The following is an 86,702-nucleotide window of genomic DNA, read 5'->3' on the forward strand; positions in this document are numbered from 1 at the left end:
GCTTCGACAGTGCGCCCCGTGCTGGCTTCCAGCGCGGCAATGACGGCGGCGGCGTCGGGTTGTCCACCGCCGGGCACAGGGCAATAGCGGTCGGCGTTGGTGGCAAAAAAGCGCGCGCCATTGCGCAGGGCGTCGAACCCGATTTGCAGTTTGCGGTAGTCGAATGTGCGGTCGAAACTGGCGATGACGGCGTCAATACGTTGTGGGTCGTCGCAGAGTTCAAAGCCGGCGGCACGCAGGGTGCGGCACAATGGTTCTTCGCCGATGACGAAAAGACGCCCGTTCGGCAGTTCATGCCGCAAAAAATCCACCAGCACAACGGTGGAATTGATCACGTCTTCGGGGGGCGTCGGGACGCCCAGGCGGGTGAGTTTCTGGGCATACTCTTCGCGTGTGCGCGTGGGGTTGTTGGAGACAAAGAGCACACGCCGCCCATGAGCACGGAGCGCATGCAAGGTTTCGCCTGCGGTGGGAAGCAGGGCGTCGCCCAAATAGACCGTGCCATCGAGGTCGAAGATGTAGACGTCGTAGAGGCGTTTCGGCCGACGAATGATCATTTCACTGCTCCCAGCGTCAACCCGCGAATGAAGTAGCGTTGCAGGGCAAGGAAGACGATGACGGTCGGCAAGGTTGCCAGCAACGCCCCCGCGACGATGACCGTCCAGTCGGTAACGTATTGTCCCTGCAAGGTCGCCAGCCCCGCCGTGACGGGTTTGAGCGATTCGCGCTGAATGAGGACGAGCGCCCAGAGAAAATCGTTGAAAATCCAGGTAAATTCGAGGGTGGCAAGCGCCGCCAACGCGGGTTTGGTGAGCGGGAGCATAATTTGCCAGAAAATGCGGAATTCATTGCACCCATCAACACGGGCGGCGTCCAGAATGTCTTGGGGGACGGTGCGCATGTAGTTGCGCAAAACGAACGTGCAAAATCCCAGCTGGAATGAGGTGTGGAAGAGAATGAGCCCCCAGTAGGTGTCATAGAGCCCCAGGGCGTCCGTCAAGCGGAACACCGGCAACAATAAAATTTGGAAGGGGAGCATCATGCCGCCGACAAAGACAAAGAGCAGGAAACGGTCGCCTCGAAAGCGGAAACGCGCCAACGCATAGGCCGCCATAGAGGAAAGGAAGAGCGTTCCCACGAGTGAGGGCAGGGTGATGATGAAGCTGTTGGGCAAATAGCGGCTCAACCCACCGCGCCGCCACGCTTCGACAAAGTTTTGCAGGGTGATGTCGCGCGGCAAGCTCCAAAAGCCGTATGTCAGAATCTCATTGAACGGACGCAACGCCGTCAGAACGGCACTGATGACGGGAATCAGCCACAACACGGTCATCAGGATGAGCAACGCGTAAATGAGCGTTTGTTGCCAAAAACGGCGCTGATGCTGAGACGAAATCATGAGCAGGCTCCCCTCTCAGTATTCCAGTTCATCACGCATGACGATAATCAGGTAGAAGAAGATGAAGACGGCGCTAATCAGAAAGAGCACGACGGCAATCGCCGAGCCGTAGCCCATGCGGTAGTTGTTAAAGGCTTCGATGTACATGAAGTTGGCTAACACGTTGGACGAATTGTACGGGCCGCCGCGCGTCATGATGTAGACCAGGTCGAACGCGCGCAAAGAGTCAATGATGCTGATGACGATGACCACGATCGTGACCGGTTGCAAAAGCGGCAGAATCACTTTCCAGAAGGTTTGCCACTCGCTTGCGCCATCCACGTAAGCGGCGTCGGCAAGCGTGGGGTCAATACTTTGCATGCCGGCGAGGTAGAGAATCATCACATAGCCGGTTTGCCGCCAAATACCCGCCACGATAATCGCCCAAAGAACCGTTTTTTCGTTGCTCAACCACCCCATGGCGAGATTGTCCAGCCCGACAGCACGCAAGGTGGTGTTGATCAGCCCACCGGCGGGATGATACAGCCAGCCCCAAATCAGCCCGACAACGACGAGCGAGAGCACCATGGGGGCGAAAAAGGCGACTTTGAAAAACCACGCGCCCTTGATTTGGCGATTGAGGAGCGCCGCCAATGTCAACCCCAAAAAGACGGGGATGGTGATAAATGCGCCAATCCATTTGAGATTGTTCGTCAAGGATTTCCAAAAAACAGGGTCGTCTAACAGGCGAGCATAATTTTTCAAGCCAATAAACGTGGGGGCGGTCAAGCCGTCCCACGATGTAAAACTCAAATAAAACGAGTACAGCATGGGTCCAATCACCCAAACGGTGTAAAGCGTCAACGGCAACGCCAGAAAGGCATACGGTATCAGGCGCTCGCGAAGGGGTTTCCCACGTTTGGCGCGTGTTTGCTGGGCGGGCAGGGTTGAGACACTCATACACTCCTCCTGAACGCGGGGGTATGCAGGCGACGCCCGCATACCCCCTTCTCTTGATGGCGCTTATTGCGATTCGGCGAAGATTTCCTGGCGCGCCTTTTCAAGGTCCGCCAGAATATCGTCAATGCGATCGGGGTTCGCCCAGAATTCCATGAACCCGTTCATGCCCTTGTCCGCCATGGGCGGCGTCGTGTCGCGGTCGTAGAACTGCGCCACGTAATCGGCTTCCTGAATCATCTTGATGCCCTTTTGCTGGACGGGCGTGTACACCGAGATGTCTACGTCGCCGTTGGTGGCGAGGCGTCCCAGCGTGCGGGCGAAGTATTCCTGCACTTCGGCGGAACCGACGAAGGCGATGAACTCCTTGGCGGTGTCCGGGTGCGGCGCGTTCGCTGGGATGAAGTAGCCATCCGTCGGCGCGTCTTCGCCAATGGGCACATTGGGGTCAATGATGGGGAAGCGGAAGAAGTCCAGGTCGTTTTCGAGTTCATCCGGGAAACTGTCGCGGATGAAGTCGCCCATGAGGTACATGGCGGCGTCGCCCTGAATCATGAAAGTCAACGCTTCCTGCCACGAGTAGGCCGAGGCGTCTTCGATGAAGCAGTTGTGGTCGAAGAGTTGCTTCCAGTAGTCGAACACCTGGCGCACGCGCGGGTCGTCGTAGCGTTCCTTGCCTTCCATCAGGTTGATGTGGAATTCAGGACCATTGACGCGCATGTTGATGTAGTCAAACCAGGCGGCCGCCGTCCAGCGATATTTGGTGCCAATGGTGATGGGCGTAATGCCGTTGGCGGAAAGCGTATCACACGCGGCGAGCAGTTCATCCCACGTTTGGGGCGGGGTGATTCCGTACTGCTCGAAGATGGACGGGCGGTAGTAAATCGCCCACCAGTACCAGGATGTGGGCACGAAGTATTGGCGATCGCCGACACTGCTCAACGCCACAAAGCCCTTGGGATAGGACTCCAACCAGCCCTGTTCCTGCCAGACGTCGCTAATGTCCATCACCTGCCCATTGTTGACGAAGAAGCGCAAGCGGTTGCCGGCAAACCAGGTCAGCACGTCGGGCGGGCTGGACGAGGTGAGGTAAGCGCGGATGGCTTGCTTGAAGTCTTCGTGCGCGACAATACTGTGAATGACTTCGACATCCGGATGCTTTTCCTTGAACATTTGGACGAGTTCTTCGTCCGCTTTGCGCGGCGTGGGGTCGCCCATGTACGAGTTGTACACAAGGATACGGGTCGGTTTGACAACTTCTTTTTCAACGACTTTGGTGACTTCTTTTTCGATAACAGTCGGTTCGGCGGGTTGCGCTTCTTCCTGCTGGCCGGTGGATTCACCGCCGCCACAGGCAGCCAGCGCGATGAGCAAGATGCTCAACAATGCAAACAACAGACGACGAGACGAACGGAACATAATTCTCCTCCCATACATACAGTTGACCATTGGTCAGCGAGACCAGAACAACAAACATCTTTGACACGTCGGTGTGCCCCTGGTGATGCGCTATCACCCCCTTTCAGGTATGTGTTTTGGTGGAAGTGTCTGCTGGTTGCGGTGCGGGTCCGGTGGAATGGCGCACAATCAACTCGGCAGGCAGAACAAGCGCGCGAGTGATTGGTTCATACCCTTTCATGAGGTCAAACAACAAGCGCGCGGCTTGTTGCCCCATTTGCAATGTTGGCTGGCTGATAGTGGTCAATGGCGGCTCGAAGGATTCCGCCAGCGGGATATTGTCGAAGCCAATGACAGAGACATCGTCCGGAACACGGTAGCCCGCTTCTTTGAGGTAGCGAATCGCACCAATCGCCATGCGGTCGTTGAGGGCGAAGATGGCGGTGGGCGGCTCGGGACGATTCATGAGTTCACGCGCCCCCTTGTATCCACTTCGCGAGGTGAAGTCGCCATAGACAACAAGGCTGGGCTCAAGCGTGATACCATGTTCGCGCAATGTCCGCTCGATACCGCGCAACCGGTCTTCAACGGCAATCACTGTGTGTTCAGGGCCGCTAATCACGCCGATGCGACGATGCCCCAGGCTCAGCAGGTGCAAAGTGCCCAAGCGCGCACCGCCGAGGTCGTCGGCATGCACACAGTAGATGTCGGCGTTGCGCACACCATAGCCCAGCACCACACAGGGCAAGCCTTGCTCTTTGAGAATATCTAGCCCCTGTGCGGTGAGTACCGTCTCGACGACAATCACGCCATCTACAAAACCTGTGCGCGCTACGCGCTCATAGGCGGAGAGGTCATTGCGCGCACGCCCGGTAGAGAGAAGCAGGGAATAATCGCGTTTGTTGGCTTCGTCATCCACGCCGGCGATGAATTGAAGCAAATGCGGGTCAGAGAAGAGGTAATCAGCCGTGTAGGGGACGACGATACCGATGACATTGGCGCGGCCACGCGCCAGGGAGCGGGCGGCTTCGTTGGGGCGATAACCTAACGCCTCGATAGCCGCCTGGACACGCTGACGGGTTTCATCGGCGACACGGGGGTCGTTGTTGATGACGCGCGAGACTGTTTGGCGCGAGACGCCGGCATGGTCGGCTACATCTTGAAGTGTCACCCGTCGTTTCGATGCGCCCATGCGCCCCCCTTTGGCTTCGCTCAATACACAAGTTGTGTGACCGCTCACATGAGATGCGCACAATGTATCACAAAACAGGTTACGTTGTCAAGAGGCAAATTGGGCAATTTTTGCAACAGATTTCCCCAACGCCTGCATTCGTCTTTTTCACCAGTTGCGAGTATACTTTGGGCTCGGCCGCGAGGCCGATTTTTTATGCATTGACATGAAGGAATGAGAGCAGGCAGTATGACGACACGACGAACCGACTTGCGCAACATTGCGATTATTGCTCACGTTGACCATGGCAAGACCACACTGGTGGATGCCATGCTGCGGCAAGCCCGCGTCTTCCGCGAAAACCAGGCGGTGCGTGAGCGTGTGCTGGACTCAAACGACCTGGAACGTGAGCGCGGTATTACCATTCTCGCGAAAAACACCGCCATCCGATGGAATGGCGTCAAAATCAACATTGTGGATACACCGGGGCACGCTGATTTTGGGGGCGAGGTGGAGCGCGTCCTCAACATGGTGGATGGTGTGCTGTTGCTGGTGGATGCGGTTGAAGGTCCGATGCCACAAACACGCTTTGTGCTCCGCAAGGCATTGGAATTGGGGCACAAAGCGGTGGTCGTTATCAACAAAATGGACCGCCCGAATGCCCGCCCCGATTGGGTCGTGGATCAAACGTTTGATTTGTTTGTGGACTTGGGCGCGACAGATGAGCAAGCCGACTTCACGGTGGTGTATACCAACGCCCTGACCGGGCAAGCCAGCCTGACGCCTGAGGCGCTGGGTCCTGACTTGACGCCGCTTTTTGAAGCGATTCTTGCATTACCCGCGCCAGAGGTGCGCCCTGAAGAACCTTTGCAACTGCTCGTCACCAGCCTTGACTACGATGATTACAAAGGGCGCATTGCTATCGGGCGTCTGCACAGCGGCACATTGCGGCGCGCGCAAGAAGTGGCCTTGGGGCGCCCCGACACCGACTTGCGGCGCGGCAAGGTGGCGGAGTTGTTTGTGTTCGAGAATTTAGGCCGCCATGCTGTGGATGAAGCCGCCGCCGGCGAGATTGTGGCCGTCACCGGGCTTCCCGATGTCCAAATTGGCGAGACGATTACGGATGTGGATACGCCGCGTTTGCTTCCCCCTATCGCGGTGGAAGAGCCGACTGTGCGTATGGCGTTCATGGTCAATACCAGCCCTTTCGCCGGACGTGAAGGACAATACGTCACCAGCCGCGTCATTCGCGAGCGTCTCTTGCGCGAGTTGGAGCGCAATGTGGCGTTGCGTGTGGAAGAGACGGAGAACGCGGACACGTTCCTTGTGAGCGGGCGAGGCGAGTTGCACCTGGCAATTCTCATCGAAACGATGCGGCGCGAAGGGTATGAGTTTGCTGTGGGGCGTCCACAGGTGATTTACCGGGAAATTGACGGTGTGTTGCATGAACCGTTTGAAGAGGTGTTCATCGAGGTGCACGAAGATTTTGTGGGCGCTGTGGTGGAGATGCTGGGGAAACGGCGCGGCCAAATGCTTGATATGACGAGCGCCGCCCAAGACGGCACGGTTTCATTGCGCTATCTGGTGCCCACACGCGGCTTGCTTGGTTTTCGCAGCCGTTTTCTGACGGCGACACGCGGTACCGGCATTTTGCATAGCGTCTTCCATGGCTATCTTCCTTGGGCGGGCGACATGGAAGTGCGCGAAACCGGCTCGCTGGTGGCCTATGAAACGGGTGTGACAACGAGTTATGCGCTCAACAATGCGCAAGAACGCGGCACATTGTTCGTCGGTCCTGGCGAAGAGGTGTACGCAGGGCAAATTGTGGGGCAGCATTCGCGCCCAGGGGATTTGCTCATCAACGTCTGCAAGAAGAAGCATGTCACAAACCATCGGCGTGCTTTTGCCGAAGAAGGTATTTTGCTGACGCCACCCGTCCGCTTCACTCTGGATGAAGCCATCGAATACATTGGCGATGATGAAATAGTGGAGGTCACACCGCAGAGTATTCGTTTGCGCAAGAAAGAGTTGGATGCTGAAAAGCGCCAGAAAGCGGCGAAAGCGTTGCGGGCTGGGTAGGTGAGGGCGCTTGTGAAGGTTTGCTTGCTGGCTTCAACGTATCCCCGTTTTCCGGGGGATGGTGCGGGGCGCTTTATGCACTCCATCGCTGAAGCACTGGTGCGCCAAGGGCATGACGTACATGCTGTCATCCCGTATCACCCCGCTATTCGCCCACAGCCCGGTGTCGTCCAGATTCACCCATTCCGGTATATCTGGCCAGATCGCTGGGCGATCATGGGATATGCGCAAGCCATGCACAGCGATAGAGCCCTCAACAAAGGCGCATATCTCCTCGCTCCGCTTTTCTTCGCCAGCGCCTTCTACAAACTGCTTCGGTTGCATGCTATTCATCACTTTGACATTATCCACGCCCATTGGGTCATCCCTAACGCACCAATGGCGGCTTTGTTCTCACGCTTGAAAAATGTTCCACTCATCATCACCCTGCACGGGTCGGACATCTTTGTCGCACGTAAAAATGCGCTCTTGGGCGCAATAGCTGGCGCATGCTTCAAACAAGCCAGTGCCGTCACGGCTTGTAGCCCGCAACTGTATGAAGGTGCATTGGCACTTGGCGCCAGCCCTCAACGAACCCACCTCCTGCTATGGGGGGCGGATCCTGAGCGATTCGACCCGCAACGTGCCCCTTCGCAGATATCACTGCGTGAAAAACTTGGATTACCGTCGCATGCCCCCATTGTGTTGAGTTTAGGGCGTCTCGTGAAGAAAAAAGGGGTCGAATATCTTGTGCAAGCCATTCCCTATGTGCGCGAGCATATCCCCGATGTTTTGGTTGTTATTGCAGGCGACGGTCCGGAACGCTCACACCTCGCACAATTGGCTCTTCATCTGGGTGTACAAGCGCATGTGCACTTCGTAGGGGCTGTACCATGGCATGAAGTGCCTGCGTATTTGCACACTTGCGATGTGTTCGTTGTCCCATCGGTCGTGGATGAAAGCGGCAATCTGGATGGACTACCGACCACCATTCTCGAAGCGATGGCGGCTGCAAAACCCGTTGTGGCAACTGATGTTGCCGGCATTCCTCTCGTTGTAGAACACGAAAAAAACGGCTTACTTGTGCCGCAACGCGACCCACAAGCTCTGGCAACAGCCCTAGTTGACTTGTTGCGTCATGCAGACAAACGTCACCGCCTTGGTATAGCGGCTCGCCAACGGGTGGAAGTAGAGCTCAATTGGGATAACGTCGCACGCTTTTTTACGGGGTTGTACAACGAGGCAGTACGAGGTCAATCTCATGCCCATGTTTGAACAAGCGTATGCACCACGCTGGCGCAAAGCGCTCAAAATCAAAACGATTTTGCAAGATGCATATCCCAACGATCTTCGCCAAGCCAGGGTGCTGGACATTGGTTGCGGCAATGGCGCCATCACAAACGCTCTCGCTCCCGATGTTGCCACTATTGTGGGGACGGACATTGATGGAACGCTCATCGCTGAAGCGTATGCACATGCGGCGCCCAACGCTACATTTTTACAGAGTGATGGAGCAGCGCTCCCATTTGCTGATGAACAATTCGACATTGTGATATGTGCGCAAGTGTACGAACATGCGCATGACCGCCCAGCCCTTGTACGCGAAATTGAACGCGTATTACGTCCGGGGGGATATTGTTTCTTCAGTGGTCCCAACAAACTTGCTGTTTTGGAAGAGCACTATTGGCTTCCCTTTCTCTCCTGGTTGCCGCAATCTATTGCAGATGCCTATGTACGCATCACAGGACGAGGAGATGAATATGACGTTTGGCCAATGACGTACTGGCAATTACGCCAGCTATGGCGCCGCTTTACAATCCTTGACTATACCCCCAAGCTCTTGCATGCACCGCAGCGATTTGGCGTCGAAGACGAGTTGGGACGTCTGCATATCCTGACACGCCTACCTTTTGCTTTTTGGCGATTTATGGCACCTTTTCTGCCAAATTTCAACTGGGTGTTGGTGAAACAATCATGAGTACGCCAAACGATTTACAACCACCAGCAGTGCCGCCCGAAAAATATACACGCGATTATTTTGAGCAATGGTGCCACGGGGCGGATGAGTTCCGCACAAGTGGGGGAACACTTCTCCCCAAACGCTTACGCATTCCGCTCGATATTGCTAACGTCCAAACCCACCATCGTGTACTTGATATTGGCTGCGGGCGTGGCGAAGTCGCTTTGCACTGCGCCCAACGTGGTGCGCTCGTGTGGAGCATTGATTACGCCGCCGCGGCAATTGAATTAGCAGAAGAATCTCTCGCGCATGTGGAAAGCAGCGTGCGCACACGTATCAAATTGATGCAAGCAGATGCACGCGCCTTGCCTTTCGATGACGCAAGTATGGATGTTGCCTTCATGCTAGATGTTGTCGAACATTTGACACCGCCCGAACTCGATCAAGCACTGCAAGAAGTGTGGCGTGTTCTCCGGCCAGGCGGCATTCTCATCGTCCATACCATGCCCAATTTGTGGTACTACGCCGTCGGATACCAGCTGTACCGATTGGTACAATGCATACGTGGTGTGCATCTGCCAGCCGACCCACGCGATCGCTGGCCATTCAAAGACGTACACGTGAATGAACAGACCCCCCTCTCACTCTGGCGCACGCTCCGCCGCAATGGTTTCATCACGCGGGTTTGGTTGCAAAGCACCCAATCATATGCGTATGAGTCCAATCCGATCGTACGCCTAGGTATGGAAACCTTCGTGCGAATCCCCTTCATCAATTTGGTGTTTTGCAACGATATTTTTGCACTCGCCCGTAAACCAGGAGTATAAGCCCATGCGGATTGCTATTGAAGCATTGGGGATTCATTTTTATGGTGGCGGGCGAACAGCCACCATCAATTTACTCCAAGCCCTTTTCGCGCTTGACACGCGCAATGAATATCTCTTGTTCCTAAGCCAACCAGAACCAGATTTGTTGGCTCCTCATGTGCGCCAGCACATTGCGCCCGTCAAGAATCGTTTTGCGATGCGCCTTTGGGCACAAGCCATGTTGCCGAGGCTTACTCGTTCCTGCGATCTCGTGCATTTCGTCAAAAACCTTGGCGTTTTTGGGTTGCGAGTGCCTTTCGTTGTCACTGTCTATGACATGACAACTTTGCTTTATCCTGAACTCTTTCCCAAACTCGATGTGTGGTATTGGCGTACCATTGAAAAGCGAACACTTTGGGACGCTGCAAAAGTTATTGCTATTTCACATCAAACAGCAAGGGACATTCACCATTTCTACGGACTGCCCCTCGATCGTATTGAAGTGATTTACCCAGCCTGTGGGCGACATTTCCAACCCGCCTCTCCCGAAGACATCGCCCGTGTGCGTCAGGCATATCGTCTTCCGGAAGCATACGTCCTCCACGTCGGACGAATTGATCCCAAAAAAAACATTCCCCTTCTAATTGAAGCCTTTGCCCGCTTTCGTCAACAAACAGGCTTTCCTGGTACATTGGTCCTTGTTGGGGAACAATACAAAAAAAAGCCAGATCTAAGCATTTATGACAAAATCGCCTCACTTCAGCTGAATGATGCCGTCCAACTGCTCGGTCCTGTTCCGGACCAAGATTTGCCGGCTATCTATTCGGGGGCAACTGTTGCAGCCTTGCCTTCAGTGCATGAAGGGTTTGGGCTTGTTGCGCTGGAAGCCCTCTCGTGTGGGACTCCGTTGATTGTGAACCAGGCCGGCGCCGTAACCGAGGTTGTTGCAGATGCTGCGCTTATCATGGAAGAAAGCACCCCAGAATGTTTAGCGCAATTACTTGAACACGTTTGGCGTTCGCCCGATATTCGCGAATCTCTACGTCTTGCGGGACTCAAACGCGCTCAATCTTTTTCGTGGGAAAAAATGGCCCAGCAAACACTGGCCGTGTATGAGGCTGTTGGGAGACAACGATGAAAACGCAACAACGCGCACACACAAAAGAAGAAATCATTGCAACATACAATGCGATGTACACTCAACCAGGCAAATTACGCGACGCCGCAGCCTTGTATCGCTGGGTGCTTGACCTGCTATCACCTCAAAAAGGTGCACAACTCCTGGATGTCGCATGTGGTGAAGGGGTCCTTGTGCGCCTCGCAGAAGCTCGCGGGGTTCATGCAATCGGTATAGATGTTGCATGGCGCGCGGCCATCATTGCGCAACAAAGTACGTGCGGGCGCATTATAGTTGGCGAAGGAGAAGCACTACCCTTCCCAGACGCAACATTTGATTTTGTCACCAACTTAGGCAGTCTCGAACACTTCATTGATCCCGAACAAGGTGTACAAGAGATGCGGCGCGTGCTCAAACCTGGTGGAGTGGCTGCCGTTCTTCTTCCAAATAGTTATTACCTCGCCGACATTATCTGGCATGTGTGGCGTACTGGATATGGCCCCAATCATAAACAGCCACTCGAACGCTTTGCAACCTTCGGTGAGTGGCGCGATATGCTCGAAGCAGGTGGATTCCATGTTGAAAAAGGTCTGAAATACAATTTTTTGTTTCCACGTTCACGTGAAGATTGGCAATGGTATTTTCAACATCCACGCAAGTTTCTTTATCTGGCCGTAGCGCCTTTGATGCCGTTTCATCTTTCATACAGTTTTCTTTACATTTGCCGCGCCCTATGAAACGCCAACACGTTTTGAAGCGTTTTGCTTTCCCTTTTGTATCCCGCCAATCTCTGCGACGTATTGCGCAAGGATTTGTTCTCCTTGCCAGTCTGCTCTACCTCGCACATAACCTCCAGCCCTTACTGCAATATGGCTGGACATTTACGTGGCGCTGGTCGTTTTTGGCACTAGCATGGACATTCACATTTGCCGCAATCTGGCTAGGAGCCATTGGCTGGTGGCACATGTTACGTGCGCTCCTTCCTGCGCCACAAATTTCATTACTTCAAGCTGCGGACATCCACTTGAAATCTAACCTGGCCAAATACCTGCCAGGTTATGCCTGGCAACTGGTTGGCAAAGCGTATTTAGCGCGGGCGCAGGCTGTTCCGCCCAAAGTGTTGAGTTTTGCCATGACTCTGGAATTGGGCGCCATCCTAGGTTCAGGGGCTGTTTTGGCTGCCGGCACGAGTTTCTTCTATTCATTTCCATTGCCCACATCACTTCTTGTCTTCATTCGTGCGGTAGGAGGTATTGCCTTCATCCTCCTCATCACATTGCCTTTCTTGTGGTCGATTGTCTTACATAAATGGGAGATTCCCAACCTCTCCATGCAACGCTACTGGCTTGCCGTGCTTGCCATGGCGACAGGATGGCTTTGCTTTGGCATAGGTTTTTGGGCACTGGCAGCAACATTACAACCTGTTGCCTTGAATATGCTGCCTCATTTCATTTTCATAGTCGTTGGCGCGTTCTCAGTCAGCCTGGCTGTTTTATTCGTTCCAGGTGGTATTGGCGTGCGCGAAAGTGTCATCACCTTTTTACTCTCACCACTTTTAGGGGCTTCGGCTGCTGTCATGGTCGCAACACTTTCGCGCATTCTCCTCATAACTGGCGAATGCGTGGCTGTAGCCTCACTTCTTCCTTGGCGCTCGTCCAAAAGCACCTAATCCTCTTCCTCACCCATCAATACTCCTGGTAATACTCCGCATGTGGTATTGTTTTTGACACATAAAAACGATATAGTGTCAATACCCGTTGTTAACCAATTGATCTTTTTGAGGAGGTTTTCGCATGACTAAATTATCTCGTTTGCTGGCGCTCACGTTGGCGTTGGCGCTTGTGCTCGGCGTTGGGTATGCCGCCTATGCCGCTGGGCCTGCTGGTTCCTGGGCAAGCGGTATCGCCTGTGTCAACCTGGATAGCGCCAATGATGCTTCAATTACCCTGACGTTCTACCCACAAGATAGTGGTTCAGCCGCACTCAGCTACGCGGACACGATTCCTGCTGGTGCCAGCAAGAACTACTACACACCCTCTACGCCGCCAGGCGTTCCCAGTGGGTTCTTGGGGTCGGTTGTCGTTGCATCGAGCACTCCTGTTTCGTGCAGCGTGAATACGCAAAAGCAAAGCGCCGGCACCCAAAGCGACCCCTATCGCATTGGTACAAGTGCGGGCGTCTCAGAGGCCGAAGCCGCCCCCACGATGTACGCTCCACAAGTGATGAAAAACCTTGCTGGCTGGAATTCGTACATCGCCGTCCAGAACACAGATTCGGTTGATACCAGCGTGACAGTCACATACAAAGATGCCAATGGGAATACAGTCGCTGGTGCGACCGAAACCGTTACTATCCCGGCACAAAGCACCCACATCTTTTACCAGGACAGCAACGCTGGTCTGCCCAATAATTTCATTGGCGCGGCCACCATTTCGGCTGACAACGGCACATCGAAATTGGCCGTGGTGGTCAACTTCTACAACGACGGCTCCACCTCCAGCAAAGCACAACTGCACTCGTACAACGGCTTTGCCAGCGGCGCCAACACGCTCTATGTACCGCGCGTTGTACGCAACTTCTACGGCTACAACAGCGGTCTGAGTATCCAAAACATTGGCGCGAGCGACACAACGGTGAAAGTGACCTTCAACTTCGCGGGCAACACCTATACGTATACATCCGGCGCTATTGCACCTGGAGCCGCTCTCGCCATTTATGCACCCAATATGTCCGAGTTGAGCGGTGTGGACAGCCTGCCGCAAAGCCAGCGCTTTGGTAGCGCCGTGATCGAAGTGCTGTCGGGTGGTCCCGTTGTTGCGATCGTCAACGAAGATAATCGCGGTGGAGCGGGTGTCCCCGCCGAACGCGCTGGTCAGGGTTCGACGTACAATGCTATCCCCGCCGGCTCGGAAACGAACACGGTCTTCTTTGCCCAGATTGCACGTAACGCGGGTGGCGTCTTCTCGGGTGGTTTCCAAGTTGCCAACACCACGAGCACCAATGGGACTTGCAGCATCTCGTATGCGGGCGCTTCAGCCGCTGATGAAACCGGCGTCTCCTTGCCGGCAAATGGCTCGATTGCTCGCTATGCTCCCAGCGTCGCCAACCTGCCCGATGGCTTCAACGGTGCAGTAACGGTCACCTGTGATGTGCCAATCGTTGGTATCTCGAACTTGGCTGTCAATCCAGGTTCGGGGCGCTACGGTGACAGTTTCACCCAGGGCAACGGTCTCAACCAATAACCCTGTCACCGGTACCGACATGGCAACAGGCCACCCCGTAAACGGGGTGGCCTGTTGATTGTCAATCTCTTAAACTCATGCTATTGTCGCCGCTATGCACAAACCCCACACCAAAAAATAAATCGTCAAGGTGGCATATGCAACGACAATACAAACTTTCTAGCATTATTTGCATACTTTTTTTACTGATAGCATGTCAGGCAAAGACAACATCTGTCCCGACAAAAACAACCAGTAGTGAGCCACAAAATACGTTTGTTGTTCCCACACCCACACAAAAAACCGGCGTCGTTACGGGTCAATTACTGACACCTGGTCCTGGGGGACAACCCTACATCGCGACGCTCTATCTCGCAACATTTGTGTATCCGCAGGGGAACGCAGAAGCCCCGCCACTCATCTCATTTTCAGAAGAAACCTCCTTGCAAGGCGTACAGGATCCCACAACCGGCCGTTTCTATTTTGCTGATGTCCCCCCAGGAAAATACGCTATCATTATCTGGACGCCGGTTGTCAGTATGCCACTTCGCGATGCCGAATCGAACACAGAAATTACGTTTGAAGTCAAAGCCGGGGAAGTAACAGACTTGGGAGTCATTGCAATTCCATGAGTTGGTTGAAAAAGATATATCTGGATCCCGCAAGCCAACATGAAGAATCCTGGAAAACTGCTTTGGCACAACTGGCACAACGCCCAGGCATTCTTCTAGATTTAGGCGGGGGCACTCCTTTTCAAGGGTACATTCGCGCTGAGATGATTGGCCCCCAAACAGACTATTTTTCTCTCGATATTCGCGAATCGGCCGCGCCACACATTGTAGGCGATGTAATGTGTTTGCCCTTTCGAGATGAAAGTGTGGATAACATTCTTTGTAATGCTGTTTTGGAGCATATTCCCAATCCCCAACAGGCAATTGATGAAATGTACCGTGTGCTGAAACCTGGTGGCTCTGCTTACGTTGGTGTACCCTTCATTTACCCATATCATGACGATATTGATTATTTTCGCTTTTCCGATACAGCTTTGCAGCATATGTTTTCACATTTTCGGGATGTTCGTATTGAACCAATGGGCGATTATGTTTTCACGACCACACTTTTTTTGACCGGATTTACATTCCCCATCGCCATGCACCTTGGATGGCTCACAAACCCGCTCCGTTGGATATTGAAAACAAGCCAGCGCATCACTGGCACCTTCCAACGGCGCTATCAACGTGGCTTAACACGCAGTCCTGTGGGCTGGTACGTGTACGCCACAAAATAATCCTACCCCTCTTCCTCCGCTATCAGCGAGCGCCTGCGCGGCGCAACACGCGGATGCGGGAGCTCTACTTCAATGCGTAATCCCCCCTCAGGGACATTCGTCAACTTTAAGCGCCCACCTAAAAGCGCCACCCGCTCACTCATCCCCAATAACCCAAAATGCCCATCACGCGCTAATGCCGATAAGTCAAAATCCTCAGGCAAGCCTTGTCCATTGTCAGCAATCGTCAACAAAATTGTGCGCGGCGAGTTGTGGACCAACGTAATGTGCACTTCTGTTGCATCAGCATGCTTGCGGACGTTGCTCAAACTTTCCTGCACGATGCGGAAAATCGAAAGCTCAATATGCTCAGGCAAGCGCGCCACATCTTCACTGATTGCCAGTTTGACCAGAATCCCCGTTCGTTGGCTCCATTCACGCGCATAGGAGTGCAATGCCGCTCGTAATCCCAAACTGTCAATCGTTGGCGGGCGCAAATTGCTGCAAATGCGCCGCAACTCCTCTACCATGAAACGAATACCCTGACGAATGTCCTCCAATTCGGCAATCACGTAGGCTGGATTGTCCACATGCTCATCGAGTTCTTCCAACTGGTAGTTCAAACTCAGCAGGTCTTGAATGATTTGATCATGTAATTCGCGCGCCAGCCGCTTGCGCTCCTCTTCGCGCTCGGTGAGCAAACGCCGCTGCGCCGCTTGTAAAGCCGCGTTGGCCTCATCCAGCGCTTCAATTTGGCGCGCCAATTGCTCCACCAATTGCTGGTTGAGGGTGCCTTGCGCCGCCAGATTTTGTTCAAGTAACATCTGTTTGTGGCGCAACTGTTCAGCCTGCGCGCGCGCCTGATAATAACTGTCCAACGCCCAAATAGCGGGCGTCAACTCGTCTTTACGCGGCGCCCCAACCATTTCAGCCACAATTTCTTCACGTGTCGTCTCATCTGTGCGGTGCTCGGCAACGACTTCGCCCTCTCGCAAAGTAATAATGCGGTCAGTGACGGCAAACAGGTGTTCCAGGTTCTTACTGGCAAATAACACCGCCGCCCCCTGGCGTTGCCATTCCTGCACCAGTTGAAGCAAGCGTTGCTGATACGTATAACTCAACACACGCGTCGCTTCATCAATGTACACCAACCGTGCCGGCTCCAACAAAGCACGCGCAATGACCAACAATTGCCGCTGCTCGCTCGATAAATTCACCACAGGCTCATCGAGCGAGGGGAAAACCACCCCCAAACGCGCCAAAACCTCACGCGCACGGGCATGCATTTCCCACCGGTTCGGCAAGCGAAAGAGCCAAAGCCGCGCCCGCCGTCCTGCTTCGCGCCCCAAGAAGATATTACTGAGGACATCCAGTGAATCCACAACAAACGGCTCTTCAAACAACACCTCGATACCCAGCGCCGGCGCCTGAAAAGGGAACGTCAGAGGGCGTCCATCGAAGAGAAGAGTGCCACTTGTTGGCGCACTCACCCCCGCCAGAATATCAGCAAGCACGCTTTTCCCTGCGCCGCTCCGCCCCGCTATCCCAACAACTTCGCCAGGATACACATCAAACGAGACCCGTCGCAACGCCGCCAGCGAACCGAAGGTTTTGGTGAGCGCATGCACGCGCAAAATTGGTTCACGCATGGGGGTTCCCCACAGGTTTGGATCGTTATCGTCTATTGTACCCGGCCCACAAAACAGCAACAAGGCTCACAGTGAGCCTTGTTGTCGGCAAAAGGCGCTTGTTCAGCACAACAGATTTGCTTATCCAAGCCCTGATTGAGCGCGGTTTCGCCGTGAAATCGCATCAACAAGGACGGCAACTAACAGCACCAACCCCGTCACCACAAATTTGACGCCCGAACTGAGCCCCAGCAAGCCCATGCCGTTTTCCACGCTTGCAATGACCAGCGCCCCCAAAACCGCGCTGGACACACGCCCACTCCCACCAAACAGGCTTGTCCCGCCAATGACCGCCGCCGCAATCGCATTCAGCAACAAGTTTCCACCCCCTGCCGCCGTATCCACCGAACGCAATCGGGACGCCAGAATAATCCCGCCTAACGCCGCCATCACGCTCGACAACATGAAGACAATCACACGAATCCGCTCCACTGCAATCCCGGCACGCCGCGCCGCCTCTTTGTTCCCCCCGACGGCATACACGTATCGCCCAAACGGGGTCCGATTGGCAACGAATGAGAGAATCGCCAGGAAAACCAGCAATAACACGCCTACAAATGGTACGCCGCGATCTTGGTTGGCGACATAGACGGCGACCACCACTAGCCCCCCTAACCCCGCCAACTGCGCTAGCACAATCGGTAGCGGCGTCGTTGGCAAACCATGGCGCACACGCGTTTGCACATAGCGAATACGCATCAGGGCAAACCATGCAAAAGCCACAATCGCAATACTCCACCCCCACAGTGGCGGCAAAAAGTAATTGGCAATGCCAATCACCACTTTATCTTGAATAATGACCGTGCCGGCGCCGCCAATCATCATCAACACAACACCATTCCATGCCAACAACCCCGCCAATGTGACCACAAATGAAGGAACCTGGAAGCGCGTAATAATCAACCCCTGCAACAAGCCAATGCCGGCCGCCACCAATACCCCTGCGCCAATGGCGGCAAACCAAGGCCAATTGTAGGGTGCTTTCAAAAGCAGCGTCATGGTGACAGCCGCCACGGCGCTCACATAACCAATTGAAAGGTCAATTTCGCCAAGCAACAAAACAAAAACAACGCCATACGCAATCGTGGTAATCCCCGCCATCTGAACAATCAGGTTCACGAAGTTGCGCGCCGTCAGAAAGTTTTCATTCTGTGATTGGAAAATGACGGCAATCACGATCAACCCCAACACAATGGGCAACGATCCCAAATCCCCCGCGCTCACTCGCTTGAAGTATGTGCGCAAATAGTCCCCCACGCTGAGAGTGGGCTGTGCTGCCATCAAGCCATTGGCGGGGCTTCTTTCATTGGCGGTCATTTTCCAACCTCCATCCCAGGCACATGCGACAACTTGCCAGCCGTAATCGCATGCACCACTTCTTGCTGTGTCGTTTCAGCCGTGACATACTGGGCAACCCGTTGCCCCAGCCGCAAGACGGTAATACGATCGGCAACCTCAAAGATATCGTGCAAATTGTGCGAAATCAAGATGACACCAATCCCCTGGTCGGCAAGGCGGCGCACCAAATCAAGCACCTGACGCGTTTGCGCCACCCCAAGAGCAGCCGTCGGCTCATCCAGAATGACGAGGCGCGAATTGCGCATGATGGCTTTCGCAATCGCCACCGCCTGCCGCTGCCCCCCAGAGAGGCTCGCCACAGGCAAACGCACGGAACGCAACGTCGTGACTGACAGGGAATCAAGCGTTGCAAGGCACTCTTTCTCCATCGCATCCTCATCCAGCCGCCAGCCCCATTTCACCTTTTCGCGCCCCAAAAACATGTTGGCAACCACATCCAGATTGTCCGCCAACGCCAAATCCTGATAGACAACCTCAATCCCCAAGGCGGCGGCATCTCGCGGCGAATGAATCTCGACTTTACGCCCATCGAAGTAAATGTCGCCTTCATCAAATGTATGAATACCCGCAATGCCCTTGATGAGGGTGGATTTTCCCGCGCCGTTGTCTCCCACCAACGCCATCACTTCCCCCGCGCGGACCTCAAAATCAACCTTGGAAAGGGCTTGCACAGCGCCAAATCGTTTGGAAACACCTTTCAATTCCAGCAATGGTCGCTCGCCCATGCGACAACTCCTTTTGCGTTTTCATTGTGCGCCTCTCTGGTGGGGGGCGTTTGCCCGCGCCCCCCACCTGTGTGAGGAAAGGCACTCAGCCGCTTAGCGGTCTGCCGGGCAATACTGCTCGAATTCTCCCACACAAATTTCATCCCATGTGCGGAAGCCGTCAGCAATCACCGTTTCGGCGATATTGTCTTTGGTCACGGCAACAGGCGTCAGTTTGACGAACGGAATATCGTTTTGCCCATTGTTGATGGTGGCGTTCGCAATCGCCGAGACATCTTCACCACGCAGCAGGCGAATAGCGGCATCGGCGGCGGCTTCTGCTTCCAAGCGGATAGGCTTGTACACCGTCATCGTCTGCCACCCCGAAAGAATGTTCTGGATACCGCCAACGGTAGCATCCTGCCCACTAAGGGGCACCGGCCCCAAGCCCTGGCTCTTCAACGCTGAAATGACCGAGTTCGCCAAGCCGTCATTTGCCGCAAAGACAGCGTCCACATCTCCACCCGCATCGGTCAAAATCTGCTCGAAGATGACGAGGGCTTGCTGGTTATCCCAATCCGGTACAGCCTGGTCGGCGACCAGTTCCCACGCGCCGGAGTCGTAGTAGGGCTTGGCAACTGAATAGTACCCTTCGCGAAAGAGTGTTGCGTTGTTATCGGTGGGGGAACCATTGAGTTGTACCACACGCTTCGGATTGTCAGGGAGTGCGTTGATGATAGGTTCCAGCGTGCGCCCCATCAACTCACCCACCGCCACGTTGTCAAAACTGACATACAAATCGGCGCCAGGACCCTCAATCGTGAGACGGTCGTAGTCAATCACTTTCACGCCGGCTTCCCGCGCCTGTGCAATAATGGCGGCGCCACTCCCGCTATCCAGGTTGACCAACAAAATCACTTTTGCGCCGTTCGTGATGGCTTGTTCCGCCTGTGTCTGCTGGACACGCGCATCACCCTCGGCGTTCACAATCGTGTACTTGACGCCTGCGGCTTCAAAAGCCTGCTCGAAATAGCGGCGGTCGTCGTTTTCCCAGCGCGCCGATGAAGCACTATCGGGGAGCAAAACCGCAATGCTTCCCTCCATGCTTTCGCTACTGCCTGCTTCCTGGTTGCCGCTCTCTTCAGAAGATGAGCCGCCACCGCACGCTGTGAACGCCAACAACAACACCAGCATGACCAAAAGACTCGCCAATTTTCGCATGATTCTCTCCTCCCAAGAGGTTGACGATTGAAAAAGCCCTCAAACGACAGCACGCCCAGCAAGAAGCATTTTCAGTGCAGGTCTCACCTCCCTTCACGCGCTCCGCGGTTTCATGTTCCATGCTATCCTCCGCAAGGCGCACATTCAACCCCTCATCCCCCCTGTGCCCATAGGGGAAATCCCCTACACGTATGCGGGGTTTCACACCGTTGGCATTTGCATGACGAAATCGGTATACTGCCCAGAGAAGTGTCAGGAAGGAGGGGAGAAAATGCACAATCCCGTGCATGTCCTTGTCGCCGACGACCACGAGGTTGTACGAGCGGGCATTGCCAATGCACTCAACGAAATGGCGCATGTTCGCGTCGTCGCCGAGGTGGGGAGCGGTACTGAATTATTCGAGGCGCTTCAGCGTTTTCAGCCCAACGTGCTCTTACTCGACATTGCCATGCCCCACTTTGACCCGCTGCGTGATATTCCGCTCATTCGCCAAACATACCCCCATCTGAAAATTCTCGTGGTCAGCGCCTACGATGACGACATGTACGTGCAGGGGCTTTTACGCGCAGGTGTGCATGGCTACCACCTCAAAGACCAGCCATTGAGCACGCTGCAAACCGCTATCACGCAAATTTTGCGTGGGGAACGCTGGTTGTCGGGGCGGCTCATCAACAAACTGGTGGACGCTTCCCCACCCCCACGGTCCCCGCTCCTGACTGACCGTCAGCGGGAAATTTTGCGCCTTTTGCAACAAGGGCTCGACAACTGTTCCATCGCCCGCCAAATGGGCGTAAGCGTCAAAACCGTCGAAAACCATCTCACACGCCTCTACCGGCGCTTGGGCGTGCAAAGCCGTCTGGAAGCCGTCCACTATGTGAACGAACACCCAGAACTGCTAGCCGAACCGGTCTCCTCTGCGCCCACCAGCCCGCCATTGCCCACCGCCCCACCCTCCGACCTGGTTGTGCTCGTCGTGGACGACAACCACCGCTACCGCCAGCGCTTACAACGCATTGTGCGCAAAATCGCTCCCGGTGCGTTGGTGTGTGAAGCCGCCTCACTGGCGCAAGCCGCGCACATGGCAAAACGTTTCCAGCCAAGGTTGGCGTTGGTGGATGTGGTTCTTGGAGATGAAAGCGGTATCGAAGGGGTGCGACGCATCAAGCAAGCATCACCCCACACCCGCGTGGTGCTCATCAGCGCCTATCCCGACCGCGAGTTTCACCGTTCAGGCATCGCCGCTGGTGCGGTCGCCTTCCTCGACAAAAAAGACCTCGACGCCGACGCGCTGCGCCTGGTGATTGAAGACGCCGCCCGCTAGCCGCGCAACGCCAGCGCTTCCGCATACATGGCTTCTACCCGCGCCACCATCTGCGCCACATCGAACTCTTGCAGCGCACGCTGCCGCGCAGCCGACGCCATGGCGCGCCGCATGTGCGGTTGACGCACCAGCGTGTTGACGGCTTCCGCCAGCGCCGACGGATCGCGCGGGGGCACCACCAACCCCGTGACACCATGCTGGTTGACCCACGACGTCCCCGTGCCCACCTCGGTGGTGATGAGCGGCAACCCCGCCGCCATGGCTTCCAGCAACACCGTGCCAAACGCTTCACTCCGCGCCGACGCCGGCAACACGAACACATCCGCCGCATGGTAGAAGGCGGGCAACTGCTCATCGGGCACTTCGCCCACAAAATGCACCCGTTCATGCACACCGGCTTCATGGGCAACGGTGCGCCACGTGTTCAACATGGGTCCTTCACCCACAATGAGCAAACGCGCCTCTGCAATCGCCGGCAACGCCCGCAACAGCCAATCCACCCCCTTGTAGTAGCGCAGTTTCCCCACAAACAAGAGCAACGGCGCGCCATCGGGCGCATAACGCCGACGCACCGCCGCCACCGCCGCCCCATCCGCCTGGGTGAAACGCGCCGTCTCAATGCCAAGCGGCACGATGCGCACACGCTCCCGAAACCGCTGCAAAACGGGGCTTGTTTCAGCATAGCGGGGGCTGGTCGCCAAAATGCGGTCGGCTTTGGCGAGCGCGCGCTGCATCAGCGGCGCATAGAGTTTGAGCCACCCCTGCTGGCGCACAACGTCGCTGTGGTAGGTGAGCACCGTTGCGCGTGCGCGCCCAAACAGCCAATAGGCCACTTCCGCCACGGGGTAGGGAAAATGCAGATGCGCCACATCGGGACGCAATCGCCGCAATACAAGCGGAAACGCGACGCTGAGCGGAGCGCTCGCCACTGTGGCAAGCCGCCCCGCTTTGATGATTTCGACGCCGTTGCGCACCTCGCGCCGTGTACGGGGCGTGGGGTCTGTCACCAGCACGGTGACACGATGCCCACGTGCGGCTTGCGCTTCGGCAAGTAGTTTGATGTGGTTTTCGATACCGCCCAACACGGGGAAGTAGTCTTTGTAGAGATGCAGAATGTGCATGGCTACGCGTCTCCATACCAGGCGTTCAACACGTAAATCGCCTGCGCCGTCAACCAGCGGCTGAACGCGCCTTCGGCTTCCAGCGGGGCGGCGGCGGCTTCGTAGCGGCTCGCGGCGAGATACCAGCCGGCGCGCGCATCGGCATGTTGCGCGGCTTCAATTGCCGCCACCCACGCACCCAGCCGCGCATCACGCACCCCCAGTTCCAGCAACACGCGCGTGGCAAACAGCAGGTCGGGCTGGTCGAAGATGGGCGCGCCAAAGCGCCGCCAGCGCGATGGCACATGCGCATCGAGTGCCAGCAAGGCGTCCGCCACCAACGCCACCAAATCGGCGGGCGGTGTTGCCAGCCATGTGAGCACATAGGCGGCTTGTGCGAGCCAGTCGGCGCGTTCAGCGGGAGACTGCGGCCAAGCGCGTTGGCGCAAGGTGGTGAACAGGTGCGCCAGCCGCATCTGCACACGTTCATCGGATTCAAAACCAAACGCCAGCGGCACAGAAAGCACAAGGGCGTTCAGGTTGATGGGCGCATCATCGGGGATGGCGTCGGGGGGTGGCGCGTTGGTCAAAAGCCAGTCGGTCGCCGCCGCCAAATGCTCGTCGTAGCACCGCATCTCGAATTCGGCGAGCAGGCGCAAGCGCCAGAGCGGGGCGGTGTAGCGCGGTTCCCAGATGGGCGTCGCAGGCGGGGGTGTCTGTTCGTCAGGCAAGCGGGCAATCTGCGCACGCCCCCACGGCCAGGCGCACAGGGCGTTTTGGGCTTCGCGCAGAACGCGGCTCGGTCGTTCGCGCCCAATCAGGCGGCGCAGCATGAACACCCTCGCAGGCGGGTGTTCGTCATCCAATGGGTGGTAGAATGGTCGTCCGCGCAAGTGCGTCCACCAGGGCATGGTTCGTGCTCCGCAGTTGGTTGGGTTCGGCGCAAGACCTTACCGCGATTTGCGTTTCGAGCAAACGCTAGCGCACCACCAGCGGCAAGAAGTGGTGTTGCGGACGCACGTTTTCGCCCACCCACAGCCAATCAATTTGCACGAGTGTGCCGACATCGGGGGCGGAAACACTGAGAAGCAGAGGCGTCCCACGCCACGCGCTCAACGGGTGCACGATTGTGCGCCATTCCCCCGCTGTTCCGCTTCCTTCAAACACCACCACAGGCGCACGGCGCACCCCATCAAGCGGCAAAATGCTGACACGCACACGCCCGCGCTCACTGCGATAGCGCATGCGCAACAGCGGTTCGTGCGCCTCGGCGGGAATGGTCAGCCGCTGTCCGATACTGCTTCCCCCCGGCATGTGGAGCACCATGCCCACGTTGGGCACGCGCAGGCGATAGGGGCGGTCAGTAGAAGCGGTCCAGGCGTCGTCGGGATGCTCGAAATCGCTATCGCGCAGCCAGCCCCCTTTGAGGGGCGGGGTGAGAGCGCCCAGGTCGGTTGTTTGCCCATTTTCAAGCGTGAGCACGCGCCGCACACCCAATGAAGGCGCTTCAAGCAGATGACGACCGGCGGGCACGGTATCGAAGGCAAACGTGCCGTTGGCGTCGGTGAGCGTGCAGGCGGTGCGCAGGCAAACGGGTTCATGCGGGAGCGGGCGGTCGGCAAAATCAACCAGGCGACCAAAGAGACGCGCGCCGATGAAGGTTTCTGCCATGGGGGTATCGTTGGGTGGCACAAGCGAGCGGTTGCCGTTGGCGTCCACCGCCATCACGCGGAAGCCGTAGCGGTGCCCCGATTCGCCGCGCACGACGGCGCGCGGTTCGGTGGTGCTGGTGTAGCGCACCCACGCGCCGTCGTCGGCGCGCACTTCCACCTCGTAAGCGACAATGGGCACATTGCCGGGATGCGACGCATGCCAGGTCAGTGTGATGGCGGTCGAGGCGCTGAGCGCGGGCAACGGCTGCATTTCCACCAGGGGGCGGCTGGGGTCGGGGGCGCGTTCAACCAAAAAGAGCGGCGAGCCGCCGATGGTGGGCTGGCTTTCTTCGGGCAAGGCGGTAGCGGCGTCGAATGTGAGCAGGTAGCCCGCCCCAGGTTGCGCCGTCAGGCGGAGTTCGCGCCCGTCGGGGGTGCTGAGGGTGGCTTGCGCCGCGACAGCAGGCACCCACACAGCGACGGGCTGGGGGGCGGTGTTCCAGATGACGCGGATATGCTCATCGTTGCCGCGCCGAAAGGTGGTGATGAGCAAATCGCCCACTTGTTCACGCGAGACAAAGCGCGCATGGCTGAGCCAGCGGGCGGTGGTCGCGTAGGCGGTGTAGCCGGGGCGAATGACGCCGTCGTTGCTCACCAGGCCAAAACGCTCGTCCATGTCCGAATCATCAAGCCGAAAGACAAACACCCGTTCGACGCCCGCCGCGAAGGCGTTGGTGAAGGCTTGCACAATGAAGGCGGCTTGTTGGGCGGGCGTTCCGTAGCCGCGCATGGGCGTAACGGGATGCCCGCCAATCCCCCAGACCGGCAAGTTGGTTTCATTCACCCAGATGGGTTTGTCGCCCATGCCATACCGTGCCAGCAGGTCGCGCACCCATTCTGTGCGGGTTGTCAGATTGTCGGGGTGGGTGTACCAGTGCCAGGCGGAAATGTCGAAGAAGAAGCCATTTTGGGCGGCGTCGGGCATGGTGTGCAGGGCTTGCAACACCCCTTCGGCAAAGCCCGGATTCACCCAGTGCGCCATGCCCGCCATGATGATTGTGGCGTTGGGGTCGGCGGCGCGGATGGCGCGGGCGGCGACCGCCAGCAGTTGGGCGTACTGGGCGGGCGAACCGTCCCAATAGATGGCGAGGTCGGGCTCGTTGAAGATTTCATACGACGCGACTTGTCCCCGATAGCGTTCGGCGACGGCAAAAACGAACCGCCCCCAGAAGTTCGCGGGGTCGTCCCAGGGGCGGTCGAGATTGTTCGGCACCCACTTGTAGCCCACCAGCCGCGCCCAGGGGGGCGGCGCATGCACAATCACGCTCACCTCGAAGCCGGCGTTGCGGTAGGCGCGGATGGCGGCGTCGGTTTCGCGCCAGTCAAACAGACCGGGCGCCGGCTCGACGTCCCACCAGTTCACCTGATAGCGGATTGTGCGCGCCCCGGCGGCATACGCCAGCCCCAGCCAGGGCTCGCGGGGCGGCACAAGCACCAACCCAAAACGGGGGTCGCCGTCGGCGGGGGCTTGGGCGGCGACGGGTGCGGCGGCGTCGCGCCCCAGCAGGAAGAAGCAGACCAGCGCCGACGCCAACAAGTGGGCGAAGCGTCGCATGGGCATCAGGCGTCCGGTTTCTTCTCGCACAATTCAATCAGCACGCCGTGCGCGCTTTTGGGGTGAATGAACGCCAGGCGTTTGCCTTTGGCGCCAATGCGCGGCGTTTCGTCAATCAGTTGCAAACCGCGCGCCTGGCATTCGGCCAGCGCCGCTTCCAAATCCGGCACGGCAAAGCAGATGTGGTGCATCCCTGGTCCACGTTTTTGCAGGAACTTGCCCACCGGTGTTTCCTCGCCGAGCGGCACCAGCAACTCAATGTCGGCGTTGCCGCCATGCAGAAAGAGAACGCGCGTGCCTTGTTCGGGCACAGTTTCATCGTGCGTCACGGTCAAGCCCAGGATGTCGCGCCAGATGTGCAGGGCTTCGTCCAGGTCGGCAACCGCCAGGCCAATGTGGTCAATGTGGTCGAGCATGTGCATCATCCTCCGAAGTTGGTTTCAAATGCCGATGTGCGGCACAAGCACCTGTATGGCTTCTTCCGGCGTCGGTGTCAAGACGTAGGCGTCCTGGATATCATCGTACTGGATGAGCAGTTCATACGGGTCGCGCAAGCGTTCGCGCACCTGCTCTAGAATGCGTTGCAGGTGGGGGCGCACGTCGTCGGGTGAACGGTTCGCCCATAACTGGTTGACCAGGTGCGGCACTGGAACGGGAACACCACGCTGTTCCCACAACGCGCGCAACGTCTTCACTTGGAGCGGGGTCAGTGGTGGAATAAGCGGCTCGCCGTTGAGCAGAACGCGCCCGCGCACCGCGTCAAAGTGCATCTCCGGCAATGGCAATGCCGGCACGGGCAATTGCTTTTGCGGGTCGAATACAAGGAAATAGGTGCGCCCAATGCGCACCGTATCGCCATGCTGCAACGGCGCTTCCTGGTCCACGCGGGTTTCGTTGCGCCAAGTGCCGTTGGCGCTCCCCAGGTCGCGCACAATCCACCCACCCGCGCCGTCGGGTTCAAGCCAGCAATGTTGGCGCGAGACAAAGCGTTCACCAATGACGATATCACTTTGGGGGTCGCGTCCAATCAGCCAGGGGCGCGCGTCCAGAACAAACGTGCGCGCCCGCAACGGTGGGTTGAGTCCGACAAGTACAAGTGGCATGGCTGTTTCCTGTCTCTTTCAATGGCTGATGAACACAAACGCGACATTTGTTTTCATAAGTATAGCACAATCCGCCGATTTGCACGCCCCAAGGGAAAGCGCCAAATCAAATTGGCGTGTCTTCTTGCCCGTGCTAGAATGTGCGCGCACGGCGAGCCGCAAGGCCCGCCCTTTTCTTGCCAGACCCCAACGCATCGCGTGGGGAACGCACAAGGAGGATGTTTGGTATGGAATGGCGAGATTATTGGCGCATCATCGTGCGGCGCGGCTGGATTGTCGTCTTGCTGGCGCTGCTGACGGGGGGCGCCGCTTACATGATGAGCAAAGCGCAAACACCGCAATACCGTTCGTCGGTGCGGATTAGCGTTATGCCGGCGCGCCTTGACTGGGGCTTGCAGCAGACGGTCAAGCAGGTGATGCGCAACTACGCCCAACGCATCAAATCGGTGCAAATGGCGCAGACGGTTGCCGCCGAGCACCAATTAGACCTTTCGCCCTACGACCTGGCGGCAAAAATCACCGTCAGCCCCATCGAGTCGGACTTGCTGTTGCAGGTGGATGTGGTGGACACCGACCCGATGATGACGCAGAAGATTGCCAACGCGGTCGCCGAGGAGTTTGTGGCTGAAATCAAAGCCTTCAACCAGGAACAGCGCAAAGAAGACCGCGTGGATGTTTCCATTCTGGAATACGCCGGACCCGGCACACTCTTCCGCCCACGCCCCACCATCAACGCGATTGCCGGGGCGTTGCTGGGGGTTGTCATTGGCGGCTTGATTGTGCTGGCGCTCGAATTCATGGACAACACCATCAAGACCAGTGAGGACATCAAGCGCTATGTGGGCGCCAACGTCATGGTGCTGGGGAAAATTCCCCCCGCGGCTGACTTGCACGCCGTCAGCGAGCATGCGCCCCGCGCAACACGCCGACCCGCGTTGCGGCGATCCTGATACTCGACAAGAGGTGATGATTGATGAGTACACGCACGTCTTCGCTCAATCTCGTAACCGTCAAAGAACCGAACTCCGCGGCGGCGGAAGCCTATCGGCGGTTGCGTACCAATCTGGAATTTGCCGCTCTGACGGGCAAGATTGAAACGCTGGTTGTCGCGGCGCCCGGTCCCGGTGAAGGCGCCACCATCACGGCGGCGAATCTGGCGGTGGTGCTGGCGCAAGCCAACAAGCGCGTCATTCTGGTGGACGCCGATTTGCGCCACCCCAGCCTACACACCATCTTTGGGCTCCCGCTTGAACCGGGGCTGACCGACATGATGCGCCGCCCCGAACTGCTGGATGAACCGCCGCTTCAACCCACCGGCGTGGAAGGGTTGTGGGTGCTAACCAGCGGCGGCACGCCGCCCAACCCCGCCGAATTGATTGCCTCGCCCCAAATGCGCGCCATCATCGAAGCCTTGCGCGAACGCGCCGACATGGTGATTTTCGACGCGCCGCCCGTCGTGCCCGTCACCGACGCCAGCGTGCTGGCGACACGCACCGACGGGGTGTTGCTGGTGTTGCGGGCGGGCAAAACGCGCCGCGAACAAGCCGCCCGCGCGCGTGAACTGCTCGACCAGGTGCAGGCACGTATTGTCGGCAGTGTGCTGACCGATGTTGATGTGGACGTGGACGTGAGCGAATACTAATCGCCGACGATGCAGATACCGGCGTCATTCGTCATGCTGTGGCGGCGAATGACGCTTTTTTCTTGACAAACAAGGAGACAGACAGAAGGAAGGCAAAGGAGCGTACCATGAAAGGGCTAATTCTTAGTGGTGGTAAAGGCACACGGCTCTACCCGCTGACCTACACCCGCGCCAAACAACTCGTCCCCGTCGCCAACAAACCCGTTCTGTTCCGCGTCATCGAAACCATCGCCGAAGCCGGTATCACCGACATTGGGATTGTGGTCGGCGACACCGCCGACGAAATCAAGGAAGCCGTGGGACGTGGTCGGCGCTGGGGCGTCAACATCACCTACATTCACCAGGAAGCGCCGCTCGGTCTGGCGCACGCCGTCAAAATCTCACGCGACTTTTTGGGCGACGAGCGCTTTGTCATGTTCCTGGGCGACAATGTCATCCAGGGGGGCATTGCGCCGCTCATCCGCGAATTCGAGCAAAGCGAATGGAACTGCCAGGTCGTGCTCACCCCCGTGGACGAACCCCAGCACTACGGCGTCGCCGAACTCGACCCCGACACGCGCGAAATCATCCGCCTGGTGGAAAAACCGCGCAACCCGCCCAGCAATCTGGCGCTGGTCGGCATCTACATGTTCGACCACCATATCCACGAAGCCGTGAACAGCATCAAACCCTCGTGGCGCGGCGAACTCGAAATCACCGACGCCATTCAATGGCTGATTGACCACGGCTACAAGGTGCACCCCTACATCCACCGCGGCTGGTGGATTGACACCGGCAAACCCATTGACATGCTCGCCGCCAACGACCTGGTGCTTGAAGAGATGACCGAACCCGTCATCGAAGGCTACGTTGACCGCGACAGCACCATCCAGGGGCGCGTGACGATTCAAAAAGGGGCCGAAATCATCAACAGCGTCATTCGTGGTCCCGCGATTATTGGCGAAAACACGCGCATTGTGAATAGTTACATCGGTCCCTTCACCAGCATCTACCATGACGTTATCATCGAAGAGAGCGAAATCGAGCACAGCATTGTGCTGGAAGGCACGGTGATTCGCGAAATTCCACGCCTGATTGACAGCCTGATCGGGCGCAACGTGGAATTGACCCGTTCGCCCTACAAACCCAAAGCATATAAAATGACCCTGGCCGATAACTCCAAAGTGGGCGTGATTTAGTTCCTGCACGGTTGGAGTTGTGGAAGGCAGGCAATCTGTTTGGCAAAGAGGAGTTGAAGGATGAAAAACATTTTGGTGACAGGTGGCGCAGGCTTCATTGGCTGCAATTTTGTGCGCCACATGCTCAACAAATACGACGACTACCGCATTGTGGTCTTCGACAAATTGACCTACGCGGGGCGGCTGGAAAACCTGCACGACGTGATGGACCACCCCCGTTTTGCCTTTGTGCGCGGCGATATTTGCGACGCCGAAGCGGTGGAGCGCACCATCCGCGAATATGACATTGATACCATCGTCAACTTTGCCGCCGAAACGCATGTTGACCGTTCCATCATGAACCCCGGTGCGTTCGTGCAGACGGACGTCATCGGCACCTACACGCTGCTGGAAGCCGCCCGCAAGTTCGGGCTGGAACGCTACCACCAAATCAGCACCGATGAGGTGTACGGGCATGTCGAAGGCGAGCACCGCGCCACGGAAGACGACCCCGTGCGCCCCCGTTCGCCCTACTCGGCAAGCAAAACAGGCGCCGATTTGCTGGTGCACGCCTACTACATCACCTACGGCTTGCCCATCACCATCACGCGCGGGGCGAACAACATCGGTCCCTACCAGTACCCCGAAAAGGTGGTGCCGCTCTTCACCACCAACGCCCTGCAAGACCGCCCGCTCCCCGTCTATGGCGACGGGCGGCAAATGCGCGATTACCACTACGTCATGGACCACTGCGAAGCCATTGACCTGGTGTTGCACAAGGGCGAAATCGGCGAAATCTACAACGTCGGCACAGGGCAGGAAATCGAAAACCTGCGCATGGTGGAAATCATCCTCGATGAATTGGGCAAGCCCCGTTCGCTCATCCAGCATGTTGAAGACCGCGCCGGCCACGACCGCCGCTACGCCATGGACATCTCCAAAATTCGGGCGCTGGGGTGGGAACCGCGCCACACCCCCGAAGAAGCCATCCGCAAGACGGTGCGCTGGTACGTGGAAAATGAATGGTGGTGGCGCGCCATCCGCGATGAGGCGTTCGAGCGCTACTATCAGGAACAGTACGGCAAGCGGCGCGTTCTCAAAACCGGCGAATAAGTGCGTAAAGGATTCGCGATGAAAAGCATTTTCCTGGTGCGGCACGCCACCAACGATTGGGTGGGGAAACGCCTGGCGGGACGTTTGCCGGGCGTGCATCTCAACGCCGAGGGCAAAAAACAAGCCGAAGCCCTCGCCGAACGGCTCTTCAACGAGCATGTGCGCCATGCGTTTCAGGGGCTGTATAGCAGCCCCATGGAACGCGCCATCGAAACCGCCGACCCCATCGCCTACCGCCTGGGCTTGCCCGTGGAACGGCTGGATGAGGTCATCGAAGTGGATTTTGGCGCGTGGGAAGGGCGCGAACTGCAAACCCTGCGCGAAGAACCGCTCTGGCGCGTGGTGCAACAGACGCCCAGCCGCATGCGGTTTCCCGGCGGCGAAAGCGTGGCCGAAATGCAGCAGCGCGCCGTCGCCGGCGTGGAGCGCGTGCTCGCCACGCTGGACGACAAAGGGCGCGCCATCATCGTCGCGCATTCGGACGTCATCAAAGCCATCATCGCCTGGTACAGCGGCACGCACCTCGACCACTTCCAGCGGTTTGTGGTGAGCCCCGCCTCAATCTCGGTGATTGGCTTTTCTGATGAAGGCGTGCCGCACGTGGTCTGTGTGAATGATACGGCGCATGTGCCGCGCCCGTGGGTACCGCAAGCAGGGAATGGAGAAGAAGCGCATGGGTGAAGTGTACGAACTCGGACCCGTTGAGCATATCACGGTCGGCACTGTCGGGGAGCCCGGACAGCGGGTTTTCTTTCTGCAAGGCAGCGACAGCGGCCAAACAATTTCGCTGATTATCGAAAAAGAGCAGGCGCAGGCGCTCGCCAACGCCATCGAGCAATTGCTGGAAGAATTGGAAGAAGAACGCGAACTCCCGCCCGCCATCGCCGACGACATTCCGCAAGAGGCGCTGACCCTGCGCCAGCCGGTGAACGCCCTCTTCCGCGTGGCGCAAATGGGCTTGGGCTACGACCCCGAGCGCGATTTGGTGGTCATCGCCGCGCAAGAACTCACTTTCGACGATACGGAAGAGCCGTCGCTGGTGCGCTTTTGGGCGACGCGCACACAGTTAGCCGCACTCGCCCGCCACGCCCGCGCGGTGGTGGCGGCGGGGCGTCCCATCTGCCCACTCTGTGGGCGTCCCATTGACCCCGAAGGGCACTTTTGCCCACGCAGCAACGGCCACGCACACGATTGACCGGCGCACCCATGAACGACGACCGCGTGTTGGCGCTCTTGCGCAATGGCATCATCACCCTGGAAGGGCTCATCCCGTGGAGCTCCAACTACACCTTCCTTGCCACCGTGCGCAACGACGACCAGGAACTGCTGGCGGTCTACAAGCCAACACGCGGCGAACGCCCTTTGTGGGATTTTCCCGAAGGCACGCTCAGCAAGCGCGAGGTAGCCGCCTATCTGCTCGACAGGGCGTTGGGGTGGGGGCTTGTGCCCCCCACCGTCTACCGCGACGGACCGCACGGTCCCGGCATGGTCCAGCGCTTCATCGAACACGACCCCAACGAGCACTACTTCACCTTTCGCGAGGAAGCCGCCCCCGTCCTGCCCTACATCGTCGCCTTCGACGTGCTCGCCAACAACGCCGACCGCAAAGCCGGGCACATCCTGCGCGACACGGAAGGGCGCTTCTGGTGCATTGACCACGGCATCTGTTTTCATGTGGAACCCAAATTGCGCACGGTGCTCTGGGAGTTGGCGGGAGAACCCATCCCCGACGACATCCTGCACGCCATCGAAGCGCTTGTGCCCCGCCTGCACCCCCAGGGCGACCTCGCGCAAGCCCTGCGCCCCTACCTGAGCGCCGCAGAAATTGCCGCCCTGCGCCAACGCGCCCAAACCCTGCTCGACCACAAACGCTATCCCCTGCCCGGTCCTGGGCGACACATTCCCTGGCCTATGGTCTAGCCCGCGCCCCATGCCACCAAGCCCCGCACAGGGGCTTTTTTTGTTGCACCACCCCACCCCACGCCAAACAAAAAAAAGCCCGCGTTATGCGGGCAATGAGAAAATGGGCGGCGAGTGGTATCCCCTGCGGATCGAATACGGCTGAAAGATCAGAACCAGTACCAAGCGAAACATAAACACCATTCGTTTCAGTATCCCCTGCGGATCGAATACGGCTGAAAGTTCATGCGGTCTGTTTTTCTCATCCTACGGCTTTTGTTTCAGTATCCCCTGCGGATCGAATACGGCTGAAAGTTCACATGCACGATGGACGGGTCCTCGCCCAGAAGTTTCAGTATCCCCTGCGGATCGAATACGGCTGAAAGGGGACTATCCCACCACCGCCGAGCGGATACATGATGGTTTCAGTATCCCCTGCGGATCGAATACGGCTGAAAGCGTGGCGGCGTTTGTGGAAGCGGTGAGGTAGGCCATGGTTTCAGTATCCCCTGCGGATCGAATACGGCTGAAAGTTCCTGCTCTGCGCTATCTTGCTATTGCTTCTCTCAAGTTTCAGTATCCCCTGCGGATCGAATACGGCTGAAAGTCACCTGGATGGCCTCCAGGAGAAGTCGCTTCATCAGTTTCAGTATCCCCTGCGGATCGAATACGGCTGAAAGAAAAGAACCCTCATCCTCACCCGCGAGATATGGAAAGTTTCAGTATCCCCTGCGGATCGAATACGGCTGAAAGTCTTGGTGCGGTTCGGTTCTTTTTGCGGCGTTTTCGGGTTTCAGTATCCCCTGCGGATCGAATACGGCTGAAAGTTCGTTCCTGATGGCTCGGATTGTTGGCCTCTTTGGGTTTCAGTATCCCCTGCGGATCGAATACGGCTGAAAGAATGCATATCCACATCATGCCACTTTTCGCCGGTTGGTTTCAGTATCCCCTGCGGATCGAATACGGCTGAAAGGCAATGCAATGACGTTCAAGAACTGCAAAGTGGAAGTTTCAGTATCCCCTGCGGATCGAATACGGCTGAAAGTTCTGCTTTGGCTTCCGTACTGTTGAGGATTTCGAGGTTTCAGTATCCCCTGCGGATCGAATACGGCTGAAAGCACACCTTCGACGAGCGCCTTTGATGCGCCGCGATGTTTCAGTATCCCCTGCGGATCGAATACGGCTGAAAGGCCGTCGCATCGCTTCGGCCGGTACGGCGCCGACACGTTTCAGTATCCCCTGCGGATCGAATACGGCTGAAAGCTTATCATACACGCGAAGGCGACACCGAGAGGAAGGTTTCAGTATCCCCTGCGGATCGAATACGGCTGAAAGTGGTGTGAAAAAATCTATACCGAGGCTCAAGGAGGATGTTTCAGTATCCCCTGCGGATCGAATACGGCTGAAAGTCGATACGTGCCAGTGACCAGCCGCCACGGGTACTCGTTTCAGTATCCCCTGCGGATCGAATACGGCTGAAAGCGGCGTCTTCGCGATTTTGAATTGTGGGCGGCGCCGGTTTCAGTATCCCCTGCGGATCGAATACGGCTGAAAGGCCCGGAGCACCTGCGCAATCGGCGCAAGACGGGAAGTTTCAGTATCCCCTGCGGATCGAATACGGCTGAAAGGTGCGCGCTTTGCGACGCTTCGAGCGTGCAGAAACCGCGTTTCAGTATCCCCTGCGGATCGAATACGGCTGAAAGCGCGCGTTCTTCTCACTTCCCCACTTCACTGGCCAGTTTCAGTATCCCCTGCGGATCGAATACGGCTGAAAGCAATCAGACCAAAGAAAGCCGAGACATCCACAAAGTTTCAGTATCCCCTGCGGATCGAATACGGCTGAAAGCAATTTCTCTGATGCTCCGGTGGGTAGGCTTGTGAGTTTCAGTATCCCCTGCGGATCGAATACGGCTGAAAGCTGCTGAGGCTCTCAACCCCGGTGAGTTTCGCGATGGTTTCAGTATCCCCTGCGGATCGAATACGGCTGAAAGAGCGTGCGCTCAATCTGGCGTAACGATACCAAAAAGCCTTGAACGTGTCAAATCGCCGCGCAGCGCGCCTCTCAGTGGCTCGCCACACGCGCAAAACACCTTGTTTTATTCGCAAAATTCCTTTGACACACAAAGCATTTCGCAACCCACCCGCGTGGCAAAAACCCCCGCCGGGTTGCGAATTATTTTGTTGCACAAAGTATGTGCAAATCTATGCACCAAACCTCAGCAAACTTGCATTGTTTGCAAAATCAACCCCACCAACGCAACCAAACACCCGTTAGGTTGCGAAACACCCCCCTCTGCACCCCTTCTGACGCCGCGCCTGCGCTCTGCGGCTTGAACATTTGCCGCTTTTCCCCCAGAATGTCCCCACCGAAACCAACCGACCAGCGAGATACCCACATGTGCCAACATATCGTCCTCATCGGACCGCCCGGCAGCGGCAAGGGAACGCAGGCGCGCTACCTGCACGCCTGCCTGGGGCATCACATCATCGGCGCGGGCGATCTCCTGCGGCGCGAAATGGACGCCGGCACACCGCTCGGCGCTATCATCGCCACCTATGTCCAGGCGGGGCATCTCGCGCCGCTCCCCATCCTCATGCAACTCGTCGAGCAGGAAATCCGCGCCCTGCCCCCCGAACGCGGCATTATCTTCGACGGCATCCCCCGCTCACGCACCCAAGCCGCCGCGCTCGACGACATCCTGCGCCGCTACCAACGCAGCATTGACGCCGCCATCCACCTGCGCGTGCCCGACCAGGTGGTGCGCCAACGCCTGCAAGCCCGCGGACGCCCCGACGACACGCCCGCCGTCATTCGCGAACGGCTGCGCATCTACCACGCCCGCCGCCCCGAACTGCTCGACTACTACCGCCGCCGGGGCGTGCTGGTTGAAGTGGAGGGCGACAAAAACGCCACCCCCGACGACGTCTTCCAGCGCATCCGCGCCGCCCTGCATCTCACCTGTCGCCAGGAGGAACCCGATGACCACACCCACACACCCGCCTGACACCCTGCCCGAAGACCTGCAACGCCCCCTGCGCGTCCTGGACATCTTGCTGCTTGCTCAAACCATCATGCTGGCGGCGCTCGCCTACCTGCTCAGCACACCCACCCAGCCCAACCGCCTGCTCCACAGCCTGCTCATCGCCGAACCTGCCGAACCCTGGCGCGCAAGCGGCATCTTCTTTGCCGCCGCCGCCCTGCTCGCCTTCATCGCCACCCTGCTCTTTGCCCGCCGCCACTCCTGGGGCTGGCATATCGCCCTCTTCCTGCAAACCATTCTGCTCAGCGTGGGGCTCTTCATCTACTTCTTCACCCCACCCAACAGCGACGCGCCCCCCTTCATCTACATTGTGCTCGCCGTCGCCGCCTTCATCACCTTCTACCTGAACATCTTTGGCGCACGATTTATGTTCACTCAACCCGCGGAGAGGTAGTCGCCATGCCGCCCTTCACCGAACCGAACGACGACCTGCACCTGCTGCAACGCTACGCCCCTATCCTGCGCTTCACCAAGGGCGAACTCTTCTTTCCCATGGACGCCGCCCGCTACGTCGAACAGTGTAGCCTCTGGCTGAAACCGCCCGGCGCACTGCCCACCCGCCTTGTGTCCAAAGGCCAACTCACCCTCGACACCCTCGGCGTCCCGCGGGAAGCGCCGCAAGGCAGCCGCTTCTTTCTGCAATTCGTCGAACCCAAACCCATCACCACCCTCGCCCGCGAACGCCTTGCCCGCACCCTGCGCCCCGACGCCGAACGCTTCGTCCCCGGTCATGGTCGCCTCACCACCGTCGGCTACACCGCCCGCCTGGTGGACGCCTTCTTCTCGCTCTCGCTCCTCTTGCGTGGGCGCGTCCCCGGCGACGCCGCCGAAGCCGCCCGCGACCAATACCGCGCCATCCTCGCCGCCGATGAACGCTACTGCTACTACGGGCGCGTCATCGAACAGGGCGACTGGAAAATCCTGCAATACTGGTACTTCTACGCCTACAACAACTGGCGCTCCGGCTTCTTTGGCGCCAACGACCACGAAGCCGACTGGGAAATGGTCGCCATCTACCTCGCCCGCGACAGCAACGACGCCTGGCATCCCGAATGGATTGCCATTACCATGCACGACGCCCACGGCGACGACCTGCGCCGCCGCTGGGACGACCCCACCGTCGAAAAAAACGGCACGCACCCCGTGCTCTACGTCGCCGCCGGCTCACACGCCTTCTACTTCCAGAAAGGCGAATACCTCTCGCAAATCGAAATTCCCATCCTGCGCCCACTCGCCAACCTGCTCGCAACCCTGCGCCGCCTCACCCGCGAACGCCTGCTCGCCTACGGCGTTCCCCTGGGCGACGCCGCCGACACCCCATTCAGCCTGCTGCGCCTGCCCTTCATCGACTACGCCCGCGGCGACGGCAAAACCATCGGCGTCATGGGAGACGCCCCCTGGGAGCCCCCCACCCTCATTGACGACCAAACGCCCTGGGTGCGCCACTACCACGGGCTGTGGGGGCTCTACGTGCAAGACCCCTTCGCCGGCGAAAACGCGCCCGCCGGCCCCATGCACAACCGCGACGGCACCATCCGCCTCTCATGGCACGCCCCCCTCGCCTGGGCGGGGCTCAACAAAGTCGTGCCGCGCGCCACCCTGCCCGACGCCGTTCAAGCCCGCCGCGCCGAAATCCAGCAAGAACAAAACCGCCTGCGCCAGCGCACCGCCGAACTCGAAGCCGCCCTGCGCGACCTCGAAATCGAACGCGCCGCCACCCAGCGCCAACCCCACCTCGCCGACCGCTACCAGCACGTGCTCGCCGAAATCGAACGGCTCACCGCCGAAATCCAGACCATCAACGCCCGCATCGCCCAAAACGAACAAACCCTCGACGCCCTGGGGCTCTACGCCGCCGCCCTGCAACACCACCCCCACACACCGCCCGACAGCCACCTGCACCACCCGCCCCAGCCCCTCACCCCGCAAGACATCCGCCTGGCGCGCATCGCCGAAATCTGGGCAACCATCAGCGCCTCGCTCATCCTGCTCATCAGCGTCTCGCTCGCCTTCATCCCGCCCAGTTGGTGGGCGCCCGCCATCCTGCTCGCCATGCTCATCTTCATCCTCATCGAAAGCCTCTTCCGCCGACGGCTCACCCGCACCCTCACCGCCCTCAGCCTGGGGCTTGCCGCCGTCGCCGTTGGCGTGCTCGTGCTCGAATTCCTGCGCTTCATCATCATCTTCATCATGATTGCCCTGAGCGTCTACATCCTGCGGCAGAACATCCGCGAACGGTTCGGAGTCTAACGCCATGTGGACCCGCTTGCGCCTGGCATTCGCTGCCATCCTGCTGCTCTTGCTGCTCACCGCTTCCTGGGGGCAGGGCGTCCCCCCCACCAGCGCCCAGACCAGCGCCGCCTGGGTTCACCTGGACGTGCCCCCTCTGCGCCTGCACGCCCTGCCGCACACCTACGCCGCCCACCACCTACCCGACCTCGCCCGCGAAGCCCAGGCTAGCCTCAACCGCATCGCCGCCCGGCTGGACATGCCCGTCACCACCCCGCTCGACATCTACTTTGTCGAACGCATCTTCTGGCAAGGCGGCGTCGCCTACGGGAGCAAAGTCATCATCAGTTGGCCCGCCCGCAACTACCTGCGCATCCCCATCGCCGCCTACCTCGACCACGAACTCACCCACGCCCTTGCCTCGCGCCTCACCCAACCCGACGGCGAAACCAACGCCCTGCTTGCCGAAGGGCTTGCCGTCTGGGCGACAGGCGGGCATTACGGCGTCGAACCCATCCACCACATCGCCGCCGCCCTGGCTCGCTCCCCCAACTACATCACCATCCCCGACCTTGCCGACAACCTGCACGCCTACCAGCACGAAACCGCCTACATCGAAGCCGGCAGTTTCGTCGGCTACCTGGTCGAAACCTACGGGCTGGAAACCGTCAAACGCCTCTACGCCAGCGCCAACACCCCCGAACGCATCATCGGGCGCACCTACGCCCAACTCGAACGCGACTGGCTCACCTGGCTGCGCCCCATCCCCAACGACCCCGCCATCGCCCACTGGTTCGACCTGCGCGTGCGCATCTTCGACGCCATGCGCACCTACCAGGAAACCTTCGACCCCGCCGCGCGCGAACTGCCGCCCGAACCATCCAACTGGACCGCCGAACACGTCCGCACATACGCCCACACCACGCAAGACCCCTTCGCCATCGTGCTCGAAACCCTGCTCGCCGACATCAACGCCGCCCACCGTTGCGGCGACCTCGACGCAGCCGAGAGCCTGCTCCAACGCCTCACCACCGCCATGCGCGCCCGCGCCCCCACCGACGCCGACCTGCACGCCCGCCTGGAAACCGTGCTCGCCGTGCAAAACGCCCGCCGCTGGGCGCAGGGCGACCCCACCGCCGCGCCCCCCACGCCCGCCGTCCTGCTCTGGGCGCCCCTGCTGGCGCTCGCCGAACGCACCGGCGCACGCCTCACCATCACCGACCTGGCAACGCTCTCCCCCAACCACGCCGTCGCCACGCTGCTGATTGAAAAGCGCTGGTCGGATACTTCACTCGTGCTACAATGGCAAACAACCAACACCGGTACAAAGTGGCTCATCACCGCCATCACAGAGCAAACACAAAGGAGTCGAGACCTATGCACAAAGTCGCCGATCGCGTCTACTACAAACCGGCATTCAAGAACATCAACCTTGGTCTGGTTGAAACCGATGAGGGCGTCGTCCTGGTAGATACGCCCATGCTCCCCACACAAGCCATCGCCTGGCGTGAAGAAGCCGAGCGCCACGGTCCCATCCAATTCGTCCTGCTCACCGACCACCTCGTCGAACACATCATGGGCGCGCTCTTCATGCCGGGTTCACTCATCACCCACCACTCCACCATGGACAAAATCCGCATGACACCCAAAGCCAAAGAACACCTGCGCAAACGCATCACCAAATACGACCCACAAGCCGCCGACCTGCTCCCCGAAAACTTCAACCTGCCCAAACCCAACCTCATGCTCTACGACCGCTTCACCGCCTACCTTGGGGAGCGCGAACTCGAATTCCTGCACCTGCCGGGGCATTCCCCCAACAACGCCGGGCTCTACGTCTCGGACGTGCGCGTGCTCTTCGCCGGCCACGTCGTCACCAACGGGTATCGCCCACACCTCGGCTTGTGCGACCTCTCCACCTGGATTACCACCCTGCAAGCCATTCGCGTCATGGAAGTGGACATCATTGTGCCGGGGCAAGGCGCACCCATGACGCCCGACGAACTTGAACCGCTCATCCAGTATCTCGAAGTGACGCGCGAACGCATCCAAACCATGGTGGACGAAGGGCGTACCCGCGATGAAGTCGTCTCGAAGATGATGGGCTACTTCGACGAATGGCCTACCGACCCCGAATGGCGCGACGAAGAGCGCAACCTCTACCGCCAGGGCATTCGCCGCATCTACGACCGCCTGGTGGGGCGCACAAAATAACCATGCAAGGAGAGCGCCATGACCAAAACACGTGCCGACGCCTGGGAACTCGTCACCCGCTACACCCAATCCGACAGTTTGCGCAAACACATGCTCGCCGTCGAATGCGCCATGCGCGCCTACGCGCGCCGCTTTGGTGAAGATGAAGAACTGTGGGGCATCGTGGGGCTGCTCCACGATTTTGACTACGAAAAACACCAAACCATCCCCGACCACCCGCTCAAAGGGGCGGAAATCTTGCGCGCCGAAGGCTGGCCTGAGGACATCATCGAAGCCATCCTCAGCCACGCCGACGAAACCGGCGTGCCCCGCACCACGCGCCTGCACCACGCCCTCTACGCCGTGGACGAACTCACCGGCCTCATCACCGCCGTGGCGCTGGTGCGCCCCAGCAAAAACATTCGCGACGTCACCCTCAAAAGCATCAAAAAGAAGTGGAAAGACCGCCGCTTTGCCGCCGGCGTCAACCGTGAAGACATCGAAGCCGGCGCCGCCGCGCTGGGCGTCCCGCTCGACGAACACATCGCCTTTGTCTTGCACGCCATGCAAGACTGCGCCGAAACCCTGGGCTTGGCAGGAGAGGAGGCCGCGTCATGAGCACCCATCGCTTCCACCGTCTGCAAACCGCCATCGCCAACGCCGATTTCGACCTTGTGGCGCTGGTGCCCGGCGCCAACCTCACCTACGCCGCCAACGTCGCCGTCCATCGCAGCGAACGCCTGCACATGCTCTGCATCCCCGCCGAGGGCGAACCCGTCGTCATCGCCCCCGCGCTCGAAGCCCCCGCCTGGGACGGGCTGCCCGTGCGCGTCTTCACCTGGCGCGACGAAACAGGACCATCCGCCATCCTGCGCGATGTGGTCTCGCTCTACGGGTGGGGCAGCGCCCACTGGGCGATTGAATTCAACAACATGCGCTACGGGGAAGCCGAAGCCATTCGCCGCGCTGCCCCCAACGCCGTTTTCAGCCCCGCCGAACCCTTGCTCACCCGCCTGCGCATGTGCAAAGACGCCGACGAACTCGCCAGCCTGCGCGAAGCCATCCGCATCACCGAAACCGCACTGCAACGCGCCATCGAAGCCGTTGCCCCCGGCGTGAGCGAACGCCACATCGCCAACGTGCTCCGCATGGCGTTTTTTGAACTCGGCAGCGAAGGGCTGGCGTTCGAGCCGCTCGTCGTCGCCGGACCACGCAGCGCCCACCCACACGCCCACCCCGGCGACCGCGCCATCCAGCCCGGCGACGTTGTCATCATTGACTGCGGGGGCGTTTCCCACGGCTACCACGGCGACATCACCCGCTGCCTCGCACTCGCCCCCGTGCCCGACATCATCCAGCGCATCTACGACGTTTGCCGCCAAGCCGCCGACGCCGGGCGCGCCGCCGTGCGTCCGGGTGTGCCCGCCGAAGCCGTTGACCGCGCCGCCCGCCGCGTCATCGAAGAAGCCGGCTTCGGCGCCTACTTCATCCACCGCACCGGGCACGGCCTGGGGCTCGAAATCCACGAACCGCCCTACATCGTCGAAGGCAATCAGGAACCGCTCGAACCGGGCATGGTCTTCACCGTTGAACCGGGCATCTACATCCCGGACGTGGGGGGCGTGCGCGTCGAAGACGTGGTCGCCGTGACCGAAAACGGCGCCGACGTGCTCACCACCTTCCCCCGCGACCTCATCACCATCACGCCCTGAGCGATTTTGCACCAAAAATTTACCAAAAACGTATCCAAAAAACGTCCAAACACTTGCTCAACCGTTTACCTCTGTGATACAATGAAACCGGATTGACATCTGTTTGAATTGGAACGTCTGTTGGAGGAAAATTCTATGCGACCAGAAGCCGCTCGTGCTCGTCTCGGTTCACGCAACGCCCCACAATGGCTCGTGCTGGTTGGTTTTGTACTGGGGCTTATTGTGGGCTTGGTATACGCCTACCAAATCAACCCCGTTGAATGGAAAGACGCGCTCCCCATTGACTTGCGCCAGGATTACAAAGAGCAATGGGTGCTCATGGCGGCGCGCGCTTATGCGATCGAACAGAATAGCGAACTCGCCCTCGAACGCATGCGCTCGTTCTCGAAAGAAGAAGCCGCCGACCTGCTGAACCGCCTCTACCTCAACGCCGCCACTGAAACCGACCGCGAGCAACTTCGCCAGTTTGGCGCGCTCTTCGGCATTGACGTGGGCACCGCCACCCAATTGCCCGAAGGTGAAACCGCACCACCCACACCACCCGCCGAACAACCTGAGGAAGGCGGTGGCAGCCTCTTCGGCACGCTCCTGCGTCTCTGCCTTGTTGGCGTTGTGGCGCTCCTCGTCGCTGTCGGCGCGCTCCAATTCTGGACCAACCGCCGACGCAAAGCGGGCGAACTCTTCGAGCCGGGGGCGCGCCGCGAACCCAGCCTCGACCTGAGCGTCGAACCCGAAGCCGAAGGCGCGTTTGGCGGCTACGAAGAACCCCTGCCCGAAACAGGTCCCATGCCCGCCGTCAGCGAAAAGAGCATCGGGCGCTTCACCACACGCTACGAATACGGCAATGACAACTTCGATATGAGTTTCAGCATCCAACTGCCCGACAACACCTACCTGGGCGAATGCGGCGTCGGTGTGGGCGAAATCCTGCTCGACCAGCCGCACCAACACGTCGGCGCTTTTGAAGTCTGGCTCTTCGACAAAGACGACATTCAAACCGTCACCAAGTTGATTGTCAGTGAAGCCCTCGCCGACAATCCCGACGCCGTCGCCGCCCTGAGCGAACGCGGCGAAATCATTGTCGCCCGCGAAGGCGAAACCTTTGAACTGGAAACCGCTTCGCTGCGTGTTCGCGCACGCATTCGCTCGCTGAAATACGGCGACAACCCGTCGCTGGAACCCAACAGCTACTTTGAACGCCTCGAAGTGGAACTGGAACCCTTCCAGAAAGCCGGTGGCGGTGGAATCGAATACTAACCCTCGCTGCTCAACGCCTTCACCGCCCTCGCGCCACACGGTGCGAGGGCGATTTTCTTGGCGCGCCAAGCTATTCCCGCCAAACAACCAGATATGTTATACTGCACGCTGTCTTGTCAGACCCCAAAGTCATGGAGAAGCAAGGAGGCTTTTTATGCGTAGCCGTGAAGAATTGGAGCGCATCGAAGATCAAACCCTGGCGCCCTACGCCATGCGCTCAAGCCAAACCCTGGGGCGCGAATACCCCGACGACGAACACCCATATCGCACCGCCTTCCAAAAAGACCGCGACCGCATCATCCACACCACCGCCTTTCGCCGTCTGGAATACAAAACGCAAGTCTTCATCAACTACGAAGGCGACTACTACCGCACACGTCTCACCCACACCCTCGAAGCCGCCCAAATCGGGCGCACCATTGCCCGCACGCTGGGGCTGAATGAAGACCTCACCGAAGCCATCACCCTCGCCCACGACCTGGGGCACACACCCTTCGGGCACTCCGGCGAAGAAGTGCTCAACGAACTCATGGCCGACCATGGCGGCTTCAACCACAACGAGCAAACCCTGCGCATCGTCACCGAACTGGAACACCGCTACCCCGATTTTCCAGGGCTCAACCTGACCTGGGAAGTGCGCGAAGGCATCGTCAAGCACGAAACCGATTACGACTACGCCGACGCCAGCGCCTACCGCCCCGAATGGCAACCCACCCTCGAAGCCCAGGTCGTCAACTACTGCGACGAAATAGCCTACTCCACCCACGACCTGGACGACGGCTTGCGGAGCGGCATCCTCTCCTTTGAGCAGATGATGGATTCCGATGTGGCGCTCTGGCACGAAGCCTACGGGCTCGTCAACGAACCGTGGAGCGAACTCACCCGCCACCGCGTCATTCGCAAACTCATCAACCTGCTCGTCACCGACCTGATTCAGCAGACCCACAAGAACCTGGTGGAAAACAACATCCGCTCCGTGCAGGACGTGCGCGAATTTGGGCGTCCGCTGGTGAGCATGTCGCCCGAAATGCGCGAAAAAAGCCGCCAGCTCAAGCGCTTCCTCTTCAAAAACATGTACCGCCACTACCGTGTGGTGCGCATGTCCGCCAAATCCCAGCGCATTCTGCGCGACCTGTTCAACGCCTACATCCTGGACCCGGCGCAACTCCCCGAAGAAGTCCAGCAACGCATCGGGCCTGTGCCGCTCCACCGCGTCGTCGCCGACTACATCGCCGGCATGACCGACCGCTACGCCCTGCAAGAGTGGGATCGCCTGTTCGACCCCTGGACGCGCCCCTAACCCGCCCGCGCCTCGCCTGCACCCACGACCTGGCAGGTCACAAAGGACCTGTCAGGTCGTGGCGTCGCCTGCACGTCAGGCAAAATTGCTCCCCTTCAAACTGCTTTTATAATACGCCGCGCACATCATCCCAATAGCAAAAAAGGTTTTGGCACATTCATGGAGCAGCGAAAACCAACCAAACTCTCCATCATCATTCCCGTTTTCAACGAAGAACGCACACTCCGCGACATTCTCGAACGCGTCCGACAAGCACCAACCGCCGGGCTGGAACGCGAAATCATCGCCGTTGACGACGGTTCAACCGACGCCTCGCCCCAGATTTTGCGTGAAGAAGCCCAGCGAGGTGATATTCGCGTCTTCTTCCACACCCACAACCAGGGGAAAGGCGCCGCCATTCGCACCGCCCTCAACAACGTCACCGGCGATATTGTGCTCATCCAGGACGCCGATTTGGAGTACGACCCGCGCGAGTACCCCAAACTGCTTGAACCCATTCTCGAAGGGCGCGCGCACGTGGTCTATGGAAGCCGCTTCCTCGGCGGACCACGCAAAGCCATGCTCTTCTGGCACATGGTGGGCAACAAAATGCTGACCTTTGTCACCAACGTGCTCTATGACTCAATCCTGAGCGACATGGAAACGTGCTATAAAGTCTTCCGCACTGAGGTGATTCGCCCCATTCCCCTGCGCTCACGCCGCTTTGAATTCGAGCCGGAGATTACCGCCAAAATTCTGAAACGGGGATACCGCATTTACGAAGTGCCCATCAGTTATAACGGGCGAGAATACGAAGAAGGCAAGAAAATTACCTGGCGCGATGGCATTGTTGCCCTCTGGACGCTCATCAAATACCGTTTTGTTGACTAACTGCAACCACAACAGGAAGGAGCATTCCAATGCCCGGAACAGCCATTATCGGCGCCCAATGGGGCGATGAAGGCAAAGGCAAAATCACCCACCTGCTCTCAGGACAAGCCGATGTCGTGGTGCGCTTCAGCGGTGGTCCCAACGCGGGGCACACCGTCGTGCACGAAGGGCAAACGTTCAAACTGCACCAGATTCCCAGCGGCGTGCTCTACCCTCACGTCTACGCCTACATGGGCAACGGCATGGTGATTGACCCCGACGAACTCTTGCGCGAAATGCAAGCGCTTCGCGACGCCAACGTAGACCTGAGCCGCCTGGTGCTGAGCGGCAACGCCCACCTCATCTTCCCCTACCACCGCCTGCTCGACCGCGCGGTTGAATCGGCGCGCGGCGACCGCGCCATTGGCACGACGGGGCGCGGCATTGGTCCCGCCTACACCGACAAAGCCGCACGGCGCGGCATTCGCGCGCGCGACCTACTGCTCGACGACGCCGTGCTCGCCGAACGCCTGGAAAACGCCCTGCTCTTTGCCAACGCCATCCTCAGCGGCGTGTTGCAACAGCCCCCCGTCGCGCTCGACGACATGCTCGACAAAGCCCGCCGATGGCGCGACGCCCTGGCGGATTTCATCGGCGACGCCTTCGCCCCCGTTCACGCCGCCTTGCAAGCGGGGCAATCGGTGCTCTTTGAAGGCGCACAAGGCACACTCCTGGACCTCGACCACGGCACGTATCCCTACGTCACCAGCAGCCACCCCACCACGGGCGGCGTCCTCACCGGCGCCGGCGTCGGGGTGCGCGACATCCAGCGCGTGATTGGCGTGGTCAAAGCCTTTCAAACGCGCGTGGGGGGTGGTCCCATGCCCACCGAACTCCACGGCGAAGAAGCCGTGCGCTTGCGCGGCACGGGCGCCAACCCCTGGGACGAATTCGGCACCACCACCGGCCGCCCCCGCCGCGTCGGCTGGCTCGACGGCGTCGCCCTGCGGTACAGCGCCCAACTCAACGGGCTGACGGAACTTGCCATCACCAAACTGGACATCCTCTCCGGGCTGGAACGTATTCCCGTGGCGGTCGCCTACGAACTGGACGGCGAGCGCCTCGACGCTTACCCCGCCCAGATTGAGGGGCTGGAACGCTGCCGCCCCATCTACGAAACTGTGCCCGGCTGGCAGGAAGACATCACCAACGCACGCACCTGGGACGACCTGCCCCAAGCCGCCCGCGACTATCTGCGCTTCATCGAAGACCTTGCCGGCGCACCGGTGACCATCGTCTCAGTCGGACCCGGCTCCGAACAGACCATCTGGCGCGAGGCGTAAGCCATGGCAAGCGCCGCGGGGGAAACACAGGCGTCCATCCACCGCTGGTGGCGGCTCTATGCCGCGGCGCTTGTCGGCACAGTGCCGCTGCTGGCACTCTTCATCATGGCGCACCGCATGCCCGGTTTCCGCTTGGGGCCGGGCGATTTTGCTATGTTCTACACAGGCGCCACACTTGTGCGCGAAACCCCCGCCGCACTGTATGACCTCGATACCCAAACCCATGTGCAACAAACCTTGCTCGCCCCCTACGGCTGGACCTACACAAACGGGTTGCTTCCGTTCAACTACCCGCCATTTGTGGCGGTGCTGTTGCAATGGATAGCCCGCTTTCCGCTCCCCACCGCCTATTTCATCTGGCTGGCGATGAACATCGCCGCCCTGCTGGCGCTCATCGGCTACACCCATGCGCCCTCGCGCCTGCTGTTTGCCTGGCTTCTGCTGTTGTGGCCTATCACCTGGATGGTCCTTCTGCAAGGGCAACCCAGTATCTGGCTGGCGCTGTTTCTGGCGGCGGGCTGGTGCCACTGGCGGCGCGGGCACGCAATTGCCGCCGGGCTCTGGTGGGCGGGGCTTGCCATCAAACCCCAATTTGCCGTGCTCGTCTGGCTCTGGGTGGTGTGGCAGCGCCAACAGCGCCTGTTGGCGGGGCTCGCCGTGGGGCTGGGCGGCTTGCTCCTGCTGACACTGTTCAGCACAGGCTGGCAAAGCCTGCTCGATTGGGGGCGCATGCTCCTCTTCACCGCCCAAACAAATGGCGCATACGGCATCGCCCCGACGCTCATGCCCAACGTGCGCGGCATGCTCTTCACCCTCGGCATCCCCGCCCCGTGGGTGTGGGGCGTGTGGGGGCTTGCCGCCGTGGGCATGCTCAGCCTGCTGGTGCGCCTGTGGCAACACGCCCCGGCGGAAACCGCCTTCGCCGGAACCGTCATCGCCACCCTGCTCCTCACCCCGCACAGTTTCCTGCACGACCTGGTCTTGCTGACCGCCATCGCCCCCCTGGTGTGGGAACGCGCCGCCGCGCACGCCCGCACGGCGACCATCCTCTTGCTCGCCACCCACGCGCTGGCGTTCATCAACGTGTTTACCCGAAGCCCGCTCCTCGTTTCCGTCCTGTGGGGTGGCGTACTCTGTGCGTGGGGGTGGCTCGTCCTCAAACAGGCTGAGCGCACGCCACGCGCGGCGCATCTGTGAAAGTACCTTGCTTCACAAACAAATTGTCGTAGAATGTGCCCGAACGTGGAGCGATACAAAGGAGGCATGTATGAGCGACAAATTTGCCGCATGGCGCGCGACGCGCGACGCGAAAGTGCGCGTGCTGATTGATGAAAAATATCCCGCCTGGCTGTTGAACGAGACGATTGACGAAGAAAACCAGACCATCCAGTTCGACCTGGTGCACTACTGGCCGCCCTACGGGTGGCAGCGCCGCCACTACACCTACGAAGTTGAAGTGGACGTGCTCCATTTTCGCGGCACACACAGGCTCAACGCCGAAGAGCGCATGAAGTTGAAGAACGAAGATTTGTTTTACACGCCATCGCCGCAAAGCGTCTAGCAGCGCCGCCCTTGCCCGCGCCCACCATCCGGTGGGCGCTTTTTTTGTGCATCGCGTGCGCCGCGCGTGAAAAACAGGCAACCCAGCCCCCCTTTCCACCCCCTACCCGTTCGAGCACCCACCCCATCGGGTAGGTAGAACGTTCCCATTTTCACAAACACCACCCAATCGGGCGTTTGAAGAAACTACCGTAAGACGTGTTGTCAACCCACCCGCTTTGTTTGTACCCTGTTTCACAAGAAAACGTTCCGTTTTTCACAACCACCAACCAATCTCCCAAAGGAGGGCGCTCATGGTCACCCGTTCAAACGCCAAAACCACATTCCAAACTCCCCCTGGTGTCGAAGTGCTTGGCGAAATCACCCCCGCTGTTCAGCAAGTGCTCACCCCCGAAGCGCTGGCATTTGTAGCGGAATTGCATCGCCGCTTCAACAGCCGCCGTGAAGACCTGTTGGCGGCGCGCGCCGAACGTCAGGCGTGGCTCGACGCCGGCAACAAACCCGATTTTTTGCCCGAAACGCGCGAAATTCGCGAAAGTGAATGGCAAGTCGCTCCCACGCCGCCCGACCTGCAAGACCGCCGTGTCGAAATCACGGGACCGGTAGACCGCAAGATGATGATCAACGCGCTCAACTCGGGCGCCAACGTCTTCATGGCGGACTTCGAGGACGCGCTTTCCCCCACATGGGAGAACGTCACGCAGGGGCAGGTCAACCTGATTGACGCGGTGCGCCGCCGCATTGAGTACGTAGACGAAGCCCGCGGCAAGGAATACCGCCTGAAAGAGAAGATTGCGACGCTGTTGGTGCGCCCGCGTGGGTGGCATCTGGTTGAAAAGCATGTGCTGGTAGATGGGCAACCCATCTCCGCTAGCATCTTCGACTTTGGGTTGTACTTCTTCCACAACGCCCACGAACTCATCAAGCGGGGCACGGGACCCTACTTCTACCTGCCCAAGTTGGAAAGCCATCTGGAAGCGCGTTTGTGGAACGACATCTTCACAACCGCCCAGAAAATGCTGAATGTGCCCCACGGCACAATTCGCGCCACGGTGCTGATTGAAACCATTCTGGCGGCGTTCGAGATGGAAGAAATCCTCTACGAATTGCGCGACCACGCCGCGGGGCTCAACGCGGGGCGCTGGGACTACATTTTCAGCGTCATCAAGAAGTTCCGCAACCACAAAGACGCACTCTTGCCCGACCGTTCACAAGTGACCATGACGGTTCCCTTCATGTACGCCTACACCGAATTGTTGGTGCGCTCGTGCCACAAACGTGGGGCGCATGCCATCGGCGGCATGGCGGCGTTCATCCCCAGCCGCCGCGACCCCGAAGTGAACCGCGTGGCGCTGCAAAAAGTGCGCGAAGACAAACTGCGTGAAGCGGGGCAAGGCTTCGATGGCACGTGGGTTGCCCACCCCGACCTGGTGCCCGTCGCCAAAGAAGTGTTCGACGAAGTGTTGGGCGACCGCCCCAACCAAAAAGACAAATTGCGCGAAGACGTGCATGTCACCGCCGCCGACCTGACAACGTTCACCGTCCCCAACGGCAAGATTACCGAAGAGGGCTTGCGGCTGAACGTTAGCGTCGCCTTGCAGTACCTGAACGCCTGGCTCAATGGGAACGGGGCGGCGGCTATCTTCAACCTGATGGAAGACACCGCCACCGCCGAAATCTCGCGCGCGCAAATCTGGCAATGGATCAACCTGGGTGGCGCGCTCGACGATGGGCGTCCCGTCACGCGCGAGCTGTACGAGCAAGTCCGCACCGAAGAGCTGGAAAAGCTGGGCGGTGCTGATCATGAACGCTACGGCGAAGCCGCCGACATTCTGGACAAGTTGGTCGAAGCCGATGAGTTCATCGAGTTCCTGACATTCGTGGCGTACGACTACCTGCCCTAACAAAAAAAGCCCTGGCAGACCGCCGGTGTTTGCCAGGGCGTAGCCAACACATTCCACCCAAAAAAACCAACCCAACCAGAAAGGAGTTTCATATGGTGCGCCCAACGATGGAACAACAAATTGCCGAACTTGAATACCGCTGGCAAACCGACCCCCGCTGGCAGGGCATTAAACGCAACTACACCGCCGAGGACGTTGTCCGCCTGCGCACATCGCTGCCTATCGAATACTCGCTGGCACGCTATGGCGCGGAACGCCTGTGGAACATGCTGCAAACCGAGCCCTACGTGCACACCTTTGGCGCCGTCACGGGCGCGCAAGCGGTGCAAATGGTCAAGGCGGGGTTGAAATCCATCTACCTGAGCGGCTGGCAAACCGCCGCCGACGCGAACCTGGCGGGGCAAACCTACCCCGACCAGAGCCTCTACCCGTCCAACAGTGTGCCCACACTCGTGCGCCGCTTCAACAACGCCCTCATGCGCGCCGACCAGATTCACCGCATTGAAGGCGACACCTCGATTGACTGGTACGTGCCCATTGTCGCCGACGCCGAAGCGGGGTTTGGTGGTCCATTGCATGCGTTTGAGCTGATGAAAGCGATGATTGAAGCCGGAGCCGCTGGTGTTCACTTTGAAGACCAGCTGGCGGCGGAAAAGAAGTGCGGCCACCTGGGTGGCAAGGTGCTGGTGCCCACATCGCAATTCATCCGCGTGCTCACAGCGGCGCGGTTGGCGGCTGACGTACTGGACGTGCCGACGGTGCTCATCGCGCGCACCGACGCCCTGAGCGCCACCCTGCTCACAAGCGACATTGACGAATACGACCGCCCCTTCATCACCGGCGAACGCACACCCGAAGGCTACTACCGCGTGCGCAACGGTCTCGAAGCCGCCATCGCCCGTGGGTTGGCATACGCCCCCTACGCCGACCTGCTCTGGTTTGAAACATCCACACCCGACCTGGACGAAGCGCGCCAATTCGCCGAAGCCATTCACAAGGAGTATCCGGGCAAACTGCTGGCGTACAACTGCTCGCCCTCCTTCAACTGGAAGCGCCATTTGGATGACGAGACCATCGCCAAGTTCCAGCGCGAATTGGGCGCGATGGGCTACAAGTTCCAGTTCATCACGCTGGCGGGGTGGCACCTGCTCAACTACCACACCTTCCAACTGGCGCGCGACTACGACCAGCGCGACATGGCCGCCTACGTGGAACTGCAACAAGCCGAATTTGCCGCCGAAAAAGACGGCTACACCGCAACGCGCCACCAGCGCGAAGTGGGCACCGGCTATTTCGACACCGTGCTCACCACGATTACCGGCGGCGAAGCCTCAACCGCAGCCCTGCACGGCTCGACCGAAGCCGAGCAATTCCACTAAACCGCCCAACCCGAGGAAAGCGCCTCCTCTTGATATGCGTAGCGCCCGCCAGATTGGCGGGCGCTCTGCTTTCTCATGAAACTGCTCAGATTACCATGGTTCATCCACATGCGACGCCGGCGCGTAAGCGATATCGCTGATTTTGGAGAGTTTTTCCCAGCGGTGAATGGAGTCAATGTAGCGGATGGTGCCGCTCTTGGAACGCATGACAAGCGAGTGCGTGCGCGCCCCACCACTGAAGTAGCGCACCCCACGCAACAATTCGCCGTTGGTGATGCCCGTCGCCGCAAAGAAGACGTTATCACCTTTGACCAGGTCGTTGATGCCCAACACCTGCTTCAAGTCATAGCCATGTTCTTCCGCCCAGGCGCGTTCTTCATCGTTGCGCGGCCAGAGTTTGCCTTCGATACCACCGCCCAGGCATTTGAGCGCGGCAGCCGCTATAACGCCCTCTGGCGTCCCGCCAATGCCCATGAGCACGTCCACGCCGGTGCCGGGCAACCCCGTCATAATCGCCCCCGCGACGTCGCCGTCGGTGATGAGGCGAATACGCGCGCCTGTTTCACGTACTTCGCGGATGAGGTCCTGATGGCGTGGGCGGTCGAGAATGACGACGGTGAGGTCTTCGATAGCCATGCCCTTGGCTTTGGCAATGCGGCGCAGGTTTTCGCGCGGCGGGGCTTCAATGTCAATCACATCCTTGGCTTCGGGGCCAACAGCGATTTTGTTCATGTACACAATTTTGCCGGGGTCGAACATGGTGCCGCGTTCGCTAATCGCCACCACGCTAAGCGCGTTCGAGCGCCCCAGAGAGAGCAAGCGCGTGCCGTCAATGGGGTCCACCGCAACATCCACTTCGGGGGGTTCACCATTCCCGACGCGCTCGCCGTTGTAGAGCATCGGGGCTTCGTCCTTTTCGCCTTCGCCGATGATGATGACACCGTCCATTTGCACGGTACTCAGCATGAAGCGCATGGCGTCCACAGCGGCTTGGTCGGCGCCATTCTTGTCGCCACGCCCCTGCCAGCGAGCGGCAGCCATGGCGGCGGCTTCGGTCACGCGGACCAGTTCGAGCGCCAGGTTGCGGTCGGGTGCGCGACGTTCGGCTGATTGGGACATGTTCTACCTCCTTGTAGAATATGCTCTTTTTTTCACAGAAGGCATGTGTATTATCGCTGGTTCGCTGAATTTGGCGAATACAACCTTTTACTCTGGCTGCACTTGCAATTCGGGCGGCCAGGTACGCGGTTCATCATCCACCGAGCGCAAGATGAACATCGCGATGACCACGAAGAAGAACATGGTGAAGACCGCCGCTGGGCGTCCCCATCCCAGACGGTCAACGATCACACCCCACGTAAACGGGCCAATAATGGCCGCAAAGCGTCCCACCATGCTGTACAAGCCATAAAACTCACCCACGTAGCGCGGCGGCGACAAAATCAACATCCAGGGGCGGTCCGCCGCCCATGTGCCCCCCAGGGCAACCCCAGCCATCATACCTACCACCCAGAAAAGCGCTTTGGGCAAGCCCAACACAGGAATCGCCGCCGCCAGCAGAATCGTCACACTCCACAAACTGAGCACCATAAACAACGCGCGCTTGGGCCCGATGCGGTCCACCACCGCCCCCCACACAAAGCCGCCAATCACCGAAGCGGCAATCGCCGTCAACAAAAGCAACTGCGCCTCGAAGGCGGTAAACCCGACTTCATTCGTCACATAAACGCCCATGAAGACGATGATGGTGTTGACGGGGTCGGTGTAAAAAATGCGACCAATCAGAAAACGCACCAAACCGGGGAATTGCTGCGCGTGGGCGATGGTATGACGCACCTGGAAAATCGCACCGCGAATCACCTCGGCGGAAATGCCCTTGGTGCGGCGTGTGCGTTCCTTGACAAAAATGAAGCAGGGAAGCGCAAAGAGCAGGAAGAGCAACGCCGTCAGGCGGAACATCGTCACCAGTTCTTCGTGCGTCTGCTCTTTCACAATCATCAGCCCCAGGCCGACGATAATGAACGAGCCCATGTAGCCCAGTCCGATGCCCAGCCCGCCAACGCGTCCGCGGTTTTCCGGCGTGCTCACTTCGGGCAAGAGCGAATCGTAAAAAATCAACCCCGCCTGAAAAGCGTAATTGGCGACGACGAAGAGAATAAGCGAGCCATACAGCCCCACCGTGCCCAGCAACGCCGTGAACACAACACAAATCAGCGTCGAAGCCACGAGAAACGGCATGCGCCGACTCGCCTGGTCGGAGATAGCCCCCAGAATCGGCGCGGTGAGGAACATGAGCGCCATCGAAAACGCATTGGCATTGGCGTAGAGTTCGTCAGTACCTCCCATGACGTTGACGACCCAGAGCGAAAAGTAGAGCGAGACGATGCTCATCGAAAACATGGTGTTCGCCAGGTCATACAACGCCCAGGAGATCACGGGCAACGAGAAAATTGCCGACGATTTTGCCGGGGACGCCTGTTGGTTCATCAGAGCCTCTCCGCAAACAATTGGTTGCTTTTTACGCGGCGGGGTGGTAGTGCGCGTCCACCTCCAACGCCACGCGATGCCCCTCATCCACATCTACAAACGCCAAGACGACCAGCCCGCCAAGGAAGAACACAATCAGCGATAAAATGCTCAAGCGGCTGGTGCCCGCCAGGCTGGCAATCAGACCGAAAAGGAACGGGCCGAGCACCCCCGCGAATTTGGCGAAGACGCTGAAAAAGCCGAAGAATTCCGAGGCGAGCGAGCGCGGCACCATCAGGCTGAACAGCGAGCGCGACAATGCTTGCGTGCCGCCTTGCACCGTCGCGACCGCCAGCGCCAAAACCCAAAAATGCCACGCTTTTTCCATGAAGAAGCCGCCAATCGAAATCAGCGTGTACACAAGCAACCCGACGGCAATGGCGCGTTTGGTGCCCAGCCGCGACGCCAGCCAGCCAAAGGCAAAAGTGAAGGGGATGCCGGCAAATTGCGTCAGCACCAGCGCGCTAATCAGGTCGCTTTGCCCAATGCCAATCTCGGTGCCGTAAATCGTCGCCATCTTGATGATGGTGCCAATGCCGTCGCCATACAGCCAGAACGCCACCAGGAAAAGGAGCAATTGGCGATACTTGCTGATTTCGCGCGCCGTCCTCAGCAGGCGCGCCCACCCCAATTTGATGGGATTGCCGCGCACCGGCTCGTCGTGCGCCAAACGACGCGTTGGCTCGGGCACGTAGCGGAACAAGGGGACGGAGAAAAGCGCCCACCAAAGCCCCACACTCACAAACGCGAGACGGGTTGCCGTGGTGGTGTCGGGGATGCCGAAGAGAGAAGGCTGCAAAATCCAGGCGACATTCAGCAAAAGCAGCAAACCGCCACCCAGGTAGCCCAGTGCGTAGCCCGCCGCTGAGACGCGGTCAATCACTTCTTCACTGGCAATAGAGGGCAAGAGGGCGTCATAGAAAATGTTGGCGCCGGCAAACGCCACATTCGCCACGATGAAGATGAGCGACGCCAGCAACCAATCCCCCTGCCCGACCAACGCCAGCAAGGCGGAAAAGAGCGCCCCCACCGCCACAAAGAGCGCCAGAAAGCGCTTTTTTGCGCCCATGTAATCGGCGACAGCGCCCAGAATGGGCGAGAAGAAGGCAATGAGCGCCAATGCGGCGGCGGTGGTATAGCCCCAGTAGGCGCTGGCAATGTTAGGCGGCAGGTCGGCGGCAGCGACGGTGCTGTAATAAATCGGAAGCACCGCCGCCATGATCGTGGTCGCAAAGGCGGAATTCGCCCAGTCGTAAAGCGCCCACGCGATATGCTCGCGCGTCGCCAATCCCAGGCGGCTCAGCCATTGCCGAAAACGTCCCTGTTGTGAGAGCACCATTGCCATGTGAGCGTCCTACGTTGTTGGGTGGCACACCCCACGAAAAAGCGCGCGCCGGGGGTGTTCAGACACGATATTCAAAAAAGACAGCAATATCCTGATTGCTGTAATAGCGGTCTTGAAAACCGGTGAACTCTGCGCCAATGGCAAAGAAAAACTGGAACGCGCCCCCATTTTTGGTAGGCGTCTCAAAAATGAAGCGGCGAAATCCCCGTTCGCGCCCCCATTCGGCGGCGGCTTCGACCAGTTGCCGCCCAATGCCGCGCCGACGAAACGGCGCATGCACCACCAGGTTGTGCACCCAGACACATCCGCGGTCCACCAGGGCGCGCATGTCCACAAAGCCCACCACCTCATCGCCCAGGCGCGCGACCAGCACGTCGGAGATATCATGCTGCCAGAGCGCCCGCAACTCCTCATCGGGGCGGGGGTAGGGGTGGCGTACTTCGCGGGTCAGGCGCACGGCGTGAAAGCGCACGCCCAACGTCGCCAACCCCTGGCGCGGTTCGAGCACCATTTGCCAGACTTCATTGGTCGTGTAGGAACGATCCAGCGCCAGGCAAGCCGCAATGTCATCCAGTTCGGCGGGATGAATGAGCAACGCTGAAACGTCGCGATACGTCTGTTCGTCTGCCATGGGCGGATGCTCCATCATTGAGGCTCGCACGCACGTTTGTTCATCTCCATGCACGGCGAGAGTGTATCGGATGCGCCGTGCAATGTCAATCGCTCCGCCACATCTCACATGATGCGGCGGGCGTGAGATTTCAAGAATGCCACGGCTTCGTCATAGCGCGCAAAGCGGCGCTCGGCGGCGCGAAATTCGGGCGTGTGCGCCATGCGGCGACCATTGACGATACGCACGCCAAACTGTTTGTGCAGCAGTTCGTGGTACATCACAAAATCGAGCACGTCGTCGGGCACATCGGGGTGGTCGAGGGTGACGCTCACCATGACGGTATCGCGCCGCGCATCGTAGTGCGCCATTTTGTTGTGCGTCATCTGGCGGTTCCAGGTGAGGCGCGGGTGCGGCATCGCGCCGTTGAAATAGGCGGCGTTGACGCGGTCAAACACGGCATCGAGGTCGTGGAAACTTCCTTTGGGTTGCGCCACCAGCGGCAATTCCAGCGTTTCGACGGTCGCCGCGGTTTCCTGAAACTCGTCGCTCTGCACATAGTCACGGATACACCGTCGGTCTTGGGCGCGGACGTTGCCCGTCAACGCCACCCGCGCCAGCGCTTTCAACACCTCGTCGGGCGCACCCAGAAAGCCCTCATGCAACGCCACATGCGTGCCTTCGGCGGTGGGGCTCATGCGGTAGATGTGCGCCATGGGCAACAGACGCACCAGCGCAAACACCCCGCGGCTCTTGGGGCGCACGCTTTCGGCGGCGCGAACAAAGCGGCGCAGGGTTTCCACATGTTCGCGCATGGTTTCGGAGTCGCTGAGGAAGACGAGCCACTGGTAGAAAGCCCGCGTAGCGGGGGCAAGCGCCAGCACATCCGCGCCGGCTTCGTCGAGAATGGCGCGGATGGTGTCGGCATGATGAGCGCACGCCTCGGCGAGCGCCTCCGCCGGCGTCGGCGTTTCACGCAAAGCGAGTTGCCACAATGCCGTGTGCATCGCCGTTTGCATACGGCGCACGTTTTGCACACGCACGGTTGACGGCGGCGCGGGGGCGTTGTCCGTGGGCGTGGGAATCGCCGAAAGGTCGAGCGAGCGCAAAAATTCGTAGGCGCGGCGCGATGGAGCGGGCAAATCGGCGGGGGTCAGCCCATGCGCGCGGCAAAGGGCTTCAACCTGCCGCAGGGCGTTCTGCACCTCCTGGCGCAAGTGGGCATGCTCTTCGGGCGGCACGCCCTGCGCCAGCGCCTGACGCACACGGTTGGTGAACGCCACCAGCCCCTTGACGCGCACCGTTGGGGTTCGGCGGCGTTGCTTGCGGCTTTTTCGTTTGCTCATCCTTCACCCCTCTGTGGGACGTGTGCAGGGAACGAACGAAAAGGCGTAAAGCGCCAACCCGCGCCGCGCGGGAACAAGCCGCACCTCGAAAACACCGTAGTCGGGGTTGTTCACCAGGTTGTACATGCGCGGTTCGCGCACAAGCACATAGGAGCCATAGTCGGCGTCCACGATGACATCTTCGCCCGCGTCGGCAAAGTGCAGGGGTTCGCCATTTTGCAGGATGAACACGCGAATGGGCTCGCCCGTCAGCGACGCCATGACGGCGTTGAGTTCGGCGGCGCGGTAGCAGACGCGCACATGTCCTTCTTCGCCCACAAATTCGGCGTATTCCACCGTGGGACGCCAAGCGCCCTGAAAATAGAGCACGCCCTCTTCATGCGCGAGTGGGTCGGTGAAGTGGTGCACCTGGTCGCGCTGCCAATCGTCGGCATGCCCCAACCGCCCATGCGCCCAGCCGGCGTAGAGTTCGGGCGTGGTGGGGTAGCACACCGCCCCTTCGCGGTCGCCGGGACGCAAGGGGGCAAGCGGTTCGGGCAAAGCGAGCGTGGGCTGGTCTTCGCGCAAGAGCGCTTGAATGGCGCGCTCGGTGGTGGTGTAGCCCCCTTCGCCCACGTGGGTGTAGCGAATACGCCCCGCCCGGTCAATCAGGAAGAGCGTCGGCCAGGCTTTGACGGCGTAGGCATACCAGAGCGTGCGGTCTGGGTCGAGCAGGACGGGGTAGGGAATATCCAGGTCGTCGGCGGCGCGGCGCACCACCTCAGGGTCGCGCCCGAATGCAAATTCGGGCGTATGCACACCGACCACGTTCAAGCCGAGCGGGTGATAGCGTTCATACCAGGCGGCGAGATAAGGAAGCGTGCGCACGCAATTGACGCACGAGAAATCCCAGAAATCGAGCAAGAGCGGACCACGCGCCAGCAGGTCGTGCAGTGAGCGGGGCGTTTCATCCAGCCAGATACCGCCCGCCAGTTCAGGGGCGCGGATGAGGGGGTGTTTGTCCAGCGGGTCGGTGTTCGGCAATGGCTCGTCGCGCATCAGGGTATCCCAATCCAGAGGTGGTGTGCGTAGGGACGAAAGCCCAGGCGCAGGGCGAGGCGGTCTGCCCCCGGTGTGTGGTTGAGTGTGCGCAACTGCACCAGCCGCACCTGCTCGAAGAGCGCACTCGCGGCGGCGGAAACCACCGCCGTACCGTAGCCGCGGCGGCGCATGGTGGGGAGCACACTCACGCCGATTTCGGCGACATCGGACGAAAGCAGGCGCGCCCCCGCCACGGCGACGAGTTTGCCCTCGTGGTACGCCCCCCACAAGCGCGTGTGGGCGACTTCGCGCCCCCCAATTTGCCAGTAGGGATAGGTCTCCGGTTCGCGGGCTTTCAAAATGCGGTCGAACCGCGCCAAGGCTTCCGCGTCGCGGCGGCGCAAGGCGCGCACAAAACGGTGCGGCTCTGGAATGAAGGTTTCGCGCGTGGCGTACCAGATCGTCATCGGACCTTGCACCGCCAGGTCGCTGGGGCGGCATTTCAACTGCATTGCCCACCAGGACGGTTCCAGCGCCTGGTCGAGTGTGGGCGGTTCAATCTGCGCCAGCAGGGCGAAAGGCGCAAGCACCACGCCCCCATCGGGGGTCACGAACACATCCAGCATCTCCTGGTCGCCCCCCATGCGCAACATGAGGCGCCCGCTTCGCAGGTCGCCCGGTTCGCACCCGATAACAGCCGCCCACATGGCGTCAAGGTCTTCAATTGGCAAGGATGGTGCTGTGCGATACATACGGCTCGGCTTTCATCTCCGTTCAGGCTTCACATCGCCCCAATAGTAGCACAACTCAGCGCAAACACCCGAATGCAGCCGCCGCCCGTCAAGCATCGGGCGCGTTGCCGAGACGTTCCCACCCGGAGCGCAAATGCACATCGCGTTGGGGGTAGGGAATTTCGACGCCGTGTTGGCTCAGCACATCGAAAATGCGGTAGCGCAATTCACTTTTCAACATGGGAATGCGTTGCGGCTGATTGGTCCAGACGCGCAACTCAAAATCGAGGCTGTTGTCGCCGAAGCCCACAAACGCCACCTGCGGCGCAGGCGTTTCCAGCACCAGCGGGTGGTCGGCGGCTTGCAACAACAGGCGTTCCACCTCACGGGGATCGGCGTCATACGACACCCCCACGCCGACGCCGACGCGCACGGCTTCTTCACCCTGCCCATAGTTCGCCAGCGGCGAATTGAGCAGGTCGGCGTTGGGAATACGCATGAGCACATTCCCGCGTGTGCGCACCAGCGTACTGCGAATGCCAATGCGTTCGACGACCACCTCATCGCCGTTATGTACAATCACATCGCCCGGCGCAAGCGCCCGCTCGAACATCAAAATGAAGCCGCTCGCCAGGTTGTTGAAAATCGCTTGCAGCCCAAAGCCCAAGCCCACGGAAAGACCACCGGCAATCACCGTCAACGTGGTCAGAGGGAAGCCTAACGCATTGATGACGGAGAGCACACCCACGATGAGCACCACGTAGAAGAGGGTGGCGCTCACCGCATAACTGACGGCGGGGTCAAAACCGCTTTTGGGCAAGAAAGACGTTTCCATGTAGGCGCGAATGGCACGCGCCACGATGAAGACCACAGCCACGGAGACCGTCGCCAGCACCAAGCCGCGCACGGTCAACACCTGACCGCTAGTGAGCGGGATGGGGTAATTGAGCACGTCATCAAGCACACCCGCGGCTTGCGCCAGCGCAAGCAAGGCGAAGAGCGGACGCACGACGCGGCGCACCCAAAAGGCGGCGTTCGCCGGCGCCAGCACAACGCGCACAACAGCCACCACCAGCGCGTAGAAGAACCAGACGCGCACAAGCCCCGCCAGCCAGGCGCGCACCGCTTCGGGATCCAGCGTGAGCGCGGGGTTCTCCCAAAGCGTGAGCATCCCGCCCGGCAAACGCCCTGCGGCCATCGTCAGAACCGCCAACGCTGCCATCGGCCAGACCAGCGCCAGCAGAATATCGCGCACCTTGTCGCGCCCCGACCAGGGCATGGTGTTGAGCAACGTGGTGATGAACCAGCGCAACACAAAGGCGAGAACGAGCGTGGCAAGCAGACCAAGCGCCAGGCTCATCAGGAAGTCAACAAGGGACATACATCCTCCTTTCCGTCTCAATAACCAAGGGAACGCTTTCAAGTGTGGCATACGCCATCAAAAAGCGCAAGCGCCAAAACAGCCATTCTCACGCCCCAAAAGCGCCCCCGGCGTACAAACATCTCGTCTCACGCCCAAACCATGCTACAATTTTGCGCCACACTGCCCATACCTGTTCGAGGAAAAAGAAGGAGTGAGAGCATTCCATGTTCCATAATAGTTGGTGGTCGCTTGTACGCTACGATGAAAACGCACGCCCCCACATTGACCGCGAGTTGCTGCGCCGCGTCGCCCACTACGCCCGCCCCTACTGGCGCGACATTCTCACCATGCTGGCGCTCATCATCGGCATCTCTGTGCTTGAACTGGTGCCGCCCCTGCTCTACCGCGACCTGTTCGACACCGTGCTCCCCACGGGCGACGTGCGCCGCCTGAACTGGCTGGCGCTGGGCATGGTCGGCATCCCCTTGCTCACTGGTCTGCTGGGCGTGGCGCAACGCTATTTCAGCGCCCGCGTCGGCGAAGGTATCATTTTCGACCTGCGCCAACAAATGTTTGAACATTTACAGCGTATGCCCCTGCGCTTCTTCACCCACACCAAAGCGGGCGACATCATCTCCCGTTTTAGCAACGACGTGGTGGGGGCGCAAAACGCCATCACGGGCACCATTCCCAACATCATCACCAACATCGTCATCCTCATTTCCACGCTCGCCATCATGTTTTCGCTCGAATGGCGGCTGACCCTGCTGGCGGTTGTGGTGGTGCCGCTCTTCCTCTTGCCCGCGCGGCGTGTCGCGCGCATCTTGCGGCGCATTCGGCGCGAGCGCATGCACCTCAACGCCGAACTGAGCAACCGCATCAACGAAACGCTGAGCATCAACGGCGCGTTGCTCGTCAAAATCTTCGGACGCCAGCAAGACGAAATCGCCCGCTTTCGCGCCATCAACCAGGGGCTGGCGGAAACAGGCATCCGCGCGGCGCTGGTGGGGCGCTGGTTTTTCGTGGGCATCGGGTTGGCAAGCGCCATCGGCACGGCGCTGGTTTATTGGGTGGGGGGCTACCTCGCCCTCAATCAAGCCATCAGCCCCGGCACGATTGTGGCGTTCGTCGCCTACATCACCCGCCTGTATGGCCCTATCGGCGCGCTGAGCAACGTCCAGGTGGAATTCGCCACCAGTCTGGTCAGTTTTGAGCGCGTCTTTGAATACCTGGACCTGCCCGTAGAAATCGAAGACGCCCCCAACGCCATCCACCTGCCCGACGTGCAAGGGCACATCCGCTTTGAGCATGTCTCGTTCCGCTACGACACCCTGCCCGGCGGCGAAACGGCGCCCCAGGGGCGCGAATGGGCGTTGCACGACATCTCGTTTGACATTCAGCCGGGGCAATTGGTCGCCATCGTTGGACCAAGTGGCGCGGGCAAAACCACCATCACCTACCTGCTGCCCCGCCTCTACGACGTGACCGAAGGGCGCATCACGATTGACGGGCACGACGTGCGCCAGATTGCCCAAGCCTCGCTGGCGCGCCACATCGGCATCGTCATGCAGGAAACCTACCTCTTTCACGACACCATCCGCGCCAACCTGCTCTACGCCAACCCGCACGCCGACGACGACGCGCTGATAGCGGCCTGCCGCGCCGCCAACATTCACGATTTCATCATGAGCCTGCCCGAAGGCTACGACACGGTTGTGGGCGAACGGGGCTACCGTCTCAGTGGGGGCGAAAAACAGCGCCTCGCCATCGCGCGGCTCATCCTCAAAAACCCGCGCATCCTCATTCTGGATGAAGCCACCGCCCACCTCGATTCGCAAAACGAAGCGCTCATCCAGGCGGCGCTGGAACCGCTGTTTGAAGGGCGCACCAGCCTGGTCATCGCGCACCGACTTTCAACAATCCTCAAAGCCGATACAATCCTGGTGCTCAATGAAGGTCGCCTTGTGGAGCAAGGCACGCACGAGGAATTGCTGGCGCGTGGGGGGCTGTACGCGCACCTCTACGAAACCCAGTTTCAGGCTGAAACAACCAACCCAACAGGCTGACCCAACCGCACCATGTTCTACATTTTCTTTGGCAAAGATGAACTGAGCCGCGATGAAGCCATCGCCCAACTGCTCGCCCGTGTGGAAGACCCCGCCACGGGCGACCTCAACATTAGCCGTCTCGATGGGCGCACGCTCACCTTCGACCAACTCCGCCAGGCGTGCGACGCCATGCCCTTCCTGAGCGACCGCCGCATCGTCATCGTGCGCGATTTGCTGGCGCGCTTCAAACAGGGCAACAAGGAGTTTCACGACCAACTCGTCGCGTACCTGCCCACCATGCCCCCCACCACGCGGCTCATCTTCATCGAAACCGACGTGGACAAGCGCCTGCGCCTCTGGAAATTGGCGCAAGACCTGAGCAAGGAAAACCCCCCGCGCGCGTTCGTCAAGGAATTCGCCCTGCCCGACGCTAAAGCCCTGCCCCGCTGGATTGCGCAGCGCGTGCAGAAAAAAGGCGGTCGGATTGAGCCGCGCGCCGCCCACCTGCTCGCCGAAGTTATCGGCGAGGATACGCGCCTGCTCGACCAGGAACTCGAAAAACTCACACTCTACGCCAACGGCGACCCCATCACCGTGGAGATGGTGCGCCGCATGGTGCCCTACACCCACGCCGCGAACATCTTTGCGCTGGTGGACGCCATCGGTCGGCGACAACCGCGCCACGCCTTGCAGGCGTTGCACCATCTCTTGCAAGAAAACGCCGCGCCCACCTACCTGCACTACATGATGACGCGCCAAATCCGCCTCATTCTGCAAGTGAAAGACCTGCACGCCCAGGGCATGGATGAAAACGCCATCCGCGAGCGCCTGCGCCAGCACCCCTTCGTCATCAAAAAACTGCTCGCCCAAAGCCAAAACTTCACGTTCGAGGAATTGGAAACCGCGTTTGAGCGCCTGCTGGAATGCGACATAGACATCAAAACAGGGCAAACCGACCCCCTCATGGCGATTGAGTTGCTGGTGACACGGCTGGCGGCGCGGTGATTCCACCGCACGCGCATTTGTCAAAACCCCCACTTTCGGCCAAAGTGTGTGGTGCGGCTTCGGCCGCCTTCTTTTTGTAGCGAACAACCCGAAGGAGAAGACACGTGTTGAAGCAGTTGACCATTCTCACACTCACCCTGTTGGTGGCGCTTGCGGTTGCCGCCTGCGGCGGGGCAAGCACCGAACCCGCGCCCGCCACCGAAACAGCCGCCCCAACCAGCGAACCCGCGCCAACCAGTGCGGCGGAACCGACACCCGAAGCCGCCGCCCCGGCGCCCACGCCCGCCTACCAGCAGTGGGATGAACCCCCACCCATGCAAATTGACCCGAACGCCATCTACGTTGCCACCATCAAAACCGAAAAAGGCGACATCCGCATCCAACTCTTTGCCGACAAAGCCCCCAAAACCGTCAACAACTTTGTCTTCCTGGCTGAACAGGGCTTCTACGACAACACCACCTTCCACCGCGTCATTCCGGACTTCATGGCGCAAGGGGGCGACCCCAGCGGCACCGGCGCCGGCGGTCCCGGCTACACGTTCGAGGACGAAATCTCGCCCGACCTCGTCTTTGACGGTCCCGGCTACCTCGCCATGGCAAACGCCGGTCCCAACACCAACGGCTCGCAGTTCTTCATCACCTATGTGGAAACGCCCTGGCTGAACGGACGCCACACCATCTTCGGGAAGGTGGTTGAGGGCATGGACGTGGCGCTCAGCCTCACACCGCGAGACCCTCAGCAAAACCCCGACTTTGAGGGCGACCGCATCCTCACGGTGGAAATTGAGACCGTGAGCGAAAGCCTGCTCCCGCCCACGCCTGAACCCACCCGCCCCGAACTGGCGGAAGGGCGTCCGCTGGCGGAAATCCCCGTCGAAGAACGCGCCAACCTGTACGAAGCCCGCCCCACCATGCAGATTGACCCCGCCGACGCCTACACCGCGGTCATCACCACATCGCAAGGCGTCATCCGCGTCGCGCTGGACGCCCAGGCTGCACCCGAAACCGTCAACAACTTTGTGGTACTGGCGTCGCTGGGCTACTACGACGGCATGCCCATCGCGTTCGTCTCCGACGGGCAATTCTGGGTCAGCGGCTCGCCACTCAAATCCCCCGACAGCGATGTGGGGTACGTGTTGCCCTTCGAGAGCACACGCCCCTACCTGAGCGGCACCATCTCCGCTTTCGTGCGGCAAGACCGTAACCTGCCCAGCGGCAGCCAATTCGTCATCCTGCTGAGCGACCTCGACACCGGCATCACGCCCACAGGCGTCTTTGGCGAGATTGTCGAAGGGCTGGACGTTGCCCAACGCATCACCGCCGACGACGTGATCGAACGCATTGAGATTGAGCAGTAAGCAACATGCGAGGGGTGAACATGAGCGAGAAAAAACTACCCAAGGCACTGCAAGAGATTGTGACCGACTTTGCACTCGCCGACCGCCGCGAGAAACTGGACTTGCTGTTGCAATACGCTGAAAGCCTGCCCCCACTGCCGGAACGCTATCAGGGCAAGCATGAGGAATTGGAAAGCGTCCCCGAATGTATGACGCCCGTTTTCATCGCCGTGGAAACCGACGACGAGGGGCGCTTGCACTACTACTTCGACGTCCCGCCCAATTCGCCCACCGTGCGCGGGTTAGCCGCCATCCTCTACCACGGGCTGAACGGCGCCACCCCCGAAGAGGTGCTCGCCGTGCCCGCCGATTTCTACTACGAAACCGGCTTGCAAGACGCCATCTCACACCAGCGCCTGAACGGTTTTGCCGGCATGCTCGCACACGTCAAGCGGCTCGCCGCCAAAGCCCTTGAATCCCGCGCCTGACCACGCCGAACACGCGTGAGGCGGTGCACGATGACTGTGCACCGCCTTTTTCTTTGCACGTTTGACACCTTCTGGGCTTGGTGATATTGTTGGGAACGTTCCAAGAGAACGTTCCCAACGAGCCCGTTCCTCTTGTTCTCTTGGGTTGGTACCGGTTTGTCAACCGCCATAGTGTATGCAAAAAGGAGTTTGACCTATGGCATCCTCATCTGTTTGGCGCTTCCGTTGGACGTTCTTCATCCTGTCCTTGCTTGCTCTTGCGTTTCTCTTGCCGTTTGTTGTGCAAGCCGCTGCGACGCCACACCCCGACCCCATCACCACAGCGGCGACCGCCCCCACAACTGCCTGGTGTCTGGCGGGCGACTTCAACAGTTGGAACAACGCCAGCACTCCGCTCTACGACGACGGCACACATGGCGACCTCATCCCCGGCGACGGCGTTTTTTCGCGTGATGAAACCATCGCCACCGCCGGCCGCTATGAGTTCAAAATTGTGGAATGCGGCAATTGGAGCAATGCATACCCCTCACAAAACGCCTGGCTCTACACCGCGAGCGACAACCGCACCGTCAAATTCACCTTCGACACCAACGACCACAGCACCGACGCCGGCATGCCCTGGGGTCCCACGCAAAACATCGTCAACGTCTGGGACGACACGCCGACCACCTACACCGCCGTGGGCGACTGGCAAGGCTGGAACAACAGCGACCCCGCCACCGCGCTCACCAGCCTGGGCAACGGCATCTACTACCTGACCTACACCATCGCCAGCCCCGGCACCTACATGGCGAAAATCGTGCAAACCGGCTCGTGGAACGAGCAATTTGTGCAAGACGGGCGCGCCAAAGATGGTTCTCCCGTCAATTTCACCACATCCGCGCCCAATGAAACGGTCGTCTTCGTGCTGAATGTGCGCACCGGGCGCTGGTTTGTCGCGCCGAACGGGAGCAGCAGCGGCAATTGGTGTCTGGCGGGCGACTTCAACAGTTGGGACAACGCCAGCACCCCGCTCTACGACGACGGCACGCATGGCGACCTGCTCGGCGGCGACGGCATTTTCAGCCTCGACGTCACCATCCCCACCGCCGGGCGCTACGAGTGGAAGGTGGTTGAGTGCGGCAATTGGTCGAACACCTACCCCGCACAAAACGCCTGGCTCTCCACCGCGAGCGACAACCGCACCGTCAAATTCACCTTCGACACCAACGACCACAGCGCCGACGCCGGCGTTGCGCTCTTGCCGACGCAAAACATCGTCAACGCCTGGGACGACGCTCCGACCACCTACACCGCCGTGGGCGATTTCCAGGGCTGGAACAACAGCGACCCCGCCACGGCGCTCACCCACCACGGCAACGGCTGGCACACGCTCATGTACACCATCACCACCGCCGGCGCGTACATCGGCAAAGTGACCAGCACCGGCTCGTGGGACGCCTTTGGCGCTGACGGGCGCTCCAAAGACGCCGCCAACATCGCCTTTTCGACCACGAGCGACAACCAACCCGTGCTCTTCGTGCTGGACGCGCAGGAAGGGCGCGTGAACATCCTGCCCCAAGGCGGTGGAACCACGCCGCCCCCCACACCGTCGGGCGCGTGCAGTAGCGGCGCCGCCCATGACGGCGACATCTGGTGGAACGACCTGGGGCACAACAGCCGCGACACGCTCTACCGCGTGCCGGGCGGGGCTGTCACCACCGGCGTGACGGTCACCCTGCGCTTGCGCGCCGCATGCGGCGACCTGACGGAAGCCCTTGTGCGCATTTGGAACGACCGCCTCGACGCCGAACAGGTGTTGCCCATGCAAAAAGTGCTTGAAAGTGGGCAATACGAATGGTGGGAACTCTCCTTGCCCGTGGGCAACCAACCCACGATTTACTGGTATCGCTTCATCGTCAAGGACGGCGGCACAACCGCCTACTACGAAGACGACGACGCCCGTACCGGCGGTTGGGGGCAAACCTACGCCACCAGCCCCGACAACTCCTGGCAACTCACCGTGTACGACCCCGCTTTCCAGACGCCCGATTGGGTGAAGAACGCCGTCATCTACCAGATTTTCCCCGACCGCTTCCGTGACGGCGACCCCACCAACAACCCACCCGCCGGGCGCTTCTTCTACGACGAGCCGGACGGCACGATTGTGCGCTCAGGCGGCGCGGACTGGAACACGCCCATTTGCGACCCGCGCGACGCCAACGAGTGCCCCGGCAAGTGGAGCCAGAACTTCTACGGCGGCGACCTCGAAGGCATTCGCCAAAAACTCGACTACCTGCAAAGCCTGGGGATTACGGCGATTTACCTCAACCCCATTTTTGAATCGCCGTCCAACCACAAGTACGACACCACCGATTACAGCCAGATTTCGCAGGACTTCGGCGACCTGCAAACCTTCATCTCGCTGACGCAAGAAGCCCACGCACGGGGCATCAAGGTCATTCTGGATGGGGTGTTCAACCACACCTCTTCCGACAGCATCTATTTCGACCGCTACCACCGCTACCCCGCGCCTGACGGGGCGTGCGAAAGCGAAACCAGCCCCTACCGCGATTGGTACTTCTTCCGCCCGGCGGCGGTTGCCGGCACAGGCGCATGCGCCGGCGATACGGACTACGAAGCCTGGTTCGGCTACGATAGCCTGCCCAAACTCAACAGCGCGATGACAGACGTGCGCCAACTGATTTGGGATAGCCCCAACGCCATCGCCCGCTACTGGTTGCAGTGGGCGGACGGCTGGCGGCTCGACGTGGCGGGCGACGTGGACCCCGGCGTCACCAACGACCCGACCAACGATTATTGGGAAGGCTTCCGCGCCGCCGTGCGTGACGCCAACCCCGACGCCTACATCGTGGGCGAGGAATGGGGGCTGGCGACCGCCTGGACGCTCGGCAACGAATGGGACGCCACGATGAACTACCAGTTCGGCTCGGCGCTGCTCTCCTTCTGGCGTGATGAGCCGTTTGTGGACAACGACCACAACAGCGCCTCATCGGCGGGCGTGCTCACCCCGTTGACCCCGTCCGAACTGAACGAGCGCCTGCTCAACCTGCAAGAACGCTACCCGCCCGAAGCGTTCTACGCCATGATGAACCTGCTCGACAGCCACGACACCAACCGCGCGCTCTTCATGCTCGACCACAACACCGACCTGAACGATAGCACGCTCTACGACGACCCCAACTACGATTGGAGCGACGCCATCACGCGTTTGAAGGGGGTGGCGCTCCTGCAAATGACCCTGCCCGGCGCGCCCACGATTTACTACGGCGATGAGGTCGGGCTGGTGGGACCGGTGACGTTCGACGGTTCAACCTGGCAAGACGACCCCTACAACCGCGTGCCGTTCCCCTGGCTGGATGAAAGCGGCACGCCGTTCTACGCCCACCTGCAAAGCCAGGCGTCGCAAGACGCCCTGCGCACCTACTACCAGACGCTGATTGCCGCCCGCAACGCCCACCCGGCTTTGCGCGTCGGCTCGTTCGACCCGCTGCTGACCGATGACGCGGCGAACGTCTATGCCTTCGGGCGCAAACTGCCCGACCATTCGGACGCCGCCGTGGTGGTGGTGAACCGCGCCACGGTGACGCAGACGGTGACGGTCACGGTGAGCGGCTATCTGCCCATTGGGGCGGTGTTTGAGGACGTGCTGAGCGGCAACACTTACACGGTGGACGCCAACGGTCGCCTGGTGGTCGCCAATGTGCCGCCCATGAGCGGCGCGGTGCTTGTCGCCACAAGCGCGCTGGCACCAGCGCCCGCCCCCGTGTCAGACCTGGCGGTGGTGGCGGAACAAAGCCACCAACTGGTGCTCGCATGGAGCGCCGTCGCCAACGCCGATGAATACGACGTGTACCGCAGTGAATTGAGCGGCGGCGGCTACACCTTCATCACGACGACGACCGCCACACGCTTCACCGATACCAACCTGACCAACGCCAAAACCTACTACTACGTGGTGGTCGCCCGCAACAGCGCCACCGGGCTGGAAAGCGGCTATTCCAACGAAGCCGCCGGCACCCCCCACCACGACCTGAGCAGCGCCTGGTTCAACCTGCAATGGCCCTACGAAATCACGCACACCATCAGCGCCCTGACGCCCACCGAAAGCATCTACGGGCAACTCTGGATTGACGGGGCGACCGGTCCCAACGGTCCCGCCGACGGCATTTGGGCGCAGGTGGGCTTCGGACCGCTCGGCGAGCCCCCCACCAGCACGCTCTGGACCTGGTTCGACATGAGTTATAACGCCGCCGTGGGGAACAATGATGAATACGTCGGCACGCTGCTGCCTGAAACGGTGGGCGAGTTCGTCTACACCACCCGCTGGAGCAGTGACGGCGGGCGCACCTGGTTCTACGCCGACCGCAACGGTCCCGGCTACAACGAAGCCGACGCCGGGCGTCTGCATGTGATTCCCTCGGCGGATACGACGCCGCCCGCTGCACCCGCCGCGCTTTGGGTAGTGGCGACCACGCCGGGGAGCATCACGATTGGGTGGTCCGCCGTGACGGACACCGACCTTGTCGGCTATGAAATCTACCGCGCCGAAGGCGTCAACGCGCCGCCGCTCACCACCTTCACACGGCTGGCACGGGTGAACGCCGCCGCGACCACCTACACCGACACCGCCGTCACCACGGGAAGCACCTACCACTACTACGTGCTGGCGTACGATACGTCGTTCAACCGCTCCGCGCCTTCCAACGTGGTCAGCGCCACCGCCGAAGCGCGCCCGGTGACGGTGCATGTGGTTGTCACCGTGCCCGACTACACGCCCGGCACGGTGTACTTCTCGCGCGTGGTCAACGCCGACGGCACACTTGGGGGATGGGAGCCGGCGGGCGTCCCGCTGACGAAGGTGAACACCACCACCTGGACGACCGACCTGACGTTGCTGGACGGCACCAAGGTGGAATACAAGTTCACCCGCGGCACATGGGAAACGGTGGAGAAAGCCGCCGACGGCAACACTGAAATCGCCAACCGCACGTTCACCGTCGCCTACGGGAGCACCGGCGAGATGACGGTCACCGCCAGCGTCGCCAACTGGCGCGACCCGCTGGTGGTGGCGCACGAACCGGCAGCCAACGCCGTGGACGTGCCCGTCACAACCACCATCCGCGTCCAGTGGAACCAGGCGATTGTGAGCGACACCCTCGCGCTGACGCTGGAAGGACCGGGCGGCGTGGTCAGCGGCACAGCCACACTCGACGCCGCGACCAACACGGTCATCTTCACGCCCAGCATGCGCCTGCAAGGCGGCACGCCCTACACGGTCACCGTCGCCGGCCAGGTGGACGCGGGGGGCGACGTGCAACAAGTGCCCACCATCTGGACATTCACAACACGCGCGTACCGGCTCTTCCTGCCGCTCCTCTTCCGCCAAGCCCCATAAGCGCGCCCAACGCAAAGCGCCCCACCGTTCTGGTGGGGCGCTTTTTTGTATGGCGGCGGCTTGCGCATCAAAAGAAAAAAGCCCGCGTTATGCGGGCTACAACGTCAACGCATCCCCTGCGGATCGAATACGGCTGAAAGTGCGTTTCAAATCATGCCGCGCGAAACTGGCTTTCCGTTTCAATATCCCCTGCGGATCGAATACGGCTGAAAGCGCGCTGAGCCTAGACTCTGTGGCTCAGCGCACTGGTTTCAATATCCCCTGCGGATCGAATACGGCTGAAAGGCCTGGCGGAAGGTGATATCGAATTCGTGCGCGAGGGTTTCAATATCCCCTGCGGATCGAATACGGCTGAAAGGTGGTAGGAAGCCAATCCCCCGGGTCCTCATACCCAGTTTCAATATCCCCTGCGGATCGAATACGGCTGAAAGAGCGTGCGCTCAATCTGGTGTAACAATACCAAAAAGCCTTGAATCTGTCAAATCGCCGCGCACAGCGCCTCTCAGTGGCTCGCCACATGCGCAAAACACCTTGTTGTATCCGCAAAATTCCTTTGGCACACAAAGCATTTCGCAACCCACCTGTGGGGCAAAAACCCCCGTCGGGTTGCGAATTATTTTGTCACACAAAGTATGCGCAAATCTGCACACGAAATCTCACCAAACCTGCATTGTTTGCAACATCAACCTTTGGTGATTGACCAAACGAGCGTCAGGTTGCGAAAGCGCCCACCAGAACGCGGGTTGCACACACCTCCACGCACCGCCTCATTTGCCGCGCCCCACCAGCGGCGCAAATTGACGCCACCACGCATCCAGCCGCACAGGCCACGTGCGTTCCACCCCCTCGCCCGTTGCCACCCGCAAGAACGCCGCCGCCCGCCCAGCGGCGAGCGTGGGCGAGAAAGGCACGCTGACCTGCACAGCGCCCCCCGGCGTCAACACCCCCGACCACGCGGGCGTCGGCGCGCCCCCCATCGCGCGCGTCAGCGTCATCACTGTGGAGACCACGCCCAGATTGTGCAGCGTCACCTCAGCCAGGCGGGGCGTCGCCGGCGTGGCAAGGCTTGGGGTGAGTCGTCCACTCAACGCCGGCCATGCCCCATCCACCCAGACCACCGCCCGTTGGGTCGTCGTCAGCGCCGCGCCGTCGCCAAACGTGGCTTGCAACGTCACCGAGGGCACCGCCTGCGCCTGCACCGCCGCCGTCAACGTCCACACCTCGCCGAGGACCAGCGCGCCCGTGCGTTCCAGCCGGCGCACCCCCGCATCAAACACCCAACCGCCGCCCACGCTCCCCGTCACCACGTCGAGCGCTGCGGGAAGCGCCAGCCGCACCTGCGCCGCGCTCAGCGTCACGGGAACGCGCACCGTGAGCGTCAGCGGCCAGGTTGCGCCGGCGGCAACCGCCGGGGGCGTCTGCAACCGCGCCTCGGCAAAGGGGCTCATCTCGTGCAGAAGCGCCGCCAGCACCTGCTCACGCGCCGCGTCGGGCAATGTTTCCAGCGGGAACGAGGCGAACGCCGTGCGCCATGTGGGCGTTGCCCGGCGCACGCCAATCGCGTTGGTGGTTTCGTCCCACAGCCAGGTCGTCGCTTCCGCCGTGGGTTCAATCCCATCGGCGAAATTGTCAAAGGGGTAGCGCAATCCCCATTCGTGCCCCCCCTGCGTATCAAGCGGGCGCGCGTCGAAGACGCCCAACGGCGGCGCATCATACGCCAGCGTCGGCGAGACCGAGAGCCGCGCCGCCGCCACGCCCAGGTAGTCGCGCGCAAACGCCGACGCGCCGCGCATATCGAGATACTCCTGCGAGGAGAGAATCAGCCGCCCGCCCGCTTCCAGAAAATCGGTCAGCATGCGCTCTTCGTCCGCCGTCAGCGGCGAAAACCAATCATACGCCGTGAACCAGAGCACCACCCGCGCCCGATTGAGCAGGTCGGGCGTCACGGGGTGCGCTTCGCCCCCGGTGGCAAAAAGGTCATACGCCACGCCCAGCGCGTCCAGCGTGCGCGTGTAGGCGGTGCGCACATCGAACCAACGGGCGTCGTCTATCACCAGCACCGGCGCCGGCGTCTTGAAGGTGAGCGGCACGGTGAGCGCCTGCGTCGGCGCGTCGCGGCTCTGCACAGCCAGCGTGTAGCGCGCAAAGTGGTGCGGGCGGGCGTCCGGCGGAATGGTGACGGTCGGCGTCAGCACCACCGTTTCACAGCCGCCCAGCGTCAGCGTCGCTGTGGTGGTGAAGAAGCCCCCATCCGGCAACGCCACGCGCATGGGCCACGCCCCACCGCTCAGCGTCAAATCGAGCGTCTGCGTCAAGACGCCGCGGTTGTCCAGCACCAGGGACGTGGAGACCACACGCCCCGCCTCGCCGATAAGCGGCGCGCGCGTCGCCTCAGCCACCAGCGCGTAGGCGTCCGGTTCAGCCGCCAACCAATCCAGGCTACGGCGCAAGGCGTCCACACGCGCGGCGGTGTCGCCCATGCCTTCCAGCCCGCCCCCCAGCCAGAGCGCGCGGTAGGGGCGGCATGTGCCGCTTTGCACGCCCCCAACCGCGCCATCCGCCCACGTCAGCACGGGTTGGGTCGTGCGGGGGTCCAGCACCTGCACACTGTCGGGGTGGTATTGCTGGCGGGCGCTGTCCGGGGTGTTGAACGCCAGCGTCACCCCGTCGAAGAGCGTGCCCGGCACGCCTACCAGCGGCGACAGATTGCCTTCATTCTCAAAGAAAACGCCCAGTTGGTTGAGCATGTAGTGCGTGTAGAAATACGCCGCCCCGCCGGCGTCCCAATACGCCACATCCTGCCCCGTCAGCAACATGCGCGCCCCAGCCGCCAACGCTTCCGAGATAGCCCGTTCAGCGCCAATCAGCGCGGGGGAATCGTGGGGCGCAGACCAAATCACCACATCGAAGGCAGTCAGCAGGTCGGCGGTCGGCGTATCCGTGAGCGGTCCACGGTCGCCAAAGGGGTTGGCGATACGGTGCAAGGTGTAGGGCAGGCGCAGCGCATCGAGCGCCTCTTCAAAGAAACCAATCTGGCTGTCGTAGTACCATGCGCCGCTGTCCACCAGCAGAATGGAAGGCGCAGGGTCGAGCGCGACCGTGAAACTGAGCGTTTGCCCGGCGGCAAGCGTCGGGGTGATAGACGCCACGCGGTGCGCCATCGCCTCAACACGCAGCGCCCACGTGCCGGCGGGCAGCGTCAGCGTGAAGCGCCCCGACGCATCGGTCGCGGTCTCGGCAAGCGGCGCGGGGCACTCGTCGCACGGCAGCGTAACCGTCGCCGTCAGCGGCGTGCCCTGCACGGCGTCCACAACCCGCCCCTGCACCGTGCCCCACGGTGCGCGGGCAAGCGTATGCGTGAGCGTGTAGGTCGTTTCGGCGTCCACAGCCAGCGTCGTCGTCAGCGGAAGGTAGCCAAACGCCTGCACGCCAATGTCGTACAACCCCGCATCCAGCCCCAGGCGATACGCACCGTCGGCGTCCGCCGTGACCACCAGACGGCGCGCCCCATCGCGCCGCACCGCCTGCACCTGCGCATAGGCAATGGGCGCATTGGCGGCGTCGCGCACCGCGCCCACCACCACCCCCGACGCCGTGAGCCGCAACGCCGCCGCTTCGGCGTTCACCAGCCCCCAGCCGGTGGCGTTGTTGGGCGTCTGCGCGCCCACAGGCGTTGCCGTCGCGGTCAGCAAGGCTTCCAGGTCGTCGGGCATCAGCGTGGGGTCCGCCTGAAGCAGCAGCGCCGCCACGCCCGCCACATGGGGCGCCGCCATGCTCGTGCCGTCCAGCAAGCCATACGCGCCCCCCGGCAGGCTCGAAAGAATGTTCACCCCCGGCGCAGCCACTTCCGGCTTGATTTCGTTCCACGGGCTGGGACCACGCGAGGAGAAAGTCGCCGCCTGCCCCTCTTCATCCACAGCGCCCACCGCCAGCGATTCGGGAAAACTCGCCGGGCTTTGAATGCTCTCCGGCGCGGGACCACTGTTGCCCGCCGAGAAAATGGGCAGAATGCCCGCCGCCCGCAGCGCGGCGACATCGGGCTGAAAGGCGGTATCATCGGCAACGGGCGACCCCCACGAATTGTTGACCACATCCGGCGCGAGCGCGGGATCGCCATTGGGCGCCATCACCCACTCAAACGCGGCATGAATCCATGACTCATAAGTGTAGCCCCCCGCCGTAAAAATCCTGACCGCAATCCACTGCGCGCCCGGTGCTACACCAATCGGCGTGCCGTCTTCGGCAACGCCCACCATCGTGCCCATAGTGTGCGTCCCGTGCCCGTTGCCATCGCACGGGTAGCGGCAAGCGGCATTCGTCACGTCGAACCAGTTGCCCACATGCACCGCCGGCGTGCCGGGGCGATAGCCGCGGTAGCGCGTCATCAGCGCGGGGTGTTGCCAATCCACCCCCGTATCCAGGTTGGCGACCACCACGCCGCCGCCGTCCAGCCCCAGCCCATCGCGCACGCGGTCAACGCCCAACATGCGCAAATTCCAACGCCAGGCGGTGGCGTCCGCCGAGAGCGGAGCGGGGCGGGGCGCAAACGGTTCCAGAAAAAATTGCCGGTCGGGGCGAATGGCAACCACATCGGGGTGGCGGCTCAGCGTGGCAAGGGCGCGCGGCGTCAAACGCGCCGCGGCGACGGGGGCAATCCAGAAGAAGCGCACCGCCTCGGCGTCGCCCGCTTCTTCGGCGTGGGCGAGAGCGCGCTGCAACGCCGCCCCCTCGCGCGCGGTGGCGGCTTGCAAGGCGGTGATGACAGCCGCGCGCTGTTGGGGCGTGCGCGCCGTCGCCGGAAGGTCGGCGAGCAAGCGCCCGGTGGGCGTGCGCCGCCATTCAACCAGCACGGGAAGCATGGCGTCGGGGGATGCGGTGCGCAATTGGCGCAACAACGCGGGGTGAAGACGGCGGGCGTCGGGGGCGAGCGGCGTTGGCGGTTGGGCGTGCGCCAGCGGGAACAACCCCACCAGCCCCGCCAGCACCACCGCCGCGGCAACCATCAACGCGCGAAACGAGAGGGCGCGGTTGCGCCGCGCCCTCCAAAAGCCCTTCTGTTGCCCACCGTTCCCATGCGCCATGCCATGCTCCTAAAAAGGCAAGAAGAAAAAGCCAATCGCCAGAATCACAAACACGGCAAGCAGTTGAATGCCTTCCATCCAGTTGCTTTCGCCGTCCAGCGCCACAAACGCGGCAATAATCGTCGCCGCGCCCAACGCTTCCAATTCAAATGGGTTGAACACCAGGTCCATCGGCTCCGGCGCGATGAAAAGGCTCAGCAGAACCAGCAGCGGCGCGACCAACAACGCAATCTGCATAGACGACCCCAGCGCGATGGACATGCTCAGTTCCATCTTGTTTTGGCGCGCCACTGTCACAGCGACCAGGTGCTCGGCGGCGTTCCCCACAATCGGGATGATGATAATCCCCACAAAAAACTCGGACAATCCCATGGCGGCAACCGCCGGCTCGACCGCCCCCACCAGCACCTCGGACAACCAGGCAATCGCAACGGTTGAAAGCCCCAGCACCACCAGCGCGGTGCGCTTGCTCCATGTCGGTTCGTGGTGGTGCACGGGCGGGGTTTCAATCGCCGGCACTTCCACAGCCTCGCGGCGGAAGGTGAAGAGCACGCTGAGCGCGTACACCACCAGCATCGTGATCGCGACGCCGACGCTCAGCGCCTCGACGGTGTCATGGGTACCGCCGTTGGCGGTGATAGCGCGTGCAAAAAAGGTGGGAATGGCGAGCGCGATAATCGCCAGCGTCATTTGCGTTGCCGCCAGGCCGGCGTTCACACGGTCGAATTTTTGTGTGCCATGTTTGAGCCCTCCCAGCAAAATCGCCAGCCCCATGATGAGCAGCAGGTTGCCGACAATCGAACCCGTAATGGACGCTTTCACCAGCTCAATCAAACCGGCGCGCAGCGCCACAATCGTGATGATGAGCTCCGCGGCATTGCCCAGGGTGGCGTTGAGAAAACCCCCCAGACGGGGACCGACGTGCAACGCCAACTCCTCGGTTGCATCGCCAATCAGCTTGGCAAGCGGCACAATCCCCAGCACCGAGAAGAAGAAAATCACCACTTCGCCGACATGCAACAGCTCAGCCACCAGCGTCAGCGGGACAAACAGCAGCAACCAGTAGAGCGGGTTTTTGACGTAGGCCTTCACGCTTCGGTTTCCTCCTTCGTCCATTTTTGAATCGTGTCGCGGGGAAGAATGACCTGCAACGCGCACGGCGCCACCTCAATCGTCACCGGTGTTGTGCCGTGCACTTCGGCGTCCACCTGCACGGGCAAGGGGGGCGTTGTCTCGATCACCACACGCTGCACCTGCCGGCGCATAATCGGGGGCAAGCCGGCACGCCAGCGGAAGGGCGTTTGCAGCGCCGCCCAGAGCAACGCCGCCCAGTGCCGCCCCTGGAAGAGCGTCACATCGAGCAGCCCATCCATGAGGCGGGCTTTGGGCGCCAGTGGCACGCCGGCGTAAAGCCGGGTGTTGCTCACCGTCGCCATAACAATGCGCGTGCGCATGACGTCCCCATCCAGCGTGATGGTGGCGACATGTCCCTGATACCGCGCCAGGTGGCGCAGCGCCTGCCAGATGTACGCAAACCCTTTGAGGCGTTGTTTCGTGTGAAAGTCCACCAGGCGCACCACTTCGGCGTCAAACCCAATGCCCGCCACCATGATGAAGGCGCGCCCGTTGGCACGCCCCACGTCAATCGCCGCGGTTGCGCCTTCCACAAGCACCTCGGCGGCGTGTTGCAGGTTTTGCGCCAGCATGGGGAGCGAGGTGGCAATGCCCGCCTCCATGGCAAACACATTCGCCGTCCCCACAGGCAAAATGCCCAGGCGCACATCCGTTCCAACAATCGGTTGGATGACTTCGTTGATCGTGCCGTCGCCCCCTGCGGCAATCAACACGTCCACACCTTCGGCCACGGCCTCACGGGCGATATCGGTCGCGTTGCGCTCAGGGGTTGTTTCGCGCCACGAGACAAGCCAGCCATGTTCGACAAGATAGCCCACAGCACGACGGAGCGCGTCGCGCTGGCCGGGGGCGGTGCCGGCAACGGGGTTGAGAATCAGAACCGCTTTCATGGTGGGCATTATACGATGAAGCCAGAGACAAGCAACAAAAAAGCGCGACCGTGCGGTCGCGCGAGGCGGAGGGAGAGGGATTTGAACCCCCGGTGGGCGCAATGCCCACAACGCATTTCGAGTGCGTCCCGTTCAGCCAGGCTCCGGCATCCCTCCATGCAGGTTGGTAGTATACTCATTTTGGGCGTTCAGGCAAACATTTGCGCGTTGCGCGCCTGTTTGCCGACCAACACCCCCAATCGTCTTTGACGCTCGCCCAACCACATGGTATACTTTTCACAATTGTGAACATTTGTTCGAGAATAAGGCCATGTGGGGCGATCTCGCGCAAGAACAATCTATTCTGCAAGCGCTGCTGGACGCAGCCGGGTTGCCCGCCGAGGTTGAACGAGCGGCGGACCACGGCGAGGCGCACTGGTTCTACCTGCGCACCACGCTGGACCCCGCCGCGTTCGAGGTGCTGCGCCCGGCGGTGGCGCGCGCGTTTGACGGCGCGACGCTTCGTTGGCGTCCACACGCCCCCTGGTTGGTGCTGGAAATCGTGCGGGCGACGCCCCAACGCCCCTTTGCGCTGGCGGACGTCTGGTCGCACGTGGCGGCGTTGCCGCGCTTCACCGCCTTGCTTGGCGTCACCCCGGAAAACGCCCCCGTGCACCTCACACTGGACTACCCGGACAACGCCAGCCTGCTGGTGAGCGGCGGTGCGCAAAGCGGCAAAAGCAATCTCCTGCGCCTGCTCGCGCTTTCAGCGGCGCTCTCCACCCCGCCGCGCGAATTGCGCATGGCGCTGCTGCATGGTCCCCGCGGCGACAACCTGCACGCCCTGCGCACGTTGCCCCACGTCTGGCATGTGGCGGCGCGCCCGGCGTTGCCCGCGCTGGTGGAACGGCTCCGCGCGCGCACGGGCGGCGGACAGCCGGCGCTGGTGCTGGTAGTGATTGACGACGTGGAAGACATTCTTGTGCGCAGTGGCGTGCGTGGTGAAAAAGCGCTGGATTGGCTGCTCAGCGAAGGCGCGGCGCACCATGTGATGACCGTCATGGCGGCGCGCGCACTCGCCCATCTGCCCGCTCACCTGCGCGAGTTGCCGCGCGTGCACCTGACAGCCGCGCCCGTTGGTGCGCAGATTGTCAAAGCGGGCGAAGCGGTGCCGCCTCGGGTGCAGGGGGCGCAGTTTGTGCTCCGCCACGCAGCATTGGGGGATGAAACGCTGGTGCGCGTGCCCTGGTGCGGCGCACGCGCCTGCGCGCACGTCGTGACGTGGTACAAGGCGCACCGCCCCATTGTGGAACCATTGCCCGAAGGGCGCGCCGCTCCCGAGGAAGCGGCGGCGGAAGAGGTCGCTTCACCATTCGATGAAACCGAAATTCCCGAACTGACGCTGGATGACGAGTAGCGCCATGCCCATTCCACCACCACCCATTGCTCTCACACCCGAACAAATGCGCCTGCTGGACGCATACGCCGACGCCTTGCAGGACGGCAATCGCCGCATCAACCTGACGGCTATCACCGACCGCGACGCCATCTTCATCAAGCATTTTTGGGATACGCTGGCAATCACGCCCCACTTGGACGCGCTGTTGCCCCCCGACGCCCATCTGATTGACGTCGGCACGGGGGGCGGTATTCCGGGGCTGGTGCTGGCGATTGCGCGCCCCACCTGGCGCATCACCCTGCTGGACGCCACACGCAAGAAAGTGCATTTTGTGGAAGAGACCGCGCGCACGCTGGGGCTGAACAATGTGCGCGCCGTCTGGGGGCGTGCCGAAGAGGTTGCCCGCGAGAGCGACCACCGCGAGCAGTACGATGCGGCGGTGGCGCGGGCGGTTGCTCCGTTGCGGGTGCTGGCGGAACTCTGCCTGCCGTTTGTGCGTGTGGGCGGCTGGTGGTGCGCGATGAAAGGTCCCGCTGTTGCCGAAGAAGCCGCTGAGGCGCACGCTGCGATTGCCCTGTTGGGGGGCGAACCGCCCCACATCGAAATGGTGGAGGTGCCGGGGGCGGACGCTCAGCGGGCTGTGGTGCTGGTGCGCAAACACGCCCCCACACCGGAGCGATACCCGCGCCGCGCGGGGGTGCCCCACAAGCGCCCTCTGGGGTGAGCAGGTCGGCTACTCGTCCTATCTCCTTTTGACGAAGAGCCAGACGATAAGCAGCAGCAACGCCAGGAAAACTCCAAGCATAAAGATCGTCCCGCCCCAAAGGTATCGCTCCCACTCAAAGGCGATGCCCTTTATTTCGGATATCATATCTTCTATGAAGAACAGGCCCAGGTAGGCACCTATGGAAGCCAAGACTCTGAGCGCCGTATTAGAGGGCTGCATATAGCAAACACCGAGCATACCAATCATCAGAAGCACGAAAAACCACGCCAACCGGTCAACTGGTGTGCCGAACAACCCCACGCTCGATTGATTCAGTTCAAACTACAACATGCTCCCCACACTCAACCAAACACCAAGGCGCACGCTCCTTTGCGTGACGTAGGGGATGAGCAAAAGCGTGCCCCACAAGCCGGCAAACAACAAGCCCCCCACGACGAGAACGTCATGCAGCGTCCAGGAGAAATCTGAAAGCAAGGCTGCGATGGACAAAGGAATTGCCAATAGCCCCAATGTAAACGTGAAAGCGGTTTGGGCAGTGCTCATGAGCATAGGCGGTGTTTTATCTTGCTTCATCATCACATTCCCACGTATAGAGGTTTATATCATGTGAATGTATGCGCAGGCGGCAATACCCCTTCTTCAATACCGCCAGCGAGCCAACAACCGCACTTCATTACTCACCAGTCATCCTGCACTGGTTTGGCAAAAATCGCGATGAGGAAGTTGACCGCCAAGAAAAAAAACCAGAAGAGGAAGAAGGCTATGGGAAGCGCGTACTTCTCCCATGCGAGTGTGCCGCTCTCCATTTCCAACAGCATGTTTTTTATGATGGTGGTGTAGAACATGTAGCCGCCGGCAACAGCCATAACTTCCAACACCACGACGACTGGCCCGCTGTAAAGCATAATGGTCGGCATGCCAATCACCAGGAGCAAAACAACCCACGCGAGCGGGTCCATCGGTGTTGTGAATAATCCCGCGCCCAACTGATTCCACACAACCCAACACATGCCCACCACACTCAACCAGAGAATCAAGCGCACACTTTTTTGTGGGATGTAAGAGACGAGCAAAAGCGTGCCCCACAAACCGGCAAACAACCAGTTCACCACGAAGAGAAGTTCTTTCGGCGTCCACGTCCACTCAAGAGATGGATCCAGGACGCTCAAGACAAAGGGGATAGCCAACAGTTCCAACGTAAATACAAAAGCGGTTCGGGTAATGACAAGAAAGGACGGGCTCTTTTGTTTTTCCATACTCACCCCCACACAAAACGGTTGCTATCGAGTGATGATACGAGCGCGGCGTAAATAGGTTCCTTCTTCAATACCGCTAGCGAACCCAGCAAAATGAGTTTGCGGCGTGCGCGTGTGATGGCAACGTTGAGCCGACGTTCATCACGCAGCAAATCGGGCACGAAAGGCGCATACAGACTGAGCGAAACAATGATGAGGTCCCGTTCCTGCCCCTGGAAACGGTCAACCGTGTCCACGCTGTTGCGAATGTGCTCAAGCGCCCCCTCGCCAAAGCGGCGCACCAACATGCGCCGAATGGCAGCGACCTGCGCCCGAAACGGCGCAATCACCCCCACTTGCTCCCACGTCAATCCAGCGGCAAAGTACCCTTCCAGCAGGTCGGCGACCAGCGCGGCTTCGTGCTCGTTCTGCCGCGGCAAGCCGTTGGCGGAGAGCGGCGTATCCACCCAGACGACGGGGCGCGCCGGGTCGCGGATGGGCGCATAGGCATCGTCGGGAAGCGCCCCTACCGCCAGGCGAGCGCGTGCGACTTCGTCCGTGCCCGGCACCAGGCGGTTGTCGTACCAGCGTTCGCTGGCAATGCGGCAAATGTCGGCGTTCATGCGGTACTGCTCTTCCAGCATGACGGTGGCGATTCCCCCGCGCTGCATGTCCGCCACAATCAGGTCCTCGAAGAGCGAGCGCGAGAGGCGCGGCGTCTGGTCTTCAAAGAGAATGTCGCTCATGCGGCGTCGCCCTTCGCTTTGGACGACGGGCGGCAACTGCTTGTGGTCGCCAATGAGCACGAATTTGCGGGCAAAACGGAGCGGCGCAAGCGTGGCGGGCAAGGTCATTTGCCCGGCTTCGTCCACAATCGCCACATCGAAACGCAATGCGCCGTCCCACGTGCCGCGCATCCAGGTTGAGGCGGTGGCGGCAAGGACGGGCGCTTCCAACAACAACCGGCGCATCTGCGCAATGTGCGTTTCCACGTCTTCATGGAACGCCAGTTCGCCCAGCAAGCGACCATGCACCTGCGGGTCGGTGCGCAACGGGTTGCCCAGCCGCACCACGTGTTCCCCCAACCCCACGTCCAGGAGCGCCCGCACCATGTTGTCCACGGCGGTGTTGGTTCCAGCCGCCAGCAACACCCGCTCACCGCGCGCCAGACATTCGCGCACCAGCGCCGCGATGAGCGTTGTTTTCCCCGTGCCGGGGGGACCCTGCACCAGCATGTAGTCGCGCATGCGGGCGAGTTTGTCCAGCGCTTCTTGCTGGCGTTCGTTGAGAGGGCGTCCCCCGATGGTGGGCGCATGGTGCAGACGTGGCACGGCGGCGTCGAAGAGGGGGGCGCGGTGCCGAATCACAAGGTCGCGCCGTTCGGGGGGCTGTTTCAGCCAGAGCCAGAGCGGCGTGTACTGGCGTGTGAGCAAATCTTCGGATGTGTACTGGTCCACCAGTTGGGGCGTAAATTCCAGCGGTTCGTCCACCTGCACGGTGAGGCTGGTTTCATCAATCGCCACGATGGTGGCTTCCGCCATGCGCCCACTGAGCGGTCCCGGCGCTTCACTCAGCAGCACATAATCGCCGGCGCGCAGTTCGGACTGGTTGTCGGCGGCGAAAGTGTAGAGCACACCTTCCCCCTGCGCGCGCAGGTCGCGGTAGTCGGTTTGGCGGTCGAGAATGATGGTAGCGCCGGTTTGCACACGGGCGTCGGGCGTCATCGCCCACAAGGTGGCGTGGGCGGCTTTGACAACGGTCAACTCCTGGTCGAGCAGGCGCACCCACGTACGGAACCAGCGGCGGGTCTCGGCGTCAAACTGGCGTTCAAAGCCGAACCGCCCGCGCACGTCCGCCCAGGGGCGTGTGTCCTTGTGCCCCAGCAAGACTGTGGCGGCTTCGCACACTTCGGCGGCGACACACTTGCGGCACTTGTTGGCGCTGTACTGCTCGAAAGGCGCAAAGCCCAGATGGTCAATGAGCACTACGCGGTTGCGGGCAATCACCACCTGCTGGAAGACGTGCGGATTGAGCGCGGCGTCGTAGCGCACGGCTTTGTCGCCTTCCCCGTTGGGATAGAGCACAAACGCTTGATACCCCTCAGGACGCGCCCAGCGGCGCGCCAGCGTCATCAGGACATAGGCGGCTAACTGCACCTGGTCGCCCAGGCGAATACGCTCGCCCCAGGGCTTGCCCGTTTTCAATTCCCCCACCCAGACATTGCCGGGGATTTCCCACAAGGCGTCAATGCGCCCTTTCAAGCCCACTTGCGGCGCGAGCAGGAACGTTTCACTGCGTCCGGTGGGGCTGGGCAGCGATTCGGCGCGATGCCAGCGGTAGAGCCGTTCGAGAATGGGGCGCACGTCGTTGGCGAAAAACTCGCGCACGTCCAGGTGCAACAGCGCCAGGTGAAGCGCCGAGATGCGCCAGGCGGTTTCGATGGCGCGTTGCCACGCCGCGGGGGCGGTGGGCACACGCGAGACCATTTCTTCAAAAAGGGTGTGAATGATGTTGCCGCGCACAGCGGGGGCGTTGGGCGAACGGGGGTTGAAGCGTTGCAAAAGATAACTGCGCGGGCAAAAATCGGCTTCGACGAGGGCGCGGACGTTGACGAGCCAATCCGGTTCGACAATGACGAGCGAGGCGTCGTCGGCGACAAGGGTGTCGTCGGGCGCGCGGCGCAGGTGGTAGGCGAGCACCTGCAAGCGGCGGTCGCTTTGCCGTCCGGCGTGATGCAGGGCGGCGGCAAGCGGCGTCCATGCGCCTTCCAGCCGCAAAAGCCGGTCGCCGTCCGGCGTTTCCAAATGCAGGGCGGCGGCGCCGGCGGATTGCAACGCCATGACAACGTCGCCCCGCACGTTGGGCACGTCGCACCGTTGCCCATCGTGGCGATAGTGGCAGGGCAGGCAAAAATCGGCGTCGTCGCCGGCGTCGAGGGTGGGCTGGTGTTCCACCAACAGCGGCAAGCGGGCTTGCACCCAGGCGGCGGTGGAGCCCGCCGCATAGGTGGGCGACGCCAGAGGCAAAGACGTTGCCGTGCACGGGCGCGGCAAGGGCACAATGCGCCCATGCCAGTGGTGGGCAAGCAGGCGGCGCACAGCGCGGTACGTGGTGCGCCACGCGGGATGGCGCGCCGTGTAGCAGGCGTGCGGCAAGTGGTCGGGGGCTACGGCGTCGTCAGCCGTTTCGCCGGGCGACGCCAGCCGCACGGCGGTGACGGCATCATGCAGCAGGGGCACGCCGGCGCGTTCACACGCGGCAACCAGGCGCGCGATACGCTGGCGGGCGGGGCGTGTGGGGTCGGTGAAGACCAGCACCACACCTTCCGCTTTCCAGACAAGCAAGTCGGCGGCTGGAAAACCGGCGACGGCGATGTAGAAGGCGTCATCGTTGCCGAGCAGGTTGTTGAGGGCGTGTACCGCTTCGTCCAGTGGCGGCGTCAGGTCGGTGAGACCGTTGATGTACCAGAGTTCAACAGGCATGGTTGGGCATCCCGTCGTGGCAGGTTGTGGTCTGGTTGTAGCGCAGTCCGCAAGTTCTGACAAGTTGCCGACCGTTTCAAGCGAGGTATCATCTGGCGCTATGAAACGCACATGGGGATTGCTTCTGTTCATGGTCTTGCTGGTTGCCGGCGCAGCGGCGTGTCGCTCGACACCGCCGCCCAAGCGTGTTTTGCTGGAAGTGGACGGCACGCGCCGCTGGCTCACCACCAGCGCCGAGACCGTCGCCGACATGCTGGCGGAGCAGGGTGTGGCGCTGGGCGACCTTGACCGCGTTGAGCCGCCTTCGTTCACCCTGCTGGAAGACGGTATGCGCGTGCGTGTGGTACGCGTGCAAGAGCGCTTTGTGGATGAGGACGTGCCGTTGCCCTACACGCGCGAAACCCGCCGCGATGCGACGCTCCCGCGCGGTGAGATTCGCGTGGTGCAATTGGGGCAGGTGGGGCGCGAACGGCTGCGGTGGCGCATTCTCTCTGAAAATGGTGTGGAAGTTTCGCGCGAGGTGGCGTCGCGTGAGACGCTGGCGACGCCCCAACCGGAGATTGTGGTGCTGGGCACGTTGGGCGCATTGGAGCAAGTGCCTATCAGCGGCACGCTGGTGTACCGCGCCGGGGGGAATGCGTGGGTGATGCGCGGCAACAACACGCCACGCGCTTTGACCACAACGGGCGACCTGGACGGGCATGTGTTCGCGCTTTCACCCGATGGGCGCTGGCTGCTCTTCACGCGCAAGCCGATTGGTGGGAACGTGGGGCAAGGCGGTCCCATCAACTCGCTCTGGTTGGTACGGACCGACATTGTGGACGATGAACCGCGCTACCTGGAAACCGACAGCGTCTTGTGGGCGGATTGGCGTCCCTGTTTGCCGCAACAAGGGCGCGCATGCCCGCCCGAACAGTACGAGATTGGCTATTCGACGGCTGAACGCACGCCCAACCCACCGGGCTGGAAAGCCCGCAACGATTTCTGGCTGTTGTCGCTGAACGGCGACGGGACGCTTCTGACGCGGCGCGAGATTGGCGAGCCTGTGGGGGCGGAGTGGTACGCCTGGTGGGGGCGCGAGTGGGCGTGGTCGCCTGATGGACGCCTTGCCGCTTGGGGCAGTGCGACCGCGCTGGGGGTGTTGAATGTTGCGACGCGCCAGCACACCGTGCTCACCACGTTCTACCCGTATGAAACGCTGGCGGCGTGGGTCTGGACACCGCGCCCCGCATGGCGTTCGGATGGGGAATGGCTGGCGGCGGTGGTGCATGCCCCTTCGCCGCGCGCGTTGCGCCCCGACCGCAGTGAGCGCTTCGATTTGTGGCTCTTGCCGATGAGCGTTTCCGCGCCGCCTGTGCCGATTGCCGAAAATGTGGGCATGTGGGCGATGCCGGCGTGGTCGCCCACCGCGCTGGAACTGGCCTACGCACAGGCGGAAGCGCCGGACGGTTCGGCGCTGAGCCGCTATGCGTTGATGCTCATGGACGCCGACGGGTCAAACCGACGGCGTCTCTTCCCTGCAAACGACACACCAGGGATGGAACTTCCCCGTTTCGTCTGGTCGCCCGACGGTGAAGCACTGGCGGCTATCTGGCAGGGCGATCTGTATCTGGTCGCACGCGATGGCACAGCGACGCCACTCACGGCAACCGGTGACGTGACGCATTTGGATTGGCGATAACGAGCGTCCTCACAGTCGCCTGTTGTACGCCCACAAACAAAACGCCCCCGCGCCGTATTGGCGCGAGGGCGTGTGTCGCCTCAGGAACGCGGGCTTAGAAGTCCATCGGCGGCGTGCCGGCGTCGGCCTTTTCCTTTTCGGGCAGGTCCGTCACCAGCGCTTCGGTCGTCAGAATCATCGCGCCGATGCTGGCCGCGTTGAGCAAC

Annotated in this window: 70 protein-coding genes, 1 tRNA gene and 2 CRISPR repeat arrays (1 of these 73 running past the window's edge); of the genes, 41 read left to right on the top strand and 30 right to left on the bottom strand. The window is 60.7% G+C overall.

The features are described from left to right. The 5 genes from SE16_RS12345 to SE16_RS12365 all read right to left on the bottom strand — a co-directional run. Window positions 1–557, bottom strand: the 5' portion of a protein-coding gene (locus SE16_RS12345) for an HAD-IIA family hydrolase (RefSeq protein ID WP_054492610.1). It extends 265 nt beyond the left edge of the window; only the first 557 of its 822 coding nucleotides appear in the window; its start codon is at window positions 555–557; the stop codon falls past the left edge of the window. Continuing rightward, window positions 554–1,396 carry a carbohydrate ABC transporter permease gene (locus SE16_RS12350; RefSeq protein WP_054492609.1) on the bottom strand — a complete coding sequence of 281 codons (843 nt, stop codon included), beginning with the start codon at window positions 1,394–1,396 and terminating at the stop codon, window positions 554–556. Before SE16_RS12350 ends, SE16_RS12345 begins: the two co-directional genes overlap by 4 nt. Before the next feature lie 15 nt (window positions 1,397–1,411). Further along, complete coding sequence (locus tag SE16_RS12355; RefSeq protein ID WP_054492608.1) at window positions 1,412–2,335, bottom strand: carbohydrate ABC transporter permease; 924 nt, start codon at window positions 2,333–2,335, stop codon at window positions 1,412–1,414. A gap of 63 nt (window positions 2,336–2,398) precedes the next feature. Then, window positions 2,399–3,751, bottom strand: coding sequence for an ABC transporter substrate-binding protein (locus SE16_RS12360; RefSeq protein WP_152918064.1), 1,353 nt, complete (start codon window positions 3,749–3,751; stop codon window positions 2,399–2,401). 103 nt (window positions 3,752–3,854) lie between these two features. Continuing rightward, window positions 3,855–4,922, bottom strand: a complete 1,068-nt coding sequence (locus SE16_RS12365) for a LacI family DNA-binding transcriptional regulator (protein WP_054492606.1) — start codon at window positions 4,920–4,922, stop codon at window positions 3,855–3,857. A gap of 228 nt (window positions 4,923–5,150) precedes the next feature. Between SE16_RS12365 and typA the strand changes: the two genes are divergently transcribed. The 10 genes from typA (at window position 5,151) to SE16_RS12415 (ending at window position 15,351) form a co-directional block, all read left to right on the top strand. Next, window positions 5,151–6,980 carry a translational GTPase TypA gene (typA, locus tag SE16_RS12370; protein WP_054492605.1) on the top strand — a complete coding sequence of 610 codons (1,830 nt, stop codon included), beginning with the start codon at window positions 5,151–5,153 and terminating at the stop codon, window positions 6,978–6,980. A 12-nt stretch (window positions 6,981–6,992) separates the two neighbouring features. After that, window positions 6,993–8,234, top strand: a complete 1,242-nt coding sequence (locus SE16_RS12375) for a glycosyltransferase (protein ID WP_269082727.1) — start codon at window positions 6,993–6,995, stop codon at window positions 8,232–8,234. Then, entirely contained in the window at window positions 8,227–8,937 is a 711-nt protein-coding gene (locus SE16_RS12380) for a class I SAM-dependent methyltransferase (protein ID WP_161804543.1), read from the top strand. The genes SE16_RS12375 and SE16_RS12380 overlap by 8 nt, the downstream gene beginning before the upstream one ends. Continuing rightward, window positions 8,934–9,746, top strand: coding sequence for a class I SAM-dependent methyltransferase (locus SE16_RS12385; protein WP_082374153.1), 813 nt, complete (start codon window positions 8,934–8,936; stop codon window positions 9,744–9,746). Before SE16_RS12380 ends, SE16_RS12385 begins: the two co-directional genes overlap by 4 nt. A 4-nt stretch (window positions 9,747–9,750) precedes the next feature. Then, a complete protein-coding gene (locus SE16_RS12390) occupies window positions 9,751–10,863 on the top strand; it encodes a glycosyltransferase family 4 protein (protein WP_054492601.1) in 1,113 nt (370 codons plus the stop codon). Beyond that, window positions 10,860–11,579: a class I SAM-dependent methyltransferase gene (locus tag SE16_RS12395; RefSeq protein ID WP_054492600.1), complete on the top strand. Its 720-nt coding sequence runs from the start codon at window positions 10,860–10,862 to the stop codon at window positions 11,577–11,579. Before SE16_RS12390 ends, SE16_RS12395 begins: the two co-directional genes overlap by 4 nt. Next, window positions 11,576–12,511, top strand: a complete 936-nt coding sequence (locus SE16_RS12400) for a lysylphosphatidylglycerol synthase domain-containing protein (protein WP_054492599.1) — start codon at window positions 11,576–11,578, stop codon at window positions 12,509–12,511. The genes SE16_RS12395 and SE16_RS12400 overlap by 4 nt, the downstream gene beginning before the upstream one ends. 124 nt (window positions 12,512–12,635) lie before the next feature. Further along, the gene (locus SE16_RS12405; RefSeq protein ID WP_054492598.1) at window positions 12,636–14,084 is read left to right on the top strand and encodes a hypothetical protein; all 1,449 of its coding nucleotides are present in this window, start codon (window positions 12,636–12,638) and stop codon (window positions 14,082–14,084) included. A gap of 137 nt (window positions 14,085–14,221) precedes the next feature. Continuing rightward, window positions 14,222–14,695, top strand: a complete 474-nt coding sequence (locus SE16_RS12410) for a peptidase associated/transthyretin-like domain-containing protein (protein ID WP_054492597.1) — start codon at window positions 14,222–14,224, stop codon at window positions 14,693–14,695. After that, on the top strand, window positions 14,692–15,351 hold the full coding sequence (locus tag SE16_RS12415) for a class I SAM-dependent methyltransferase (RefSeq protein WP_054492596.1): 660 nt from the start codon (window positions 14,692–14,694) through the stop codon (window positions 15,349–15,351). The genes SE16_RS12410 and SE16_RS12415 overlap by 4 nt, the downstream gene beginning before the upstream one ends. A gap of 2 nt (window positions 15,352–15,353) precedes the next feature. On the opposite strand, the gene SE16_RS12420 is transcribed toward SE16_RS12415, so the two are convergent. The 4 genes from SE16_RS12420 to SE16_RS12435 form a co-directional block, all read right to left on the bottom strand. Then, a complete protein-coding gene (locus tag SE16_RS12420) occupies window positions 15,354–16,979 on the bottom strand; it encodes an ATP-binding cassette domain-containing protein (RefSeq protein ID WP_054492595.1) in 1,626 nt (541 codons plus the stop codon). 120 nt (window positions 16,980–17,099) lie between these two features. Continuing rightward, on the bottom strand, window positions 17,100–18,335 hold the full coding sequence (locus SE16_RS12425) for a sugar ABC transporter permease (RefSeq protein ID WP_054492594.1): 1,236 nt from the start codon (window positions 18,333–18,335) through the stop codon (window positions 17,100–17,102). Then, window positions 18,332–19,102 (bottom strand): ATP-binding cassette domain-containing protein, encoded by a 771-nt coding sequence (locus SE16_RS12430; RefSeq protein ID WP_054492593.1) that lies wholly within the window; start codon window positions 19,100–19,102, stop codon window positions 18,332–18,334. The genes SE16_RS12425 and SE16_RS12430 overlap by 4 nt, the downstream gene beginning before the upstream one ends. A 93-nt stretch (window positions 19,103–19,195) precedes the next feature. Beyond that, window positions 19,196–20,302, bottom strand: coding sequence for a sugar ABC transporter substrate-binding protein (locus SE16_RS12435; RefSeq protein ID WP_054492592.1), 1,107 nt, complete (start codon window positions 20,300–20,302; stop codon window positions 19,196–19,198). A gap of 271 nt (window positions 20,303–20,573) precedes the next feature. On the opposite strand from SE16_RS12435, the gene SE16_RS12440 reads away from it, so the two are divergent. Continuing rightward, window positions 20,574–21,623 carry a response regulator gene (locus SE16_RS12440; protein WP_060687665.1) on the top strand — a complete coding sequence of 350 codons (1,050 nt, stop codon included), beginning with the start codon at window positions 20,574–20,576 and terminating at the stop codon, window positions 21,621–21,623. Here the strand turns inward: SE16_RS12440 and SE16_RS12445 are convergent. From SE16_RS12445 to SE16_RS12465, 5 genes are all read right to left on the bottom strand, one after another. Next, a complete protein-coding gene (locus SE16_RS12445) occupies window positions 21,620–22,744 on the bottom strand; it encodes a glycosyltransferase (RefSeq protein ID WP_054492274.1) in 1,125 nt (374 codons plus the stop codon). The genes SE16_RS12440 and SE16_RS12445 overlap by 4 nt on opposite strands. Window positions 22,745–22,746: 2 nt before the next feature. Further along, entirely contained in the window at window positions 22,747–23,634 is an 888-nt protein-coding gene (locus SE16_RS12450) for a hypothetical protein (RefSeq protein ID WP_054492273.1), read from the bottom strand. 67 nt (window positions 23,635–23,701) lie between these two features. Then, a complete protein-coding gene (locus SE16_RS12455) occupies window positions 23,702–25,990 on the bottom strand; it encodes a cellulase family glycosylhydrolase (RefSeq protein ID WP_161804544.1) in 2,289 nt (762 codons plus the stop codon). A gap of 5 nt (window positions 25,991–25,995) precedes the next feature. Next, entirely contained in the window at window positions 25,996–26,406 is a 411-nt protein-coding gene (mce, locus tag SE16_RS12460; RefSeq protein WP_054492271.1) for a methylmalonyl-CoA epimerase, read from the bottom strand. Between the two features lie 24 nt (window positions 26,407–26,430). Then, window positions 26,431–27,093: an FHA domain-containing protein gene (locus SE16_RS12465; protein ID WP_054492270.1), complete on the bottom strand. Its 663-nt coding sequence runs from the start codon at window positions 27,091–27,093 to the stop codon at window positions 26,431–26,433. 227 nt (window positions 27,094–27,320) lie between these two features. Here SE16_RS12465 and SE16_RS12470 point away from each other — a divergent pair, with 227 nt between their 5' ends. The 22 genes from SE16_RS12470 to aceA all read left to right on the top strand — a co-directional run bounded on the left by SE16_RS12470 (window position 27,321) and on the right by aceA (window position 51,671). After that, complete coding sequence (locus tag SE16_RS12470) at window positions 27,321–28,043, top strand: YveK family protein (RefSeq protein ID WP_054492269.1); 723 nt, start codon at window positions 27,321–27,323, stop codon at window positions 28,041–28,043. 23 nt (window positions 28,044–28,066) lie between these two features. Next, window positions 28,067–28,735, top strand: a complete 669-nt coding sequence (locus SE16_RS12475; RefSeq protein WP_054492268.1) for a CpsD/CapB family tyrosine-protein kinase — start codon at window positions 28,067–28,069, stop codon at window positions 28,733–28,735. Window positions 28,736–28,842: 107 nt separating this feature from the next. Then, window positions 28,843–29,913 carry a glucose-1-phosphate thymidylyltransferase gene (locus SE16_RS12480; protein ID WP_054492267.1) on the top strand — a complete coding sequence of 357 codons (1,071 nt, stop codon included), beginning with the start codon at window positions 28,843–28,845 and terminating at the stop codon, window positions 29,911–29,913. Window positions 29,914–29,973: 60 nt separating this feature from the next. Then, window positions 29,974–31,005: a dTDP-glucose 4,6-dehydratase gene (gene rfbB / locus SE16_RS12485; RefSeq protein WP_054492266.1), complete on the top strand. Its 1,032-nt coding sequence runs from the start codon at window positions 29,974–29,976 to the stop codon at window positions 31,003–31,005. 18 nt (window positions 31,006–31,023) lie between these two features. Continuing rightward, window positions 31,024–31,686 (top strand): MSMEG_4193 family putative phosphomutase, encoded by a 663-nt coding sequence (locus SE16_RS12490; RefSeq protein ID WP_054492265.1) that lies wholly within the window; start codon window positions 31,024–31,026, stop codon window positions 31,684–31,686. Continuing rightward, the gene (locus SE16_RS12495) at window positions 31,679–32,200 is read left to right on the top strand and encodes a DUF3090 domain-containing protein (RefSeq protein WP_054492264.1); all 522 of its coding nucleotides are present in this window, start codon (window positions 31,679–31,681) and stop codon (window positions 32,198–32,200) included. Before SE16_RS12490 ends, SE16_RS12495 begins: the two co-directional genes overlap by 8 nt. An 11-nt stretch (window positions 32,201–32,211) precedes the next feature. Beyond that, window positions 32,212–32,925 carry an SCO1664 family protein gene (locus SE16_RS12500; protein ID WP_054492263.1) on the top strand — a complete coding sequence of 238 codons (714 nt, stop codon included), beginning with the start codon at window positions 32,212–32,214 and terminating at the stop codon, window positions 32,923–32,925. A gap of 111 nt (window positions 32,926–33,036) precedes the next feature. Beyond that, window positions 33,037–34,895: direct repeats of the CRISPR family, unit length 37 nt; unit sequence GTTTCAGTATCCCCTGCGGATCGAATACGGCTGAAAG. Window positions 34,896–35,300: 405 nt separating this feature from the next. Next, complete coding sequence (locus SE16_RS12505; RefSeq protein WP_054492262.1) at window positions 35,301–35,909, top strand: adenylate kinase family protein; 609 nt, start codon at window positions 35,301–35,303, stop codon at window positions 35,907–35,909. Next, entirely contained in the window at window positions 35,884–36,339 is a 456-nt protein-coding gene (locus SE16_RS12510; protein ID WP_054492261.1) for a hypothetical protein, read from the top strand. Before SE16_RS12505 ends, SE16_RS12510 begins: the two co-directional genes overlap by 26 nt. Window positions 36,340–36,344: 5 nt before the next feature. Continuing rightward, a complete protein-coding gene (locus tag SE16_RS12515) occupies window positions 36,345–38,195 on the top strand; it encodes a DUF4200 domain-containing protein (protein ID WP_060687667.1) in 1,851 nt (616 codons plus the stop codon). A gap of 4 nt (window positions 38,196–38,199) precedes the next feature. Continuing rightward, a complete protein-coding gene (locus tag SE16_RS16050) occupies window positions 38,200–39,645 on the top strand; it encodes a peptidase MA family metallohydrolase (protein WP_060687669.1) in 1,446 nt (481 codons plus the stop codon). Then, window positions 39,552–40,388: an MBL fold metallo-hydrolase gene (locus SE16_RS12525; protein WP_054493243.1), complete on the top strand. Its 837-nt coding sequence runs from the start codon at window positions 39,552–39,554 to the stop codon at window positions 40,386–40,388. The genes SE16_RS16050 and SE16_RS12525 overlap by 94 nt, the downstream gene beginning before the upstream one ends. 18 nt (window positions 40,389–40,406) lie before the next feature. Beyond that, the gene (locus SE16_RS12530) at window positions 40,407–40,985 is read left to right on the top strand and encodes an HDIG domain-containing metalloprotein (RefSeq protein WP_054493244.1); all 579 of its coding nucleotides are present in this window, start codon (window positions 40,407–40,409) and stop codon (window positions 40,983–40,985) included. Beyond that, window positions 40,982–42,079 (top strand): M24 family metallopeptidase, encoded by a 1,098-nt coding sequence (locus SE16_RS12535; protein ID WP_060687673.1) that lies wholly within the window; start codon window positions 40,982–40,984, stop codon window positions 42,077–42,079. Before SE16_RS12530 ends, SE16_RS12535 begins: the two co-directional genes overlap by 4 nt. A gap of 135 nt (window positions 42,080–42,214) precedes the next feature. Next, on the top strand, window positions 42,215–43,336 hold the full coding sequence (locus SE16_RS12540; RefSeq protein WP_054492540.1) for a hypothetical protein: 1,122 nt from the start codon (window positions 42,215–42,217) through the stop codon (window positions 43,334–43,336). 154 nt (window positions 43,337–43,490) lie between these two features. Then, entirely contained in the window at window positions 43,491–44,636 is a 1,146-nt protein-coding gene (locus SE16_RS12545) for a deoxyguanosinetriphosphate triphosphohydrolase (RefSeq protein ID WP_054492539.1), read from the top strand. A gap of 159 nt (window positions 44,637–44,795) precedes the next feature. Further along, window positions 44,796–45,506 carry a glycosyltransferase family 2 protein gene (locus SE16_RS12550; protein WP_054492538.1) on the top strand — a complete coding sequence of 237 codons (711 nt, stop codon included), beginning with the start codon at window positions 44,796–44,798 and terminating at the stop codon, window positions 45,504–45,506. A gap of 29 nt (window positions 45,507–45,535) precedes the next feature. Then, on the top strand, window positions 45,536–46,828 hold the full coding sequence (locus SE16_RS12555) for an adenylosuccinate synthase (RefSeq protein WP_054492537.1): 1,293 nt from the start codon (window positions 45,536–45,538) through the stop codon (window positions 46,826–46,828). 3 nt (window positions 46,829–46,831) lie between these two features. Continuing rightward, the gene (locus tag SE16_RS12560; RefSeq protein ID WP_054492536.1) at window positions 46,832–48,025 is read left to right on the top strand and encodes a glycosyltransferase family 87 protein; all 1,194 of its coding nucleotides are present in this window, start codon (window positions 46,832–46,834) and stop codon (window positions 48,023–48,025) included. A gap of 70 nt (window positions 48,026–48,095) precedes the next feature. After that, complete coding sequence (locus SE16_RS12565; protein ID WP_054492535.1) at window positions 48,096–48,389, top strand: hypothetical protein; 294 nt, start codon at window positions 48,096–48,098, stop codon at window positions 48,387–48,389. A gap of 292 nt (window positions 48,390–48,681) precedes the next feature. Then, a complete protein-coding gene (gene aceB / locus SE16_RS12570) occupies window positions 48,682–50,292 on the top strand; it encodes a malate synthase A (RefSeq protein WP_054492408.1) in 1,611 nt (536 codons plus the stop codon). Window positions 50,293–50,384: 92 nt separating this feature from the next. Beyond that, window positions 50,385–51,671, top strand: a complete 1,287-nt coding sequence (gene aceA / locus SE16_RS12575; RefSeq protein WP_054492407.1) for an isocitrate lyase — start codon at window positions 50,385–50,387, stop codon at window positions 51,669–51,671. A gap of 90 nt (window positions 51,672–51,761) precedes the next feature. On the opposite strand, the gene glpX is transcribed toward aceA, so the two are convergent. The 8 genes from glpX to SE16_RS12615 all read right to left on the bottom strand — a co-directional run bounded on the left by glpX (window position 51,762) and on the right by SE16_RS12615 (window position 60,630). Next, window positions 51,762–52,790: a class II fructose-bisphosphatase gene (gene glpX / locus SE16_RS12580; protein WP_054492406.1), complete on the bottom strand. Its 1,029-nt coding sequence runs from the start codon at window positions 52,788–52,790 to the stop codon at window positions 51,762–51,764. An 87-nt stretch (window positions 52,791–52,877) separates the two neighbouring features. Then, entirely contained in the window at window positions 52,878–54,158 is a 1,281-nt protein-coding gene (locus SE16_RS12585) for an MFS transporter (RefSeq protein ID WP_054492405.1), read from the bottom strand. A gap of 31 nt (window positions 54,159–54,189) precedes the next feature. Beyond that, window positions 54,190–55,542, bottom strand: a complete 1,353-nt coding sequence (locus tag SE16_RS12590; protein WP_200907209.1) for an MFS transporter — start codon at window positions 55,540–55,542, stop codon at window positions 54,190–54,192. Between the two features lie 58 nt (window positions 55,543–55,600). Continuing rightward, window positions 55,601–56,188: a GNAT family N-acetyltransferase gene (locus tag SE16_RS12595; protein ID WP_161804545.1), complete on the bottom strand. Its 588-nt coding sequence runs from the start codon at window positions 56,186–56,188 to the stop codon at window positions 55,601–55,603. An 89-nt stretch (window positions 56,189–56,277) separates the two neighbouring features. Beyond that, complete coding sequence (locus SE16_RS12600) at window positions 56,278–57,498, bottom strand: hypothetical protein (protein WP_054492403.1); 1,221 nt, start codon at window positions 57,496–57,498, stop codon at window positions 56,278–56,280. 3 nt (window positions 57,499–57,501) lie between these two features. Further along, on the bottom strand, window positions 57,502–58,536 hold the full coding sequence (locus SE16_RS12605; RefSeq protein ID WP_054492402.1) for a redoxin domain-containing protein: 1,035 nt from the start codon (window positions 58,534–58,536) through the stop codon (window positions 57,502–57,504). Continuing rightward, complete coding sequence (locus tag SE16_RS12610) at window positions 58,536–59,270, bottom strand: GNAT family N-acetyltransferase (RefSeq protein WP_060687675.1); 735 nt, start codon at window positions 59,268–59,270, stop codon at window positions 58,536–58,538. The genes SE16_RS12605 and SE16_RS12610 overlap by 1 nt, the downstream gene beginning before the upstream one ends. 88 nt (window positions 59,271–59,358) lie before the next feature. Then, on the bottom strand, window positions 59,359–60,630 hold the full coding sequence (locus tag SE16_RS12615; protein ID WP_054492548.1) for a mechanosensitive ion channel family protein: 1,272 nt from the start codon (window positions 60,628–60,630) through the stop codon (window positions 59,359–59,361). A 206-nt stretch (window positions 60,631–60,836) separates the two neighbouring features. Here SE16_RS12615 and SE16_RS12620 point away from each other — a divergent pair, with 206 nt between their 5' ends. The 5 genes from SE16_RS12620 (at window position 60,837) to SE16_RS12640 (ending at window position 70,888) form a co-directional block, all read left to right on the top strand. Beyond that, window positions 60,837–62,678 carry an ABC transporter ATP-binding protein gene (locus tag SE16_RS12620; RefSeq protein WP_054492547.1) on the top strand — a complete coding sequence of 614 codons (1,842 nt, stop codon included), beginning with the start codon at window positions 60,837–60,839 and terminating at the stop codon, window positions 62,676–62,678. 12 nt (window positions 62,679–62,690) lie between these two features. Then, window positions 62,691–63,665, top strand: coding sequence for a DNA polymerase III subunit delta (gene holA / locus SE16_RS12625; protein ID WP_054492546.1), 975 nt, complete (start codon window positions 62,691–62,693; stop codon window positions 63,663–63,665). Window positions 63,666–63,769: 104 nt separating this feature from the next. Next, entirely contained in the window at window positions 63,770–65,023 is a 1,254-nt protein-coding gene (locus tag SE16_RS16630) for a peptidylprolyl isomerase (RefSeq protein ID WP_161804546.1), read from the top strand. A 20-nt stretch (window positions 65,024–65,043) separates the two neighbouring features. Next, window positions 65,044–65,490: a SufE family protein gene (locus SE16_RS12635; protein ID WP_054492246.1), complete on the top strand. Its 447-nt coding sequence runs from the start codon at window positions 65,044–65,046 to the stop codon at window positions 65,488–65,490. Window positions 65,491–65,686: 196 nt separating this feature from the next. Beyond that, window positions 65,687–70,888 carry an alpha-amylase family glycosyl hydrolase gene (locus tag SE16_RS12640; protein WP_054492245.1) on the top strand — a complete coding sequence of 1,734 codons (5,202 nt, stop codon included), beginning with the start codon at window positions 65,687–65,689 and terminating at the stop codon, window positions 70,886–70,888. A 103-nt stretch (window positions 70,889–70,991) separates the two neighbouring features. Next, window positions 70,992–71,319: direct repeats of the CRISPR family, unit length 37 nt; unit sequence GTTTCAATATCCCCTGCGGATCGAATACGGCTGAAAG. 336 nt (window positions 71,320–71,655) lie between these two features. Here SE16_RS12640 and SE16_RS12645 read toward each other — a convergent pair. The 4 genes from SE16_RS12645 to SE16_RS12660 form a co-directional block, all read right to left on the bottom strand. After that, a complete protein-coding gene (locus SE16_RS12645) occupies window positions 71,656–75,969 on the bottom strand; it encodes a S8 family serine peptidase (RefSeq protein ID WP_060687679.1) in 4,314 nt (1,437 codons plus the stop codon). A gap of 9 nt (window positions 75,970–75,978) precedes the next feature. After that, entirely contained in the window at window positions 75,979–77,061 is a 1,083-nt protein-coding gene (cax, locus tag SE16_RS12650; RefSeq protein WP_200907179.1) for a calcium/proton exchanger, read from the bottom strand. Further along, window positions 77,058–77,993: a diacylglycerol/lipid kinase family protein gene (locus tag SE16_RS12655; RefSeq protein ID WP_160316936.1), complete on the bottom strand. Its 936-nt coding sequence runs from the start codon at window positions 77,991–77,993 to the stop codon at window positions 77,058–77,060. Before SE16_RS12655 ends, cax begins: the two co-directional genes overlap by 4 nt. A gap of 66 nt (window positions 77,994–78,059) precedes the next feature. Further along, a tRNA-Ser gene (locus SE16_RS12660) sits at window positions 78,060–78,149 on the bottom strand. Between the two features lie 136 nt (window positions 78,150–78,285). On the opposite strand from SE16_RS12660, the gene SE16_RS12665 reads away from it, so the two are divergent. Continuing rightward, complete coding sequence (locus SE16_RS12665; RefSeq protein WP_161804547.1) at window positions 78,286–79,389, top strand: FtsK/SpoIIIE domain-containing protein; 1,104 nt, start codon at window positions 78,286–78,288, stop codon at window positions 79,387–79,389. Window positions 79,390–79,393: 4 nt separating this feature from the next. Further along, complete coding sequence (gene rsmG, locus SE16_RS12670; RefSeq protein ID WP_054492023.1) at window positions 79,394–80,095, top strand: 16S rRNA (guanine(527)-N(7))-methyltransferase RsmG; 702 nt, start codon at window positions 79,394–79,396, stop codon at window positions 80,093–80,095. Between the two features lie 18 nt (window positions 80,096–80,113). On the opposite strand, the gene SE16_RS12675 is transcribed toward rsmG, so the two are convergent. From SE16_RS12675 to SE16_RS12690, 4 genes are all read right to left on the bottom strand, one after another. Beyond that, the gene (locus tag SE16_RS12675; RefSeq protein ID WP_054492022.1) at window positions 80,114–80,398 is read right to left on the bottom strand and encodes a hypothetical protein; all 285 of its coding nucleotides are present in this window, start codon (window positions 80,396–80,398) and stop codon (window positions 80,114–80,116) included. 21 nt (window positions 80,399–80,419) lie between these two features. Beyond that, on the bottom strand, window positions 80,420–80,641 hold the full coding sequence (locus SE16_RS12680) for a hypothetical protein (RefSeq protein ID WP_161804548.1): 222 nt from the start codon (window positions 80,639–80,641) through the stop codon (window positions 80,420–80,422). Between the two features lie 134 nt (window positions 80,642–80,775). Beyond that, window positions 80,776–81,354 carry a hypothetical protein gene (locus SE16_RS12685; RefSeq protein ID WP_054492020.1) on the bottom strand — a complete coding sequence of 193 codons (579 nt, stop codon included), beginning with the start codon at window positions 81,352–81,354 and terminating at the stop codon, window positions 80,776–80,778. A gap of 2 nt (window positions 81,355–81,356) precedes the next feature. Further along, on the bottom strand, window positions 81,357–84,815 hold the full coding sequence (locus SE16_RS12690; protein WP_054492019.1) for an AAA domain-containing protein: 3,459 nt from the start codon (window positions 84,813–84,815) through the stop codon (window positions 81,357–81,359). Between the two features lie 100 nt (window positions 84,816–84,915). On the opposite strand from SE16_RS12690, the gene SE16_RS12695 reads away from it, so the two are divergent. Beyond that, window positions 84,916–86,496, top strand: coding sequence for a G5 domain-containing protein (locus SE16_RS12695; RefSeq protein ID WP_054492018.1), 1,581 nt, complete (start codon window positions 84,916–84,918; stop codon window positions 86,494–86,496). The last annotated feature ends 206 nt before the right edge of the window (window positions 86,497–86,702 follow it).

The organism is Ardenticatena maritima, from assembly GCF_001306175.1.
In the GTDB taxonomy this organism is placed as follows: Bacteria; Chloroflexota; Anaerolineae; order Ardenticatenales; family Ardenticatenaceae; genus Ardenticatena; species Ardenticatena maritima.

Bases quoted from the DNA above. Each gene is read 5' to 3' on its own strand.
- SE16_RS12420 (WP_054492595.1), bottom strand. From the start codon at position 16,979: ATGCGTGAACCAATTTTGCGCGTGCATGCGCTCACCAAAACCTTCGGT.
- SE16_RS12600 (WP_054492403.1), bottom strand. From the start codon at position 57,498: ATGAGCAAACGAAAAAGCCGCAAGCAACGCCGCCGAACCCCAACGGTG.
- aceB (WP_054492408.1), top strand. From the start codon at position 48,682: ATGGTCACCCGTTCAAACGCCAAAACCACATTCCAAACTCCCCCTGGT.
- SE16_RS12685 (WP_054492020.1), bottom strand. From the start codon at position 81,354: ATGGAAAAACAAAAGAGCCCGTCCTTTCTTGTCATTACCCGAACCGCT.
- SE16_RS12695 (WP_054492018.1), top strand. From the start codon at position 84,916: ATGAAACGCACATGGGGATTGCTTCTGTTCATGGTCTTGCTGGTTGCC.
- SE16_RS12620 (WP_054492547.1), top strand. From the start codon at position 60,837: ATGTTCCATAATAGTTGGTGGTCGCTTGTACGCTACGATGAAAACGCA.
- rsmG (WP_054492023.1), top strand. From the start codon at position 79,394: ATGCCCATTCCACCACCACCCATTGCTCTCACACCCGAACAAATGCGC.
- SE16_RS12425 (WP_054492594.1), bottom strand. From the start codon at position 18,335: ATGACCGCCAATGAAAGAAGCCCCGCCAATGGCTTGATGGCAGCACAG.
- SE16_RS12365 (WP_054492606.1), bottom strand. From the start codon at position 4,922: ATGGGCGCATCGAAACGACGGGTGACACTTCAAGATGTAGCCGACCAT.
- SE16_RS12555 (WP_054492537.1), top strand. From the start codon at position 45,536: ATGCCCGGAACAGCCATTATCGGCGCCCAATGGGGCGATGAAGGCAAA.
- SE16_RS12450 (WP_054492273.1), bottom strand. From the start codon at position 23,634: ATGCCCTGGTGGACGCACTTGCGCGGACGACCATTCTACCACCCATTG.
- SE16_RS12530 (WP_054493244.1), top strand. From the start codon at position 40,407: ATGACCAAAACACGTGCCGACGCCTGGGAACTCGTCACCCGCTACACC.
- SE16_RS12500 (WP_054492263.1), top strand. From the start codon at position 32,212: ATGAACGACGACCGCGTGTTGGCGCTCTTGCGCAATGGCATCATCACC.
- SE16_RS12510 (WP_054492261.1), top strand. From the start codon at position 35,884: ATGACCACACCCACACACCCGCCTGACACCCTGCCCGAAGACCTGCAA.
- aceA (WP_054492407.1), top strand. From the start codon at position 50,385: ATGGTGCGCCCAACGATGGAACAACAAATTGCCGAACTTGAATACCGC.
- SE16_RS12455 (WP_161804544.1), bottom strand. From the start codon at position 25,990: ATGCGACGCTTCGCCCACTTGTTGGCGTCGGCGCTGGTCTGCTTCTTC.
- SE16_RS12385 (WP_082374153.1), top strand. From the start codon at position 8,934: ATGAGTACGCCAAACGATTTACAACCACCAGCAGTGCCGCCCGAAAAA.
- SE16_RS12605 (WP_054492402.1), bottom strand. From the start codon at position 58,536: ATGCGCGACGAGCCATTGCCGAACACCGACCCGCTGGACAAACACCCC.
- SE16_RS12515 (WP_060687667.1), top strand. From the start codon at position 36,345: ATGCCGCCCTTCACCGAACCGAACGACGACCTGCACCTGCTGCAACGC.
- SE16_RS12350 (WP_054492609.1), bottom strand. From the start codon at position 1,396: ATGATTTCGTCTCAGCATCAGCGCCGTTTTTGGCAACAAACGCTCATT.
- SE16_RS12480 (WP_054492267.1), top strand. From the start codon at position 28,843: ATGAAAGGGCTAATTCTTAGTGGTGGTAAAGGCACACGGCTCTACCCG.
- SE16_RS12405 (WP_054492598.1), top strand. From the start codon at position 12,636: ATGACTAAATTATCTCGTTTGCTGGCGCTCACGTTGGCGTTGGCGCTT.
- SE16_RS12355 (WP_054492608.1), bottom strand. From the start codon at position 2,335: ATGAGTGTCTCAACCCTGCCCGCCCAGCAAACACGCGCCAAACGTGGG.
- SE16_RS12585 (WP_054492405.1), bottom strand. From the start codon at position 54,158: ATGAACCAACAGGCGTCCCCGGCAAAATCGTCGGCAATTTTCTCGTTG.
- SE16_RS12380 (WP_161804543.1), top strand. From the start codon at position 8,227: ATGTTTGAACAAGCGTATGCACCACGCTGGCGCAAAGCGCTCAAAATC.
- glpX (WP_054492406.1), bottom strand. From the start codon at position 52,790: ATGTCCCAATCAGCCGAACGTCGCGCACCCGACCGCAACCTGGCGCTC.
- SE16_RS12525 (WP_054493243.1), top strand. From the start codon at position 39,552: ATGCACAAAGTCGCCGATCGCGTCTACTACAAACCGGCATTCAAGAAC.
- SE16_RS12540 (WP_054492540.1), top strand. From the start codon at position 42,215: ATGCGACCAGAAGCCGCTCGTGCTCGTCTCGGTTCACGCAACGCCCCA.
- typA (WP_054492605.1), top strand. From the start codon at position 5,151: ATGACGACACGACGAACCGACTTGCGCAACATTGCGATTATTGCTCAC.
- SE16_RS12440 (WP_060687665.1), top strand. From the start codon at position 20,574: ATGCACAATCCCGTGCATGTCCTTGTCGCCGACGACCACGAGGTTGTA.
- holA (WP_054492546.1), top strand. From the start codon at position 62,691: ATGTTCTACATTTTCTTTGGCAAAGATGAACTGAGCCGCGATGAAGCC.
- SE16_RS12640 (WP_054492245.1), top strand. From the start codon at position 65,687: ATGGCATCCTCATCTGTTTGGCGCTTCCGTTGGACGTTCTTCATCCTG.
- SE16_RS12475 (WP_054492268.1), top strand. From the start codon at position 28,067: ATGAGTACACGCACGTCTTCGCTCAATCTCGTAACCGTCAAAGAACCG.
- SE16_RS12610 (WP_060687675.1), bottom strand. From the start codon at position 59,270: ATGTATCGCACAGCACCATCCTTGCCAATTGAAGACCTTGACGCCATG.
- SE16_RS12635 (WP_054492246.1), top strand. From the start codon at position 65,044: ATGAGCGAGAAAAAACTACCCAAGGCACTGCAAGAGATTGTGACCGAC.
- SE16_RS12590 (WP_200907209.1), bottom strand. From the start codon at position 55,542: ATGGCAATGGTGCTCTCACAACAGGGACGTTTTCGGCAATGGCTGAGC.
- SE16_RS12360 (WP_152918064.1), bottom strand. From the start codon at position 3,751: ATGTTCCGTTCGTCTCGTCGTCTGTTGTTTGCATTGTTGAGCATCTTG.
- SE16_RS12465 (WP_054492270.1), bottom strand. From the start codon at position 27,093: ATGCCACTTGTACTTGTCGGACTCAACCCACCGTTGCGGGCGCGCACG.
- SE16_RS12445 (WP_054492274.1), bottom strand. From the start codon at position 22,744: ATGCACATTCTGCATCTCTACAAAGACTACTTCCCCGTGTTGGGCGGT.
- SE16_RS12595 (WP_161804545.1), bottom strand. From the start codon at position 56,188: ATGGAGCATCCGCCCATGGCAGACGAACAGACGTATCGCGACGTTTCA.
- mce (WP_054492271.1), bottom strand. From the start codon at position 26,406: ATGCTCGACCACATTGACCACATTGGCCTGGCGGTTGCCGACCTGGAC.
- rfbB (WP_054492266.1), top strand. From the start codon at position 29,974: ATGAAAAACATTTTGGTGACAGGTGGCGCAGGCTTCATTGGCTGCAAT.
- SE16_RS12535 (WP_060687673.1), top strand. From the start codon at position 40,982: ATGAGCACCCATCGCTTCCACCGTCTGCAAACCGCCATCGCCAACGCC.
- SE16_RS12490 (WP_054492265.1), top strand. From the start codon at position 31,024: ATGAAAAGCATTTTCCTGGTGCGGCACGCCACCAACGATTGGGTGGGG.
- SE16_RS12415 (WP_054492596.1), top strand. From the start codon at position 14,692: ATGAGTTGGTTGAAAAAGATATATCTGGATCCCGCAAGCCAACATGAA.
- SE16_RS12390 (WP_054492601.1), top strand. From the start codon at position 9,751: ATGCGGATTGCTATTGAAGCATTGGGGATTCATTTTTATGGTGGCGGG.
- SE16_RS12505 (WP_054492262.1), top strand. From the start codon at position 35,301: ATGTGCCAACATATCGTCCTCATCGGACCGCCCGGCAGCGGCAAGGGA.
- SE16_RS12645 (WP_060687679.1), bottom strand. From the start codon at position 75,969: ATGGCGCATGGGAACGGTGGGCAACAGAAGGGCTTTTGGAGGGCGCGG.
- SE16_RS16050 (WP_060687669.1), top strand. From the start codon at position 38,200: ATGTGGACCCGCTTGCGCCTGGCATTCGCTGCCATCCTGCTGCTCTTG.
- SE16_RS12400 (WP_054492599.1), top strand. From the start codon at position 11,576: ATGAAACGCCAACACGTTTTGAAGCGTTTTGCTTTCCCTTTTGTATCC.
- SE16_RS12495 (WP_054492264.1), top strand. From the start codon at position 31,679: ATGGGTGAAGTGTACGAACTCGGACCCGTTGAGCATATCACGGTCGGC.
- SE16_RS12680 (WP_161804548.1), bottom strand. From the start codon at position 80,641: ATGAGCACTGCCCAAACCGCTTTCACGTTTACATTGGGGCTATTGGCA.
- SE16_RS12560 (WP_054492536.1), top strand. From the start codon at position 46,832: ATGGCAAGCGCCGCGGGGGAAACACAGGCGTCCATCCACCGCTGGTGG.
- SE16_RS12565 (WP_054492535.1), top strand. From the start codon at position 48,096: ATGAGCGACAAATTTGCCGCATGGCGCGCGACGCGCGACGCGAAAGTG.
- SE16_RS12545 (WP_054492539.1), top strand. From the start codon at position 43,491: ATGCGTAGCCGTGAAGAATTGGAGCGCATCGAAGATCAAACCCTGGCG.
- SE16_RS12430 (WP_054492593.1), bottom strand. From the start codon at position 19,102: ATGGGCGAGCGACCATTGCTGGAATTGAAAGGTGTTTCCAAACGATTT.
- SE16_RS12690 (WP_054492019.1), bottom strand. From the start codon at position 84,815: ATGCCTGTTGAACTCTGGTACATCAACGGTCTCACCGACCTGACGCCG.
- SE16_RS12470 (WP_054492269.1), top strand. From the start codon at position 27,321: ATGGAATGGCGAGATTATTGGCGCATCATCGTGCGGCGCGGCTGGATT.
- SE16_RS12655 (WP_160316936.1), bottom strand. From the start codon at position 77,993: ATGAAAGCGGTTCTGATTCTCAACCCCGTTGCCGGCACCGCCCCCGGC.
- SE16_RS12435 (WP_054492592.1), bottom strand. From the start codon at position 20,302: ATGCGAAAATTGGCGAGTCTTTTGGTCATGCTGGTGTTGTTGTTGGCG.
- SE16_RS12395 (WP_054492600.1), top strand. From the start codon at position 10,860: ATGAAAACGCAACAACGCGCACACACAAAAGAAGAAATCATTGCAACA.
- SE16_RS12410 (WP_054492597.1), top strand. From the start codon at position 14,222: ATGCAACGACAATACAAACTTTCTAGCATTATTTGCATACTTTTTTTA.
- SE16_RS12615 (WP_054492548.1), bottom strand. From the start codon at position 60,630: ATGTCCCTTGTTGACTTCCTGATGAGCCTGGCGCTTGGTCTGCTTGCC.
- SE16_RS12550 (WP_054492538.1), top strand. From the start codon at position 44,796: ATGGAGCAGCGAAAACCAACCAAACTCTCCATCATCATTCCCGTTTTC.